Origin of the sequence: Variovorax paradoxus (assembly GCF_030815975.1) — a bacterium.
Taxonomy (GTDB): Bacteria; Pseudomonadota; Gammaproteobacteria; order Burkholderiales; family Burkholderiaceae_C; genus Variovorax; species Variovorax paradoxus_N.
The window spans coordinates 2456025-2571367 of sequence record NZ_JAUSXL010000002.1 but is presented as its reverse complement, the minus strand read 5'-3'; the positions used below and the strand labels follow the sequence as shown (position 1 = coordinate 2571367).

Genomic DNA, 115343 nt, shown 5'->3' with positions numbered 1-115343 from the left:
GCGGACCCGCAGGCAGCGCGTCGCCTTCGCTCGACAGCGCCGAATCCGCATAGCGCACAGCCTGCGTCTGGCGCGGGTTGATCAGCTGCGCAATGCCGCGATGCGCTTGCGACAGCGAGAGCGCAGCTTCCCGCAGCAGGTCAAAGCCGCGCGAGGGCGGCGACATGAACTCGGTGCTGCGCATGGCATTCTCGGCGTTGACATGAAAGGCCGCGATGCGCTCCTGCGAGTACGAATCGAGCAGCGATGCATCCGAAAGCCCGCGCGTCACGAAGGCCAGCTTCCAGGCCAGGTTGTCCGCATCGTCGAAGCCCGAATTGAGGCCGCGCACACCGAAGATCGGCATCGCATGCGCCGCATTGCCCGCGAACAGCACGCGGCCATGCCGGTAGCTGTCGAGCGTCATTGCCCCCGCGCGGTAGACAGAGGTCCAGACCGTCTTCCAAGGCAGGTGGCCTTCGCCGATGGCGTCCAGGTGGCGCTGCACGAATTCGGCCACGGCCGCCGGCTGCAGCGCTTCCTCGGTGCCCTGGCCCGCGCGCAGCTGGTAGTCGATGCGCCAGATGTCGTCGGGCTGGCGGTGCATCAGCACGGTCGAGCCCGGGTTCCACGGCGGGTCGAACCACGCGCGGCGCTCGGTCGGATGCGTGCTGTGCAGCTCGATGTCGATGATCACGTAGCGGCCTTCGTAGCCCGTGCCCTCGAGCACGAGCCCCAGCGCCTTGCGCACGAAGCTCTGGCCGCCATCGCAGGCGGCAAGCCATTGGCCGCGCAGCCGGTAGGCGCCTTCGGGATTGCGCACGTCCAGCGTCACGCCCTCTTCGTCCTGCGCGAGGCCGGTGAGCTCGGTGCCCCAGCGGATGTCGACGAGCCCCGGCGCCGCTTCGTTGCGGCGGAGAATTTCGTCGAGCAGGTACTGCTCGATGTAGTACTGCTCGAGGTTGATCATCGGCGGCAGCTTCTGCCTTTCGTCGTGCGGCATCTCGAAGCGAAAGACTTCAGCCGTCTTGTAGAAGCTGCGCCCGCCGGTCCACGGCAGGCCCTTGGCCATGAAGGCCGGCAGCACATTCAGCCGCGCCATGATCTCCAGGCTGCGGCGCGAGATGCAGGCCGCGCGGCTGCCCACGCACACCGTGTCGTCGGCTTCGAGGATCACGCAGCGCACGCCCTGGTTCGCGAGTCCCAGCGCGAGCGCCATGCCGACCGGCCCGCCGCCCGCGATCACCACGGGATGCCGCCCGGGCTCGATGCCGTCGCGTCCGAGCGAAGGCGTCCGTGCCTGGTAGCGCGTGTAGTGAAAGGCGCCGACGGAGGGCGGCAGTTCGGTGGCGCTGGCCGGTGGCGGCACGGGGCCGCTGGCGGCATCGGCGGCGCGTGTGCCGGGTGCCTGGGCGGCGACTGCGGTGGGGTTCGTCATGCAGCGGGATTGTCCCGATGTGCGGCGCCGGCCATTGTCATAACTTCGTACGAAGTAATTACCCTGCCCTATCTGCTCCCATGAGACGCTGGCGCATTCAACCCGCCGCGGACGCCGCGCTGTCCGCAGCCATCGTCGGCGACGTGCTCGCGGGCATCGGCACGCCGCACCTGGCGGCCAGCTGCCTCGGGGCCATGCACCGCGTGATGCCCGTGACCTTCTGCACCGTGTTCGCCGTCGACGCCACCGGCCGCATCGAGGCGGTGTCGGCCGCCAGCAGCTACGGCACCACGGCCGAACGCACCGCCGAGCGCTATGTGGCGCAGCGCTTCGACCTGCTCGATCCCAACATGACCTGGCTGGCGGCGCGCAAGCTGCCCCGGCGCGCGCAGCTCTGGCTGGGCCACCAGCGCGCCGACGAGGTGGCCGACCCGGCCTATCGCGCGGCCTGCTACGGCGACGTGGGCATCCGCGAGCGCGCGTCGGTGCTGCGCCTGACGCCCGCCGGCCAACGCGTGGCGGTGAGCTTCTACCGAAGCCTCGCGCAATCCGAATTCGGCCCCGGCGATTTCGCGGCCATCGAGCGCCACGCCACGCTGCTGGCCGATGCCACCCTGGCCCACGGCCGCAGCGCCATGGCCGCCCGGGAAGCGGTGGCGCCCACCCTCGCCTCGCGCCTCCTGGCCTTGAGCCTGCGCGAGCGCGAAGTCATCGGCCACCTGATGGCCGGCCGCACGGCCAAGGAAGCGGCGCGCGAGATCGGCATCGAACTGACGACGGTGCGCACCCACCAGTACCGGGCGTTCCGGCGGCTGGGAATACGCTCGCAGAAGGAGTTGCTTCTGCGCATGCCCCGAAAGGGCCTGTAGCGCTTTACCTGGCAGCGTTCAGGCGCTTCTGCATGCGCACCGAGCGCTCGGCCAGCTGATCGTCAAGGAGCGTTCTTACCCGCATTGAGCTGAGCACAATCGCGCTTCGATGGCGTAGAGTGAACCGCGGCTTCGGCCCAAGACTCAGGACATCGAGCAGCCGGATGGATTCGAATGGATTTGCAGCAGCAGCACCTCGACACCCTTCTCCTGGCCGCCTTGCGCGCCGCGCCGCGCAGGTACCGCCTGCCGCCCCTGCCGGCCAGTGCCGAGGCGGCCGCGGCCGGCGGTACGGAAGCCGCGCTCGCCTTTGCGATGGAGGCGGCCCGCCTCGAGAAGGCGCGGCACCTGCCGCCGCCGGCGCACCTGCAGGCGCTTTTCACCCGCGCGCTGGCGCAGCTGATCCGCGAGGCGCTCGCACCCGAACGCGGCGATCCGGCCTTCCAGGCGGCCATGCTGCAGGCGCAGGATGCGGCGGTGCATGAACATGTGCAGCTTTCCAGGCAGCACGCGGCCGACCGGCGCACCGTGAGGATGGCAGTCGATGCCATCGCCCACCCCGGCAAGCTGCGCCGCGAACTGCCCGGCACGGCGCGCGACGCGATGGCCCGGCTGCATGGCCTGGCGGCGGCGGGCTCGTGGACGGAACTTGCACGCACCATCGAGCAAGTGCTGGGGCAGGAATCCTCCGTCCGCGCGCATTTGCAGGCGCCGTTAAAAGCGATTCTTTCCAGCCCCGCGCTGCAGCAGCTGGCACGCGGCAGCGAGTTGCTCGGGTTCGACAGCGTGCAGCGCTACAACGCACTGTGCGAGCGTCGCGGGCCGCTCGCGGGCAGCCATGCCGCTGCCGCCGAAGGGCGTGCATCGGCGCAGCAGGGACAGGTCGCCGAGCATGCCGCCGTCGAGGCGTTCCGCAAGATCGCGCAATTGCTGAATCGGCACCCCAAGGGAGCCGCCCCAACCTATCGCGTCGCGCGCGGCCTCCGCACGCCTGGCGGGTTTCCTGGAGAAGCGAACAAGGCCAAGGAAGAGTGGGACGCCGCGATCGTGCGCGGTGAAAGCGGCGAAGCGGCCGCTGCCGCCGACCTGGTTCTTCTTGCCGAAACCAAGGCATCGCCCGCCTCGGCCACCTCCGATTTTCCGCGCCTGCTGCGCGGCCTGCGGCGCCTGGCGCAAGCCAGCGCGAAAGAGACCTACGCCTTTGCATCGGCCGATGGCGAGCAGCGCATCTTCGGCGCCTCGCTCCAGGGGCTGCGGCCGATCGGCCGGATGTTGCCGCCGCAGGTGATCTATTGCTGCTCGGCCCCGCCCGAAGCCTCGCCGCAGCCGCTGGGCGCCGCAACCAGAGCGGTGCTGCTCGCCGAGCCCGCCAGCCTGGCCTTCGCGCAGCAGCTCGCGCGCGGCGAAGCGCCATCGCATGACGCGCTTGCGCCGGCATGGAACGCCCTGGCGACGGCGCCGCGGCTGCAGGCCGCATTGCACCAGTACGAAACCGCGCAGAAGGCGCGCGCGGCCATGCTGCATCCGGACGACCTGCTCGCGTCCGTGGTGCAGTGCCTGCGGCGTCAATCCTGAGTGGCCAGCTCTTTTGCCGCGGCACGCTGGCCGTCCGGCGACATCACGTGCAGCGTGCGCGCCGGAATCGCGAACTCCACGCCCAGGCGGGCGAACTCGCGCATCATCTGCAGGTTGAGGCGCTGCTGCTCGTCCATGTAGAGCCCATAGTCCGGCGTGGTCACGAAATAGACCACCTCGAAGTCGAGCGAGCTTTCGCCAAAGGCCTGGAAGTGCACCCGGTCCAGCCGCAGCGCGGGCCGCGACTCGATCAGCCGCTTCACGATGCCCGGTATGGCTTCCAGCTGCTCGGGCGCGCTGCGGTAGCTCACGCCAAACTTGAAGGCGATGCGGCGCTCGTCCATGCGGCGATAGTTCTTCACGGTCTGCTTGAGCAGGTCGGTGTTGCCGATCACGATCTGCTCGCCGCTCAGGCTGCGCAGCCGCGTGGTCTTGAGGCCGACATGCTGCACCGTGCCCGAGAGATCGCCCACACCGATCGCATCGCCCACTTCGAACGGCTTGTCGACCGCGATGGAAAGCGATGCGAACAGGTCGCCCAGGATGTTCTGCATCGCCAGCGCAATCGCAATGCCGCCCACACCCAGGCTGGCCACGAAGGCGGTGATGTTGACGCCCATGTTCGACAGCACCGCGAGCAGGATCACCGCCCACAGCATGGTGCGCAGCGACCACGACATCAGCGTGGCCGACGCGCTGACCTGCGTCATGCCCGCGGAGGTGTGGCGCTGCTCGTAGCGCCGCAGCCCGAGGCGGATGGCCCTTGTGAGCCACAGGCCCGCCTGCAGTGCGAGCGCAATGAACCACAGCTGCGCGATGCGCGCGCTCCAGCGCTCGGGCAGCTCGAGCATGCCCGCGCCGACCAGCAGGGCCGCAAGCGCCAGGAATGCACGGTTGGTGCCGGCCAGCACTTCGACCACCGTGTCGTCCACACGATTGCGCGTGTGCTGCGCGATTCCGCGCATGCGGCCGATCACATAGTGCAGCACCAGCCGCATCGCAATGTAGGCAGCGAGCGCTGCGCCGGCCGCCAGCGCCAGGTTGGGCACAGGCAGCCCGAGCAGCGTTGCATCGGAGAGCGCGCGCAGCGTTTCATTCATGCGCGGGCAACCTTCCCCGTGCGTTCCGGCGGATCAGCCCTTCGGACGGACATGGATCTCCGGAAACCTGTCGTCGTAGAAGGCCATGCGCGCCTTCAGCGCCTGGTGTTCGTCGTAGGGATCTTCATACGACCAGACTGCATCGTCGAGCTGCCTCTCGCCCACGTTCAGGCTGTAGTAGCTCGCAGTGCCCTTGAACGGGCATTCGGACGTGGTCTGCGAGGGCTTGAGCTTCTCGCTGCGAACATCGGCGCGCGGGAAGTAGTAGCGCACCGGAGACTTGTCCTCGACCACCTTGATCACGTCTGCCGAACTCGCGACCACCACGCCTTCGACCTCGACTTCCATCGACTGCCGAAGCGGCTCTTCGCGGACTTGGTGGTCGGGCCATTTCTGGTGTCCCGGCGATTTGTTGTTGCTGCTCATCTTTTGCTACTCCTGGTGGGGTCGAGATGGTCCCGGAACCAGTCTCGCGCCAGCTTCGAGACCGCGCCAAGGGCCTCGGGCTCCTCGAACAGATGGGTTGCGCCGGGCACCAGCGAAAGCCGCTTCTCGCCGTGCAAGGCGGCAAGGGCTTGCCAGTTCATGTCGATCACCGGTCCGTCGTTCCCGCCGACGATCAGCAGCGTGGGAGCGCGCACGCGCTCGAGCGCCGCCCCGGCCAGGTCGGGCCGCCCGCCGCGGGAAACCACGGCGTGCACCGTGTCGGGCCGCTGCGCCGCCGCCACCAGCGCGGCACCGGCCCCGGTGCTGGCGCCGAAGTAGCCGATCCTCAGGCCGGCGGCCGGTTCGTAATCGCCCAGCCAGTCGGTCAGGCCGACGAGCCGCTCGGCCAGCATGGCGATGTCGAAACGCAGCTCCCGCGTGCGCTCGTCGATGGCCTCTTCGTCGGAGGTCAGAAGATCGACAAGCAACGTGGCCAACTTCGCCTCGTTGAGGCTCTCCGCGACCTGGCGGTTGCGCGGGCTGAAGCGGCTGCTGCCGCTGCCATGCGCAAACAGCACGATGCCGCGGGAAGCGGCCGGCAGGCTCAGGTCGGCCTCCAGCGTCACGGAAGAGCGCAGGGGAATTCGAAGCGTCTGGCGCTCGAAGGGTCTGGATGGGGGGTCCAATTTCGGTTTCCTTTGCGGGAGGCACTTCGCGAACTTCTGCCGGCCTCGCCATCGGTCACCTTATTTTCCTGGCGCTGTTCTTCTGTAGGGCGATGCTCACATTCGCGTAGGTGCAGTGGAGCGTTGCATATTGAAAGAAAAACGATCTCGGTGTTCTCGATCATCCTGCACCGCATGTGGGCGGATGGCTCCGAGTCTTCCGGTGCGAGGAGTTCCATGCCAAGATGAATTTGCAAGCGCCTCATCGATCCGCAAACCCGACTGCGGTCTGCGTTGCGCGAGTCCTGCAGAGGAGCCAGCAATGAAAGCCGAGATCACGAAAGCACCTGTTGCAAGGACGGAGATGCTCATTCGCAGGCCCGTCGCAGAGGTGTTCGGGGCATTCATCGACCCCAACGTCACAACCAACTTCTGGTTCACCAGGAGCAGCGGCCGGCTCGAGGCCGGCCATGAAGTCAGATGGGACTGGGAGATGTATGGCGCATCCACAACGGTGCTCGTGAAAGACATCGAACCCGACAAGCGCATCGTGATCGAGTGGGACGGGTACAGCGGCCGCACCACGGTCGAATGGAAGTTCTCTGCACGCGAAGATGGAACGACCTATGTCGTCATCACCGAGTCTGGCTGGACAGGCGATGGAGACGAACTCGTCAAGTACGTTGCCGAGTCGGCTCAGGGGTTCACCTGGACGCTTGCGGGGCTCAAGGCGTTCCTCGAGCATGGCATCAGATTGAATCTTGTCGCCGACAAAAACCCCGATGCGCACAAGGATGGCTGGCAGCCGGCCTGACAGTCCAATGCGGATCGCGCGGCCACGCGCGGGACGCACGCACACACGGGCTTAGAAGGTCTCCCAGTCTCCGCTGGCAGCGGACGTCCCCGTGATGGCGGCCACCGGCTTGCGCTGAGGGGCGGCGGCAATGGCACGCCGGGCCGGTTGGACCGGCTGCACCGCAGGCCGCGCCTGAACGGGCACCGGCCTGGGCGGCGGCGCTGCGAGTTCCTCGGCGTCGTCGAGCTTGAAGGTCGCCACCACCTGCGACAGGCTGTCGGCCTGCTCCTGCAGCGACTGGGCCGCCGCAGCGGCCTGCTCGACCAGCGCCGCGTTCTGCTGCGTCACCTGGTCCATCTGCGCGATCGCCTGGTTCACCTGCTCGATGCCCTGGGCCTGCTCGTGGCTGGCCGCCGTGATCTCGCCGATGATGTCCGTCACGCGCTTGACGCTGCCCACGACCTCTTCCATCGTCTTGCCAGCCTCGCCCACGAGCGCGCTGCCCACGCCGACCTTGCCCACCGAGTCGTCGATCAGGCCCTTGATTTCCTTGGCCGCCGCGGCCGAGCGTTGCGCGAGGCTGCGCACTTCGGAAGCGACGACCGCAAAGCCCCGGCCCTGTTCGCCGGCACGCGCGGCTTCCACCGCTGCATTCAGCGCCAGGATGTTGGTCTGGAACGCGATGCCGTCGATCACGCCGATGATGTCGACGATCTTGTTCGACGAGGCATTGATCGAAGCCATGGTGTCCACCACCTGGCTGACGACATTGCCGCCCTTGACCGCCACCTCGGAGGCCGAGAGCGCCAGCTGGTTGGCCTGCCGTGCGTTGTCGGCGTTCTGCTTGACGGTGCTGGTGAGCTCTTCCATCGAAGCCGCGGTCTGCTCCAGCGAGCTGGCCTGCTCCTCGGTGCGCGAGGACAGGTCCTGGTTGCCGGCAGCGATTTGCCCGGCAGCCACCACGATCGAATCGGTCGATGCCTTGATGCGCGTCACCACGTCCGTCAGGGTGTCCTCCATCTCGCCCATGCCGCGCAGCAGGCGTCCGAAATCGCCGCCGCGCTCGGTCTCGAATTCCTTGCTGAGGTCGCCCGAGGCCACGGTCTCCGCGATGAAGATCGCTTCGCCAAGCGGTTGCATGATGCTGCGCGCGAGCCAGATGCTGCCGCCGATGCCCGCCAGCAGCGCGACGAGCCCGAAGCCCATCATGAGGTGCCGTGCCGAATCGATGCGCCGCGCGAGGTCCGGCGCGATGCCGCCGCCGGCGATGTCCTGGAGGCATGCGATGCCGATCGCGAGCCCTGTCGCCATCAACAGCAACACGATCCCGAATGCCACACCCAGCTGGGCACTGATCTTCCAATTGCGCATGTGCTTTTTCCGTGACGGCCGCCGATGCGGGGCCAGGTTGCCTGGTATATCGGCAGTGCAGCGGCGGAACTTGAGGGTGCGGGTCCAGGCGTAAACCCGGGGTTCGCCCCACGAGCGCCCGGCTTGGCACGGAACGCTGCGAAGTGCCCTTGAAACGCTCTGGCTGCCCAATGCGCCGACCCCGGGCATACGTCACCAGCCTAAGGGCCCGACCCCAGTCAATCCCACGACAAAGCCAGTTAACTCCCCGGCCAAGGCATACGCGATTCGATCATGCCGGGATGAGTGCTGTATCGCGGGCGGCGATGAAGGAGGGATTGAGCACATCGGCTTTGCCGTACTGCAAGGGCCGTCCCTGAAGATCCACTACTGCGCCACCTGCCCCCTCCAGTATCGCCTGTGCTGCCGCCGTGTCCCATTCGCAAGTAGGTGCCAGCCGTGGGTATATGTCGGCCTCGCCTTCGGCAACCCGACAGAACTTGAGCGAGCTGCCGGCCTGGGCCAGGCTCACTTCACCCAGGCGATCAATCAACGATCGCGTCGCGTCGTTCAGATGACTTTTACTTGCGACAACCCGGCACGCGCGGCCTGTTTGGGCTGCGGCCACCTTGATGGCGACGGTTTGACCGCGGATACACCGAAAGGCACTCAATCCAGCGCCACCGCAGTACAGCGCATCGATGGCGGGTGCGTACACCACGCCGAGCACACTGTGTCCGTCCTCAATCAGCGCAATGTTGACGGTGAACTCGCCGTTGCGGGCGATGAACTCCTTGGTGCCATCGAGAGGGTCAACCAACCAGAATCGCCCTGCTCGGCGGTAGACCTGCGATGCCAAGTCCTCTTCCGAAACCACTGGGCAACCAGGCAACAGGGGAGTCAACCGCGTTGCCAGTACCCGATGCGCCGCCAGGTCCGCTTCCGTGACTGGGCTCGCATCATCTTTGTACTGAACGTTTGCCCCACTTCCATCGTAGACCGACATGATGGTGCTTCCGGCGGTTCGGGCCAACGGAAGAAGTTGCTCAAGTAGGGCCTGATGATGGACTTGTCGCATTACGTATTGTTTTCTTTTTCATCTCGTATAGGATCGTATCATTACAGTCAATCTCGGGGGATGAATGAACAAATCACAATATGCGACAAAACCCTCGGGAGATCTCATGGGTTTGGATCACCCCCAAGTCTGGAACACCGAACTCGCCTTCGCCCACTTGCAAGCACTGGGTGAAGCGGACACGAAACGCACGGCCGAGCGGCGCCTGAACGCACTTGGCATGCTGCCACAAGAGTTGACGCCCGAGCTGCTGCTCGACGAGCGCGACCGCTCGCCCAATCGGCTGGTGCTCGACAGGGCCATCGAGCACGCGCGCAAATGGCGCGACCGGGTACTGTTTACACAGTTGCATCCCTTGCCTGGCGGCCAGCCCTGCCTGCACGCCAACGACGCTCGCGGAGCCCGGTTCTGGGTGCCCATGGCCAACCTGAACGATGCGGCCATTCAGCAAGCACTGGCCGAGCTGCAACACCACATCGGCAAGCCTATCGCCGTGTTTCCGCACGGCCCGCTGGTGGGGTACTTGCGCCACACCCCAAGCACCGCAGACATTCAATTTTGTCCCCATGCTTACCGTCCCGTCTTGCCCACAGGGTTGAGTTTGAGCGGCAACATCAAACCCGATCTGGCACCCTCTCCGCACCTCAAGCGCCTGGAAGCCGAGAGCATCCACATCCTGCGCGAGGCCGTGGCCGAAGCACAGAACCCGGTGATGATGTACTCCATCGGCAAGGACAGTGGAGTCATGCTGCACCTGGCGCGCAAGGCCTTCTACCCCGCACTGCCGCCGTTTCCGCTGCTGCACATCGACACGCGCTGGAAGTTTCAGGAGATGTACATGTTTCGGGACTTCATGGCACGCGAAAGTGGCATGGACCTGCTGGTGCATACCAACCCCGAGGCGATCGAAAAAAATATCAACCCCTTCGACCACGGCTCGGCGCTGCACACCGACATCACGAAGACCGAGGGCCTGAAACAGGCGCTGGATCACTACAAGTTCGACTTCGTCTTTGGCGGTGCACGGCGCGACGAAGAGAAGTCCCGTGCCAAGGAGAGGGTGTTCTCATTCCGTACCGCCACCCACCGCTGGGACCCGAAGAATCAGCGCCCGGAGCTCTGGAACCTCTACAACACGCGAAAAGGCCCCGGCGAGAGCATTCGCGTGTTTCCGCTGTCGAACTGGACCGAACTCGACATCTGGCATTACATCTACCAGGAGAACATCCCCATGGTGCCGCTGTACTTCTCCAAGCCACGGCCGGTGGTGGTTCGTCCCGAGATGATCATGATGGTGGACGACGAGCGCTGCCGTCTATTGCCAGGCGAGGAAGTTCAAATCAAAAAGGTGCGCTTCCGCACCCTCGGCTGCTATCCGCTCACGGGTGCGGTGGAGTCCGAGGCAGAAACGCTGGAAGAGATCCTGCTGGAGATCATTCACGCCCGCAAGTCAGAACGCCAGGGCCGCAAGATCGACACCGACAGCGCCGGCTCCATGGAAAAGAAAAAGCAGGAGGGCTACTTCTGATGGGCCAACCTGTGCAAGTTGTCATCCTCGGTGGCGGCTTCAGTGGCGCGGTGACCGCCATTCATCTGGTGCGGGGCAGCAGACCCCGTGAGCTTCGGATTACCGTGGTCAACCCCACCCCCGACGTGGGTCGGGGCCTGGCTTATCGGTTCGACGACGACAACCTGCTGCTCAACGTCCCCGCCGGGAACATGAGCGCGTTGGTCGACGAGCCCGGCCACTTCGTGGCCTACTGCCAGCGCATCGACCCATCCCTCTCCTCGGGCTCCTTCGTTTCACGCCGTCTGTACGGACAGTACCTGCAAGACCTCTGGGCCCAGACGGAAGCAGCACACCCTGGAGTGATTCGAAAGCGGGTCGACGAAGCGGTGGGGTTGAAGAGGGCGACAAACGGGTCAGGATGGGACGTCACGCTGGCCAGCGGTCAGCACCTGAGCGCTGACCAGGTAGTGCTCGCCGTCGGCCACCAAGCGCCCAGGTTCCCGATCCCTCTGGAGCCAGAAGCGCGGGCGCGCGTGATCGAGCCCTGGGATTTCGCGGCCATGCACCGCTTGCCCAGTGATCAGCCGGTTGTGATCGTGGGCACTGGGCACACGGCAGTGGATGCCTTGTTCTGTCTGGCCCAGTCACGGCCCCGACGGCCGATCTACCTGGTGTCTCGCCACGGCTTGCTACCGCACCGACACCGGCTATCGACCACGCCCCCCAAGCCACCACTGGCTTTCCCGGATTACCTGCGCAATGTGCCGCCCACGGTTCGCGCCTGCACCCGAGCCTTGCGCCAAAACCTGAAAGCGCTGGCCGAACGGGGGGGCGACTGGCGCGATGCCCTGAACGAATTGCGGCCGCACACGCCTCAACTCTGGCAATCGTGGCCGGTGGCCGAGCAGCGGCGGTTTCTGCGTCATCTGCAAGCCCAATGGGATGTCCACCGACATCGGCTGGCCCACATGGCCGCTCAGCGGCTGGATCACCTGTTGGCCGAGGGTCGGGCTCAAGTCATCGCAGGGCGGATCATCACGATACGCCAGCAATCCGATGGTGTCGAAGTGGCTTATCGGGCCAGGGGCGAGCGTCATATCGAGCACCTGAGCGCCAGTGCGGTCATCAACTGCGTTGGGCCCGACACCGACATTCAGCGCCACGCCAACCCGCTTCTGGCTCAGTTGCTGACGGACGGACTTATCCGGCCTGATGCCCATGGCCTAGGTCTGATGGTGATGCCAGACCTTCAGTTACAAAGTGCCCACCAACAACCCGTCGAGGGTCTGTGGTACGTCGGTCCCCTGCTTAAAGGGCTGATGTGGGAAGCCACTGCCGTGCCCGAACTCCGCTTGCGCGCCCAGCGGCTCACGCGCCATCTCCTCAGCCATCAGGGCCATACCGTCGCCGAAGCCTTGGGATGAACACCCCCGATCACACACAACCATGCGTCAACCCAAAAAAGCCACCAGTCGCCCGCAAAAGCCCGCTGGCACCGCTGTCAAATCCGCAACCGTTCAGGAGTGGATGGCCCGGCAAGCCCAGCAGGATTTGCTGCGCTTCATCACCTGTGGCAGCGTGGACGACGGCAAGAGCACGCTCATTGGGCGCCTGCTGTGGGAATCACAGCAGGTGTTTGACGACCAGCTCACTGCCTTGCGGGCCGACTCCAGACGGCACGGCACTCAGGGGCAGGACATCGATTTCGCTCTGCTGGTCGACGGCCTTGCTGCCGAGCGGGAGCAAGGCATCACCATCGACGTGGCGTACCGTTTCTTTGCCACACCTCGGCGCAAGTTCATCGTGGCCGACACACCGGGGCACGAGCAGCACACCCGCAACATGGTCACCGGCGCTTCCACGGCCGATGTGGCGGTGCTATTGATCGATGCCCGCCAGGGTGTGCTGACCCAAACCCGGCGGCACGCCTATCTGGTATCGCTGTTGGGGATCAAGCAGGTGGTGCTGGCCGTCAACAAGATGGACTTGGTGGGCTATGACCAAGCAGTATTCGAGGCCGTCGTGGCCAATTTCGACACTCTGGCCAAACCGCTCGGATTCGAGAGCGTGACGCCCATTCCGCTGTCGGCGCTGAAGGGCGACAACATCACCGAGCGCTCCGGGCAGACGCCTTGGTACCAGGGCCCGACCCTGATCGGCTGCCTGGAGACCCTCGACGTCAACAGGCCAAGCAACAGCAAACCGGTGTTCCCTGTGCAGTGGGTCAACCGCCCGAACGCGAGCTTTCGCGGGCTCAGCGGCACTCTCGCCTCGGGCCAACTGGTCGTTGGCGATACGCTGCGGATCACCTCATCCGGCCAGACCGCCACCCTCGCGCAAATCGTCACCGCCGATGGGGACCTGAATATGGCCCAAGCTGGGGACGCCGTGACTCTGGTGCCGGACCGAGAGGTGGACGCCTCGCGCGGCGACATCATTGCACTCGCCGCTCAACCTCTGGAGACGACCGACCAGTTTGAAGCCACCTTGGTGTGGATACACGAGGAATCCGGACACATGGGCCGGTCTTACGAGTTAAAACTGGCCAACCAGTGGGCCAGTGCCAGCATCACCAGCCTGAAATATCGAGTAAATGTGAACACTCAGGCGCATGAATCGTGCAAGCAATTGGCCCTGAATGACATCGCGGTGGCCAACCTGGCGCTGAGTAAGCCGCTGGTGTTCGAGCCTTACGCCCAATCGGCCACGCTAGGCGGCTTCATCCTGGTAGACAAATTCACCCACGCCACGGTGGCCGCCGGCCTGATCCGTCACAACCTGCGCCGAGCTCAGAATGTGCACAGGCAGGCGCTCAGCATCACCCGCGAAGATCGAGAACGACTGAACGGTCACAAGGGCAAGGTCGTCTGGTTCACGGGGTTGTCGGGCTCCGGAAAATCAACGATCGCCAATGCGCTGGAAAAAGAACTCCATGCCCAGGGCAGGCGCACCTACGTCCTCGATGGCGACAACGTCCGGCAAGGCCTGAATAAAGACTTGGGGTTCACCGACGCCGACCGCGTGGAGAACATCCGCCGCGTGGCTGAAGTCGCCAAGCTGATGCTGGATGCAGGCCTTATCGTGATAACGGCATTTATCAGTCCGTTCCGGGCTGAGCGCGAGATGGCTCGGCAACTAATTGGCGCAAACAACTTCATCGAGGTGTTTGTGGATACGCCCCTCGAAGAGTGCGAGAGACGCGACCCCAAGGGGCTTTACAAAAAAGCGCGTAGCGGGCAATTACCCAACATGACGGGCATAAACAGCCCGTACGAACGGCCAGAACACCCGGCACTCGTGATCACCCCAGAGCAATCAAATTCTGAACAATTGTTGAGCAACATGTTGGATCACTAATCAGGGTAACCCCTGTTCTGGGCAAGGGGCACGCCATCCTCGGGTGGCGAAGCGCCTGCCAAAGTGCCCGACGGCGAGTCAGAAGCCGCAGTTTCAGCTCGGCGAAGGAACCGGCGGCAGCCAGAATCTGTCGCCGGCTGCCCTAGACATTTCTCGCAACGATTCCATCACAGAGCAGCCGGCGGCGTTGCAGAAGTCGGGGATGAAAAGGCACTGGCGCGGCGAACCGCTAGGTTACGATTTAAGAAACTCATTATTCTCCCCCAACCACCTTGCAAAGCGGTCAATGCCCGCAAAAAAGCTTATTTGGGGAGACCATCCAAGCGAATACTGAGCTTTGCTGATATCCAAGACATTTACGGGGACATCGAATGCTCTCGCTTCTGAATATCGCATGGTAGCTCGGCGCCGGGCTACTTCCTCAATGGTGGCAAGCACCTCGTTTAAACTGTGTCCACAGCCGGATCCAATGTTAAAAACATGGCTTCCATTTGAAGGAGCGATTGATAATAAGAGTGCATCAACCACGTCTGATACGTGGATGTAGTCGCGAACTACAGAACCATCACCCCATATCTCTATGGGTTCACCGCGAAGCACCTTGCCGAGGAAAACAGCAACCGCCCCTTGGCTCGCCAATGTTCGCTGCCCCTCTCCAAATGGATTGGCGAGACGCAGCACCGCGTAGTCCAAATTGTACAAGTCGTGAAAAAGCGAGAAATACTTCTCGATTGCTAATTTAGTAATTCCGTATGAACATACGGGATTAGTCGGATGATTTTCAGAAATAGGAACCTCAACTGGAGGGCCATAAACAGTTCCACCAGAAGACACGAAGATTATCTTCTGAAGGTGGTTCTTCGTCGCATGGTTTAGCAGACGAATCGTGCCAACCACGTTGCTTTCCACATCAAAAATTGGATCGGAATTAGATGACTTCGGCAGCGTGGTCGATACCAAGTGGTAACAAAAATCGCACTCACTAAGCGCTTCTGCCACATCTGCTTCGCTGGTGAAGTCCCCTTCGTACAACTCGAAGTTTGGATTGTCGAGGAAGCTTTCTCCAATTGGTTTGACATGAGGTCTTTCAAAACAACGGACGCGAAAGCCGCGATTTAGCAGGGCTGCAACCAAGTGTGACCCAATAAAACCTCGCCCACCCAGCACAAGGCAACGTCTGCCCTCCCCCAGAGGGAATTGAATTTCTAGCATACCCTTATCCTGAAGACCAATACGGACTGTTGCGACATGTTGACTACGTGTGATGCTTGTTAGTGGAGTCCTATTCCGCACATCACTTCACCAATCGAACCACGATGTTGATTACCGTAGGAGTCAAGTCCTCAAGCGGCATCGATGACCAAGGTGACGCAAATGTCCTTCGCTCATCCTCAGTAAGCGACACCACATTGCCATAGGAGGTATGGAGCACTTCAAATCCGTGTTTCTCAAAAATCGCGGGAAACTCTTTCGGACGTACTCGATTGCACCCATTGACAAGAGGCTCTGCCGAATCAACCTTTAGGAAGTCGAGTGGGCCGGAATCTGGAGCCCCATAAACCCAGTGGTCAATAGTATCGATGATGTGCACACCGTATCCGCCTGGCTTGGTGATTCTTGCGATGGATTCAACTGCCCTATTCACATCAGGAACGTGCTCAAAAAAGGCATTTGACACTACCACGTCGACTGATTTGTGCGGCACCGTCAGTGCATACACAGACTCTACACGGTAGTCGAGGCGTGATTCTGCTATTCCAGACATTGAACCATCGCTCAACTCTTTCAGACCAAACCCGCGTAGGTTATTCAATATATCTTGTTGTGATATTCCCGCCGAATCACCTCCAATGATTAAAGCAGGATTTACCAAAAGGATCTTCACTATCTCAGCCAAGGTACGGCATGCTTGCTCCGAATCACCAACTGGATCAAGGTCAATCGGGATTGCTCGCTTCGCCCCTAAGGCCAATAAAAGAAACGAAAACGACCATGGATTGATCGAGCCGCACCCCAATTCGACCCATGTTGAATCTCTTATCGGAAGTCTGTGATTGATATCGGACCGAAGAAATGCAGAGTAGACGTTTTTGAGATTAGTGATGGAATGCCGGTTCAGATGAACGTCTGAAAATCGGCTAAGGTTACTACAAAGCTGATGAGCGAGATAGCCCTCCTTTTCAGTTGACGCCTTCACACTGAAAGCCGTTCTGCTTATCAGCTCTGAAAATAGCTCATCAGTAGAAAAAGATTTAAGCGACGAGTTTTGACTTGCGCTAAAATGAGTAAGGTGCCCCGCTGGCGAAGATAAGTTCGAGTCCATTGCTAAAAAGTGTCCTGTTTAGATTTCGTTATGCCTTGGAGACGGCTAATTTGCCAAATCTACGGCAGCCTACCCTACTGCCTTTGCATCAAGTATCCAATCCCGCAAAGAGAATAATTTACCTGCGAAGCCCCCCAGGAGAGTCGAGCATGCCTCTAATTTCACCGATATCGCTCGCGAGAACAGGCTTCCCAGCAAGCAAGCAGTCTATGACAATCCCTTGAATCTGGACAGGAGTAAGCCCGGGTCACCAATGGCAAAATAATCGCAGATATTCTAGCGAAATTTAAAAAAATGCGCGCAATCTGAATGCGTTATCTCACACACCTTCTTTTTTAACTCAAGCCCGTCCTTGATTAACAGAAGGTGAATTTCGCGCACGGAATCCGCATTACCCAATTCACAGCTTGAATAGCTTCCTTCCACCCTTTCTCCGGAATGCCTCTGGTCACCATGCAGAGCACGAAGTCGTCTTGTCCAACGTTCAGGGTAGCACGCCACCGGATTAATCAACATTGAGGGTAAGGCGTTGCTGATTCTTGAGAGTTTTTTAAACGGCGAAACGAGCCAGGGGAAGCCGGCGAGATTTTGTCAGCTGTGAACAGAAAATCGCTGCCAGACGCGAAAGGCACGTTGCGGCGCCGGGCTCGGTGAGCCTTGGTAGAAAGTAACCGCGCGCGGGTAGCGCGGAGCAGCGCTGAGAGTTCAAGGAGCTGTCGCTGCATTGCTACGCTGAGCCTGAATATTACGTTCGAATATTGATGCGTATTGCTTAACGACTACGTCGATCCTGTATCTGTTAGCAGCTTCAGCCACGATTTCTTTGGATGATCGAAGCGCATCGGTGTCAGTTGCGTAGGCTGCGATGACTCGAGCTGCTCGGTCTACAGGAATCTCCCAGTTCTTCAACTCGATCACTTCTCCGGCAAGGCCGCGGTCAGTGGTAAGCATGTTTCTGATCTCGCCGACTGCTGTGGCGATATACGGTCTGCCGGCGAACAGGCAGTCGACAATCGTTAAAGGAAAACTTTCAGACTTGAACTTCGTCAACATGATCCCCATGTCGGCCGCCGCGTAAAAACCAACTGAGTTCTCACTGAAGCCTGCGAGATAAACAAACGAGGGGACTCCTGAATGAACGTATTCGTCGTAAACCGGCCCGTTGCCAACGAGGATCAAATGAATGTCCTTTCCAGTGATTTCCCGTGCCTGCCTGACTGCCTCAATTGCCTCGGCCCACCCCTTGTCAGCGATGGCTCGGCTTACGCAACACAATACGAAAGCATGATCAGGGATTCCTATTTCCGCTCGACTTACCGGCTTGATCACTGGCGGCTCCATGCCATTCGGGAGCTTAATGAACCGGGACAAATTGCTCTGATAGAGCCCATATTCGATGAATGGACCCAAGTTTTTGTCGGCTGTATATACCCAGGTAGTCACGCTCTCATTCGCAATTCGGAGTTGTTCCGTAGTCACACCGAATGCGTCACCATATTCGATCATTCCATGCAGCGAAGCGACATGGGCCTTGAGCCCTCCAAATACATCGGGAACCTGTGCTGGGTACTTCTGAACATGCCACTGATGGGAGTTGAGAACTTCGATGCCGAAATCATGAATAAGATGCTTGGTGAATTCGACATCCGACGTTTGGATTACGGGGACATCCCTTCTCAGGAGCCTGCGTATTCCATCCTCGCGCTGACCGTGGTCAGCGCTTAGCAGAACAACTGAATAGCCTTGCCGTTTAAATTCGTTAGCCATGCGTATGGGAAGTATTTCAGCCCCACCCGGATAAAACCCCATGGTAGATACCGCAATATTTGGAGTTCGAAAATGACGCGCTTCCAAAACTTCTTTCTCATTGCACCAGCGTCTGAACTCCTCATTACTAGCGCCGCCATGAAAATCGTAATATTTTTTTACTGTGTTGCAGAATTTTTCTACTACAGAGTTGGGGGTGTCATACAAAGTCTGAACGGTCTGTGCAGCAACACTTAGCTCTCGGTAAAAGGTTTCTTTCTTGTATGTACTTGCCGCTGTGCTGCCTTCGTACCTTCGAAAGTAATTGGTGGTTTCGGCTGAGTAGGCGATCTTCGCGCCGCGTAGCTGGTGCAAATAGAAGATCCAGTCGCCAACGACTCGCATCGAGAGCCACGCCTCATCTTCCAGCAGCGGCATATCCACCGGACGCCGAAAGATCGCACCACTGGCGTTGGGGATGGTGTTGACGATCCCGAGTGCGTCGGAGACCTCTTTGTGTGCCGTGTTCACGTACGAGTACTTCCACTTGTCTCGGCAGTCCAGATCCCGGACGTGGTGCCAGAATTCGTCAGGCATGACTGTTTCGTCGGCTCGGACGAATTCGATCTTCGAATACGCAAGCATCACTGCTTCGTCGTCGAAGCAGCGGACCAGTTTTTCGACGAAATCTTCGTCGCAATAGTCATCGCTTTCGGCAATCCAGATCAGATCTCCGGTTGCAGCTTTGATACCTTTCGCCCATTGACGGAATACACCCCCGGAGTTTTTTTGGTTGAACAACGGTGTCGTGATGTCCGGATAGCGATTCGCGTATTCTGTAAGCACGTCACGGCTTTGATCGGTTGAACAGTCATCCAACAGCAGCACCTCGATATTCGCGTAGGTTTGGCGATAGATGCTCTCGAGGCGTCGCTGCAGATACGTCGCGTGGTTGTAATTCGGGACGATCACGGACACCTTGGGCATGGCCAGTCCCAAAGGCAAGCCGAGCAACGCCCGGCTGGTCTCGTTCAGTTTGCTGTAACCGGCAAACCTATCCGGCTCAAGTACGGCGCCCCGATTCCAATCATTCCAGGCATTGATAAACAGCAATCGCTGACCGCTGGCATGCTTGATTCGTGCATCGACAATAGCGGCGTCAAGCCAGCGACGGTATTCCTTCGGGTGGTATCGGCTATAGCGTAGAGGCTCATCCGGTTTAAGTGGAGAGTCGTCGCGGCCGAGCGTTACTGCCCGATAGCACGGAACTGTATGGTCATCGCTTATCCCCATACGCGCGATGGCTTGGGATACAACGACACTATATGGGACGAAATCGACGCCGTTCTTATGCATTGGCGGGAAACTTCCGGTCTCCCCTGGAATCGGGGAAACCGGAAAATCCAGAACGGCATCAGGCTTGAACCGGATCGCAGCACCGACCGCTTGCCCTCGCAGTCCACCGAATCTGGCTACCAGGTATGGGGTGGGTGTACGGTTGAGAATGGCATCGAACGCTGTCAATACCTCATCGCAACGATGTTCGTCGTCAGGCAGAGTCATCACCAAGACTGGGCGTCCATCTATCCGCAGGTAACGCTCATCAGCTAGCGCACTCTTCAGAAGAATGTGAATCTGCTCATCAACCAGCGATGAGCGCAGATCGATTTCCAGAATGAATCCAATATCAATTTCATGATTTGATAGAAACTCGCGCAATGGATCTCCGGGCACCGGGCTTTGCGCCGCATCCGAGGTGAAACACCATGCAGATACACCATGGCGCCGAGCCATCAGTGCTTGTCTGGCAAGCGTGCTGGGCTCGGACACCGTATAGAAGCGCAGGTCTTCGTGGGGCACGAGCGCCCGCCCGGCTCCTTTGACAGCATTTCGGGCGCACTGTACAGCGCTCCAGTCTGGAGTGGCGTAGTACGCAATCAACCGGATGTCGCTGGTTAATTCACCGAAATAAACGTCATCTTCATATCGACTATTGGAGTCGGGGGTGGCCTGTCTTGATTCAGATCGACCATGACTCACATAGTGCCAAAATGGATTTAGGCGTGCATTCTTGATATCACTGTAGGCTTCCAGGTAACCACGCGTGTCAAAATCGTCCGAGGGGTTACGCCCTTCACACCAACCGCGCTCGCAATAATGGCGAATCGGATCCGCTGGTGGCGGCTGAATATCCGGGTACATTGCAATGTAATATGCAGCATCAAACAATCCCGAATTTCGAATCGCGTCCACCTCTGCGTCGATGCGTTCTTGATCAGGAGTTGGCTCACTAGCAAGCAACACCACCTCCCTATCGGCAATAATCTGCTCGCGTAAGTCACCTTGGGGCAGATCATCTAGTGCAACGCCCCCTGCGCCGGGAGTTAGCTCACTGGCAAGCAGCACCACCTCCGTATCGGCAATAACCTGCTCGCGTAAATCACCTTGGGGCTGATCACCTATTGCAACATCCCCAGCGGCAAGAGTGTCATCATGCTCAAGTTGCACCCAGGAATTATCCTCCACACCGTGGGTCAGACGCCCCTCCGCCTTTCCGTGCTCAATATAATGCAACAACGGATTGATGCCAGCTGCGGCGACATCAGGGTGGATTTCCAAATAATGGCGGGTGCTAAACTTTGCTGAGGGATCTCTGCGTTCTTTCCATCCTGAAAGACCATAATGTTTTGCGAGGTCGACCCCAGCAGCAACAACGTCAGGATTTCTCTCAGCATAGAAGTCCGGGTCGAACAGCGGGTTAAGGCGGATACGGCGAATCTTGGCTTGTCGCATCAGCGGAGTCCGCACAGAAATACGATCAAAAGCCGCCCGCAGTGGCCTAATGCCAACCCTTACCTGGCTAGAAATGAGCCTCAATGGCTTGGTAAGCTTCCACGAGTGCGACTGCAAGAGCCCGCGAATCTTTTCATTTTGAAAGTTGATCTGTCCGTCACGCTCAGCTAGCGCATGGTTGAGTCCGGAAATCTGTCCATCACGCTCGGTCAGCGCATGGTTGAGCCCGGAAATCTGTGCGTTACGCTCTGCAAGTGCATGTTTGAGCCCGACAATTTGTGCATCACGCTCAGCTAGCACATGGTTGAGTCGCGCAATCTGTCCGTGCCGCTCTGCAAGTGCATGTTTGAGCCCGGCAATTTGTCCATCACGCTCAGCCAGCGCATGGTTGAATCCAGCAATCCGCCCGTCTCGCTCGGTCAGCCCATGATTGAGCCCCGCAATTTGTCCATCACGCTCAGCCATCGCCTGGTTGAGTCCAGTAATCTGGTCGTTTCGCTCAGCCAGCCCATGGTTGAGCCGAGCAATTTGTCCATCGCGCTCAGCCATCGCCTGGTTGAGTCCAGCAATCTTTCCGTCTCGCTCAGCCATCGCCTGGTTGAGTCCAGCAATCTTTCCGTCTCGCTCAGCTAGCGCCTGGGTGAGTCCAGCAATCTGCCCGTCTCGCTCAGTCAGCCCATGGTTGAGCCCCGCAATTTGTCCATCACGCTCAGTTAGCGCTTGGTTGAGTCCTCCGATTTGCCCATTGCGTTCGCCGAGGCGCTGATGCCGCGCACGAATGATCTTGACTGCCTTGATAGCGACATCGAGTTGCTCCGTCGAAAATTCTTCTTTGCCCGAGGGAATCTGTTTTTCGTAACCGAACACGTCAAAGTCGCGGGAGTACAGTGAGTAAATTAATTCGGCGCTACGTTGCGTGATTAACTCTGGTGCATAGGGAATCAAACTTTCGTTAGAGCGACGACCTTGAAATGGACTGGGGATATAAGTACCCAACCATTCACGAAGACTCTCAGCGAGCCTTTCACTTTCCTCAATTTTTGCTAGGCACGAGTAGCTAATCAGGTCGGGGCGTAGCAGATCAGCCTGCGGCCTCCAGTGATGGTCCCAATAGGACGGAGCCTCATTTTCAGCAAGATGCTCCAAGAACCCTTCAAATGCCTTCGCAATGTCTGCCGCAATCGTAATCGGGTGGTGATAAAAATCAGTCCCGACGTATGGCCTTGCCTGCAACGGCTCGCGTAGCAAGAGTTTGGACTGCCACGCGGAGAATATTCGTTTGTAGGGGTTTCGTACTAAGGCAAACTGGAAAAATGACTCTGATTCAATTGCTTCGCGAAGATCGGGCAACCCCAAGCCTGTTACGTTTGGTGCAACTTTATGGGAATCATGAACGATGAGATCGCGGTCGGTCTCACTGCTATCGGTAATCTTTCTTAATTCTTCAGCATAACCCTCCAAGGCCGCAAACCACCACTTGAGTGTGGTGCACGCCACTTTGGGCGTTGCAACATATAGGAGTCTATGGCGCTCGGAGCGATAGCTATTCCACTGCAAGTAACTGCCAACATTCTTCTTGTCTTGATCAGACCAATCGCTAATATTCACCGAATTATCCTACTTACAGACTTTTCATACCAACCGAAGGCGGGAACTTATTCAGTGCCAAGTCGCCATAGAGCCCTGTCGGATCACTAAAAGAGAAGCCAGCACCTTCATCCTTCTGAATGAGAAATTGTCCGTGCTCCAACGCCGTGATCGGTATGTTCATCGCCTCGGCGAAGAAGACACTGAACGGACAAACCATGGTCGGCTCAAACTTCACATCATGCTGCCAGGGTGTGGTAGTGAAATCGTCGCCACCGATAAAGCCCCCGGGTCTTATTTTGGGCCACATCTTGATCAGGTCGATCGTAATCCCCCGAAGTGTGTGGTCCCCGTCGATATATGCAAAATCGAGCGACTCATCCGGTATCTCGCCAACGACTTCCTTAGTGCGCCCTCTCAAAATTCTTCGCTTATCGGCCGCAAAGGCCGTCTTCGCATCCATCTCTCGGTAGATTCCATCGAAAGCCTCAGGCCTGACATTGAAGGGTTTATTCCAATCCGGCAGATTTGCCCAAGGATCAATCATGTAGTAAATCTCGACGTGCGATGCGGCATTCAATACATCTGCTGCGAAGTCGCCTTTCCAAACCCCAACTTCGGCCATAACCCGAGTCCGCTGGGCGCAGAGAAATCTCTTCCACAGTTCGCCCCGCGAGGAAGATCCGCACAACAATGCGGCGACCTTGATACCATCAACATTCATCTGATACGCCTTCGAATTTCACGGAAGGCCTTGTTGACATCAAGTCCACATACCCGAAAGACTTGATTGATTTTACCAAACCGAACCTAAGCATGATGGCATCGATGATGCAATGCGCGCAAATAGGCTCTCCACTCGACCAAATTCCTTTACCAGCGAACTGGGCCTTTGATAGCAGGCTCATTCGAAATGAAAGCAGGTCGCAAATGATTTTCCTGCAGCAGCATTTTCCAAATCAACCCTCCTCAGGGAAACGTTGCCCCGTGATGATGGCTCCTGAAATCGACTTTATAGGGGCGCCAAAAGACCGCTAACTACAAAGCGGTAGATTTCACCCAATTGCAGTGCATTGACGATCTGACGGCTGGTGTTGTTTATTGGGAAGACAGCGATCATTGGCATCGGCGAACTGCTCACTTGGCGTAGCAGTAGTTTCCTTCGCTCAGGTGTTCAAGGTAGCGATCAAAGCGCTCGGCTCCATTCATCGATCCTCCGGCGCGAAGTTGAGAAGATCGAATTATGTCATTTATGACACGGTAAAATTAAGATGACTGCTCCCACGGGCCGATCAGATGCACGGACGGTCAGGTAGTCATCTTCAGCGCACTCTGGCCGTTCAAGGGCACCGAGATGGATGGCGAGCGGATAATGAAGCGTGCTGGGCAGGAGAGCGACAAGCCGATCGACCTGGTCAAGGTGAAGGCCGCCGTCAATCAATCACGCCCTTGCGCGTGCTGCCGGAACCGATCCGCACAGGGCGGCTTACGCGCCGCCGAGCTTGATGCTTCAGGCACAGCGCCTCGTAGTCGTCGACCGTCTGCGCCAGTGGCAACTTCTTGAACAACGCGACAAGGTAGCGGCAGGAGGGACAGGCGTATTTGATGGGGTGGCGCTGGAGCACGCGAACCTGCTCTGGGCTGTCATCCATCTGCTCGCTGATCTCGGCGCCGATCTCCACCAGCGCGTGCCCGTCATGCGCGCACACCCGCTCGGCCTCGGGCAACTCGTGCCGCACGATCTCGCGCGGCAGCGCGGGGGCCAGCGGCTTGCGTCCACGCTTCTCGCGCTCCAAGCGCGACACCGAGTCGCCTGGCTGTAGGCACAGTGCCACCAGGTGCGACTTCGCTGCTTCGTCGTATACGAACTCGCAAACCACATCGCCAATGGATACGTAGACACGAAGACGCTATCGCGCACAGTCTCTGCCCAGATGTCTTGGTTCCGAGTCAAGCAGACATCGTCGACGTACATGTCGATCAGAGCCGCCGTGGCTTGACTTCCTGCTCCCCTGACGTCGCAGCCATCCACTTCGCACCGATCCGCAGGTCAGCCATTAGGGCGCTTCCATCGATGATCACTTCCAGTGGAGCGGATCAGTCTCAGGCATCAGCCATGGTAAGTCGCCGATTCGGGATTCTCGGGCTGCGCCTCCATTGCAAGGCCGTCGTCCGTGACCGATCAGACATTTTTCGGCCACTCCGATGATCATGCGGTCGCTCAGGAGGCCAGTGCGCAATCCGGCCTGCAGTAGCTTTGTTGCTTTCATCACGCTCAGAAATCTTGGCGGCATCACACAACGATTTACCTTGCCCAGGATCGGCCAGCGGCGTGAGTCCAAAGTCGCCAGGATTCTTCTTGTGTTCCGGGCGCCCACCATAGCGGACGCGATCGGCCAATTCTCAAGCTCGTCCGCGCGAGCTTGTACCTGCACAAGCGTTAGGAGCTTGCGTGCGCAATGCCGAGCTGAGAGATCACGCAGCCGAAAAGCGCCGGCACGACGCCGATGCAGTAACTTTATCGACAACTTACGAATTTGGGAGTTGCTGCCGAATCCGGTGGATGTCGATGAACCAAGGCGGATGAAGGCGGACACAAAAAAGCCCTAAGCTGTTGATTTGCTTGGGGCTTTTTGGGGTTGCGCCTTTAAGGAACGCAGGAATTTGGTGGCCTGGGGCGGAATCGAACCACCGACACGCGGATTTTCAATCCGCTGCTCTACCAACTGAGCTACCGGGCCTTGGTGTGCAGCCTTAAATTATACAGCGCTTCTGCGGCCTCTCGAAAGATCGACGCCAAGTTGTTTGAGCTTGCGATAGAGGTGGGTGCGCTCCAGTCCGGTCTTCTCGGCCACGCGGGTCATCGAGCCGTTCTCCATGGCCAGGTGGAATTCGAAGTAGGCCTTCTCGAAACCGTCGCGCGCGTCGCGCAGCGGGCGGTCGAGGTCGAAGCTCTGGGTCGACTGTGGTCCGGCGTCGGGCACCGGCACAGAGGCGAGCGACGCCAGCAGCAGGCTGTCGCCGGTGGTGGTGATGGCGGCCGAGGGGTTGATGCCCGGGGCCGGGGGCACCACGCCGGCCGCCGCACGCCTGGCGTTCTCGCGCGCGAGGCCCTGCTCCACGGCCTTCAGGAGCTTCTGCAGCGTGATGGGTTTCTCGAGGAACGCAAAGGCGCCGATGCGGGTGGCGTCGACGGCCGTGTCGATGGTGGCGTGGCCGCTCATCATGATGACGGGCATGCTCAGGAGGCCGGCGGTGGACCATTCCTTGAGCAGCGTGACGCCGTCGGTGTCGGGCATCCAGATGTCGAGCAGCACGAGATCGGGCCGGGCGCGCTGCCGCGCTGCGCGTGCTTCGGCGGCGTTTTCCGCCAGCTCCACGTTGTGGCCTTCGTCATTGAGAATTTCGAAGAGCAGGTCCCTGATGCCCAGCTCGTCATCGACCACGAGAATGTTTGCCATGAGTGCTGCTTGTTGTATGCGCCGGTATCTGCAATGTGTGTAGGGTCCGCCAGCCGATTCCATCGTCTGCGCGCGATGGATTTCTTTCGCGCTCAGGCGGCGGAAGACTTCGGATCTTCGGTGTGAGCGGCCGCTGTTTGCGGCTCGCCTGCCAGCGCGAATGATAGCGAGACTTGCGCCCCTGCTACAGCCCCATCGACAACGCGGTTGGAAAGCTCGATGCGGGCGCCGTGCTCGTCCGCGATCTTCTTGACCACGGCCAGCCCCAAACCTGTACCTTTTGTTTTCGTGGTGACGTAGGGCTCGAAGGCGCGCTTGAGAATGTTCTCGGCAAAGCCCGGCCCGCTGTCCTGCACGGTCAGGCGCACGCGCTGGCCCGAATCGCCCAGGCGGGTGCGAATGACGACCTCGCCGGCCCGGCCGGTGCTGCTGGCGGCAGCCTCGGCAGCGTCCTGCGCGTTCTGCAGCAGGTTGTGGATGACCTGGCGGATCTGCTGTGCGTCGCCGCGGATGGGCGGGCAGCGCTCGTCGAGCTCGGAGCGCAGCGCGATGGGCGCGCTCTCGGCGCCGTAGAGCTGGAGCACGTCGGCCAGCAGCGCGTTGAGGTCGACGGGCTTGAGGTCGGCCGCGGGCAGGCGGGCATAGTCGCGGAACTCGTTGACCAGCCGCTTCATGGCGTCGACCTGGTCGACGATGGTCTTGACCGACTTGACGAGCACGGCCTGCTCAGACGGCGCGACCTTGCCGGAGAGCTTCATCTCGAGCCGCTCGGCCGAAAGCTGGATGGGCGTGAGCGGGTTCTTGATTTCGTGGGCCAGGCGGCGCGCCACTTCGCCCCAGGCCTGCGCGCGCTGGGCGGAGACGATTTCGGAGATGTCGTCGAACACCAGCAGCCGCGCGGCGCCCGGCAGCTCGGCACCGCGCGCGACGATGTTGATGGCGCTGTCCTGCTGCGGCAGGTCGTTGCCGGTGGCGTGCAGCTCGAAGGCGTGCTGCCAGTGGTCGAGGCCGTGCTGCAGGCGCTCGACCTGGAATTCGTCGAATTGCTGCTGCACGCTGGTGCCGAAGTCGGCCAGCCCGGGCACCTGGGCGAGCGGCAGGCCCTCGTAGGCGGCCAGCGGCGCGCGCAGCACGCGGGTGGCACCGGGGTTGGTGGAAAGTATGGTTCCCTTGGCGTCGAGCACGATCACGCCGGAGGTCAGGTTGTCGAGGATGGTCTGCAGGTTGGCACGCGCGGCGTCGAGCTGCCCCATGGTTTTTTCGACGGCGCCGCGGGCGTCGGCCAGCTGCTGGGTCATGACGGCGAAGGAGCGCGTGAGGCCGCCCAGCTCGTCCTTGCCCTGCAGCACGGCCGTCGGCCGCAGGTCGCCGCCGGCCACCTGGCGAACGCCGTCCGCGAGCACCAGCAGCGGCCGCGCGAGCTGGTTGCCGAACAGCACCGCCAGCAGCACGGCGCCGAACACGGCCAGGAAAAGGCTCAGCGTAAGGGTGCCGATGTACATCCGCCGCAGGCCCTCGCGGGCGAGGGCCCGCTCCTGGTATTCGCGGTTGGCCTCCTGCACGGCGAGCGCGTTGGCCACCACCGCGGGCGGCAGCGGCTGCGTGACCTGCAGGAAGCGTGGCGCGGTGTCGAAGTCGAAGCCCGGTCGCTGCACCATGGCGAGTGCGCGCACGGTGGCGGGAGGCAGGGTGGCCCCCGGCGCTGCGGTTTCGTCGAGCCCTTCAATGTGGGAAATGGCCCGGTCGGCGCGCACCTGCCGCAGCTGCTGAGTGGTCGGCCGCTCGGGGTTGAGCTGGAAGCGCGAGGCGCCGGCGCCGGCCACCAGCTGGCCGGTGCCGGTCCAGAGCACCACGTCGCTGGCCTGGAGCTGGTCGCGGATGCGCTCGAGGACGAGGCCGGCGCTCGCATCGGGCACCTGGGCCAGCTGGGCGCTGGCCACGCGCGTCTTGGCGGCCAGGTCGTCGGCGAGCGAGTCGAGCGTGGCGCGGCCGAGGTTCAGGCCGGCATCGAGCGCGCCCTCGACCTTGACGTCGAACCAGCTTTCGATCGAACGCGCGACGAACTGGTAGGACACCACGTAGACCAGCGCGCCGGGCACCACGCCCACCAGCGCGAAGATGGCCGCGAGCTTGATGAGCAGCCGGCTGCCGAACTTGCCCTGCCGCAGCCGCCGCAGCAGCCGGAAGGCGACCCAGCCGATCACCAGCACCAGCAGCACCGCCACCACCACGTTGATGCCGAAAAGCCGCACGTAGTAGCGCTCGTAGAGCGCGCGGTTGTTGGTGGCCTGGGCCAGCAGGAACATCAGCACCAGGCCGATGGCCGTGACCAGCGCGGCGCCCACGCCCACGGCCCAGCGGACCGCGCGCGAGCGGCGGGCGGCGGGCGTGGCCGCTGCGCCGCTGCGCGGCTTGTTGCTCACCGCTGCTTCTCCAGCGCCAGCTTGGTGCTGCGCTCGGCCACGATGTTCCAGTCGGCCTGGCCGACCACCCCGATCTGGAACGGACGCGGCAGCTGCGAGGTGTCGAGCCGGAAGCGGAACACGACCTGGTGCAGCGGCTCGTCGCCCATTTCGGCCGCATCGCCCAGCCGCAGCCGTCCCACGCGCCTGACGGCGTCCATGGCGTCGGCAAGGCTGTCGAAGTTCTGGTTCAGCGAAACGCCGAATCCCGCGGCGCCGGTGATCGGCACCGGCGACACGTTGAGCCGCCAGCGGCGCGTGAGCGGCTGGTAGGCCAGCCGCATGTGGCGCGTGACCTGCGCCACCTTGCGGTCGGTCCAGTACCAGCGCTCTTGGAAGACCTCGGCCTCGGCCACGAAGTAGATGGCAATGCCCTTGTCGAGCACCTCCTCCACCAGCGACGGCAGTTCGAATTGCACGGCCGCGGTGAGATAGACGCCGTCGTCGGCCTGCTCGAGCCGCATCTGGGTCACCGATGGAACGACGCGCCCCTGCGCCACGGCAATGGGGAGCAGGCAGGTCAGCAGCAATGCCCAGGCCAGCACAAGCCCGGCCAGCGGCGCCAGGACGCGCCGCCTGCGGGCCTCAGCGCGGACGTTTTTCAAGCAGTGCGTAGAAGAAGCCGTCGTGGTCACCAGAGGGATTGTCCGGGACGGCGCGGGCATTCGCCCCGCTTTGGGGAAGCAAATGGCCTGGCGACGCCCCCAATCGGGCGTCGGTGTTGTGCGCAAGAAACGCATCGATTTGATGCGAGCCCTCTTCCCGGAATACGGAACAGGTGCAGTAGAGCAGCCGGCCGCCGGGCCGCACCAGCGGCCAGAGGGCCGCGAGCAGCGCTGCCTGCTGGGCCGCCAGCTGGGCGGTATCGCTCTCGCGGCGCAGCCAGCGCACGTCGGGATGGCGCCGGACGATGCCCGAGGCCGTGCACGGTGCATCGAGCAGGATGGCATCGAAAGGCGTGCCATCCCACCATGCGGACGGGCGCGCGGCATCGGCCACCACCACCTTGGCGGACAGGCCGAGCCGGGCCAGGGTTTCGTCGATGCGGCGGCTGCGGGCGGCGTCGACCTCGAGCGCCGTTACCTCGATGGCCGCCGGACCGGCGAATTCCAGCAGGTGCGCGGTCTTGCCGCCGGGGGCGGCGCAGGCATCGAGCACGCGCAGCGGCGCTGCCGCGGCAGTTCCGGCAGTTCCGGCCACGGGCAGCAGGCCCTCGAGCAGCAGCGGCGCGGCCAGCTGCGCGGCGGCATCCTGCACCGAGCATTCGCCGTCGGCAAACCCGGGCAGCTGCTGCACCGGGCGCGCACGCGCCAGCTGCAGGCCCGATTCCCCCACCCGAATGGCCGCCAGGCCCACCGACTGGAGCGCCAGCTGATAGGCAGGCACGGTGGTCTTCCGGAGGTTGACGCGCAGCGTCATCGGCGGCTGCGCGTTGTCGGCGGCAAGCACCCGCTGCCAGTCGCGCGGATGGTCGCGCTTGAGCCGCTCGATCCACCAGCGCGGATGGTTCCACTGCGCCACCGGCTCATGGTCGGTCGCGGCCACGAGCTCGTCGCGCTCGCGCAGGAAACGCCGCAGGCAGGCATTGATGAAACTCGCCTGCGCGCGCGTGGCGGGATTGCGCTTGGCCGCCTCGACGGCCTGGTCGACCAGCGTGAAGGGCTCGTAGGGTGCGTGCTGCGCATCCCAGGCCAGCGCCAATGCGGTGCACAAGAGCGCATCGGGCAGCGGCGGCGGCGTGCGCTTGGCCAGATGGCGGCGCAGGGCCTCGGCGCGGCCAAGCCAGCGCAGCACCTGGAAGCCGAGTGCCTGCACACCGGGGCGCATGGCGGGCTCGACGGCTTCGAACGCGGCGGTGCCCGAGCTGCCGGCGCGAATCGACGCGAGCGCCGCCGCAGTCAGTTGCAGCTGGCGCCACAGCGGGGGTTGCATCGGCGCTGTGCCGGCGGGGTGATCGGAAGATAGTTCTGACAAGTTGGGTCGATGGTAAGAAAAAATGCAACGCCGGCGTCTGGACAACTTCAAAGCAGCGGCGCGGCCGGGCGCAAACGCACCATCCATGCCACCAGCAGCGCCGGAAACTGGACGATGGCGGCGTTGTACTGCCCCACCGCCAGGTTGAACTGGCTGCGTGCAATTTCCGCCGCGGCCGAAGGCTCGGGCCAGGCCATGGGTTCCAGTGTGCCGGATGCCGCACTGGCGCCGGTCGGCAGCAGCGGCGCCGGCCGCGAGAGCGTTCCGTCCGCCTCGAAAACCGTCACTGAATCGGGGTGCTGGCGCTGCCAGGCCGTGATCAGCACCTGCAGCGCGGTGGCCAGCGCGGCCATGCCGCCGGGGTCGAGCGGGTGCAGCCGCGTCGCGCCCAGCAGGGTTGCAAGCTGGGTGGTGGCGGCCTGCAGCGGCGCCACGGCCGATGAATGGCTGGACGCATCTTTTTCCGGCAGGGCGGCCGTGATGCTGGCCTGAACGAAGTCCAGCTGCTTTCGAAGGGCCGCATCAAGCGTGGCGTAGGCCTGGAGCACGGCCGCGCGCAGGCGCACGAGCCGGTTGTATGCGCCCACGAACCAGAACAGGAGCACGGCAGCGACGATCCAGCCGGCCATCGAATCGGGCAACACGCTCATCGGCAAAAACGCTTCGCAATAAAAAACTCAAAGAAAAACGCCCCCCAACCGGAGGCGGTCGGGGGGCGTCGGATACCGGTCATGGCCGGTGATGCTAACCAGTTATTCGGTCGCGGCGCCTTCGCTGGCGTCGGCCGTGGTGGAAGCATCGCTGGTCGAACCGGCCAGTTCGGCGGCTTCGGATTCGGCGATGGCGCGGCGCTCGGCCTCGTCCATCTGATCCTTGGCCTTGCGCGCCTGGTGGTAGGCCATGCCGGTGCCTGCGGGAATCAGGCGGCCGACGATGACGTTTTCCTTCAGGCCGCGCAGCTCGTCGCGCTTGCCCATGATCGCGGCTTCGGTCAGCACGCGCGTCGTTTCCTGGAACGAAGCGGCAGAGATGAACGAGTCGGTCGACAGCGAGGCCTTCGTGATACCCAGCAGCAGGTTGGTGAACGTCGCGGGGATCTTGCCAGCGGCGCGCAGGGCGTCGTTGGTGTTGAGCATTTCGCTGCGTTCGACCTGTTCGCCGGAGATGTAGCTGGTCTCGCCGATGTTGTCGACCACGACGCGGCGCAGCATCTGGCGAACGATCACCTCGATGTGCTTGTCGTTGATCTTCACACCCTGCAGGCGGTACACGTCCTGCACTTCGTCCACGATGTAGCGCGCCAGTTCTTCCGAACCCAGCAGGCGCAGGATGTCCTGCGGGTCCGCCGGACCGTCGACCACGCTCTCGCCCTTGTTCACCACCTGGCCTTCGTGCACCAGGATGTTCTTTTCCTTCGGCACGAGGTCTTCGTAGACGCCGCCTTCGGGATCGGTGATCTGCAGGCGGATCTTGCCCTTGGTCTCCTTGCCGAACGACACGGTACCGGTCATTTCGGCCAGCATGCCCTTGTCCTTTGGCGAACGGGCTTCGAACAGCTCGGCCACACGCGGCAGACCGCCGGTGATGTCGCGCGTCTTCTGGCCTTCGACCGGAATGCGCGCCAGCACTTCGCCGGGGCCCACGTCCTGGCCGTCGCGGATCTGCACCAGCGAGCCGATCGGAAAGCCGATCGTCACCGAGTGGTCGGTGCCCGGGATCTTCACTTCGGCGCCGGAGGCGTCGATGAGCTTCACCTGCGGGCGCACGACCTTGGCAGCGCCGCGGCGCTTCGGATCGATCACGACCAGGGTCGACAGGCCGGTCACTTCGTCCACCTGCTTGGCGACCGTGAGGCCTTCTTCCACATTCTCGAACTGCGTCTTGCCGGCGAATTCCGTGATGATCGGGCGCGTCAGCGGATCCCAGTTGGCAAGCACGTGGCCGGCCTTGATCTGCTGGTCGGCCTTGACGGCCAGGATCGCACCGTACGGCACCTTGTGGCGTTCGCGCTCGCGGCCGTGTTCGTCATGAATGACGATCTCGCCCGAACGTGCAATCACCACCAGCTCGTTCTTGCTGTTGGTCACGTAGCGCATCGTGGCGTTGAAGCCGATCACGCCGTTGGACTTGGCTTCGACGCTCGAGGCCACCGCTGCACGCGATGCCGCGCCACCGATGTGGAAGGTACGCATCGTCAGCTGCGTGCCGGGTTCGCCGATCGACTGCGCCGCGATCACACCGACGGCTTCGCCGATGTTGATCAGGCCGCCGCGGCCCAGGTCGCGCCCGTAGCAGGTCGCGCAGATGCCGAAGCGGGTTTCGCAGGTCAGCGCAGTACGCACCTTGACCTCGTCGACGCCTTGCGCCTCGAGCTCTTCGATGTTGTCCTCGTCGAACATCTCGCCGGCCTTCAGCAGCACCGAGCGGTTTTCCGGGTGCAGCACGTCGTCCGCAGCCGAGCGGCCGAGGATACGGTCGCGCAGCGACTCGATCACCTCACCGCCTTCGACGATGGCGCGCATCAGGTAGCCGCCGTGCGTGCCGCAGTCCTGCTCGGTCACCACCAGGTCTTGCGTCACGTCGACCAGGCGACGGGTCAGGTAGCCCGAGTTCGCCGTCTTCAGCGCCGTATCGGCCAGACCCTTTCGGGCACCGTGGGTGGAGATGAAGTACTCCAGCACGTTCAGGCCTTCGCGGAAGTTCGCGGTGATGGGCGTCTCGATGATCGAGCCGTCCGGCTTGGCCATCAGGCCACGCATGCCGGCCACCTGGCGAATCTGCGCTGCGGAACCGCGGGCGCCGGAGTCGGCCATCATGTAGATGGAGTTGAACGACTCCTGCTCGACTTCCTTGCCGTGACGATCGATGACGCGCTGCTTCGACAGCTTGGCCATCATGACCTTCGACACTTCGTCGCCGGCCTTGCCCCAGATGTCCACCACCTTGTTGTAGCGTTCGCCGGAGGTCACGAGACCGGAGACGTACTGCTGTTCGATCTCCTTCACTTCCTTGGCCGAGCGCTCGATGATGCCGTGCTTTTCAGCAGGCACCAGCATGTCGTCGATGGCAATCGAGATGCCGGCCTTGGTGGCCAGGCGGAAGCCGTTCTGCAGCAGCTTGTCGGCAAACACCACGGTCTCTTTCAGGCCGCACTTGCGGAACGAGACGTTGATGAGCTTGGAGATTTCCTTCTTCTTCAGCGCCTTGTTGATGTTCGAGAACGGCAGGCCCTTGGGCAGGATCTCGGACAGCAGTGCACGGCCCACGGTGGTGTCCACCAGCGACGTGGAAGCGGTGAATGCACCGGTTTCCTTGTCCTTGGTGTACTCCGTGATGCGCACGGCGACCTTGGCGGTGAGCTCGACCACGTTGGCGTCGAGCGCGCGCTGGACTTCACCGATGTCGGAGAAGATCAGGCCCTCGCCCTTGGCGTTGATGCGGTCGCGGGTCGTGTAGTACAGACCCAGCACCACGTCCTGCGAAGGAACGATCGACGGTTCACCCGACGCCGGGAACAGCACGTTGTTGGAGGCCAGCATCAGCGTGCGGGCTTCCATCTGCGCTTCCACCGACAGCGGCACGTGGACAGCCATCTGGTCGCCGTCGAAGTCGGCGTTGAAGGCCGCGCAAACCAGCGGGTGCAGCTGGATTGCCTTGCCTTCGATCAGGATCGGCTCGAACGCCTGGATGCCCAAACGGTGCAGCGTAGGCGCACGGTTCAGCATGACCGGGTGTTCCTTGATCACTTCTTCCAGGATGTCCCAGACCACCGGCGTGCCCGATTCGACTTCCTTCTTGGCAGCCTTGATCGTGGTCGCGATGCCCATGGCTTCGAGGCGCGAGAAGATGAAGGGCTTGAACAGTTCGAGCGCCATCAGCTTCGGCAGGCCGCACTGGTGCAGCTTGAGCGTCGGGCCCACCACGATGACCGAACGGCCCGAGTAGTCGACGCGCTTGCCCAGCAGATTCTGGCGGAAGCGGCCGCTCTTGCCCTTGATCATGTCGGCCAGCGACTTCAGCGCGCGCTTGTTGGCGCCCGTCATGGCCTTGCCGCGGCGGCCGTTGTCCAGCAGCGAGTCGACCGCCTCTTGCAGCATCCGCTTTTCGTTGCGCGCGATGATTTCCGGAGCCTTGAGCTCCAGCAGGCGGCGCAGGCGCGAGTTGCGGTTGATGACGCGGCGGTACAGGTCGTTCAGGTCGGAAGTCGCGAAGCGGCCGCCGTCCAGCGGCACCAGCGGACGCAGGTCCGGCGGCAGCACGGGCAGCACTTCGAGCACCATCCACTGGGGCTTGATGCCCGACTTGCGGAAGGCTTCCAGCACCTTGAGGCGCTTGGAGTTCTTCTTGACCTTGACTTCGGAACCGGTCAGGTCGCCGCGCAGGCGTTCGATCTCGCTGTCGAGTTCGATGCCTTCGAGCAGGTCCCTGATGCCTTCGGCGCCCATCTTGGCGACGAATTCGTCGCCGAATTCCTTGCGCTTGGCGTCGTAGTCGTCCTCGGACATGATGCCGAACTTCTTCAGCGGGGTCATGCCGGGATCGGTGATCACGTAGGCTTCGAAGTACAGCACGCGTTCGATGTCGCGCAGCGTCATGTCGAGCACGAGGCCCAGGCGCGACGGCAGCGACTTCAGGAACCAGATGTGCGCGCAGGGCGCAGCCAGGTCGATGTGGCCCATGCGCTCGCGGCGCACCTTGGTCTGCGTGACTTCAACGCCGCACTTCTCGCAGATCACGCCGCGGTGCTTCAGGCGCTTGTACTTGCCGCACAGGCACTCGTAGTCCTTGATGGGGCCGAAGATCTTGGCGCAGAAGAGACCGTCGCGCTCGGGCTTGAACGTGCGGTAGTTGATCGTCTCGGGCTTCTTCACCTCGCCGAAAGACCACGAACGGATCTTCTCGGGCGAAGCCATGCCGATCTTGATGGCATCGAAATGCTCATCGGGCGTGAATTGCTTGAACAGGTCGAGTAATGACTTCATGTGACTCTTTCCTTGTCTGCTTATGAACGTTCGAGTTCAATGTCCAGGCCAAGGGAACGGATTTCCTTGACCAGCACGTTGAACGATTCCGGCATGCCGGCTTCGATGGAGTGTTCGCCCTTGACGATGCTTTCGTACACCTTGGTACGGCCTTGCACGTCGTCGGACTTCACGGTCAGCATTTCCTGCAGCACGTAGGCGGCGCCGTAGGCTTCCAGCGCCCACACTTCCATTTCGCCGAAACGCTGGCCGCCGAACTGCGCCTTGCCGCCCAGCGGCTGCTGGGTGACGAGCGAGTACGGGCCGGTCGAACGGGCGTGCATCTTGTCGTCGACCAGGTGGTGCAGCTTCAAGAAGTGCATGTAGCCGACGGTGACGGGACGCTCGAACTGGTCGCCGGTGCGGCCGTCGTACAGGTAGGCCTGCGTGCGCGTGTCGGTCAGGCCCTTGAGCTTGGCGATGTCGTCCGGATAGGCGAGCTTCAGCATGCCGCGGATTTCCTCTTCCGAGGCGCCGTCGAACACCGGCGTTGCGAAGGTCGCGCCGGTTTGCAGGTTGGCGGCCATCTCGAGCACGTCGGTGTCGCTCAGCTGGCCGAGGTCTTCCTTGCGGCCCGAGCCGTTGTACAACTGCTCCATGAACTTGCGCAGCTCGGCCACCTTGGCCTCTTGCTGCAGCAGGTCGCCGATGCGGTTGCCGATGCCCTTGCCGGCCCAGCCCAGGTGCACTTCGAGCACCTGGCCCACGTTCATCCGCGAAGGCACGCCCAGCGGGTTCAGGCAGATGTCGCATGGCGTGCCGTCGGCCATGTGGGGCATGTCTTCGACCGGAACGATCTTCGACACCACACCCTTGTTGCCGTGGCGGCCGGCCATCTTGTCGCCGGGTTGCAGGCGGCGCTTGACGGCCAGGTAGACCTTGACCATCTTGAGCACGCCCGCGGGCAGCTCGTCGCCCTGCGTGAGCTTCTTGCGCTTTTCTTCGAACGCGAGGTCGAAGCTGTGGCGCGTCTGCTCGAGCGAGTTCTTGATCGACTCGAGCTGGGTTGCCACTTCGTCGTCCGCCGGGCGGATGTCGAACCAGTGGAACTTCTCGACCGACGACAGGTAGGCCTTGTCGAGCTTGGTGCCTTTGGCCAGCTTGTTGGGGCCGCCGTTGGCGACCTTGCCGGTCAAGAGCTTCTCGATACGGTCGAACGCGTCAGCTTCGACGATGCGAAGCTGGTCGTTCAGGTCGAGGCGGAAGCGCTTGAGCTCGTCGTCGATGATCTGCTGGGCGCGCTTGTCGCGCGTGATGCCTTCGCGGGTGAACACCTGCACGTCGATCACGGTGCCTTGCGAGCCCTGGTCCACGCGCAGCGAGGTGTCCTTCACGTCGGAAGCCTTCTCGCCGAAGATCGCGCGAAGCAGCTTCTCTTCAGGCGTCAGCGTGGTCTCGCCCTTCGGCGTGACCTTGCCCACCAGCGTGTCGCCCGGCTGCACTTCGGCGCCGACATAGATGATGCCGGATTCGTCGAGGCGGTTGAGCTGCTGCTCGGCCAGGTTCGGGATGTCGCGCGTGATTTCCTCGGCACCCAGCTTGGTGTCGCGGGCCATCACCACCAGTTCCTCGATGTGGATCGAGGTGTAGCGGTCTTCTGCGACGACGCGTTCGGAGATCAGGATCGAGTCTTCGAAGTTGTAGCCGTTCCAGGGCATGAACGCGATCAGCATGTTCTGGCCGAGCGCCAGTTCGCCGAGGTCGGTCGATGCGCCGTCGGCCACCACGTCGCCCTTGGCGATTTTGTCGCCGCGCTTGACGATCGGGCGCTGGTGGATGTTGGTGTTCTGGTTCGAACGCTGATACTTGATCAGGTTGTAGATGTCCACACCGACTTCACCGGCTGCCGCTTCGGCGTCGTTCACGCGCACCACGATGCGGGTCGCGTCGACGTAATCGACGATGCCGCCGCGGGTAGCCGTGACCACGGTGCCGGAGTCGACCGCGGAGACGCGCTCGATGCCGGTGCCGACCATCGGCTTCTCGGGGCGCAGCACGGGCACGGCCTGGCGCTGCATGTTGGCGCCCATCAGCGCGCGGTTCGCGTCGTCGTGCTCGAGGAACGGCACGAGCGAGGCAGCCACCGACACGATCTGCGCAGGCGACACGTCCATGTACTGGATGCGCTCGGCACCGACCAGGATCGATTCGCCGGCTTCGCGCGCGGAGACCAGGTCGCCGGTCAACGTGCCTTCCTTGTCCAGCACTGCATTGGCCTGGGCGATGACGTACTTGCCTTCCTCGATGGCCGACAGGTAGTCGATCTCGTTGGTGACCTTGCTGTCGATCACGCGGCGGTACGGCGTCTCGATGAAGCCGTATTCGTTCAGACGGGCGTACAGGGCCAGCGAGTTGATCAGGCCGATGTTCGGGCCTTCAGGCGTTTCGATCGGGCACACGCGGCCGTAATGCGTGACGTGCACGTCGCGCACTTCGAAACCTGCACGTTCGCGCGTCAGACCGCCCGGGCCAAGAGCCGACACGCGGCGCTTGTGGGTGATTTCGGACAGCGGGTTCGTCTGGTCCATGAACTGCGACAGCTGCGAGGCGCCGAAGAATTCCTTCAGCGCGGCCGAGATCGGCTTGCTGTTGATCAGGTCGTGCGGCATCAGCGGCTCTTGCTCCGCCTGGCCCAGTCGTTCCTTCACGGCCTTCTCGATGCGTGCCAGGCCGGTGCGGTACTGGTTTTCGGCCAGTTCGCCGACGCAACGCACGCGGCGGTTGCCCAGGTGGTCGATGTCGTCGACTTCGCCGTTGCCGTTGCGCAGGTCCACCAGGATCTTGACCACGGCCAGGATGTCTTCGTTGGTCAGCACCATCGGGCCGGTCGATTCGTCGCGGCCGACCTTGGCGTTGAACTTCATGCGGCCGACGCGCGACAGGTCGTACGTGTCCGGGTTGTAGAACAGGCGCTGGAACAGGGCCTGCACGGCGTCTTCCGTCGGCGGCTCGCCGGGGCGCATCATGCGGTAGATGGCCACGCGGGCGGCGAACTCGTCGACGGTTTCGTCGATGCGCAGCGTCTGCGAGATGTACGCGCCCTGGTCCAGTTCGTTCGTGTAGATGACCTGGATGTCCTGCACGCCGGCCGTGCGCAGCTTCTTCAGGAGCGCTTCGGTCAGCTCGTCGTTGGCCTTGGCCAGGATTTCGCCGGAGTCGGCGTCGACGATGTTGCGGGCGATGACGCGGCCGACCAGGAAGTCTTCCGGCACGCTGATGTGCGTGGTGCCCGACTGCTCGAGTTCACGCGTGTGGCGCGCGGTGACGCGCTTGTCCTTGGCGACCACGACCTTGCCCGACTTGTCGGTGATGTCGAAGCGCGCGACTTCGCCGCGCAGGCGCTCGGGAACGAATTCCATCTGCGCGCCGCTGTCCATCAGGCGGAAGTTGTCGTTCACGAAGAAGTTCGCGAGGATCGATTCCGGGTTCAGGCCGATGGCCTTCAGCAGGATCGTGACCGGCATCTTGCGGCGGCGGTCGACGCGGAAGTACAGCATGTCCTTCGGATCGAATTCGAAGTCGAGCCACGAGCCGCGGTAGGGAATCACGCGGGCCGAGAACAGGAGCTTGCCCGAGCTGTGCGTCTTGCCCTTGTCGTGTTCGAAGAACACGCCGGGCGAACGGTGCAGCTGCGAGACGATCACGCGCTCGGTGCCGTTGATGATGAACGAACCCTTTTCGGTCATGAGCGGCACTTCGCCCATGTAGACCTCTTGTTCCTTCACTTCCTTGACCACCTTCGACTGCGAGGTCGAAGACTCGCGGTCATAGATGATGAGCTGCACCTTGGCGCGCACGGCCGAGGCGAAGGTCAGACCGCGGGTCTGGCATTCACGCACGTCGAAGGCGGGCTTCGCGAGGTTGTACTCGAGGAACTTCATCTCGACAAAACCATTGTGCGAGACGATCGGGAACGCAGCGTCGAACGCGGCCTGCAGGCCTTCGACGGTGCGTTGTTTGGGGGCGATGCCGGCTTGCAGGAACGCGGTGTACGCGTCTTTCTGCATCTGCAGCAGGTAAGGAATTTCGACGACGCTGTCGCGGTTACCGAAACTTTTTCGGATGCGCTTGCGTTCGGTGTAACTGTACGCGGACGATTGGGCCATGAGAGCTCCGGAGCTTGAGATCTTCAGCGACTTGTCAGCAGTGCCGAGGCACCACTGCTTGGCGGCTGGCCACTACCAGCCGTTGGCGGACAGCGATGCGTTGCACATCGCCCGAACCAAGGGGTCTTCTGCAGTCGGGGTCAGAAGACACTCAAAAAACGCCTTGATCGGTGGGCAATCAAGCCGGTTTTTGGGTGCGCTCTGAAAGCGGCAAAGGCTGGAGGGCCTTTTCAGGCACCTCCAGCCCTCCAGGGGGACTGAATTACTTCAGTTCCACCTTGGCGCCGGCTTCTTCCAGCTTCTTCTTGGCGGCTTCAGCGTCAGCCTTGGACAGGGCTTCCTTGACAGCCTTGGGAGCGGCTTCCACCAGGTCCTTGGCTTCTTTGAGGCCCAGGCCGGTGATTTCGCGCACGGCCTTGATGACCGAAACCTTGTTCGCGCCGACGTCCGCCAGCACGACATTGAATTCGGTTTGCTCTTCGGCCACTGCAGCGGCGGGGCCGGCAGCAGCCGGGCCGGCCATGGCGGCAGCGCTCACGCCAAACTTCTCTTCGATGGCTTTCACCAGTTCGTTGAGCTCCAGGACCGTCATGCTGTCGAGCGCGGTCAGAAATGCGTCTTTATCGAATGCCATTTTTGTTTCCTAACAATTGGGTTGAATATTTCAAACGCAAGCCGCTTATGCGGGTTGCGCTTCGGCTTCTGCCGGTGCATCGGCTGCGGGTGCTGCGCCTTCGCCACGCTTCGCGGCCAGCGCCGCGAGAACGCGTGCCGTACGGGAAATCGGGGATTGCATCAAGCCCAGCAACTGCGCCAACAGCACTTCCTTCGAAGGGATGCTTGCGAGCTGCTTCACGCCGTTCACGTCCAGGACCTTGCCGCCAAACGCACCACCGCGAATCACCAACTTGTCGTTGGTCTTCGCGAAGTCGGCCACCACCTTGGCGGCGGCCACTGCGTCTTCGGAAAAGCCGTAGATGAGCGGGCCGGTCATCTGGTCGCCAATGACTTCGAATGCGCTACCAGCCACAGCACGGCGTGCCAGCGTGTTCTTGAACACACTGAGAGTCACACCCTTGCTGCGTGCTTCAGTACGCAGTTTGGTCATATCGGCAACCGTGATGCCACGGTATTCCGCCAGCACGAGCGTTTGAGCTTTTGCGGCGAGGCTGGTCACATCACTGATGACCGCTTCTTTCTCACTGCGATTCAGACTCAAGGTCTACTCCTTTTAATGCGATCTTCGGCCGGGGCCTCGGATCGCGCTTCATGCAGCGACCAACTGTCAGGAACAAAATCGAATTCCTTGCAGCGGGATCGCCATCTGCGCTGATTGCCGGACAAAAGGTCCGGCGATTAAGTGCAGGCACCCTGCACACCAGCGGTCTTGGATGGCCCACGGCAACCGAAGCTGCCGCGACCCACCACATTTGCCCCGCTCCTTTCGGAGCCGGGCCAATTCACGCCTCGCTCACCGTCAAGTGAAGCGAAGCCTTCACATCTCTCAGCTCGCCGAGATGCTTTGCGTGTCCACGCGGACACCCAGACCCATGGTCGACGACACAGCCACCTTGCGCAGGAACACGCCCTTGCTGGTGGCCGGCTTGGCCTTGACCAGCGCATCGATGAGCGCGACCAGATTGCCTTGCAGCTTGTCGGTGTCGAACGAACGGCGGCCGATCGTGCCGTGGATGATGCCGGCCTTGTCGACGCGGAACTGGACCTGGCCAGCCTTGGCGTTCTTCACGGCCGTGGCGACGTCCGGGGTCACGGTGCCAACCTTGGGGTTGGGCATCAGGCCGCGCGGGCCGAGGATCTGGCCGAGCGTACCGACCACGCGCATGGCGTCGGGGGCAGCAATGACGACGTCGAAGGGCATGTCGCCAGCCTTGACCATCGCAGCCAGGTCGTCCATGCCGACGATGTCGGCGCCGGCGGCCTTGGCTTCTTCAGCCTTGGCGCCCTGGGCGAACACAGCCACGCGCTTGGTCTTGCCGGTGCCGTTGGGCAGCACGACGGCGCCACGCACGACCTGGTCCGACTTCTTCGCGTCGATGCCGAGCTGCACGGCCACGTCGATCGATTCGTCGAACTTGGCGGTGGCGGCTTCCTTCACGAGGCCGATGGCTTCGACAAGTGCGTACAGCTTGTTGCTGTCGACCTTGCCTGCGAGCGCTTTTTGCTTCTTGGTGATCTTGGACATTTACACGCCCTCCACATTCACGCCCATCGAACGGGCAGAGCCGGCGATGGTGCGAACTGCTGCGTCGAGGTCGGCGGCAGTCAGGTCCTTCATCTTGGCCTTGGCGATCTCTTCGAGCTGTGCACGCGTGATCTTGCCGACCTTGTCGGTGTGCGGACGGGCCGAGCCCTTGTCCAGCTTGATGGCCTTCTTGATCAAGGTGATCGCCGGGGGCGTCTTGATGATGAAGGTGAAGCTCTTGTCAGCGAACGCGGTGATGACCACCGGCAGCGGCAGGCCAGGCTCAACGCTCTGGGTCTGCGCGTTGAACGCCTTGCAGAACTCCATGATGTTCAAACCACGCTGGCCCAGTGCGGGACCGATGGGTGGTGACGGGTTGGCCTTACCAGCTGGTACTTGCAGCTTGATGAAGCCGACGATTTTTTTCGCCATGCTTTGCTCCTTGCGGGTGATATCGCCTTGGCTTTCGCCGCAGCTCCCCGGGGTTGAACGACTCTTCGATCAAGGCCGCGCGCCGAGTCGGACAACGCGCAGCCGGAAATGGTTCCGGTCCGAGGACCGGCGGGGCTCAGGTCTTCTCGACCTGGCTGAATTCGAGCTCCACAGGCGTCGCGCGGCCGAAGATCATGACCGACACGCTGACCTTGCTCTTCTCGTAGTTGACGTCTTCCACCGTGCCATTGAAGTCGGTGAACGGGCCTTCCTTGACGCGCACGAATTCGCCCACGGTGAACTCGACCTTGTGGCGCGGCTTCTCGGTGCCCTGCTGCATCTGGCTGACGATGCCCTCGACCTCTTTCTGCGAGATCGGAGCCGGACGGTTCTTGGCGCCGCCCACGAAACCCGTCACCTTGTTGGTGTGCTTCACCAGGTGCCAGCTCTCGTCGTCCATGATCATTTCGACCAGCACGTAGCCGGGGAAGAAGCGGCGCTCGGTGGTGCGCTTCTGGCCGTTCTTGATCTCGACCACTTCTTCGGTCGGCACCAGGATGCGGCCGAACTTGTCCTGCATGCCGGCGCGGTTGATGCGCTCGATGATGTTGCGCTCGACGGCCTTTTCCATGCCCGAATAGGCATGCACCACGTACCAACGCAGATCGGGGTTGGCGGCGGGAGCCAGCACGGAGGTGCTTTCTTCCTCGGGCGCGCCCGGCGTGGTGTCAACTGCGTTCACTGGATCAGCGGTCATTTATTTTCTCCAGCCCAGAATGAGGTCGAAAAACACCCATTCGAGCGTCTTGTCGGTGAGCCAGAGGAAGACGGACATGACTGCCACGAAGGCAAACACGTAAGCCGTCATCTGCATTGCTTCCTTGCGGGTCGGCCAGACGACCTTCTTGACCTCGCGCCACGAGTCGCGGCCGAAAGCCCACAGCTGGCGGCCATTCTCCGAACTGCCGAAGGCGCCCACGGCCGCGGCCAGGCCGACCAGCAGCGCAGCCCATTGCACCAGCGAGCCCTGGCGCGCCAGCAGGTAGAACGCCACGATGGCGCCCACTGCCAGCACCACCGACGCGGCCAATTTGGCCTTGTCGGCTCCCGTGCTCACGGTTTCGATTTGAGAAGTGGCCATGTTTGGCTGATTTCCTGTGGCCTTTCGGCCTTCAATTCAATGCGCCTTCTTGAGACGCCGAAGCCCATCGGGTCACGATGGGCTTTTTTAGCCTTCCATCGGGTCAACGATGGTCTTTTTTTAGCCTCCCATCGGGTCAACGACGGGCTTTTTTCGGAGGTGCCACCTAGGTGGCAGGGGCAGTAGGAATCGAACCTACAACCTTCGGTTTTGGAGACCGACGCTCTGCCAATTGAGCTATACCCCTCCGGTACTCTTTACTCGGCTCAGATGTCGAGGATCTTTGCCACGACGCCCGAACCCACGGTGCGGCCGCCTTCGCGGATGGCGAAGCGCAGGCCTTCTTCCATCGCGATCGGGTTGATCAGCTTCACGGTGATGCTGACGTTGTCGCCAGGCATGACCATTTCCTTGTCCGCGGGCAGCTCGATCGCGCCGGTCACGTCCGTGGTGCGGAAGTAGAACTGCGGACGGTAGTTGTTGAAGAACGGCGTGTGACGGCCGCCCTCGTCCTTGGACAGCACGTACACCTCGGCGGTGAAGTGCGTGTGCGGCTTGATCGAGCCGGGCTTGCACAGCACCTGGCCGCGCTCGACTTCTTCGCGCTTGGTGCCGCGCAGCAGCACGCCGACGTTGTCGCCGGCCTGGCCCTGGTCGAGCAGCTTGCGGAACATTTCCACGCCGGTGCAGGTGGTCTTGACGGTCGGGCGGATGCCCACGATCTCGATTTCCTCGCCGACCTTGATCACGCCGCGCTCGACGGCGCCGGTCACGACGGTGCCGCGGCCGGAGATCGAGAACACGTCTTCCACAGGCATCAGGAAGGTGCCGTCCACGGCGCGCTCGGGCGTCGGGATGTAGGTGTCCAGGGCGTCGGCCAGCTTCATGATGGCTTCTTCACCCAGCTTGCCCTTGTCGCCTTCGAGGGCGAGCTTGGCCGAGCCGTGGATGATGGGGGTGTCGTCGCCCGGGAACTCGTACTTGTCGAGCAGCTCGCGCACTTCCATTTCGACGAGCTCGAGCAGTTCAGCGTCGTCCACCATGTCGCACTTGTTCAGGAACACGATGATGTAGCCCACACCCACCTGGCGCGCCAGCAGGATGTGCTCGCGGGTCTGGGGCATGGGGCCGTCGGCGGCCGAGCACACGAGGATGGCGCCGTCCATCTGGGCGGCACCGGTGATCATGTTCTTGACGTAGTCGGCGTGGCCGGGGCAGTCGACGTGGGCGTAGTGGCGGTTGGCCGTTTCGTACTCGACGTGGGCGGTGTTGATGGTGATGCCGCGGGCCTTTTCTTCGGGCGCCGCGTCGATCTGGTCGTAGGCCTTGGCTTCGCCGCCGAACTTGGCCGACAGCACCGTGGCGATCGCAGCCGTCAGCGTGGTCTTGCCGTGGTCGACGTGACCGATCGTGCCCACGTTCACGTGCGGCTTGGTGCGGGTGAATTTACCTTTTGCCATTTTTCGACTCCGAAAAAAACGATTTCAACGTATGCAGATGGGTTGCAAACCTGCCGTTGCAACCCCCAGAAACTGGTGCCCTTTGCGGGAATCGGACCCGCGACCTCCCCCTTACCAAGGGGGTGCTCTACCACTGAGCCAAAAGGGCTTTTTGTCTAACCAATCGCTTCCGGCGCCGAACCGGGTCTCTGGAGCGGGAGACGGGAATCGAACCCGCGTCATCAGCTTGGAAGGCTGGGGTTCTACCATTGAACTACTCCCGCATCGGGGGCACTCCAAGGGCACCCAAAGCGCTAGATCCAATCGCTCTTAGAAACCAAATTCATCGCTGGTGGAGAGGGCTGGATTCGAACCAGCGTACTCGTAAGAGGGCAGATTTACAGTCTGCTGCCATTAACCACTCGGCCACCTCTCCGGCGAACCTCGAAATATAGCACGGTTTTGTGACTACGCAGAACTCAGCACCAAGAAGATGCGGGGGAACTGCACGAGGCGGAACAGCCGGCATTATCCGTGAATTCCGCCGTCCGGCTGCTGCGCCAGCCGCCATGCGCGCGCCTCGCCGAAATGGCCGCAACCGATGAACGGAACCGGCGGGCGCAGGGCGGAAAGCGGCGACGGATGATTCGACATCAGCACCTTATGGCGGCCAATGTCGATCAACGCGCGCTTACTTTGCGCATGCGAGCCCCAGAGCATAAAAACAACGGGTTTGGCACCGTCGGATACATGGCGGATCACGGCGTCGGTCAGCACCTCCCAGCCGCGGCCCGAATGGCTGGCCGGCAGCCCTTCCTCGACCGTGAGGCAGGTGTTGAGCAGCAGCACGCCGTGGGTCGCCCATTTCACCAGGCTGCCGCCAGGATTCGGAAACGGCGGCGGGGGCGTTCCAAGGTCGCGCTGCAGTTCCTTGAAGATGTTGCGCAGCGACGGCGGCAGCGCCACGCCGGACGCCACGGAGAACGCAAGCCCTTCCGCCTGGCCACGGCCGTGGTACGGGTCCTGCCCCAGGATGACGACGCGCACTTCGTCGGGCGGCGTCAGTTCCAGTGCCCGCAGCGGCTGCGGCGGGAAGATGACCGCGCCCGCGTCGAGGCGCTCGCGCAGGAAGCTGCGCAGCTTCTGCCCCACGATGCCGGCAAAGAAGCCGTCCACCAGCGGCTGCCAGCCTGGTGCGACGGGCCAATCGGCGGGATCGCTGCTCGCCAGCTGATCGGGCCGGTTCATTTGAACAATGCAGCGAGCGCCTCGCCGGGTTCCTTGGCACGCATGAAGGCTTCGCCGACCAGGAAGGCGTGAACGCCGGCCGCGCGCAGCGTTGCCACGTCCTCGCGCGTGGCGATGCCCGATTCGGTGACGGCCAGCCGGTCGGCCGGCAGCCTGGGCAGCAGGTCGATGGTGGCCTGGATCGACACCTCGAAATTGCGCAGGTTGCGGTTGTTCACGCCGATGAGCGGCGTCTTGAGGCCGAGCGCGCGTTCGAGTTCGGCCGCGTCGTGCACTTCGACCAGCACCGCCATGCCGAGCCCGCGCGCAATGGCTTCGTAGTCCTTCATCTGCGCATCGTCGAGGACAGCGGCGATCAACAGGACGGCATCGGCGCCCATCGCGCGCGATTCGTACACCTGGTAGGCGTCGACGATGAAGTCCTTGCGCAGCACCGGCAGGTCGCACGAGGCGCGGGCTTGCTTGAGGTAATCGACGCCGCCCTGGAAGAACTGCTTGTCGGTCAGCACCGAGAGGCAGGCGGCGCTGATCTGGCCGTCGCCTTCGGCATAGCTCTGCGCGATGTCGGCCGGAATGAAGTCCTCGCGCAGCACGCCCTTGCTCGGGCTGGCTTTCTTGACTTCGGCGATCACGGCGGCGTGACCGGCGGCGATCTTGGCGCGCAGCGCGCCCTCGAAATCGCGCGTCAGCACGCGGCTCTCGGCGTCGAAGCGCACGGCTTCGAGCGGGCTTCTCTTCTGCGCTGCAGCAATTTCCTGCCGCTTGACGGCAATGATCTTGTCGAGGATGTCGGACATTTTTCTGCGTTCCTGGCTGTTTTCCTGCTTCACGCCGCGGCCGTGGAGGCCTGGACCAGCTCGGCCAGCTTGGCGCGAGCCGCGCCCGATGCCACGGCTTCGCGCGCGCGCTCGATGCCCGCGGCGATCGAATCGGTCACATTGGCGGCATACAAGGCCGCGCCGGCATTGAGCAGCACGATGTCGAGCGCCGGGCCGGCCTGATTGTCGAGCACACCGAGCAGCATGGTCTTCGATTGCTCGGGCGTTTCCACGCGCAGCACGCGGTTGCTCGACATGGCAAAGCCGAAGTCCTCGGGATGCAGTTCGTACTCGCGTATCTCGCCGTCCTTGAGTTCGCCCACCATGGTGGCGGCGCCGAGCGAGATCTCGTCCATGCCGTCGCGCCCATACACCACCATCGCGTGCTCGGTGCCCAGGCGCTGCAATGCGCGCACCTGGATGCCCACCAGGTCGGGGTGGAACACGCCCATCAGGATGTTCGGCGCGCCGGCCGGATTGGTCAGCGGCCCGAGGATGTTGAAGATGGTCTTGATGCCCAGTTCCTTCCGCACCGGCGCGACGTTCTTCATGGCCGGATGGTGATTGGGCGCGAACATGAAGCCGATGCCCACCTGCTCGATGGAGCGCGCGATCTGCTCGGGCTGCAGGTTGATGTTGACGCCCAGCGACTCCAGCACGTCGGCACTGCCCGACTTGCTCGACACGCTGCGCCCGCCGTGCTTGCTGACCTTGGCGCCCGCCGCGGCCGCAACGAACATGGAGCAGGTCGAGATGTTGAAGGTGTGCGAGCCGTCGCCGCCGGTGCCGACGATGTCGACCAGATGCGTGGTGTCCTTCACGGGCACCTTGGTCGACACCTCGCGCATCACCTGTGCGGCCGCGGTGATCTCGCCGATGGTTTCCTTCTTGACGCGCAGGCCGGTGATCAGCGCCGCCATCATCACTGGCGAACATTCGCCGCTCATGATGAGCCGCACGATGTGCAGCATCTCGTCGTGGAACACCTCGCGGTGCTCGATGGTGCGCTGCAGTGCTTCCTGGGGGGTGATCATGGGGAGTCTCCTCGGTGTTTTCAGGGGCCGACGCGGCCGGCCGGCGCGTCCGTGAATGCAAGCTTGAGGCCGAAGCCGATGAACAACACGCCGGCCGCGCGGTCGAGCCAGTGCATGCCCTTCTGCACGGCGCTCCTGCGCGCCATCCAGCCGGCGAACGCGGCCCATCCCACGATGACGGGAATGGAATTCAGGTTGAACAGCACGCCCAGCAGCACGAAATACAGGCCCTTGTTGTCGGCGTCCGGCGCGATGAACTGCGGCACGAAGGCCAGGAAGAACAAGGCGACCTTGGGGTTCAGCACATTGGTCCAGAAGCCGCCCAGAAAGATGCCCTTGAGCCCGCGTTCGTCCGGCGCGGCGGCCGCCTGCTGCAGATCGGCCGGCGCCTTGGCGCGCGAGAACACCATGCGCACGCCAAGGTACAGCAGGTAGGCCGCACCGACGTACTTGAGCACCGTGAAGGCGGCCGCCGAGGTGGCCAGCAGCGTGCCGACGCCGACCGCCGCCGCGAAGATGTGGACGAAGCAGCCAGTGAGAATGCCGAAGCCGCCGACGATGCCCGCGCGCACGCCGGAGCGCAGCGAGTTGGCGACGATGTAGAGCACGTCGGGCCCCGGCGTCAGGTTCAGCAGCCAGCCGGCGGCGATGAAAGCGAGCAGATGCGGAAGATCGGGCATCGCACAGCTCCTTGAGGTTCAGGCGTTGAAGAAACCGCGGATGGCCGCAACGGCGCGGTCCACGCCGGCCGCATCGACATCGAGGTGCGTCACGAAGCGAAGGCGATAGAGCCCGGTGGCGAGAATGCCCTGCCCGTTGAGGCTCGCGAGCAGTTCCGGAGAACGCGCCTGCGCGGCGCCCGTGAGGTCCACGAACACGATGTTCGTGTGCGGCGCCTCGACCTTCAGGCCCTCGATGCCTTCGAGCCCCTGCGCCAGGCGCTGGGCGAGTGCATGGTCGTCGGCGAGCCGGTCGATGTGATGGTCGAGCGCATGCGAAGCGGCCGCTGCGAGCAGGCCCGCCTGCCGCATGCCGCCGCCCGCCATCTTGCGGATGCGGTGCGCCCGCGCGATGAATTCGCGCGAACCGACCAGCGCCGATCCGATCGGCGCGCCCAGGCCCTTGCTGAAGCAGACCGACACGCTGTCGAAGCACTGGGCGATGCGGCACGCCTCGGGGCGCACGTCGCCATGCCTGTTCTGCGCCGCCTGCGCCGTGGCGGCATTGAAAAGCCGCGCGCCATCGAGGTGCCGCTGCAGCCCCTTGCTTTTCGCCAAGTCCGTTGCCGCCTGCACGTATTCGAACGGCAGCAGCTTGCCGCCCAGCGTGTTCTCCAGCGCCAAAAGCCGCGTGCGCGCGAAGTGCGCGTCGTCGGGCTTGATGGCGGCTTCGATCTGCGCGAGCGGCAGCGTGCCGTCGGGGGCATGGTCGAGCGGTTGCGGCTGCACGCTGCCGAACACCGCGGCGCCGCCGCCTTCCCAGCGGTAGCTGTGCGCCTGCTGGCCGACGATGTACTCGTCGCCGCGGCCGCAGTGCGAGAGGATCGCGCACAGGTTGCTCTGCGTGCCGGTCGGCACCAGCAGCGCCGCCTCGAAACCCAGCAGCGCGGCGATCTTCTCCTGCAGCGCGTTGACGCTCGGATCGGTGCCGAAGACGTCGTCGCCGAGCGGCGCCGCCATCATGGCCTCGCGCATCGCCGGGGTGGGTTGCGTGACGGTGTCGCTGCGCAGGTCGACGAGGGGGGAGCGGTCTGTCATAGCGGGGTCAATCGAGAAAGTTCTTGAGCATGGCGTGGCCGTGCTCCGTCAGGATGGATTCGGGGTGGAACTGCACGCCCTCGATGCGCACCTCATGCGCAAAGCCGGTGTGCCGCACGCCCATGATCTCGCCGTCGTCGGTCCACGCGGTGATCTCCAGCGCCTTCGGGCAGCTTTCGCGCTCGATGGAGAGCGAGTGGTAGCGGTTGACGATGAACTTCTCGGGCAGCCCCGCGAACACGCCTTCCTGCGTGGTCGTGATCTCGCTGGTCTTGCCGTGCATGAGCTGCTGCGCGCGAATGATCTTGCCGCCGAAGGCCGCGCCGATGGCCTGGTGGCCCAGGCACACGCCGAGGATCGGCAGCTTGCCAGCGAACGCCTTGATGGCCGCCACCGAAACGCCCGCTTCCGCCGGCGAGCAGGGCCCCGGCGACACCACGAGCCGCGTGACGCCCGAAGCGATCAGCTCGCCGATCTGCGCCACCGTGATCTCGTCGTTGCGGTGCACCTGAACATCCGCACCCAACTCGCCCAGGTACTGGACGATGTTGTAGGTGAAGGAATCGTAGTTGTCGATCATCAGCAGTTTCATGGCTTGCTCACAATCCTATGCACGCCCTTGACGACGGGGAACACGTTGAAGTTGATCAGAAGGCCCAGCTTGAGGCCCGAGAGGCGCAGAGCGGCGAGCACCTGCGCGCGGTGCAGGTCGGCCAGCGCGTCGACCGCCTTGAGCTCGACGATGACCGACTGCTCGACCACGAAGCCCGCGCGGTACACCTCGCCGAGCGAGCGGCCCTTGTAGCTGGCCGACAGCGCCACGTCGCGCGTGAAGCCGATCTCGCGCTCGGCGAGTTCGATGGCCAGTGCCGCGGCATAGGCGTCCTCGCTCAGGCCGGTGCCGAGCACGCGCTGCACTTCGACGGCGGCGCCGATGATCTCGTGCGAGAAGTCGTTCTGGATATCGGGTGCGGAATTCATCGTAGTACCTCCGTGCTGCGCACTGCGGTGCGAGCTTGCTTGGGGCGGCCCGGCGCTGCGCTCATTCCAGGCCTTCCTCGACCAGTTCGGCGGCACGCAGCAATGCGCGCGCCTTGGCTTCCGTTTCTTTCCACTCCAGCTCAGGCACCGAATCGGCGACCACGCCGGCCGCGGCCTGCACGTGCAGCATCTGGTCCTTCACGATGCCGGTGCGGATGGCGATGGCCACGTCCATGTCGCCGGCATAGCTGATGTAACCGCAGGCGCCGCCGTAGAGGCCGCGCTTGGTGGGCTCGAGTTGGTCGATGAGTTCCATCGCATGCACCTTGGGCGCGCCGGTCAGCGTGCCGGCCGGGAACGTGGCCTTGAGCACGTCGATGGCGGTCATGCCGTCCTTCAGCGTGCCTTCGACGTTGCTCACGATGTGCATCACGTGGCTGTAGCGCTCGACCGCGAAGGCCTCGGTCATCTTCACGGTGCCGGTCTTGGCGATGCGGCCGATGTCGTTGCGCGCGAGGTCGATCAGCATGACGTGCTCGGCGCGCTCCTTGGGGTCGTTGATGAGCTCTTCCTCGGCCGCCTTGTCGAGCTCGAGCGAAGCGCCGCGCGGGCGCGTGCCGGCCAGCGGGCGGATGGTGATCTTCTGTTCGCCGTCGCCCGTGTTCTCCTGGCGCACCAGGATCTCGGGCGAAGCGCCCACCACGTGGAAATCGCCCAGGTGGTAGTAGTACATGTAGGGCGAGGGATTGAGCGAGCGCAGCGCGCGGTACAGCGACAGCGGCGACTCGGTATAGCGCTTGCTGATGCGCTGGCCCACCTGCACCTGCATGAAGTCGCCGGCGGCGATCATCTCCTTGGCGCGCTCCACGGCCGCCAGGTAGTCGGCCTTGGCAAAGCTGCGCTCGGGCGGATGCGGCTGCGTGGGCTTCACGACGGGCGCGCTCACCGAATACTTGAGCTTTTCCTTGAGTTCGCGCAGGCGGCGCTTGCCCACCGCGTAGGCCTCGGGCTGCTTCGGATCGGCATAGACGATGAGGTAGAGCTTGCCCGAGAGGTTGTCGATGACGGCCAGCTCTTCGCACTGCAGCAGCAGGATGTCGGGGCAGCCCAGCGCGTCGGGCGGGCAGCTCTTTTCGAGCTTGCGTTCGATGTGGCGCACGGTGTCGTAGCCGAAGTACCCCGCGAGGCCGCCGCAGAAACGCGGCAGGCCGGGCCGCAACGCCACTTTGAAGCGCTTCTGGTACTCGGCGATGAAATCGAGCGGATTGCCCGAGGCGGTCTCGACGACCTGGCCGTCGGTCACCACCTCGGTCACCGCCTCCGATCCGAAGCCGCTGGCGCGCAACAGCGTACGCGCCGGCAGGCCGATGAAGCTGTAGCGCCCGAAGCGCTCGCCGCCCACCACCGATTCGAGCAAAAAGCTGTGCTTGCCGCCGCCTTGCGAATGAGCGAGCTTCAAATAGAGGGAAAGAGGCGTTTCGAGGTCGGCAAAGGCCTCGGCCATCAGCGGAATGCGGTTGTAGCCCTGGGCGCTGAGGCTCTTGAATTCAAGTTCGGTGATCACGGATTCGTTCTCCAGTTGCCGGCCGGCGCTGCTTGGCCGGTGGCAAGGTCATTCACTGGTGTGGCCCGGAGTCGAGAAAAGCGATCCGGTACCGCGGGCGCACGGCGTGCGCCGTGCAATCAAACAGTCAGCGAAGTATGGCGACGCCAGGGCCAGGCTCCCCGGCTGCCTTCACCTGTTTGAATGATGTGATGAACGAACATGGAGCGTGGAGTTTAGCCCACGAAAACGCCGCCGGGTGCAGCCGGCGCCTTCAGGGTTCCCCCGAGGGCCGCCAGTAAAACGAAAAGATACATTCGAACGATCGTTCGCAAATCAAGGAAGCCCGCGTGCCTGCTCTTTCGCTCCCGCCCCTGTTCTCCCGCCTGGCCGTGCTGGCCTGCGCCTGGTTCGCGCTGGGCGCCTCGGCCGCGCAGGTCGACGTGGCCGGCGTCAAGCTGAACGACACCCTCGACCTGCGCGGCAGCACCTTGCAGCTCAACGGCGCGGGGGTGCGCTACAAGGCCATCTTCAAGGTGTACGCGGCGGGGCTGTACGTTGGAAAGAAAGTCTCCACGCCCGAAGAGGCGCTGGCCGCGCCCGGACCCAAGCGCGTGGCCATCACCATGCTGCGCGACATCGATGCCGACGAGCTGGGCAGGTTCTTCACCAAGGGCGTGGAAGAAAACTCGCCCAGGAGCGAGATGGTCAACCTCATTCCGGGGCTGCTGCGCATGGGCCGGATGTTCTCCGACCAGAAGCAGCTCAAGGCCGGCGACACCTTCACCATCGACTGGCTGCCGGGTACCGGGACGCTGGTGACCGTGCGCGGCGTGCCGCAGCCCGATCCGGTGAAGGAGCCCGCGTTCTTCAACGCGCTGCTGCGCATCTGGCTCGGGCCGGCGCCGGCCGACTGGAAGCTCAAGGACGCGCTGCTCGGCAAGTAGCCGCAGCGCCGTCAGGAAACGGCCCGGTCGATTTCGGCGAGCGAGTCCAGGAAGCCGTCGGCATCGACGCCGCGTATCGGCTCGCCATGGTTGTAGCCGTAGGTCACGAGCACCACCGGGCAGCCGGCGGCGCGCGCGGCCTTGGCGTCGTTGCTCGAGTCGCCGATCATCAGTGTGCGGGCGGGAACGGTGCCCAGCGCCTCGCAGGCCTTCAGGAGCGGCAGCGGGTCGGGCTTCTTGCGCGCGAAGGCATCGCCGCCGAAGGCGAAGTCGAAGAAGCCGTCGAGCCCCTTCGCAGCCAGCAGCGGCTTGGCGAACGAGCTCGGCTTGTTGGTGAGGCAAGCCAGGCGCAGGCCGCGCGAGCGCAGCGCCTTCAAACCCTCGACCACGCCCGGATACACCGCCGAATGCTGTCCGTTGATGGCGAGATAGTGGTGCTGGTAGCGTTCCCAGGCCCGGTCGAAAAGCGCCTGTGCGCGCGCATGCAGCAGCTCTGCCTCGGCACCCTGAGGCACCGCGCCGCCGGATGACATCACGTGCGCGAGCGCCGAAAGAATCAGGTGCTCGGAGCCCTTTCCCACCATCTTCTCGATGGCGGCCGGCGCCACTGGCGGCAGCGAAAGGTCGCCGAGCATGTGGTTGAGCGACACCGCGAAATCGCCGAGGGTGTCGACCATGGTGCCGTCGAGATCGACGATGGCGGCATCGAAGCGGGTGGGGTCGAAGTGAACAGGGGTCAAGGACAAGGCCGCCGGAGTTGCAGGACGGTGTCCATTTTGCCCCCGGTGGCCCCGCCTCGCGCAGAGCCCCTTTACTTGGTGCGCATCTCGTCGCGCAGCCGCTTGATCTGGTCGTGGTTGCGCTTGGCGCCTTCGGCCTGCTGCTGGATCACCGCGCGCACGTCGGCTGGCAGATCCTCCTTCAGCGCCTTGCGGTAGCGCGCCACCGCGGCGTCTTCACCGCGCTCGCACTCTTCGAGCATGGAGAGCGCGCTGTTGGCGCCCACCGAACCCTTCACGTGCACCCAGCCGCGGTGCATGGCACCGGTCGCCGTGCCGCCCTTGTCGGGCGAGCCGCCGAAACGCTGGATGAGCTGGGCCAGCTCTCCCGCTGCCTTGGCGCATTCGGCCGAGCGGCTCTGGAAGACCTGCTTGAGTTGCGGCGAGTCGACCTCCTCGGCACAGGCGCGGAAGCCGTATTCGCCGTCGCGCGAGTTCTCCAGCAGATCGTTCAGCACCTTGACCACGTCCTCGGTGGTGGCGGTGTCGGCGGTGTTCATGTGGTTGGCCATGTCTGACTCCTTGGTATGCCTCATCGATAGGGAGGCGGATTGAAAATTGCCAGCAAATGCGGTACCGGAAGGCAGCCGCATTGCGCTGGTCCCAGGAGAAATGGTGTTCGAGTGAACGAGGACCGGTGTCGGTTTCGCCTGACGTCCGCTGTAAGCGTTCTTCGGAGCGCGTCCGGCCTGCGAATCCCCGCAGGCCTGCGGCCGGCGCGGGAATGCTGTTCTTGCCTACACGCGCGAGCCAAGAGCGCGCGAGAAATGAGGCTTGCAGCTTTTCGAAGGATCTACAGTCCCATGACTTCCACCACGCAGATCGACGCCCGCATCGCCGGCGATGTCTCATTCCGCGCCGGCGATGGCCCGCAGTTGAAGATCCCGAAGGGCAACTGCCAGATCATGATGGCCGACGACAGCGTCGTGCTCACCTGGACCGACAGCGGCCAGTCGCTGACCGCGGCCATTCCCAAGCTCGAGTTCGACCGCTACATCCAGGATGGCGCGATCGTCCTGGGCCGGGGCTGACGACGGCTGCGCGTGCTGCGCTCATTCCTCGCGCAGGCTGCTGCTGGCACGCGCGTCGAGCGCCTGCGCATACGAAGCGGCTTCCTCCGGCGTCATGGAGCCTTCCAGCTCGGCCAGTTCGAGCCGTTCGAAGTCGTAGGCAATCCATTCGAACAGGTGGGACTTCGGCATGTCGTCAAAGCTTTCGCTGTCGCTCCATGACTGCAGGCGCACAGGCGCGCTTTCCAGCAGCAGGCGCAGGTACAGCGCGCGCGCAATCTTGATTTCCGCGATCTGGCATGGATCGTCGATCAGGAGGCGCAGTTGCGCGAGCACCTGCTCGCAGTGCAGCACCCGGCGATGCGCCTCGCCGATCGCGGCCTCGCACGACGCGGGAACGTCCGCCCTCGCCTGCCACGCACGGTGGAATTCGCGCGCGATTCGCGCATAGGCAAGCTGCTGGAGGCCGTGGAGCGCGCAGTCAAGTTGGCCATGCATGGCGTTGCACCGGACTCGCCTCAATCGGGCTTGTCGCCGGCGTCCTCCGCTTCGTCGTTTTCTTCATCTTCCGTGCCGGCAAGCTCGTCGGGCGCGCCCGCGTCCTCGGTGCGGTCAGGCAGGATGTCCGCATCGGGCGCCGATGGCGGAGCGTCCGCCGACGCGCGCTCGCCGGTGCCTTCGGCGTCGGTGCTGCTTTCGTGCGCGATGGGGATGGCGCCCTCCGCGGCATCATCGGGAATGGCGGTGCGTTCGCGCGACGTGCGCACGTCGCTTCCGCTGTCGCTCGTGTCGCTGGGGCCCAGGCGGTCGACGTCCTTTCCCTTCGGTTCCTCTGGCGGACGGTCGCCTCCCAGGATGCTGCTCGTGGCCATGGCTTCCTTCAATGAAAAAGTGGGGTGGGAATGAATGGCCAGACTGGACATTCGAAGCAGCGGCTGGCGTAGGAAAGGGGCGCATCCGGGCAGCAGCCATTCGCGGAGATTTCGCACCGGCGTTGCGCGCGGCAAACGCTGCCGTCGCGGCGCGGGGACGGGAGCTTGGGCGTTCTTCCTACGCGGCGGGGAACCGTGGCCGCTAGCCTGGGCGGCTCGCTTTCCCAACTGCACAACCATCCCGATCCAATGAAGAATTTCCGCTATCTCATGATTGCCGGCGCAATGGCGCTTGGTGCCTGCTCCAACATGCCGGGTCCCACGCGCTCGGCCAGTCCGACAGCCTCCACGGACAACCAGCCCGACCCCACGATCCTGCTGGTGCCGGTGCGCATCGAGGACCCCGCGCTGGCCTCCGGCTGCTGGGCCCAGTTCTATACCGGGCGCAACTTCCAGGGCGACATGCTGACGCTGGTGGGTCCGGCCGAGGTGCAGAGCATGGACCGGGGCACCGCACGGCAGCTCAAGCGCGACATCGACAGCGTGAGCGTGGGCCCGCGCGCCACGCTCCAGGTGTATGAACACGCGATGTTCAGGGACCGGACGGTCAACTTCGCGGCCAACAGCCGTGAAGGCGGGCTGATGCGAAAGCTCGGCTTCGGCGGCCGCATCGAGGCGATGAAGCTCAGCTGCTCCTGAACGAGAGGAGAACGCCGCGCTCGCAACCGCGCCGGCCTTCGTTGCGGCTCAGGCCTGCTGCGCTTCGGTCAGCGCCTGCGCGGCCACCACCGCCTCGGTGCGGTTGCGCACGTTGAGCGCGCGGAAGATCGCCGCCAGGTGGATCTTGACCGTGCCTTCGCTGATGCCGAGGCTGCGGCCGATGAGCTTGTTGGGCTTGCCCTGCGACAGCAGCTGCAGCACCTCGACCTGGCGCTCGGTGAGCACGCTGCGCAGGTGCTCGAGCGTCTGCGAGGAAGCGCCTGCAGAGCGCGCATCGCCGTTCTGCGCAGGCGCCACGCCGGCCACGATGCCGGGCGGCAGCGCCGTGAGCATCATGGGCGGCACGTACACGCCGCCGGCCAGCACCAGCCGCACGGCCGACAGCATGACCTCGGGCGAGTAGGCCTTGGGAATGAAGCCGAGCACGCCGCGTTCGAGCGCGCTGCGCATGATGGCCGGGTCTTCGTAGCCCGAGAGCACGATGACCGGCACGGCCGGATGGCGGCGGCGGATTTCGTCGATGTGCGCCTGGCCGGCGGCGCCGGGCATGTTGAGGTCGATCAGGGCCAGGTCGAGCTCGTCGGTGGCGCCGGCAAGCAATTCGTCGACGCTCATCGCCAGGACGAACTCGATGCCGGGCTCGAGCTCCGACAACTTGGCCTTGACCGCTTCGATGACGAGCCGGTGGTCGTCGGCGATCAGAATTTTCATGGCGTGTCCCAGTGTCCCAGCGTGCATTGAACTCAGCGGATGCCGAAGATACCGGCGATTGCTCCGCGCAGCAAGGCCGTTTGCCCGACGAACGGCATAGTCCCCAAGCGATATGGCGCCCGCCACCGGGCGTTCGGAAGATGGAATCCTTACTCGAAGGAACCGGGGACATGGGGATATGCCATCGCAGCAGGCGCCGGTGCAAGGCATTCTCCGCAATGCAGGCGCGGTGAACGGACACGGTCATCCATGGTCCGGCTGCTCGACTGTTTTTCCGCATTCGTCTCCTTCGGCCTCGCCCTCGATGCATCGATTGCCACCGGCCGCGCCGCGCCGGCCTCGCACGGTGCTGCACGGCAACAGGCCCGCCGGCTGCTCGACGCGGCGCGCGCCAGCGCATCGGGCAAGCCTGCCGCACAGATCGAATCGGCGGCTTTTGCGATGGTGGCCTGGATCGACGAGATCCTGGCGCGCCATCCCGGCGCGGGCGTGGGTGCGGTGCCGCTCCAGGTCGAGCTGTTCAACTCGAACAACGCCCACAGCGAGTTCTTCCACCACCTGTCGGCATTGACTGCAGAGGACGACGAGCTGCGCGAGGTCTACTGGCATGCGCTGGTGCACGGCTTCAAGGGCCAGTATTACTTCGAGAGCGACGACCGGGGCGAGCTCGGCAAGCTGAAGGAGCTGCACGGCCGCCAGCTGCGGCTCAGACCCATGGCGCTCGGCAGCCTGGTGCAGAACCGCATCACGCCGCAACCGTATGGCGTGGCGGATCCGCCGGGCCCGCACGACGTGCGCCGCCGCGACCGCGCCTTGCTGCGCGCCATCGGCATGCTCGCGCTGCTGCTGCCGCTGCTCTATTTCCTGTCGTGGCAGTGGTTCGCCGGGCCGCACGCGGGGGAGCCGGAACCGGCCCAGCGCATCGAGCAGCACCTTCAAAGCTATGCATGCGCCGATCTCTCGGCTTCTGCCAGCAAGGAGGGCAGGCTGCATGTGAGCGGCTTCGTCTCGCTGCCGGCCGATGTCGAGAGGGTGGGGCACGAAGTGGCCGGCCTGCCCAACGTCGGCTCGCCCACGTTCGATGTCAGGCTGCGCGTGTGGCCGCACTGCGAGGTGTTCGCCATCCTGAAGCCGTACCAGTTGCGCAACCGCGAGAAGGCCTACGGACTGGGCGTGATGGCCGTGACGGCCAGCGACGGCCGGCTGCGCGAAGGAGACGACGTGCGCGTGCAGGTGGCCGCGCCCAGGCACGACAGCTACCTGTGGGTGGACTACTACACCGCCGATGGTTCCGTCATGCACCTGAACACCGGCCAGGCGCCTGCGCGGCTGCGCGCCGGCGAAAAGCTGGAGCTGGGCCGCGACATCCCCTCGAGCTGGCTGGTGGCTCCGCCCTTCGGCACGGTGCTGGTCACGGTGCTCTCGTCGCCCGCGCCGTTCGACGGGACCGCCGACCGGCCGCCGTACGAACTCGCGTCGGCCTATCTGCTGCGGCTGCGCGAGGCGCTCGCGACCAACAGGGGCGCGGAGCGGCTGCTGGCCGATTTCGAGTTCCTCGAGACCACCGCGCGCTGAGACCCGCAACACCACGCCCGCCATGGCCGCCGCGCTGTCGCCCGCCCACTTCTTCTGGCTCCTGCTCGTGCTGTGCCTGGCCGGCTTTGCACTGCTGTACGCCACGGTCCGCGACGCGGGCTGCGGTGCGCGCCGCCGCGCGCTGCGGCGGCGCATTGCCGCGCTCGGCGCGCCGGCGGCCGAGGCCGACGAAGCCGCTATCGAAGCCACCATCGAAGCTATGAGGGAGGCCATGTCGCACGCACGCCAGCTCTTGCGCCAGCCACCGCGGCAGCGCGCCGCGCCGGTGCCCTGGTTTCTCTTTCTCGGCGACGCGGCGGCCAACGTGCCGGGGCTGCTGGCGGCGGCCCATGCCGAACGCCTGGCCGCTTCGGGCAGCGAGCCTTTCGGCGGACCGTACTGGCGCTGGTGGCTCACCGGTTCGATGACGGCCATCGAGCTTCACCCGAGCGCCGTCAGCGACGTGGCCGCGGCGCCGCACGCGCGCACGCTATGGCTCCAGGCGCTTCTCGCGCTGGCCGAGCGGCGCGACCGCATCCCGATCAATGGTCTGGTGGTCTGCGTGGCAGCGAGCGAGCTGCTGCAGCCGGGCGGCGCAGGCATGAAGCCGCTGGCCACAAGAATGCGCCGGCTGCTCGACGAGGCCGCCGACACCTTGCGCCTGCAGCTGCCGGTCTATCTGGTCGTGACGGGCCTCGAGCAGCTGGCCGGCTATGCCACGCTGCGCGGCGCGCTGCCGCCCGAGGTACTGGCCCAGGCCATCGGCCATCGCCTGGTCGGACCGGCCGCCCATGGCGAGGCGGCGGCCGAACGGCTCGACGCCTTGTTCGACCCGATGGCGCGGCAGCTGCATGCGCTGCGAATGGCGCTGTTGTGCGAACAGCCGGGCGCATCGGGCCGGCTCGCGATCCATGACTTCATCGAGGCGCTGCGTGCGCTCCAGCCCGCGCTGCGCGAGGTGGCCGAGGCCTTGTTCGAAAGCCACGGCCGCGGTTCGCGCGGCCCGCGATGGCGCGGGCTCTATTTGACGGCCGCCGCATCTGGCGCGGCCGGCGGCGCGTTCGTGAACGATTTGTTCGAGCGCTTCCTTCCGGCCGACCAGCCGCTCGCGCGGCCCGGCCGCCCGCCGAACGCCAGCGCTGCGCGTTCCTGAAGGGGCGGGCTACTTGTTTTCGATGCGGATCTGGCGAGCGCCGAAGGTCACGGTCAGCGTCTGCGGCTTGCCCGGTTCCACCGCGCGCACTTCGCGCCAGCGCGCACGGTCGAGATCGCGGAACGCCGCCATCACGCCGATGGCCTTGGCATCGGCCGGCAGCGTGAGATCGAGCTTCTTGCTCTCGCCCGGGCGCAGCAGCATCTCTTCGCGCTGCACCAGCTCGGCGCCGAGCGTGGCTTGGTCTTTTTCGAACAGCGAGAAGAAGTCGGCCCCTTCGAAGGGGCCGGGCGACTTCAGCGCATAGACGCGCACCGTGAGCGGCGACGCGCGGCCGCGCGCATCGGGGTTGGCATCGGCACCTGCAACCAACGTGATCGACACCGGCGTGACCACGGGTTTGCTTGCGCAGCCTGCCATCAGCACGCCGGCCAGCGCGAGGCCACAGGCCAGCGCCATGCGCCGCGAAGCCGCAGCAGGAGAGCGTCCATAGGACGAATGGTATGTACCCAGCGTGCGCATGCTATTCCCTTCGTTGCATTGACCGGTTCGGTTGCATCTTTGATTATCACCAGCCAACTCGAACAGGCAACATGCTGACCAACGAACTTGTCGAAGCCCTGCTCACGCCCATCGGCGAGGCATCGCCGTGCGGCGACGACCTGGAGTACGACGCGGCCTTTACCGCGCTCACCACGTCAGCGCAGGGCAAGCCCGAGCAACAGTTCGGCGACACCGTCATCCCGGCGGTGGAGCCGGAGTGGCGCGAGGTGGCCGAGCAATCCGACGCCATCCTGCGCCGCAGCAAGGACGTGCGCGCCGCGGTGCTGCTGCTGCGCGCAGCGACGCGGCTGCAGGGCCTTGCCGGTTTCGTTGCCGGGCTCGAACTGCTCACCCGCCTGCTCGACACATTCTGGGACGGCATACATCCAAAGCTCGATGCAGAGGACGACAACGATCCCACCATGCGCCTGAATGCGCTCGCGCCGCTCGGCGACGAAGCCATGGTGCTGCGCGACCTGTACGACGCGCAGGTGGGCGTGGCGCCCGGCGTGGGCGCCATTCGCGTACGCGACATCGCGGTGGCCAACAACGCATTGAACGCAGTGGGCGGCGAAGCCACCTATTCGCCGGCACAGATCCAGGGCGGCCTCGAAGCGCTTCATGCCGAGCGGCCCGAGCTGATCCAGGCCGCCATCGGCGTGCCCGGCCTGATCGAGAAGCTGCAGGCCCTCCTGGTGGAGCGCACCGGCCGCTCCGACGTGATCGACCTCTCCCCGCTGCGCGCCATCGGCCGCATGCTGCAGAAGGCCTGCAGCGCCGCCATCGGTGCGCCGGAAGAAACCGGCGCCGCCGAGGGGACGGAAGGCGATGCGCTGCAGGCCGGCGGCACGCCGCGGCCCGCTGCCGCGCGCGGCGAGATCCAGAGCCGGCAGGACGCGCTGCAGACGCTGGACCGCGTGATCCGCTTTCTCGAACAGTCCGAGCCCGGCAACCCCGCGCCGCTCCTGATCGAGCGCGCCAAGAAGCTCATCGGCGTGAGCTTTCTCGAAATCATGGCCAACCTCGCGCCTGGCGCGCTGGACACGATCGAGACCGTGACCGGCAAGCGCGCGTCCGAGTAGGCCCATTCCCTCTTTCAGTTCACCGACCCATCCCATTCATCCCGCAAGGAGCATCGCCATGGCCAAGAGCAGTCAGAAATTCATCGCCCGCAACCGGGCGCCACGCGTGCAGATCGAATACGACGTGGAACTCTACGGCGCCGAGAAGAAGATCCAGCTGCCCTTCGTGATGGGCGTGCTGGCCGATCTGTCGGGCAAGCCGTCCGATCCGCTCGCGCCTGTGGCCGACCGCAAGTTCCTCGAGTTCGACGTCGACAACTTCGACTCGCGCATGAAGGCCATGAAGCCGCGCGCCGCCTTTGCGGTGGAGAACTCGCTGACCGGCGAAGGCGAACTCAAGGTCGAGCTCACCTTCGAGAACATGGAAGATTTCTCGCCCGCCGCCGTGGCCAGGAAGGTCGGCGCGCTCGACAAGCTGCTCGAGGCGCGCACCCAGCTGTCGAACCTCGTGACCTACATGGACGGCAAGAACGGCGCCGAGGAACTGCTGGCCAAGGTGCTCGAAGACCCGGCACTGCTGCAGTCGCTGGCGGCCACCGCCAAGCCCGACGACGAAGCGGCCAAGCCGGCCGCCTGATTCCCATCGCCTGACCCACCGGACCACGAGGAGAAACCACCATGGCCGAAGCACTCGAGCAGAGCGCACTCAAGGATGTCGCCTATGCGGGCAGCGATTTTTCATCGCTCCTGCAAAAGGAATTCAAGCCGCGCAGCGACGAAGCCAAGAGCGCCGTCGAAGCCGCGGTGCTCACGCTCGCGCAGCAGGCGCTGAGCAACAGCACCGTCATCGGCAAGGACGTGACCAAGTCGATCCAGGCGATGATCGCCGCAATCGACGCCAAGCTGACCGACCAGGTCAACAAGATCATTCACCACCCCGACTACCAGAAGCTCGAGAGTGCGTGGCGCGGCCTGCACTACATGGTGAACAACACCGAGACCGATGAGCACCTGAAGATCCGGGTGATGGACGTCTCGAAGACCGACCTCGCCAAGAGCCTCAAGAAGTTCAAGGGCGCGGCCTGGGACCAGAGCCCGATGTTCAAGAAGATCTACGAACAGGAATACGGCCAGTTCGGCGGCGAGCCCTTCGGCGCGCTGGTGGGCGACTACCACTTCGACCAGAGCCCGCCCGACATCGAGCTGCTCGGCGAGATGTCCAAGATCGCGGCCTCGGCGCATGCGCCCTTCATCACCGGCGCGAGCCCCAACCTGATGCAGATGGAGTCTTGGCAGGAGCTCGCCAACCCGCGCGACCTGACCAAGATCTTTCTCACGCCCGAGTACGCCGGCTGGCGGTCGCTGCGCGACTCCGATGATGCCAAGTACCTTGGCCTGTGCATGCCGCGCTTCCTGGCGCGCACGCCCTACGGTGCCAACACCAATCCGGTGGAGGAATTCGACTTCGAGGAAGACACCGCCGGCGCTGATCACAGCAAGTACGCCTGGGCCAACGCAGCGTATGCGATGGCCACCAACATCAACCGCTCCTACAAGCTGTACGGCTGGGGTTCGCGCATCCGCGGCATCGAGTCGGGCGGCGCGGTGGAGAACCTGCCGCTGCACACCTTCCCGAGCGACGACGGCGGCGTGGACCAGAAGTGCCCGACCGAAATCGCCATCAGCGACCGGCGCGAGGCCGAACTGTCGAAGGCCGGCCTGCTCTCGCTCATCCACCGCAAGAACTCCGACTTCGCGGCTTTCATCGGCGCGCAGTCGCTGCACAAGCCGGCCGAGTACGACGACCCCGACGCCACGGCCAATGCCAACCTGGCGGCGCGCCTGCCTTACCTCTTTGCCTGCAACCGCTTCGCGCACTACCTGAAGTGCATCGTGCGCGACAAGGTCGGCAGCTTCAAGGAGCGCGACGACATGCAGCGCTGGCTCAACAAATGGATCATGAACTACGTGGACGGCGACCCGGTCAATTCGTCCGAGGAAACCAAGGCCAGGAAGCCCCTGGCCGCGGCCGAGGTGGTGGTGGAAGAGGTCGAGGGCAACCCCGGCTACTACACCTCGAAGTTCTTCCTGCGCCCGCACTACCAGCTCGAAGGCCTCACGGTGTCCCTGCGCCTGGTGTCGAAGCTGCCCTCGGGCAAGGGCGCCAAGTAGCGGGCGGCATATGCCTTCGGCGGGCCTTTGAAATCAGGGCCCGCTGCTCGTTCTCTCCATAGCTCCCGGGCACCACCGCCGACCAGGCACCGCACGGAAGCCCTGTTTTTTCTGACTCACACACAACTGAAAGGTAAGCATCATGGCTGCAGACATGTTTTTGAAGCTCGAAGGCGTCGACGGCGAATCCAAGGACGATTCGCACAAGAAGGAAATCGACGTTCTCGCCTGGAGCTGGGGTGCCGCCCAGTCCGGCACCGGCCACGTGGGCGGCGGCTCGGGCGCGGGCAAGGTGAACGTGCAGGACCTCTCGGTCACCAAGTATGTCGACTCCGCCTCGCACCTGCTGCTGCTCGACTGCTGCAACGGCCAGCACATCAAGAAGGGCACGCTGGTGGTCCGCAAGGCCGGCGCCACGCCGCTCGAATACATCAAGCTCACGATGGAGGACATCATCGTCAGCAACGTCCACACCGGCGGCAGCGGCGGCGAAGACCGCCTGACCGAAACCATCACGCTGAACTTCTCGAAGTTCAAGTACGAGTACACGCCGCAGAAGTCCGACGGTTCCGGCGACGGCACCAAGGAAACCGGCTGGGACATCGCGGCCAACAAGAAGGTCTGACGCGCCTCTCCGGCTGCCGCTCGCGGTCGGAGGCCGTTTCAACCTTCGAGCCGGAGACACGCGATGGCAACACTCAACGCCAAGGCCCTTCAGTGGGCCAGCGCACAGGCCGGAAAGCAGATCGGCGCGGGCGAATGCTGGGACCTGGCCAACCAGGCCCTGCTCCAGGCCGGCGCCGGCACCTCGTCGGACTTCGGCCCGACTGGCGACGACGACGACTACATCTGGGGCAGCGAAGTCGCGCTCAAGGATGCGCTTCCAGGCGACGTCCTGCAGTACCGCAACTACGAGATGACGACGACCACCACGACCGACGTCACCTTTGCCGATGGCTCGGGCTGGACCGACAGCCCCTACGTGACGGTCGGCCACCCGCACCACACCTCGATCCTTTCCAAGAATCCCGGCACCGGCGCCGTCACGGTGCTGGAGCAGAACCACAAGGGCAACAAGGAAGCCGTGCGCTCGAGCACGATCCGCTGGAAGGGCTCGTCCACCCAGACCACCACGACCAAGCAGATGAAGCGCCAGGACAACGACAAGATGGCATCGGCCGTCGTGGTGGTCACGGTGGACGTGACGGTGAGCGGCACGCTCAAGGCCTACCGGCCGAAGAAGCCTTGAGGCCTGCGAACGAACAGGAGTTCAAGCATGAGCAGCAAGTGGAACAACGATGACTACCACCCCTATGCGGATGAGTACTACCCGCTGAGCAAGCACTACGGCGGCCCGGGGGCTGCCGGCCTGATGAAGAAGACCGGCATCAGGGGACTGATCGTCCACATCACGGACGGCAACAGCCTGCTCAGCTCGCTCAAGACGACCTGGGAAAACCGGGCGGCCTCGGCCCACTTCGCGGTGGACAAGGGCGGCACGATCGCGCAGTACATTCCGCTGTCGCAGCGCTCGTGGGCCGTCGATGGCTGGAAGGTGGACAACCTCTGGTACAGCGTGGAGAACGTCGCCGTGCACGGCGAAACCCTCACCAACATGCAGATCCGCATGTGCGGCTACCTGCTGGCCTGGCTCAATGGGGAATACGGGGTTCCGCTGAAGCTGGCGGACACGCCGGACGACAGCGGCCTCTCCTACCACGCAATGTTCACCAAGTCGAAGCCCTGCCCCGGCAAGCCGGTCATCGCGCAGCTGCAGGACATCGTGGACGCCGCCGCCGGATTGAGCGGCTAGGGGCGCTGGTTCGTCAGTCCAGCGGTTTGCCGGGCGCCGCCGAAGGTTCTTCGATCGAAGCCGGCCTCGTCTCTTCCTCGGCCGCCGGCATCAGGCGCGTGGCGTCGTCGACGTCATCGGGAATCACCCACAGCGTGAGCGCCGTGTAGTTGTCGTACCCCGGCTTGGCATGCGCCTTGATCTGCGCGTCGAGCTGCTCGGTCCACTGGCTGGGCGTGCGCGAAGCGTGCAGCGTGTCGACCAGGCGTTCGTCGCCCAGCGGCTCCCACACGCCGTCGCTGCACAGCAGCAGCACGTCGCCCGGCATCAGGCGCATGCGGTCGGACACGGTGATGTCGGGAGCTTCCTCCACCGAGCCGAGCGCCGAGAGCAGCATGTTGCGCTGCGGATGCAGGCGCGCGCCTTCCTCGTCGAGCATGCCGCCCGCCACCATCTGCTGCACCAGGCTGTGATCGGTGGTGCGTGCCACGATGGCGCCGCCGCGGAACAGGTAGGCGCGGCTGTCGCCGCTGTGCACCCAGGCCAGCGCCTGGCTCTCCAGGTCGATGGCCGCAAAGACGATGGTCGAGCGCATGCCGGCGAGCGTTCCGCCTTCGGCCTGGCGCGCCACCACGTCGCGGTTGGCCTGTTCGACCAGCGTACGCAATGTGAATTCGTCCAGCCCCGGCGCCGCCGAGAAGCCGCCCAGCACGCTGCTGCGCGCCGTCGCCGCCGCCACGTCGCCGCCGCCATGGCCGCCCGCGCCGTCGGCCACCAGGCAGGCGACGTAGCGCTCGTCGTGCCAGTGGCCATGGACGTCCTCGTTGTAGTTACGGCCGCCCTGTCGGGACAGCGTGACGATTTCGATTTCCAAGCGGGGTGCCTCGCGTTTGCTGCTGCTGATGCTGTTGTACTTGTGCCTGAGGGAGCGCTCTTCAGGTGTCCGACTTGAGGCGCGCCATCTGCTCTTCGTAGGCCTCGAGGAAGGCCTTGCCGAAGAGGTTGTGGAAGTCGTCTTCCGCCTCGCTCGCGATGCCGCCGTAGAGCGCGACGAACTGGTCCCAGAGCTTGGCCTTGCGGTTGGCGCTGAAGAGTGCGTCGAGCGCCGACTTCGCGCTGATCTTCTTTTCGAGCTCTTCGGGCTCGAAGCGCGCAATGACATGGGCCAGCGCCGCGCGCATGCCCACCATCACGCCGAACTGATGGGCGCGCAGATCGTTGAAGGCATCGCGCATCGCGGCCTCCGGGGGCATGAAGCCGCGCACGCCGGGCCCGAGCAGGTGCGCAAGCGCCACCTCCACCGTAGGCGAGAACTTGAGCGGGTTGTTCGCCTGCGACGCGATCATGGTGACCTCGGCGCGCACCTCGCGCTTGAACTCCTGGCGCGTGAGCAGCAGCTGCAGCGTGCCCTCGGTGGCGCTGCGAAGAATCGATCCGATGCGCTCCATGAGGCCGGGCGTGAGCATCTCGGGCGCCTGGTGCGTGCTGGCGAGGCCGCGCAGGAAAGCGGCGAGCAGCTCGTCGTCGGAGGCGGTGCGCGGGGCCGCGGCGGGCGCCCGCTGGACGGGCGGCGGCGGCGGTGGTGGTGGCGGCGGCAGCGGCTCGAACGGCCGGCTGGCGACCTCGGGGCCGCTGATGCGTATCGGCTGGCCCGTGATGTCGTCGAACTGCGGCAGCGCTTCCGCGGGCGCGGCGGCCGGAACCGGCGTGATCGCCTTCGGCGGCGTGAAGCCGAACTGGTCGATCGGCAGGTGGTCGGAGCGCGGTGCCGGCGTGGGCGGCGCCGCGCTCTGCAATGCGGCCAGCGGATCGGCGGAAGAAGCCGTGTTCGGCTGCAGCAGCGGATCGGCCAGCGGCGACAGCGCGAGCGGATCGCCGCCAATGCCGCCGCCACCGCCCATGCCGCCGAAGAGTTCGTCGATGCCGGCCGCCCTGCCGTGCGCTGGCGACGCGCCGAGGTCGGAGAAATCGTCGAGCGCACCGAGGCCTGCGGCCGGCGCAGACGACGGCGTGGGCCCGAGCAGGTTGGCGAAGGGATCGACCTGCGCGGCCTGCGCGTTGCGCGAGCCGCTTTCCATCGGGTCGGGAAAGAGCAGCGGATCCGCGCTCGCGGGCGCGGGGGCCCTGGCACGGGATGCGCCGGCCGCGGCAGGCGCGGCTGCCGCGGCGGGCGATCCGAGCCCCGCAAGCAGGTCGGCAAAGGGATCGTCGCTGGTGCTGGCCGGGGGGGCTGCGCCGAGCGGTGCCGACATCACGGTGTTGGGAATGGCCAATGCCGGCGGCGCTGCCGCGCTCACGCGCACGCTGAGCTCGAAGCTGCCCACGACCAGCCGCGCGCCATCGGTGAGCGGCGCCTCCTTGCCCGAGCCCAGCGACACGCCGTTGCATTGCATCGGATTGCTGCCGCGGTCGATGACGAAGTACTGGCCATCGCGGCACAGCACCTGCGCATGCACACGCGAGACCGTGCGGTCCGGGTCGACGAGCACCAGCGTGTTGGTGTCGGCGCGTCCGATGGTGCCCCCGTTGGGCCCGAAATCGGCGGCGATGGGCTGCCCCGCCGGAGCGCCTTGCCGGGTGATGACAGCGATATGGATCATGAAACGGCCCCCGAGGCTCTAGGCCCTTCTATGCCCGAACACAGCCCGCGCATGCACGGGCGAAAAAACTCAGAAGGAGTATTCATTCCGTGGGGCGGGTTGGCAATCTCGCCTTAAGAGGTATGCCATTGCAGCCAGGCGGCGACGGCTGTGAAGATGAGGGCGATGAGGAGCCAGGTGCGGGTGGCGGGGTCGGGGCGCCGCGGCGCATGCCGCGCCCATCGTGCAGCGGCCGCAACCAGGAAGGCGACGGCCAGCGCACCGAGGATGTGCCGGGTCTGCACGTCTTCAGGCCGCCAGGGCGTCGAGCCAGCGCTGTTGCCGCCAGGCTGGCGCGGCGGTGGGAAACAACGGTGAGCCGGGCTGCAGCAGGCACAGGTGCAGCGCGGCCGCCGCGCGCTCGCGCTGGCTGCCCTCGCGCAGCACGCGGATGCAGTTCGCCCGGCTGGGCGGCTCGCCCATGAAGAAATGCTGACCAGCGGGAAACCGATGGCCATTGGCCTGCCACCAGACGCCGATCTTCCCGGGATCGGGCCAGGGAAGACTGTCGTCCTCGTCCATGGACACGTCGTGGTTGTTGGGGTCGTCGTCGGGACCGGACGCCAAGGCATCGGGCGGGTCGCATTCGAGATCGAGAAAAGCCAGATCGAGTCCGGTGATGAGACTGAACGATTCGCCCGCAAGCCGGGCCAGCCCGGGGTCGTGCATCTGCTCGATGAGCCATGCGATGCCATGCGGATCGCCAAGGTGACCGGCGCCGCGGACCAGCGTCCGAGCATGCGCGCGGTCGTTCGCGAACCCTGCGAGTAAGGCAAAGCCCCGGTCCGGGGCGACGGCCTTCAGCACCAGCGCGAGTGCCTCGTGGCTGTGCAGCCCGCCTACGGTCGCGATTGATTCGAGCACGGCCATCGATGCGCCCCGATCGCCGGTCAGCAAGGCCGCGCGCGCGGCCTCGAACGCACAGACGCTGTCCGCGTCGCCCATGGATGCCATGCAGGCGGCGCGCAGGTCCGTGCGACCGCGCCGGCCCGCTGTGCGCAGCGCGCGTTGCCGCAAGCCTGCGTCTGCGTCGGCCAGCGCTTCGATGAGCGTGCCGCCGGGGTCCACGCCATGATGGTCGCAGGCCACCAGCCCCACCTCGCGCCACCAGGGGTCGTGCGCGTCGAGCAGCGGCTGCACCAGTCCGCGCAGCGCTGCCGCTTCGACCCAGCCGAAAGCTGACAGGAGGCCGACCCGCCCGTCGGGCAATGCGCCAGCCGCTGCCAGCAGCCTGGAGAGCCGGCCGGTGTCGCGGTCTTCGATGGCACGCACCGTCACAACGAAGAACTCGGCCGCGCCCGCACTCTCCAGCGTCTGCAGCGACAAGGCCGCGCCCCAAGCACCTGCGACGCCGATGCCATCGAGGTGCGCCGTAATGCGCTCGTCGAGCCGCGCGAGACGATGCAGCCTCACATGCGGCGCACGCACCAGCACCGAGCGCACCCGCCTCAGTTGAACGGCCTCGTCGACATGCTGCTGCACCACCAGCTGCACCGGAGCTCGGCCTGACTGCATGGCGGCGGGATGCTCGGCAACAGGCATGAACGCAAGCCTCCGCTCAGAGCATGACCTGCCAACGGCCACCGGCGATCAGTCCCACGCTGCGCCCGGCCAGGGACCAAACGCCGTCGGGGCCGGAGCGCAGCACGACGAACTCGTTCTTCTGCCGCTTTGCGATGGCCAGCGGCCGAAGCGACGCGCCGTCGTAGGTGTCGATGCCATTTACATGCGCGAGGTAAAGGGCGTCGCCTTCCGCGGCAATGCCCCAGTAGTCCCGTTCCATATCGTCCGTTGCCACGGCTTGCCACTGGTCGGCGGCGCCGATCAGCAGCGTGTCGTTGTCGCCGCCAATTGCAAAGCGGCCATCGGGCAGGCGGCACACGGTATTCAGGCTCGAGTTCCCGGGCAAATCCAGCTTGTGCCAGGCCCTGCCGTCGAAACGCGCACCGTAGCCGTCCGAGGTGACGACCATGAAGTCTGACGCGGAGGTCCCCGCAAGATCTTCGATGGTCACGTCCTCGCCCTCGACTGTCAGTTGCGGCAGTGCCGCGAACCGCCCGTGCGCAAAAAGGTAGACCTGCCCCACCGAACCCGCGCAGACGACGTCCTCGCCCAACAGCCGCAATCGCCGCAGGGGGCCGAGGTCTTGCACGGCAGGATTGGAAAAGCGCTGGAGCGATGGGGCCAGGGCCGCATCGGAGGTTCCGCCGAGCCAGTCGAAACGGATCACCGTGCCGTTCTCGCCCAGCGCATAGCCGGTGCCACCCGCCGTGGCATCGATGGACACGAGCTCGTCGCCACCAAAGGAGAACGCCGCCAGGGCGCCGTCGCGCACGACCAGCACGCGGTTGTCGGGGTTGTCGTAGTCATCGCCAACGGTGCAGCCCAGCAGCACCACGCCGGGCGCCGGGTTGGCGCCTTCCTGGATGTAGTCCAGGCGCTTGAGCACCTTCGGAAACGGATTCATGGAAGGGTCCTTTCAGGCATGCTGCCTGGATCGCGGCAGCGGGTCGTTGGTCTTTACCGTGAGCTTCATGCGGCTGTGTCCGAGCGCCAGCTGCCGCGCCATGCATTTTTCGTCGCAGCCCTTGGAATCACCCGAATTGATCTTTCCCTGGGCCGACTTGGCCGCGGTCTTGATGCCTTCCTTCAGGGTGTATTTCTTGCCCTTGTTGGCCGGGTCCTTGAACCACTTGTTCTTCTCGACCGTGTAGTTGCAGCCTACCTTGCCGTGCTCGGTGTGCTTGGCGTGCGATGTGCCCTTCAGACAGACGCAGGGCGCCTTGTTCGACACGTAGTTGGTGGTGGGGTCCGGCTTACCGCGGCCTGCGTGGGCTACGAACTCCTTGGAGGGCAGCGGATGATGCGGCGTCATCTGCTTGGAGGTGCTCGGCGCGTTGCAGCAGGTGTTGGGCGAGTACGGCGCCAGCATGCATTTGCGTGCCTTGCAGCAGTCGCGCCCATAGTCGTTGGCACCCGCGCAATTGTCCTGGATGTCCTTGGCCATGCCCTTGCACGGATGGCCCTTGACATTCATCGCGATCGCATCCTGGTAAGGCCACGGAACGGCCTCGTTGGCCGTGCTGCCGTGGTTGTGGGTGGTCAGGTCGAGGTTGCGCACGACGTTCTCGCCTTCGATCTTCACGTCCATCGACCAGGCATTGAAGTAGACCTTGCCGGTGATCTTGCTGTTGATGATGCCCTTCTTGGGTGCACAGCCCGCCTCGTCGCCGGTGCTTTTCTTGAAGTAGCTCTTGTTCTTCAGCATCACTTCCTTGCCCGATATCTTCACGCTCGTGGAGCCGTTGGTGGAGTCCGATGCGAGTCCGGTGTTCGGGTAGGGTATCGGCACGCCCGGGGGCGTGGCGGGCGTCTGCGGCGGCGTGAAGCAGACGTCAGGAAAGGCGCAGATCGACTTTCCCGCCGCCGCCTTGCACGACACCTCCATGTTGTTGGCGTAAACCTCGTTGCTCAAGTCGTCTCCTCCTCGGCCGGCACGTGCGGTCGACAAAGCACGGCGGCGAAACGGTACGAGGCATCGTCCGATCCATGAACCAGCACGCGCGGCCCGCACGCATAGCCTTTGCGCATCGCAGTCCAGGCCGCGGCGATCGTGGCCACGCCGGCCAGCGCACCCGCCTCGCCGATACCCTCGGCCGGGTGCCACAGGTCGAGCGTTCGCACGTGGCCCCGCAGCGCGCGTGCGCGGGCCAACGCGGCCTCCTTGAAGAAGTACTGCTCGCCGGAGATATCGGCCACGATGAAGTCGATGTCGTCCGCCAGCAGGCCTGCCTCCCGCATGGCATGGGCGATGGCCGCGGTCAGGCCGTCGCCACGCAGCGGCGTGCCGCTCAGCACGGGCGCCGGCTCAATCCCGACGCCGATGCCCGTGCAGCGCAGCGCGTCGTCGACCTGCGCTGCGGTGATCAATAGCGCGCCCGCTCCTTCGCCCGGCATGAAACCGTTGGAGTTGTCCTCCCGCAGCACCCGGTCCAGGTCCACGTAGTGCTTGAGCGCCGGCCAGGAGAGCAACCCGTCGGCCGCAACGATCAGCACCCGGTCGCAGCCATGCTCGACGATGAGACGCCGCGCCCGCTCCAGCGCCGCCAGAGCCGCCACGCGGCCCAGCGGAAAGATCGCCGAATGCTGCTCGTCCACGCGCATGCCGAGTCCGGTGCGCAGCCCATCGAAGAACGCATCGTCCAGGTCCGCCAGGCGCCCGGGGCGCTGCTGCTCCGCCGTGCAAAGCAGGACGGGAAGCTCGCCGCCCATCGCCGTCTCGCGGATGCCTGCGAGGCACTCGTCGGTGGCCAGCAGTGCCATCTGCACGAGTTTGGAGACGCCCACCCAAGGCGCACCGAGCTCGACCTGGTGTGCATTGATCCATTGCCCGTCTCGCCCGCGAAACCGGGTGAGCGAGGGGTTGGTGACGCTCGCGCGCAGGGCGGCGCAAGTCGACGCGGCATCGCGGCCCAGGCTCGTGACGAGCCCGACGCTGGCCACAGCCACTCCGTTCATTCGAAGGCCTCCATGTCCGCATCCGCGTCCGCCGGCGCACTGACGACCCGGATGGGGAACGCCATCTCGTCGCGCGCCTGCCACCAGTCCTCGCCCTTGCGGCCGACCAGTACCTGCGACACCTCGAACATGTTGTCGCGTAACGGTCGTGCAACGCGCCATTGCATCGTGAAGCGCTCCTGGTCGGGCTCGAAGACGATCGTGTCCAGCCGGGCGACCAGATCCTCGCGTTTTGCGTTGTTCTTCGGAAAGACATGGATGGGCGCCTCGAATAACGGCAGCACGAAGTGGCGCAACCCATCGGGCGTGAGGTTCTCCAGCCGCACTTGGAGGCCTGTTTCGGGAATCGGTATCTGCTGATCGAGCGGCGCCGCCTGGTAGTAGCGATCGTCGAAATCCGCCGGCGGAAATGGAAACCCGGTGTCCAGCCACGCCTGGTCGTACGTGCCGGCATGGCAGGCGCGCTGCGGCCAGCCGCGCGCGACCGGCCCGAAGGCCATTGGGCGGAAATTCCCATCGGGCGTGTCCACCAACACGCCCGACTCCTCTGTATGGGGCAACGGCGTGCCGTCGATCCACGATGCCTTCAACCGCCTGCGATAACCTCGTCCCACCGGGTTGACCGCGTAAGCGCTGTGCTCGGCAGGATCGTCGGAGGCATCGTCGACGCCGCCGAATGCACATCCGTAGTGCAGGCCCATCGTCTCGAACGGCAGGGGCAGGCTGGCGCGAACCGCGCCGAGACCGGCCTCCCAGACGCGATGGCCGACCACGTCAAAGCTCTTGTGCAACGGCCCGACGTGCAAGCCGACGCCCGCGCGCGTGACCGGCCGGCCGCCGGGAGCGTAGGCGCGGCCAGCGAGCAGCACATCGCAATGGGGCTTGCGCGGCGCGAAGTCGGCTTCGTGCAGCGGGGCGCTAAATCCGGGCGCGCCCATGAAGGTGTCGGCCATGAGCAGCGGCACCTGCTCGTCGTGCAGGCGCACGGCTTCTCCGGGCAGGGGCAGCACGAAGGTGCCCTTGATCACGACGACCAGCAGTTCCCTGCCGCTGGGCTCCACGCCCATCGTGTAGCCGGTCACCATGCGGGTGGCATTGATCAGTTCCATTGCGTCGCGCTTTCTCAGTTCAGCTGGACCGACCCGCCCTTGATGCGATTGACCCCGCTCGAGACGCTGGCGACATACGCGCCCCGGATCAGGATCTTGCCGGCCTTGGTGAGCGTGATGCTCGCCTTGCCGCAGCGCAAGACCAGTTGCTCGCGGGCGCCGACGACCATGCGTCGGCCGTCCTGCTCGATTTGGACCTCGCCCGGCGCTTGCGCCAATGGCCAGCCTTGCACCGGCTGGAGCACGCCGGTCACGATGGGCTGTGCCGCATCGCCCGCCTCGAAGACCAGCATCACCTGCTGTCCGATGTGCACGCCGTGCAGGTCCACTGCCGTGCGTGCACGCATGGCCATGCCGCACGGCTGGCCGGGGAACAGCACAAGGGGCGTCTGTCCCTCGTCCACCAACGCAACCAGCTCCCCCACCACCACGGCCGGCAGGCCGGGCGGCGGCGAGGGCTCCGGCCGCGCGGCCAGCAGCTCGTCAATTGACTCTCGTTTGCTCATCGTGTCCTCGCTTTTGGCAATCAGTTCTGCAAAATCTTCGAGCCTTTCATCACGATGTCGCCGCTCGCCTTCGCGTTGATCTTTCCCGAGGCGTCGATCGTGATGTCCTTGCCCTTGATGACGATGGTCCCGTCCTTCTTCATCGTGATGCTCGCGCTGCCCGTCGTGATCGAGATGGAGTCGCCCGCGCTGATGACCAGGTTCTTGCCGACCGTGAGCGAGTCGTCCTTCCCGACGCTGGTCGTGCGGCCTGCGCCCACGATGCGCGATTCGTCGGCGCCCACATTGGTGGAGAGATTCGCCCCCACATCCACCGACCGATCGGCCCCGATGCTGCTCGACTGGTTCGCCCCCACATTGATCGTCTGGCTGGCTCCCACGGTCACCGCCTGCATCGCCCCCACCGTGATCTCCTGCGCCGCGCCCACCGTGATGGTCTCGTTGATCCCCACCGAATGCGTGCGCTGCAGCGCCACGGTCGCCGTCTCGCTCGCGCCCACGGTGATGCTGCGGTTCTGCCCGATGGAGATGGTCTCGTTCTGATCCACCGTCTCCGTCCGGTTCTGATGAATCGTGATGGTCTCGTTCTTGTCTACCGTTTCGGTGCGCTGGCCGTGCACGCTGATGGTCTCGTTGTTGTCCACTGTCTCGGTGCGGTCGTGCTTGACGTGCGTGGTCTCGTCGTGGTCGATGGTCTTGGTGCGGTCATGGCCGACCCAGTGGGTTTCGTCGTTCTCGACCTCGATGTCCTGGTTCTTCTCGGCATGCAGGTACACCTGCTCGGAGCCCTTCTTGTCCTCGAAGCGGAATTCGTTGCAGTTCGAGGCGCTGCCCTTGGGCGTGGAGCGCGTGCGAAAGCCGCTCTGCGTGTGCGAGCCGAACGGGATCGGCTGGTCGTCGTTGTAGACGCGGCCCACGATGATCGGCCGGTCGGGGTCGCCGTTCAGGAAGTCGACGATCACCTCCTGCCCGATGCGCGGAATGAAATACCCGCCCCAGCCCTTGCCCGCCCACGGCTGCGACACGCGCACCCAGCAGGTGGACTTCTCGTCGCTCTTGTCGTAGCGGTCCCAGTGGAAGTGCACCTTCACGCGGCCGAAGTCGTCGGCGTGGATCTCCTCGCCGGCCGGCCCCACAACGATGGCCGACTGCGGCCCCGGCATCACCACGCGCGGCGTGAGCCGCGGCGGACGGAACGGCACGTCGACAGGAATCGCGGTGATCAGGAAGGCGCTGGTGCCCTGCGGGTCGGTGCGCAGCGCGGGGGCGTCGGCGATCAGCACCTCGAGCGCGGGCCGCGCCTGGGCGTTCACGGCGTCGTCGTCGAGCGCCTCGCGCAGCGCCTGCTCGATGGGCATGCGCGGCGTGCTGTGCGCAATGCTCTCGTAGCCGGGGTGGCTCGCAACGAAAGTGCAGGCCGCGATGATGTAGTCGCCATCGCGCGTGCCGTCGGGGTCGCCCTCGAAGGTGAAGCTGCGGCCGGCGGCCACGTCGGGCCAGGTGGTGAGCGCCCAGTGGCGCTGGCGGCGCGCCACGATCTCTTCGCCGCGCAGCTTGCCCTTGTCGTCCGCGTCGCCGCCCGAGAAGTAGCCGCCCGCGAACTCGAAGGCCTCGAACTCGGCCAGTTCGTGCTTGTCGGGCGTGCCGCCCGCGGCTTCGAGCTTCTTCTTGATCGACTTGAAGTTGCTGTCTTGCGAGGCGTAGGTGCCGGTGTCGAACTGCCGCGCGCTCACCCAGCGCGAGATCTCGTTGTGGCGCGCCTCGGTGGTGTCGGTGGCCATGTGGCGCAGGGTGCCCTCCACGGGCAGCTTGTCGTGCGCGATGTCGCTCGCATCCGACAGGTGCATGGTGCCGGGCGCGTCATGCGCGTCGAACCAGTAGTAGATGCCTTCGTCTTCCAACAACCGCGACAGGAACTGGTAGTCGCTCTCCTGGTGCTGAACGCAATAGCGCCGCGGGTTGTGCGTGCCGATCACGTTGCTGGTCTTCGTTTTCTTGAAGCGCTTGATGGGGCTGTCCTCGAACACCGCGTCGAGTACCTCGAGCACTTTCTTGTCCTGCAGGATGCGCGAGTTGATGCGTTTGGTGAGCAGCCAGAACCACGAGCGCAAGCCGATGCGGTATTCGAAATGCCGGCCCACGTGGCCTGTGCGCTCGAAGCGCACCGCGTGGCCCTGGCAGTGGCGCTCGTGCACGCCGCCGTCCTTGTCCTGGAACTCGATGACCACGTCGAACGCGCGGCCCAGGATGTCCTTGGCCTCGAGCGCGCGGTTCTTCGAGAGCACGGTGAGCTCATAGGTCGACGGGCGTGCGAGCGCTTCGTGGCCGACGATGCGCCAGAACATCAGCTCGCCGTTGGCGGGCGAATCGCTTTCGATACGGAACTCGTGATCAGCCATGCAGGCCCCTCTCCCCTTTCTCTGCGCCCACGCGCCCTGTGTTGTCCTACGGTGCCAGCAACAGCACGAGCGGCTGGCTCGGTACCGTGCGCACGCCCGGGCAATTGGTGCTGTTCTGCAGCGAGACGCTGGTGAGCCGCGTCGCAGGCATGCCGTTCCAGAGAACGGTGAAGGCGCCCGTCAGGTGCCGGCTCGGCCCCATGACGGTCCCCGAGGCCACGCCCAGCAGCACGCCCGAGTTGTCGCCGTTGGTCATCGGGATGGTGGTGCCCAGGTTGTGGGCCGGTCCGCCCATGATCAGGAGCGTGGGGCAGTTCGGTATGGCCATCGGACCCATCGCGATGTTCGGGTACGGCACGGGCACAGGCGAAGGCGCGGCGGGCGTGATGCACACGTCCGGAAAGCCCATGTCTGTTCCCATCAACTGGCAATTGGCAAACATATCGCGCTCCTGGTCCGGTGTGGGTCGCTTTCAGCCGAAATGGATCTGCGCGCCCCGCGCCTTGATGAGTTCGCGGCCGTTGATCAGCGCATGCTCGCCCTCGAACCGCATCAGTTGCTGGGCCTCGACCTCGACGTGCGTCGCGCTCACCCGGTCGATTCCTTCGGTGGTGCGCAGATAGCTCTTGCTGAAATGCTGCACGCGGTCGAGCACCGACGACAGCACTGAGCCGACGATCTTGAGGGTCGAGCTGACCACGCGAAGCTGCCGCCCGACGACATCGCCCGTATCGACCGCCACGGCGGCGTTGCCGGTGGACAGCTCGAAGTCGTCGGACCTGATGCCGATGCGTGCCGCGTCCAGCACCAGCGTGCCGCCCGCAGCGGCAATGCGCATGTCCCCAGCGCAATTCACAACATTGGGAACGCCTTCTTCGCGCTGCAGGATCGACATGATCCACACTTCGTTGGGCGCCACGCGCAGGCAGGCGACGCTGTCGCCCGAGGCCGGTGCCAGCAGGCAGCTCGCGGCACGCGAAGCCTTGAGTTTCTGTTCGCCGCTCAACACCATCAACCCGCCGCGCGGCGTCATGTGAAGCACGCCCACGCACCATTCGCAGCCGATGGCGGGCGCGGTCTTGCAGGTGCGGCTGCGCCCCGCGGGGGAGTTCTGCACTGTGGGGTTCATGGCGAAGTTCCTGGATTGCGAATGGATGAATGAGTGAGACGGTGCGCGCTACGCAACCTGCGGCTGCCAGCGCTCCGACTCGGCAAGCTCGGGGTCGGTCTCAAGCGCACGTGCGCGACCGGGCATCCGGGCTGCGTCGGTGCGTGTGCCGTGGAGCACGGTGCGCTGCATCGTGGCGCCGCGCATGTCGGCGCGGGTCAGGTCGGCGTGGCGAAAGTCCGCATAGGTCAGCTCCGCGCCGGTGAACCTGGCGCCGGCCAGTTTTGCGTTCGCGAAATGCGCCTGGTACAGGTCGCAGCCATCGAACACTGCCCCCTCCAGCATCGCACCAGTGAACAGGGCTTGCCGCATGCGCGCCCCCGAAAAATCGACGTTCTTTCCGGCCGCCTCGCAGAAGATGGACGAAGGCGCCACCACCTTCGCAAAGCAGGTGCCCTCGATTTGGGTCGACTGGAAGTTGCATTGCTGCAGGATCGCGCCCGTGAAGTCCGCGCCGGCGAGGTTGGTCGATGAAAACTGGCAGCCGTTCAAGTCAAGCCCCGCGAACGACATGCCGGCCAGCGAAGTCTTGAAGAACACATTGCGCTCCATGCGCGCGCCCGCCCATGTGGCATGCGATACGTCGCATTCGTTCATGGTCGTGTATTGCCAGCTGGTGCCATCCGCGCAAACGTCGAGCAGCACCGATTGGCTGATCACCGCCGCATCGAGTTGCGCGCCGCGCAGGTTGGCATGGTCCAGCCGGCACCTGGTGACGACGGCCATCGACAGCGCCGCATCGGCCAACTGGGCGTGCATCAGGTCACTTTCGGTGAAAACGGCGGTGTGCAGATTGGCACCGCGCATGTCCACGTGATCGAGCTTGCAGCGGTTGAAGACGGTCTTGCGCATGTTGGCGCCGGCGAGGATGGCGCCGCTCAGGTCGCACTGGTCGAACACCGCTTCGCGCAGGTTGGCGCCTCGAAAATCCACCTGCGAAAAATTGACCGACGAGAACGTGCCGCCGCCCAGCGGCAACCGCGCGTAGTGCCCCTTGCTCAGGTCCATGCCTTCCAGCGTTTCGCCGAGGCTGACTGCCAATTCGAGAAGAATGGGCGTCATGGGGCGGCCTGCTGTTCGGGGGTGAGGCGCGGCCAGGTGCGCGCCCGCTTGAGCAGCGCACCTTCGAACTGCGTGGAGCCGTCGAGCCGCACGCGGCTCAGGTCGGCGCCGAAGAGGTTGCTGCGGCGCAGATCGGCACCACGCAGGTCGGCCTTCTGCATCACCGCATCGCTGAAGTTGACGCCCGACAGCAGGGCATTGGCGCAGCGCGCCTTCCGCATCAACACGCCTTTGGCGCTGGACAGCCGCATGTCGACCTCGTCCATGCGGGCATCGCAGAGGTTGGCGCCGTCCAGCGTGGCGCGGAACAGTTTCGCGCCACGCATGTCGGACGCGCCGAAATTGAATGTCCGCAGATTGGCGCCGCTCAGGTCGGCCCCGGTCAGGCTGGAGTCCTTGACCGCAACGGTGCCAGCGCACTGGGCCATCTTCAGGTTCGCACCGTCGAGCCTGCAGGTGGCAAAGGTGGCGAGTTCGATCTTCGCGGCCTGCATGTCCACGCCCGACAGGTCCGACTCCAGGAAATTGCAGGCCGACAGGTCGGCGCCGGGAAAGCGCATGCCCTTCAGGTCGACCTTGTAGAAGGTCTGGCCGGCGAGCTGGGCACCCTCCCAGTCCGCCCGGCCCCAGGTGGTTTCGAGCAGGTTGGTCTTGGCGAAGATAGCGCGGCGCATCTGCGTTCCCGCGAATGCGCAGTGCATCAGCATGGCCTCGGAGAAGTCGGCACCGTCGAACACGCCGCCCGCAAGGCGGGCCTTGCCGAGGTTGGCCTTGCGGAATTTCGTGCCGATGGCAATCACGCCTTCCAGGTTCGCATGGGCCAGCACCGCGCCCGAGAAATCGGCGCCCGAGAGGTTGGCGTTGCACAGGTTCACGCTTTCGAGCCACGCGCCTTCGAAATTCGCTTCACGAAGATCGAGCCCCGACAGGTCGGCGCCCGTGAAGTCGATGCCCGCAAAGAAGCGGATGCCCAAAGGCACCGCGCGCGCCATTTCGCCGCGCAGCCGTGTCGCTTCGGCCGCCGGCATGGCGAACGCGGGCAACTGCACGTGGGCCATCTGCAGGTAGCCCTGGCGGTGGGTGTCTTCGAGCTGGTAGAGCTTGGGAAGCAAGGGCTCCAGGTCGACCTTGCGGGAGCCCATGGCGACGAGCGCGCGCATCTCCTCCAGATGGGCGCGCGCCCTATAGCGCGGGGGGCCCCGGTGTGCAAGCCTTGCGGACTCGGTCGCCTTCTGGGGAACCGCGTAGGCGCGCTCCAGCAGGGTGACGGCGTCTTCGATCGAGGCCCACTTCTGCGCCTCCATTTCCTTCATCTTCTGCTCGAGGTAGGGCGGCAATTCGTCGCCTTGCGGCACTTTCTCGCGCACCGGCATGCGGATGCCCAGCGCATCCGGATCCTTGCCCATGGCAATGGCTTTCTGGCGCGCGATCTCGACATCGAGTTGCGCGCGGCGGTACTGTGCTTCGCCCTGCAGTCCGGCCATCTCGAACGGCTTCTTGGCGTCTTCCACGTCCGGGTCGAACGTGCTCACGCCCTGGGGCAGCAGGTCGCTGTCGATGATCGAGTAGATCGGCCCCATCTTCGGGTCGGCGCGCTTGGCGGCGGCGTCCAGGTAGTGCTGGTCGGCGCGCACTTCTCCCATGCGCTCCACCGCGCCCATGAGGCTGATCACATCAGAGCCGTCGTCGGTGCCGACCTCGGCCAAGCCCTGGAAGATGGCGATGCAGCGCTCGGCATGCGGAAAGAACCACACCGTGGTCAGCCTGAGCGGCACCTCGCGGATCTTGGGCTCGGCGCCTTCCATCCTGTAGCCCACGAACACGCGTGCGCGCATGCCCGGCAGACACCCCTCGATGAATGGCTTGGTGGGGTGCATGTTCTCGAACGAAAACGCTTCGTTCCCTTCGAGTTGGCCATCGAGCCACTGGTCGGCAGGTGCGAGATTGAAGTGGCGCCAGTCGGTGTCCGGCGCGAAGCCGGGCGCGTGCTGCTTGAGGTAATCGGCATCGTAGGTGCCGCGATATTTCGCGCGTTGCGGATGCATCAGGTCGAGGGAGCCGAAACCCGCCGGCGCGATGGCCTGGTCGGGGCGCAGCAGCCGGTCGCTCGGCAACTCGATGTTGGGCAGCCACACCACGCCGTCCTTGGCTTGCCGGCCCCGGCCCACGCCGTTGAGCGGAAAATCGGCACCGCCGTAGGCCGCTGACCAGCCGAGAGGCAGGCTCTCGAACGGCTGCGGCGCCGTCGGCTTGCCGTCGTCCCAGTAGCGCTCGCCGAAGACGAGCAGCGTCTTTTCCTTGCCGGCAAAGCGCGCGCGCACCGCGCATGCGTTGGGCCGGTCCTTGGGCGGATGGGCCCTGCCATGCACCAGGAACTCGGGTGTGACCTTGGCCACGCCTTCGTCGATCAGCGGCTGCGTCATTTCCTTCGAAAGAAACGACCACATCGATTGTTCCGCCCACAGGCATCCACGCTCGCCCTGCGCAAAAGGCAGGTGCAGGTATGCGCTCACGCTGAGGCCGAAGCGTTTTCTGTATTCGATCGGCCGGGTGGAGAGGCCGAGCGCTTGGGGTTTGAGTACTTGCATGGTCCGTGCCTGAACGTCCTCAGGAACCGCCGTCCCTGCTGCCGCCATCGCCGCCACCTGCACCGCCGCCTCCGCCCTTGCCGCCGGGCCACTGCGACTGCTCGGTGCCTCCGTCGGCGCCACCCGCACCGCCCGCACCGCTGCTCGAGCTGGCATCGGTCGGACCGGGCGTTCCCGACATGTCGGGGTCGACGCCCGCATCGGCGCCGCTGCCTCCGGCGCCACCCGCGCCGCCGTTCCCCGCACCGCTGCCACCAGCCGCACCACCTGCACCGCCGGCGCCTTGTGCACCACCGGCGCCGCCCGGTGCGCTGCCACCCGCGGCACCGCCTGCGCCCCCGGGCGCGACACCCCCGGCACCACCCGCTCCTCCCGCACCACCTGCGCCGCCCTCCGTCGGCGGTGGCGGCTGCCAGGCTTGCGTGGGCTCGATCTGGTCCTCCGGCGGCGGCGGCGGCGCGGCGGAGCCATCCGCCGACTTCGACTGGTCGTCCGCCAGCTTTTCGCCATCGGTCTTGCCGGCAAGTCCTTCGCCGACCCCGTACAGCAACGCGCTGAGCGGATCCTGGAGGGCCCCCTGGGCTTCGTTGCCGCGGGTGCGGGTCGCACCGGCGAGCAAGCGCATCCGGCCGGCAAGGCCCGGCAGAAGCGCGGCATCCGCCTCCTTGGCGGCGGTTTCCAGCGCCTTGGCCGCATCGGCATACTGCTTGAGCGTTGCGGCAATGTCGGCGTTGGCCGAAGCCAAGCCGGCAAAGCCCGCGATCCAGCCGCCGGCCTCGGCCGCCGAAACTGCACCGGCGCCGACACCCGGCGTGAAAGTGTGCAGCGGCGACTGCTTCACGTCGCACGCCACCGCCTCGATCTCGGGCGCGGCACAGCTGACCAGCTTGACGCCCAGAGTGTTTTCCATGGCCACGCCGGCGAAGTTCGACATCGCGATGGCCAGTGCGTTCTCGATGCTCATGCCCATGAACGTCGAGCGCGCCATGCCCAGGTTGGCTTCGTTGTTGGCGCCGATGTAGCCGCTGGTGTTCGGCCCCAGGATGGTCGTGTTGGCGCCCACCGATGTCGCGTCGATGTTGCCCACTGCCATCATCTCGATGCCGGTGTTGCTCATCAGCTTGATCTTGTTGGCCATCAGGTGCAGTGGCCCGGTGGGCACCGTGATGTATTTCGAGCTCGCGCCGGTGACCATCCAGTCGATGTGCCCCGCCTCGAAGCTCATGGTCGCGGCCTTGTAGGTCACCTTGCCGCTCACGGTGATGGTCTGGTCGCCCACCACGGTGTGGTTCTCCCCGGCGTGGAAGGTCGATTTGCGCGCACCCGTCACGTCTTCGGTGCGCTTGCCGGTCACGGTGAGCGTGTCGTCGGTATCGATGAAGGTCTTGCGGCTGCCCACCACCTGGTTGTTCTGGTTACCCTTGACCGTGTTCTTCTGGTCGACCACCACCATGTTGGTGTCGTTGCGGGTCACGGTGCTCTTTCGGTCGCGGTCCACATGGTTCGACTGATCGCGCTTCACCGTGATCGACTGGTCCCGGTCCACCGTGGTCCCGTCGTCGCGCTCCACGCTGCGGCTCATGTCCAGCTCCGCATGGATGTTGATGTTCTCCTCGCCCTTCTTGTCCTCGAACATGATCTCGTTGTAGTTCGCGGGACCGCCGCCGGGCGTGGAGCGGGTCTTGAAGCCGCTCTGCGTGGGCGACTTGTAGGGAATGGGCTGGTCGTCGTTGTAGACGCGTCCCACGATGATTGGCCGATCGGGGTCGCCGTTCAGGAAGTCGACGATCACCTCCTGCCCGATGCGCGGAATGAAGTAGCCGCCCCATCCCTTGCCGCCCCAGGGCTGCGACACGCGCACCCAGCAGGTCGACTTCTCGTCGCTCTTGTCGTAGCGGTCCCAGTGGAAGTGCACCTTCACGCGGCCGTGGTCGTCCACGTGCAGCTCGTCGCCCGCGGGGCCGACCACGATGGCCGTCTGCGGACCGGGCATGGTCACGCGCGGCGTGAGGCGCGGCGGCCGGTAGGCCCGCTCCATCGGCATCGCGGTGATCAGGAACGCGCTGGTGCCAGGCTGCGACGCGTTGAGCATCGGCGTGCTGGCGATCAGGCCTTCGAGCACCTGCAGCGTGTCGGCGTTCACCGCGTCGTCGCGCAGCACGTCGGCCAGCGCCGTGTGCACGTCCTGCGAAACGGCCGTGCCGGCGCCGACGCTTTCATAGCCGGGATGGCTCGCCATGAAGGTGCAGGCCGCGATGACGTAGTCGCCGTTGCGCGTGCCATCGGGATCGCCCTCGAACTTGAAGCTGCGCCCCGCGGTCACGTCGGGCCAGGTGGTCAGCGCCCAGTGGCGGTCGCGGCGGGCGTTGAGCTCCTCGCCGCGCAGCTTGGTCCGGTTCTCGCCGTCATCGCCGTTGAAGTAGCCGCCCGGGAACTCGAACTCCTCGAAATCGGCCAGCTCGTGGTCGTCCTTTGCGTCGATGACGGCGCCCAGCTTTTTCTTGATCGCCTTGAAATCGCTGTCGCGCGAAGCCTGCTTGCCGGTATCGAACTGGCGCGAGCTCACCCAGCGCGAGATCTCGTTGTGCCGCGCCTCGCTCGCGTTGCTGGGCATGTAGCGCAGCGTGCCGTCCACCGGCAGCTTCTCGTGCGCCATGTCGCTGGCGTCCGACAGGTGCATGGTGCCCGGCGCGTCGTGCGAATCGAACCAGTAGTAGATGCCTTCGTCTTCCAGCAGGCGCGAGAGGAACTGGTAGTCGTTCTCCTGGTGCTGCACGCAGTAGCGCCGCGGCGTGTGGGTGCCGATGACATTGCCGGCCTTGGTCTTCTTGAAGCGCTTGATCGGGCTGTCTTCGAAGATCGCGTCGAGCACTTCGAGCACCTTCTTGTCCTGCAGGATGCGCGAGTTGGTGCGCTTGGTGAGCAGCCAGAACCACGAGCGCAGCGTGATGCGGTATTCGAAATGCCTTCCCACGTGCCCCGCGCGAACGAAGCGCACGGCGTGGCCCTGGCAATGCCGCTCATGCTTGGCGCCGTCCTTGTCCTGGAATTCGATGACCACATCGAACGCGCGGCCGAGAATGTCCTTGGCATCGAGCGCCTTGTTCTTCGACAGCACCGTGAGCTCATAGGCCGACGGGCGCGCAAGCGCCTCGTGGCCCACGATGCGCCAGAACATCAGGTCGTCCTTGGCGGGTGAATCTGTCTCGATGCGGAACTCGTGGTCGGCCATTTTTTTCTCTTGAGGGTGGAAGCAGCTCAGTCGAACGCGTAGGTGAAGTCGGCATCCTTCACGTCGAGCGCCACGCGGCGGATCTCGCCGCCCGAGGCCAGGCGCTGCAGGTACTCGACCGAAATGGTGGGCAGCACGGTGGTTGGTCAGGATCGCATCGATCACGCGCCCGCCGGACTCCGGGTCCTGGCAGCGCGCGACGACCTGCTCGACCACCGCCTCGCTGTACTCGAACGGCACGCCGTGGTTGGTCTCCACGCGCTTCTTGATGCGGCCCAGCTGCAGCCGCACGATCTTCTTCATCATGTCGGGCGACAGCGGGTAGTAGGGAATGGTGACGATGCGGCCCAGCAATGCGGGCGGGAACACCTTCATGAGCGGCGCCTTCAGCGCATCGGCCAGCGCGTTCGAATCGGGCAGCAGCTCGGGGTCGCGGCACATGCTCATCACCAGTTCGCTGCCGGCATTGGTGGTGAGCAGGATGATCGTGTTCTTGAAGTCGATCATGCGGCCCTCGCCGTCTTCCATCCAGCCCTTGTCGAACACCTGGAAGAAGATCTCGTGCACGTCGGGGTGGGCTTTTTCCACCTCGTCGAGCAGCACCACGCTGTAGGGCCGGCGGCGCACCGCTTCGGTCAGGATGCCGCCCTCGCCGTAGCCCACGTAGCCCGGCGGCGCCCCTTTGAGCGTGGAGACGGTGTGCGCCTCCTGGAACTCGCTCATGTTGATGGTGATGATGTTCTGCTCGCCGCCGTACAGCGCCTCGGCGAGTGCCAGCGCGGTCTCGGTCTTGCCCACGCCCGAGGTGCCGCAGAGCATGAACACGCCGATGGGCTTCTGCGGGTTGTCGAGCCGCGCGCGAGACGTTTGAATGCGGCGCGCGATCATCTCGAGGCCGTGCTTCTGGCCGATGACGCGCTGGTTCAGCGTGTCGGCGAGCTTGAGCACCGCCTCGACTTCGTTCTTGACCATGCGGCCGACGGGAATGCCGGTCCAGTCGGCCACCACCGAGGCCACGGCCTGCTCGTCGACCGAAGGCAGGATCAGCGGGCTCTCGCCCTGCACCGCGTGGATCTTCGCTTGCAGTTCATGCAGTTCGGCCAGCAGCGCGGTGCGGTCTTCGCTCCCTCCCCTACCGGGGGAGGGTTGGGGTGGGGGCACGTCGGCGTTCGCGTTGCCCTCGGCGGAAGCAGTGTCCACCGGCTTGCTCCCCGCACGCAATTTGCTGCGCAACTCCAGCAGCCGGTCGACCAGCCCCTTCTCTTCCTGCCAGCGCGCATTCAGCGCATCGAGCTGCACCTTCGATTCGGCCAGCAGCGCCGCCACCTGCGCGGCGCGCTTGGTCACGTCGATGCCGATGGCTTCCTCGCGGCCGATGATCTCCTGCTCGACCGTGAGGCCCTCGATGCGGCGCATGCAGTCTTCGACTTCGGGCGGCGTGGCGTGCTGCGACACGGCCACGCGCGCGCACGCCGTATCGAGCAGGCTCACGGCCTTGTCGGGCAGCTGGCGCGCGGGAATGTAGCGATGACTGAGCTTCACCGCGGCCTCGATGGCCTCGTCGAGCAGCTGCACGCGGTGGTGCTTTTCGAGCACGCTGGCCACGCCGCGCAGCATCAATATCGCCTTCACCTCGTCGGGCTCGGGCACCTGCACCACCTGGAAGCGCCTGGTCAGCGCCGGGTCTTTCTCGATGTACTTCTTGTACTCGGCCCAGGTGGTGGCGCCGATGGTGCGCAGGTTGCCGCGCGCCAATGCGGGCTTCAGCAGGTTGGCCGCATCGCCGGTGCCGGCCGCGCCGCCTGCGCCCACGAGCGTGTGGATCTCGTCGATGAAGAGAATGATGGGTGTGGGCGAGCTCTGCACCTCGTCGATCACCTGGCGCAGGCGCTGCTCGAACTCGCCCTTCATGCTCGCGCCGGCCTGCAAGAGGCCGATGTCGAGCGTGAGCAGCTTCACGTCCTTCAGCTGCGGCGGCACGTCGCCGCGCGCAAGGCGCTGCGCGAAGCCTTCCACCACGGCCGTCTTGCCGACGCCGGCCTCGCCCGTGAGCAGCGGATTGTTCTGGCGGCGGCGCATCAGGATGTCGACGATCTGGCGGATCTCCTCGTCGCGCCCGGTGATCGGGTCCATCTCGCCCTTCTTGGCCTTCTCGGTCAGGTCGACCGCGAACTTCTTGAGCGCATCACCCTTGCCCATGGCGGCCGGCGCCATGGCGCCCGAGTCTTCGCCCGGCGCGCCGCTCCCCATGCCGGTGCCGTCCTGCGCGCGCATCTGCGATTCGGGCGACGGGTCGCAGATTTTCACGAAGTTGTCGGCGAGGTCCTCGACCTTGATCTTCTCGAACTGCTTCGACAAACCGAACAGCGGATTGCGCAGGCTCTGCGTCTTGAGCATGCCCACCAGGATGTAGCCGGTGCGCACCTGCGCCTCGCCGAACTGCAGCGTGGCATAGGTCCAGGCGCGTTCGATGGCGTTCTCGATGTGCGGGGAGAAGTCGCTGATCGCGGTGGCGCCGCGCGGCAGGCGGTCGAGCGCGGCCGTCATGTCTTTCGCGATGACCGACACGTCGAGCCCGTAGTGCTGGACCACGCGGTGCAGGTCGGAGTCCTGTGCCTGCAGCAGCTGGGCGAACCAGTGCTCGAGTTCCACATACGGATTGCCCCGCATCTTGCAGAACACCGTGGCGCCTTCGATGGCCTTGTAGGCCAGCGAGTTGAGCTTGCCGAAAAGGGCGGTGCGGCTGATTTCACTCATGGAAGACTCCGTATCTGTTGAAGACGATTCATGCCGGGAAAATTGAAGTTCGGCGATCCATGCCCGGCGTCAATGCGCAGAAAGCCTTGCGCTCGCCAGCCAACCCTGCACGTCCTGCCCCGCTTCGCGGCGCGGAACGATCGGCTCGATGCGAACGGCACCGAAGCCGGCGGCCGCAAGACGGGCCTCGACATGCGCAGCCGCATGGCGGTAGCGGCCGCTGCCTTCGAGCCTGAAGTCGTCCTGCCCCCCGGGCATGGCCTCGACCGTGAACACCACCCCGCCTTCCGGACGCAGCGCGCGCGCGGCTGCCGCCAGCACCTCGTGCAGGTCGCCGAAGTAGCACAGCGTGTCAGCCGATATCACCAGGTCGAACCGGCCGGGCTGGGTATGCAGGTAGTGGGTGAGCTCGGCCTTGTGCAGCACGTCGTAGCCGCCGCGTTGCTCCGCGCGCTGCAGCATGCCGACAGACAGGTCGCAGCCGGCCAGGTGCGCGGCCCAGGGCCGCAGCAGCGGGGCGCAGAGTCCGGTGCCGCAGCCGGCATCGACCACGGCCAGGCTCGCGGCCGGCGCGCCATGCATTTCCTGCACCGCGTGCGCCACCAGCTCGGGCGCACGGTAGTGCAGCTTCTCCAGGCTGGCGTCGAAGCTTCCGGCGTAGCTGTCGAACACGGTCTCCACATAGCCGTCGCTGGCGCGCGCGGGCGCATGCCCCTCGCAGGCGGCCAGCAGATGCGTGACCACGGGGTTGCCTGGATCTTCGGCCAGCCACTCCCGGTACATGCCGACGGCCTGCTCGTTCTCGCCGAGCAGTTCCAGCGCGCGAATCACCTGCGAACGGGCGCTCAGGTTGCGCGGCTGCAGCAAGACCGCACGGCTGTTGGCGATGACGCTCTCATGGATGCGCCCTTGCTCCATCAGTGCGATCGACAGGTTGTACCAGGCCTCGCTGAATTCCGGCCGCAGTTCGATCGCCCGGCGGCTGACGCGCTCGGCGGCTTGCCAGTGGCCCTTCCGGCGTTCGAGCGATGCGATGTTGCTCAGCGCATCGGCGCCTTCGTCGCCTCCTTTCGCGAAGGAGACGCTGTTGTCGTAGGCGCGCATCGCGTCGTCGACGCGGCCGATCTCGACCAGCAGGTTGCCCAGGTTGTTCCAGGCGCCGCTCTGCGCGGGCTGCAGCGAGAGCGACCGTCCGATCAACGCAATGCTCTCGCTGCTGCGGCCTTGCGCATGGCGCAACAGGCCCTGGTAGTGCAGGGCGTCGGGGTCGGCCGGCGCGGCCTCCAGAATGCGGGCGAGCAGTTCACCCGCCGCGTCCAGCTTCTGCGCCTTGATCAGGGCCGCGGCTTGCGCCAGCGCGGCCGCGTGGGTCATCGTGTCGGGGTTGCGCGGGCGTCGTCGTCATGCGGCGGCTCCCACGGTGCCCTGAGCGGTACGGGCGGCCATCGAGCTGTTGCCGATGCGCACGTCCGCCGCGTCCTTCGCGCGCGTGCGCTGGCCGAGCCACGAGACCCAGCCCAGGCGCGGCGCGTTGCCCTGCTTCTGTCCAAGGCGCGTGGCAGGCACCTCGGCCTTCTCGAGCACCAGCTCGGCATCCCATTCGAGTTCGTCGCCGAGCAGCTGCTGCATCCAGCGCTGCAGCACCGGCCGCGCATTGCCGATCGGCAGGAACATGCGGTACTGCTTGAGCGTGAGCGGGCCGATGTGCAGGCGAACGCGGTGCTGCCGGTCCCATGCACGCGTGCCGAGCATGGCGCCCATGCCCATCGAGCGCGAACTCTCGCCCTGCCCGAGACGCGTGAGCTCGCCGGCGGGCAGGCTCATCCAGTGGCCGACCCAACGCTCCAGCCTCACGGGCACGCCGAAGTAGCTGCACAGCACCGACTCCACGCTCTCGGCGTTGTGCACGCGCCGCGCGAGCCAGCCTGAAAAATGAAGGCGGGCATCGTCGTGCACCTCGTCGCGCTCGATGCGGCCCGGCGTGCCGATGCCCACGAACGCGCCAACCTGCAGGCGGAAGCGGTCCTCGCCCGGCCGGTCGAGTGCCACCGCGGGCCGCGCCTGTGCCCATGCGCGATAGAAGTGCAGCGAGAAGCGGTGCAGAAAGCTGTCGAGAAAGGCCAGCCAGGTCGGGTCGCCATGATTCAGGCTGCGCTCGCGGATGAAGTCGCTCAGGTGCACCGGCAGCGGACCGTTGGGGCCCACATAGCTGAAGAAATGCTGGCGCAGGCGCGGCGGCGAATACGCGCTGGCCGGCTCGAAGCGGCTGAAGCTGGCCGGCGCGAACGAAAGCGACGGCTCCTGCCCCACGCGCACCGGCTCCGCGCTCGGCAGCAATGCGCGGCCCCAGCGCGGCGTGGTCGCGGCCACCGATTCCAGCCGGCGCAGCACCGCAAAATAGTCGTAGGACCACGGCTGTGCCGACCACCCACGCAATGCGGTGTCGACCCGCGCGGCTACAGCTACAGAATCTGCCGGGTCCCGCACAGCGGCCTCCATCGCATGGTCTCGCCCTTGCCCGCCACGCGCAGCACGGTCTCGACGAAGTGGTTGACCTCCACGTGGCGCGCGAGAAAGCGCGCCATCACCGCGCCGAACAGGAACACGCTGTGGCCATGGAATGCGTCCTTGTCGACCTCGAGCGTCACTTCGAGCCCGCGCCCGAAGGCGATCGGTCCCTTGAGCGGCAGGCGGCGCGCCACGGGCTTCGCTCTGACCGAGAGCAGCCCGCGCACCTGGCCCTGGCGCATCTCGTCGGCATGCGTGGCATAGAGCATCAGCGTTTCGCGCAATGCGGCAGCGCCCTGTTCCGGCGTGCTGTCGGAGATCGACAGGTAGTTGAGCGCAAGGTGATCGACCACCCGCCAGCCCAGCCCCTGGCTCACCACCGGCGACACCGGCCGCGAAGGCCCGCGCACCATGCGCACCCGCTGCACGGGAAAGGAGTCGACGCAGTCGAAGTCGTTGTCGCGTCCGAGTGGCATCAGGAGCGGCAGGTCGCGGTTGGTGCACAGCGCGGCCACCGCGAGCTGCCGCAGCGTGGCGGCGTACGGCGCCTGCTGCGGATCGACGATCTGCATGTAGACCTCGGAGCCGATGTGGCTGCTGCGATGGCCCTCGGTACGCTGGCGCACCGACAGCATCCGCGGCTCGCGCGTGGTCGTGAAGTAGGCCGGGTGGCTGTGCCGCGTGCCATGGAAGGCCGAATAGAAGGGGCGGAACACCTGTTCGGCCGCCGCTGCATCGGCGCCGGGCGCGCCGTGGCCGATGACCTCGGTGACGGTGTGCACCTCGAAATCCTGCGGCCGCGTGCGGTCGGGCACCAGGTGGAACTGGCTCACGCCTTCGGTCAGCGGCACGCGGTCGAGCCGCTTGTTGAACAGATTGACCACCGGCACGCAGTGCAGCTGCACGTTGTCGGCGCTCACCAGTTTTTCGAGCGCCGCATCGCCGCGCGAGAACAGCAGCACGAGCTCGACGTCGACGACCGGCATCGCCGCGAGCACCGGTTGCAGCCCGGCAATGCGCAGGAACTGGAAGCGCTGCGGAAACGCGAAGTACTCCTGCAGCAGGCGAAAGCCCGAGAAGCCGGTGGCCGTGACCGGCAGCAGCGCTTCATCGTCCTCGAAGCCGACGGGCTGGATCGCGGTGGCCGGCAGGCTCTGCGCCGCGCCCTGCAGCGCACCGGTGGGCGACAGCGGCCGCACCATCACGCCGATGGGCTGGCCCAGCGCGCACTCCTGCAGCTGCCACGCCACGTCTTCGGCGCCGCCTAGATGCAGCACCAGGTCGTCGAGCGCGATCTGGCTGAAGTTGAGCCCCGCCGTCGCATGCAGCGCAATGCGCAGGCCGCCGCGGATGGCGCGCGACTGGGGGTGCGTGCCGAGCGGCAGGTCGGGCGCATAGGTGAAGTACTGGGCGCGCTGGATCTCGATTGGCCAGATGCGCAGCGCGCTCGAGGTGCGGAACTCGCAATGCGTGTTCTGCCCCACGGCCTGGCGCGCGCGCAGCCCGGCGCCGCGCGGCAGCTTCGGCCCGGTCGCGAGGTTGGCATCGTCGAGATCGGGCGAGAACGAGACGACCGCCATCGCCGGCGTGGGCGCGAGGAAATTCGGATAGACGATGTCGAGCAGGTGGCCCGTGAAGCGCGGGTATTCGGCATCGAGCTTGAGGTTGACGCGGGCCGACAGGAAGGCCGTGGCCTCGATCAGCCGCTCGACGTAGGGATCGGCGACCTCCTGGCCCTCGATGCCCAGGCGGTGCGCGATCTTCGGAAAGGCGCGCGCGAACTCCGAGGAGCTCTCGCGGAAGTAGCGCAGTTCCTGTTCATACAGGTTCAGCAGCCGAGGGTCCATGTCGGACTTACCTTGGGTTTTGCGCCATGTCCACGATCTCGATGCGTCCTTCTTCCAGGTCTACACGGCTTCGCATCAGGAACTCGAGGGGCACGGGCTGCGCCCACAGCATGCCGCGGATCTGCAGGCCGATGCTGTTGTGCGAGTCGAGTGCCGAGCCTTCCATGACGAGTTCAACTTCGAGAGTGCGGGACAAAATGCGCGGCTCGAACTGCAGGATTGCGTTCTTCAAAGCCTGTTCCATGCTGACACGCTGCACCGACGAGGTGAACTGGCCAGACAGCATAGGCAATCCGTAGTTGATGACCGAGCGCGCGGCGTTCGGGTATTGCTTGTCGTCCATGGCAAGCCCGAAGCCGGTGGCGTTGAAGAGCCAGCTCAGGTCGCGCAGCACAGCCGAGCGCAGTGCCTGCTTGGTGAGCGTGCGCTTCTCGTCGCTCTCGCGCTTTTCGGTGGGCGCGTTGTCGACCAGTCGGTCGAGCAGCGACGGCTGCAGGCGTTCCTGGGCGGTGAGTTCGGCCACGTTCAACCGCCTGCGTCGCCGGGGCCGTCCTGCGGTGCGGCAGAGGCGGCCGGCGTGAAGAGGATCTCTCGCACATCCATGAGCGCGTACTCGCCGGCGTCGCTGCCGAGCACGCGCTGGCCGCAGCCGGCCCAGACCTCGGGGCGCAGTTCGCGCCACTCGGTCTTGCGCGCGAGAAGCAGCTCGCCGTCTTCGCTCTTCTCGGTACCTTCGTAGCGGGTGGGAATGAGCGCCAGCGTTTCGCCGCCGTTCTCGAACTGCAGGTGCGCGGGCATCCAGACGCAGTCGCGCAGGTCCTCGGGCGGCTCGATCTTGATGTGCGCGAGCCGGGCGTAGGGAATCCAGTAGTACTTGCCGTTGACGAAGGCTTCGAGCACGGGGCCCAGGCGCATGTCGGCATCGGCCAGCCATTCGAAGGGCGCGCCGTCGATGGTGCCGGCGATGGCGGGTGCGCCGTCGAAGGCCCGCTGGCGAAGGTCTTCGGCGAGCTCGCTCTCGCCTCGGCCCTGGCGCAGCAGCGATTCGATGAGCAGCGCCAGCCATTCGTCGGGCTGGCCGAAGACCATGGGCGTTCGCGTGCCGGCAAACACCTCGGCGCGCAGGCCTTCGCAGCGCACGGCGTCGCCGTACACCTGCTTCATGGGAACGGCGAGCGCATCGAGCTCGGCCGCGACGGTGAGCTGGTTGAGCGCGCGTTCCCACTGGCCCAGCACGCACAGCAGCTGCGCCATGAAGACGCGGTGCCTGCTGTCGGCGGGCTTGGCGCGCACCTCGTCGCTCAGGGCCTTGAGCGCGGCGACGGGGTCGGCGGACTTGAGGAGTTCGGCGGAGCTGGCCATGTCAGTTCCCCGCAAAGGTGCAGGTGCGAACGGCACCCCGTGCGCCCGTCTGCTGCTGCGGCGCCGAACGGATCTCCAGCTTCGTGTAGTCGAAGAAGATCAGGTCGCAGGGCCGCTTGGGCGTGCCGCCGGTGACGATGGCGTGGCAGTTCACGCGCGCGCCTTCAAGCACGAATTCGAGGTGCGACTGCTGGTCCTTGGAACTGTCGCCACCGGCCTTGAAGACCGAGATGGTCACCTTCAGGTCGCTGTCCTGGTTCTTCAGCAGGCTGGCGATGGAGGCCGTGGCCGCATCGCAGTCGCGGATCACGATGAAGGCGTGGTTGCGCAGCTTGCCCTTGCTGGAGCCGGGCGGAATGACGACGTCGGACTTGTACGAATAGCCGCCGATGTCCATGCGCTGCTTGCCGTCTTCGTACGTGCGCTTGGACTCTCCTTCGATCGGCGAGCCCTTGCTCTCGATCATCATCGCGAAGTCGTTACCCGATTCGCCCGACAGATAGTCGAGCAGGCGCAGGGCCTCGTCGGGGTCCAGTTTTCCATCGTAGGTCCAGCTCATGTCGATCTCCTGAGAAAAATCCGGTTGTCTGTCGTTACCTGGCGGACGAAGCGTCGCCCGCCCAATGAACCATCGCGGCAAAGGTCTGCCGCTCGCTGTCTTGCTGCAGGGCGCCGCGCACCCGCACTTGGGACACCGCATCGGCCGCGCCCGCGCCGAACAGGCGCGGCGCGCTGTAGGGCACGGCGGGCGCGGCCAGCACCAGCAGCCGGCCGCCTTCGGCGTTGAACCAGGGCAGCTCGAAGCGCTTGGCGGAGGGCGCGTCGCGCGTGCCGCGCTTGAAGCGGTTGCTCTCGCCCGAGTCCTCGGGGTAGACCTGGCGCGCGCCGCCCTGCGGGTCGATGCCGACGACGACGAGGTCCACCGAGCGCCCGGTGGTGTTGCGCACGTTGAGCACGGCGCGTTCGCCGCTGTGCAGCGGCAGCAGCCGGGCGCCGGCCTGCCGGGCCGGGCCGCTGCGCACCAGGCGATCGCCGTTCCACACTTCGAATACCGCGTCGAAACCGTCGAACTGCGCATCCCTGGCGATGGTGTAGAGCTGGTTGAGCCACTTGAGCCGGGCCAGCATTTCGAGCTGCCGGCGGGCCGCCGCGGAATCGGCCGGCAAAGGCCTTGCGCCCGCGCCGAGCGAGGGCGAGAGCACTTCGAGCCGGGTGCCGCTCCAGCGCACGTCGGCATCGTCCGCCTCGCCCACCGCGATGACTGAGGCGGGGTATTCGAGACTCAGCCCGGGCGGCAGGCCCTGCTCCGCGCGCACGCGCAGCGCGGCCGCAGCCGGTTCGCGAAGCGGCGTGATGTTCCAGAGCGCGGCGCCGGACAGTTCGCGCAGCGCGGGCGGCACGGCCATGCGCGCCTTGTCGGTGTAGGCCTGCAAGAGCAGGCCCTCGGCGCTGCGCAGCGTGCCGTCTTCCATCGTGGCCAGCACGCGCAGCGGCTGCTGCGCCACCAGGCCATCGAGCTGGCCGGCCTGCAGCACCAGCGTGTCGCCGGAGCGCTGCGCGCGCCAGACCGGGCGCGTCGAAACCGGCTGCGCGCGGTTGGCAAAAATCGGCGCATCGAGATTGCCCTCGGCCACCGGCGATGGCAGCTCGCGCGTGGGAAAGCGTTGCGCGAGTTCGTCGATCACCGGCGGATAGATGGCCAGCACGCCGTCGAACAGGTCGCGCCAGGTGGCGGGCTTGCGCGAAAGCGCCTCCACCACGGCCCAGGTCAGCAGGCCCTGCGGGCGTGCACTGCGGCTCTTGCGCGGCAGGCGCAGCTCGGGCGTGATCTGGTGGCTCTCGGAGGCGAAGAGCGCGACATAGCGCGCGCGCGGCACCGGCTCGGCCGCGGCCGGCCGCGCCATGGCGACGCTCGCCGCCGGGCCGGGCGCACCGACCAGCTGGCCGGTGCGCAGGCCGCGCCAGCGCACCTCGTCGTCGGCCGGCCCTTCGGCAACCAGCGGACTGTCGGCCGTGCTGCTGCGGGTCATCGAGTTCGCCGAGCAGGTGTCGAAGACGGAGGCGACGAACACGTTGCGCGCCAGGAAGGCCTGGATCCAGGCATCGAAATCGGCATCGCGCAGGTCGCCCGTGAGCGCGTTGTCGCTGCCGAGCGTGCCGCGCACATCGCGTGCGAGAAAGTTTTCCGACAGGCCGTCGGGCTCCTGGTAGCGCTTGCCGCTGTCGCGCAGGCGGGTGCCGTGGCCCGAGAAGTAGAGCAGCACGAAGTCGCCGCTTCTCGATTGCGCGAGCAGCCGGCCGAGCGCACCGTGGATGGCCTGCGCTTCGGGCAGCAGTGCGCCGCTCACGCCGTCGGCGAGCACGGTGATGTCGGCGGCTGCGAAACCCTGCTTCTGCAGTGCGTCGCGCATCAGCATCACGTCGTTGCGCGGCGCCTGCAGCCACAGCGCCTGCGGCTGGTTGACGAGTTCGGAGACGCCGACGAGCAGGGCGCGAGGGGTGGCGAAGGCGGCGCTGCCGAAGACAAGCAGCGCCAGCGACAGCAGCAGCCGCAAACAACGAGATCGCATGGCTCCTTCCCCCTCCGGGGGAAGGCTGGGATGGGGGCAGGCAGAGCGCCCGGTGGATATGCCGCTTGCCCCCACCCCTGCCCTCCCCCGGAAGGGGAGGGAGAAAGACAGGGGCAGGGCGTGCCTCATGGCCGCTCCGAGGCCGGCCCGGCCGATTCCACCAGCGGCGATGCCGCGAGCACCGCAAGGCCGCCCACCGGATCAGCCGCGCGCAGCCGCCAGACGCCGTTCGCACCCGGCCCGCCGACCACCTCGGCCGGCATCGTGCGCAGCAGGCGGTCGGCCTCGTCCACTCGCACGCCATCCTTCCAGCGCACGACCAGGTTGGCCTGCGTTGCAACGGGTGCAGCGGGCACGGTGCGGAAGCGCACATCGTCTTCTTCCGCGCCGCGGCCGCCGAGCAGGCCGGCGTTCTGCACCACCGCGAACAGCGCCAGCACCGCGAACGCGGGACGCATCCATCCGCCGGAACCGAACCAGCGCCGGATGCTGCCCCACCAGCCGCCCTCGGGCCGCGCTTGCGGCCGGGCGCGCGGGAAGGCAGGTACGGCCGACGCTGCGCCGGGGGACTGCACCTGCGCCGGGCTCAATTGCAGACCGGCGGCGCGGTACAGCGCCTGGTAGTCCGCGCGCGGATCCTGCGCACCGAGCGGCGTGCCCGACAGCACCGGGAACACACCGCCCACGGTGCGCAGCGCGATGCGTCCGGGTTCGGGTGCGATGGACAGCGGCACCTGCGCGGCCCACTCGTCGTGCACCGCGCGGATCGCGGCCAGCCGCGTGGCCGAGACCTCGCCGAGCACGCGCGCGCACAGCTGCGGGCTCGGTTCGAGCGTGAGCACGTTCCAGGCCTGCACCAAGCCGAACGCCGGCTCGAAGGGTTCGTCATCGGGCTCGAGCAGCACGTCGAAAGGGCCGGCCCAGTCGGCCTCGCCCGCGGCCATCCAGCCCTGCCACAGATTGCCGTGGATGCAGCGGTCGAGCAGCACGCCGAGCAATCGGCCTTCGTGCACCACGCTCACGAGGCGGCCCGGCGCCCAGCGCGCGGTGAAAGCGCGCCGGGCAACAGCCTCGCGGCGCCGCGCCAATTCGGTCAGAGGAAGCAGCAGATCGAGCACGGCGCGCGGCGGTTCGGGCGCGGCGCTCTGCGCCGTGTGGGATGCCGCGCCCGGCATCGCCACGGCGGCCGCGCCGGCTTCATGGCCGGGCACGCCGGACACGCCGGGCATTGCGGGCGCGGCGGCCGCGGCCTGGAGCGCACTTCGGATCACGCTGAGCGGGGGCCAGAGTTCGGTGTTCATGGCGGTCTGTTCCTGAATGGCTATGTCTTCAGGCATAAGACGCTTCAGCACCGAGGATTTTGAAGACCTGCAGGATCGCCGCCATGTTGTCGGGCGCTATCGCAATGCCCAGCGTCTGCTGGATCCAGCCGCCGAGCCGGGTCCTGGCGTAGTCGGCAGTGAGGGCCTCGCGCTTGTGCACCAGGCCCAGGCGGCCCGCGCGGTAGTGGTAGGAGGCAATGGCGTGGCGCGAGGCAATGCCCGAGAGGCCGCCCTCGGCCTCCCTGCCGAAGCCCTCGCACAGCAGGATGCGCTCGGGCTCGGGCAGATCGGCGATGAAGGCGCGCGCGGCCAGCTGCACCGCGTTGGCGCTCAGTCCGTGCTCCGCGAGGCAGCCGTCGAGATCTTCACCGGCGCCCAGCGCATCTTCGAGCTGCGCTTCGCTGACCTGGTCGCCGATCGAGAGCTTGCGGCGGAATGCGCTGGCGCGCGTGCAGTCGATCAGGTAGCGGCGGAAGTACGCGCACAGCGCAAAGGCGCTGGACGGCGCGCTGTGGCCCGCGCGCTCGTCGGCCTCGTCGGGATCGGCATCGAGCCGCAGTACCTTCACGTAGATGAACTGCGCTACCAGCTCCTGCCGGCCCTCGCCCAGCACCTGGAGCTCGGGCGGATTGCAGGCCACGAGCGCATCGCCCACGATGCGGTACATGGTGCCCATGTCGTCGGGAGACAGCGTCTGCCGGCGCCGCCAGAGGCGGACGAGCACACTGCTTTCCGCAGACGAGAGCGTTTCTTGCATGGGTCAGCGGCCGCCGCCGGGCCGCCCCAAGGCGGGCCGCGCCTCCCCCTCGGGGGGTGGAGTTACAGGAGCGCAGCGAGTGAAAAGCCGGGGGGCAGACATGACTAGTCGTCCACGCACACGCCTTCGGTCGGTACCAGGCACTGCGGCAGGCCGGCGCCCGCCGGGCCGCCGCGGGTGCGGATGGCCGACGACACCGCTGCGGTGGCCACGGCCAGGCCGCGCGGCAGCAATATCCAGAGCTGGCCGCGCTCCTTCATGCGGCGCGCATTGTTCGCGGCCTGCTGGCCGTTGCCGAAGAAATAGTCGGCCCGCACCGCGCCGCGGATCGCGCCGCCGGTGTCCTGCGCAATGGTCAGCCGCTGCATCGGCGCGCCGGTGCCGGGCGCGCGGGTCGACACGAACACCGGGTAGCCGAGCGGCGTGCTGCGCGGGTCCACCGCGATCGAGCGGCCCGCCGACAGCGGCACGCCGAACGCGCCCACCGGCCCGCCCGAGGGCGAAGTCGACTCCTTGAAGAACACGTAGCTCGGGTCCTTGATGCCCGAGCCGATCACCGGTCCGGCCGTGCGCCGCCCCGGCACCAGCACCGCGCCGGTGGCCGTGGGCTGCGCGAGCGTGAAGCCGCGCGTGCGGATGGTGCCGGTCGCGGGGCTGCCGGCGTCGTCGTCCTCGTCGCCGTCGTCCAACTGCAGTTCGATGGACGAGCCGCGGACCTTGACCGGGGTGCGCGGCTTGCCGTTGGCCGCTTGCGCCAGCGTGGGGCGGAAGGGCTGGCCGTTCTGCTCGGCATAGGCCACGCGGATGATGTCGCCGTTGGCCAGCTTGATGCGGCCCGAACCCTGGATCTGCATTTCGTAGAGCGCCGTGGCACTGCTCACGAAAGCCAGCACCTTGGCATTGGGCGCGCCCTTGGTTTCGATTTCTTCGCGCGTGTAGTAGGGCAAGAGCTGCTTGCCTTCGATGCGCAGGCGCACCTTGCGGTCGAGCGTGTCGCGCGTGATGGCCGAGAGGTCCAGCGCATAGAGCCCCGGCGCGCCCATGTCGCGCGTGCTGAGACCGGTCTGCACCACCACGTTGCGGCCCTCCACCCGCGCCGCCACCGCGCCGCTGCCGGCCGGCAGCTTGCGCGCATCGGCAAACAGCATGTCCTCGGGCTGGCCGTAGACCGGATAGATGAACGGCGCCGCGTACTGCCGGCTGCCCGGGATCTCGGGTTCGAAGTAGCCGGTGACCACGCCGTCGGGCTTGCGGTCGTCGTCGCGGATCTGGTAGGCCGAGAACTCCTGCTCGAAGAAGGCGCGGATCGCGCTGTTGTTCTTGCTGTCGATCCTGAGGGCCCGCGCGCACACCTCCTTCCACTCGGCGCCGCGGCCGGTGAGCACCTTGCAGCTGCCGAGGAAGGCCGGCCAGCTCTCGGAGAAATCGTCGCGCGCCCATCCGGGCACGGCATCGAAGCTGACCGAGGTGTAGGTGGCCAGCTGGGTCGAGAAGGTGCGCGCCTGGCCGGCCGTGCTCGAGCCGGCCGGGCGTGGCGGCGGCGGCGTCGTCGTCGAGCTGGCGGCCGCCGCGCTGGCCGTCGTGTCCGAAGCGGCGGCGCCGGCGCCGGTGGCCGGCGGCGTGTTGGCGCAGCCCGCTGCAAGCACGGCGGCCGCTGCTGCTGCTGCTGCCCAGTGCAGGCCGGAAATGAAAATCGGCGACTGTGTGGTGTTCATGAAAGCCTCCTTGTCCGGAAAGAACGGCCCATCGGGCCAACGCTCTGCAGACGATTACTTCTCGACGATTTTGAAATTCGCGACGCCGTAGACGTCGTTGCACGGGGTGTTGGGCGCACAGACCGGCTTGCCCAGCAAGGGAGACGGACCTGCTGCGCCGCGGCTGGCTTCGAGCGCCGCCAGCACGGGCAGCGGAAATTGCGGAAACACGCCGTCGTTCTGCACGCCAGAGGCGCTGAAGTCGCGCTCGTGCTGGCTCACGAGCACCGCGAACTGGTTGGTGCCGGCCGGCCCGCCCGCATCCATCGGCCACGAGGCGCGCGGCAGCGAGAGCGGGCTGCCGGCGGTGATCTTGTTGTACTTGTCGAGCAGGTTCGGGAACAGCAGGAACATCTCGCCGCCGCTGGACAGCAGGAACACGTAGACGAAACCCTCGCGCTTGCTGCGGACCTCGAAGGCGAGCTTGTCCTTGCCGATCGACACTTCGGCCTTCTTCGGCACGGCCGTCACGTCGAACCCCGGCGCCGCACCCGCCGCGAGCGACTGCAGCGATTCGAGCGGCGTGCGGGGTGCCGGAGGTGGTGGTGGAGGTGGCGGCGGTGCCTGGACCACGCGCGGCTCGGGCGGCGGCGGCGGTGCGACGGCGACCTGCTTGCCACTGTTGTCCCCTTCCGCGCCCGCGCTGCGGCCCTGGTACCACCACCAGCCGCCACCGGCCACGGCGGCGAGCACGGCCACCGAGGCGATCGCGGCCACGGCCTTGCCGTTGTTGTTGTTGTTCTTTCCGCCCGCACCCACGCCTGGAGCGGGTGCCGGCGCGGGCGCCTTGCCGCGGCCGATCGTCGTCGGCAGGTCGGCATTGCCAGTGCTGCGCGCGCCCGAGCCTGCGGGCGTGGTGCGCGGCGGCGGCGCGATGCTGTGGCCCACCTCCAGGTCGAGCGCGGCGCGGAACTCGGCCATCGACTGCGGCCGCGACTCGGGCCGCACGCCCAGGCCCGCGTCGATCGCCTGCAGCAAACGCAGGCTGTAGCGCTGGCGCAGGATCTCGTTGCCCCCGAGCGGCACGTAGCTGTCGGACAAGAGCCGCGCCACCGAAGGCGGCGGCGCGCGTCCGCACACGGCCACGTGCATCACCGCCGCGAGCGCATAGACGTCGGTCCAGGCGCCCTGCGACATGTCGGGCATCTCGGCGTACTGCTCGATGGGCGCGTAGCCCGGCTTGAGGATGACGGTGATCGCCTGCGTCTTGTCGGTGATCACGCGGCGCGCGGCGCCGAAGTCGAGCACCACCGGCCGGCCTGAGCCTTCGAGCAGGATGATGTTGTCGGGCGCGATGTCGCGGTGGTAGCAGTTGGCGCCGTGCATCACCGCCAGCGCCTGCGTCACGCCGTCCATGATGCGGATCAGCCAGGCCTCGTCCACCCCCGCGGGAATGGAGACCAGCGCCTGGCGCAGCGTGTCGCCGCGGTAGAACGGCATCACCATGTAGGTGGTGCCGCGCTCCTGCCAGAAGCGGTAGACCTTCAGCAGCGAGGGATGGTCGAACTGCGCGAGCAGGCGGGCTTCGTTGATGAAGCTGCGCATGCCGAGGTCGAAGGTTTCGCGGTGGCGCTCCGACAGGGGGACCACTGTTCCGTCCTGCTGCCTTGTGGACAGCGAGGTCGGCAGGTATTCCTTGATGGCGACCACGCGTTCGAGCGTGTGGTCCCAGGCTTCGTAGACGACGCCGAAGCCGCCCTGGCCTACGACCCGGGTGATTTCGAATTCTGCTAGGTGGCTGCCTACGGGGAGGAGGCCGGCCTCGTTGGTTTCTGCAGCGGCGGCTACAGGCGCGTTGGACAGGCTTGTCGAGCCGGATGTGATAACGGTGGCGGAGGTGTCGGCTTCGTCGTTGATCGGCTGCTGCGCAGGTCTCGACATGACTTGCGTGCGGTCGTCGTCTGGTGGGTTTTTGGGTTTTTGAGCTTCGGTCATTGGCTGGCTCCCGTTTGAACGCATACGGGTGCTTGCTTCCCGAGGCCGGGTCTCGCCCCGGCGGGCGACCTACTTTTCTTTGCTTCGCCAAAGAAACGTAGGCAAAAGAAAGGCGACCCCACTGTCTGCGACCCCTTCGCTGCGCTATGGGGCAACCTGCGGTGCTCGCGTTTCGCGGGGTCCGCAGAACTCGCTTCGCTCAAACAGCTGCGGCCCTGATCCGCGAAACGCTCCGCTCCTCGGCGCATACAGAGGGGAGGGCAAACCACACGGGCCTTTGCTGCGCTCGGCCACCAAGCCACCGCAGGCGCGCAGCGCCTGCGGTGGTTGGTATTGGCTGTTGGTATTGAGTTGGGCTGTTGGGGTTGGCCCCGGCCGAGCGAAGCGATGGCCCGTCGGCTCCCACCCCTTCTGTATGCGCCGAGGAGCGCAGATGGAGGCGGGATCAGGGCCGCAGCTGTTTGAGCGAAGCGAGTTCTGCGGACCCCCGCCGGAGTCGAGCACCGCAGGTTGCCCGTAGCGCAGCGGAGGGACGCAGACAGTAGGGTCGCCTTTCTTTTGCCTACTTTTCTTTGGCGAAGCAAAGAAAAGTAGCTCGCCCGCCGGGGCGAGACCCGGCCTCGGAACACAAAAGAACGCAGGAAATTCATTCCCCGCCCCCCAAAAACAAAGCCTCGAACTGCCCATCCAAAGGCAGCCCCACAACAACCATCCGAGTCCCCCCCTCAGCGCCCGGATCGCCAAGCCATAGAGACTCCCCCGCCCCAGGCAAGGCGAGCGACGCCACAGCCCCCTCACGCGGTGCGAGGTCATTCGCATCAAAGAGTCTCTGCAGCACCGCATCGAACCGCAGCGCATCCAGATCCCCCTCAAGCCCTTCGAGCGCAGCCCGCGTCCCCTGCCCCCACCACCGCAGCGCCTGCTGCAGCGCCTCACCCTGCAGCAGCATCTCGCCCGAGGCAGCATCGATCTCCACCGCCAGCGTGAACGGAAAGTACCGCCCCACCCCATCGACCGACGGCATCAGCACGCCGATCCAGGCGCCCTCCCCCGCAACCTGCGGCCCGAGCGCAAAGCACCAGACCGGCGCTTCGAGGTAGTGCGCCGTCCAGTCCGCATGCCGATCGCGCAGCCGCGCCAAGCCGCGCTGCAGCCACGGGTCCCACACGGAACGAAACGACTCGGGCAAGCGCCGGTGCGCGAAGTCGCCCATGCCCGGCAGCTTGCCGAACCATCCGGGTAATGCAGAAGAAGAAAAAGCAGCGACGTCGCTCACAGCCCCTCCGGACAGGAGAACTCGCGCAGCTCCTTCAGGCGGATCGGATGCTGCACGCTGTTCGTGGTCACTTCGAAGCGCGTCTTGCGGGCGCCGATCTGGAAGATGATGAAGAACTTCTCGGGCGCATCGCCGGCTTCGAGCTGGCCGTCGTCGAGCGCGCGGAACAGCGCCCATGGCCCATCGACCGCAGAGCCCGAACTGCCGGTGGCCGACGGCGGGCTCACCTGGATGCGCACCTGGTTGCTGCCCTTGGGGCCGGGCCACTGCACGGCCATGGGCACCACGGGGCCGTGCGCGTATTTCACGAGCTGTCCGTCCACGTCGAGAATGAATTGCGTGATGCCCGCATCCATTTCCACCGGCTTGAAGTCCAGCCGCATCGACGGCCCGCGGCCGCCGCCGCGAAAGAAGATGTCCTTGATGCGCGCGGCCCGCTCGAACTGCGCCAGCGCCTGCGTGGTGACGGCACCGCGTTCGGCCACGGGCTTGTAGCGCCACGGCTTGGTGCTGGTGTCGACCAGCGCGGCCAGCCGCTTCTGGAAGAACTCGTCCATCAGGCCGCCGGCGCCGAACATCTGGCCGAAGTCCTCGGGCAGCACGTCGCGCTTGCTGCTGCCCACGAAGGGATAGCGGCCCGCGATGGCGCGGTTGCAGAAATCGGTCACGGGGCGCAGGTCCTGGCTCAGGTTGCCGCGCTCGGCCACCTGGGCCTGCGCCGCGCCCGACTGGCTCAGGTTCTCGACCATGGTGCGCACCGGCTCGGGCAGGCGGCCCGCGTCGGACTTGAGCTTGCCGGCCACGTCGCCCGGCGGCGGCGAGGTGCGGCCCTTCACGGCCGTGTCGACGGCGTTGAGGTACACGTAGACCTCGTTGAAGAGCTTGAGCGCATCGTCGATGGGCGCGGGCTGGTTGGGCCCGGCGGCGGTGACGAGGCGGCGCAGCGGCTCGAAGCGGTCGTCCACGATGCTCTCGATGCGCTTGCCGGCGGCCACGGCCTTGTTCGGATCGCCGCCGAACAGGTCTTCCAGGCCCTTGCGGGTGCTCGCGACGGTGGCGGTGGCCTTGCTCACCACGTCCTTGGGCTGGTCGGCCGGAATGAGCGTGGTTTCCTTCACCACCGCGCGCAGGAAGTTCGCAAGCGGCGAACCCACGCCCGAGAGAATGCGCGCGGCCTCGATGTTCTTCTCGAGCCCGCTGGCGCGGATCAGCCGCACGTCGGCCAGCAGCGCCTCCCAGACCTTGACGTATTCCGCCAGGTAGAGCCGGCGCACGCGGTCGGTCAGCGCGCCGAGCGCCGCCACGTCGCGCATGCGGTCGGCGGCGCTGCGGTCCTGCCCGAGCACCCAGGGGTCTTCCTGCGCGAGCAGGCCGGTGAGCACCGTGACCTCGTTCTGGAAGCGCTTGTGGTAGCCGTCGTAGGTGAACATGCCGGGCACGCCTTCGGTCAGCGGCTTGCCGCTGATGCGCTCGAACACCAGCGGGGCCGAGGGGCCGGCCGCGGTGGCGATGCTGAAGCCCGGAATGTCCTTGGTGGCGCGCTGGCGCTTCAAGCGGCTGAACACGCGCTGCTCCAGCGGATAGCTCGCGAGCACGGCGCGCACGCTGCGCACCAGGTTCTCGTCCATCTTGAGCGGCGAGCGCGGCGGGCCTTGGGCAATGAGCACGTCGAGCTGGTCTTCGAGCGCCTGGCGCTGGTCCTCGGGAATGCCGCGGTCCAGGCTGCGCGCCCAGTCGAGCGTGATCCAGGCCTTGAGCGCCTCGGCATCGAAGTGCTCGGGCTGGTAGAGCATCAAATAGCTCTTGAGCGCTTCGTAGGTGTACTCGAGGTTGTCCTTCTGCGCGGTGCGCAGCTGGTCTTCGATGCGCTTGGCGATCTGCGGCAGGAAGGCATCGTTGAGCGCGCGCTGGTGCGTGAGCATGGCGGCGGCGTCGAGCTTGTCGCCTTGGTAGAGGCCGAGCGTCATCGACAGCGGCTCGTCGCCCTGGCGGTTGTCGGGCGTCTTCCAGATGTCGCGCAGGCCCTGCAGCACGGGCGCCACTTCGACCAGGTTCTGCACCCGCGACGGCAGCGCCGCAAGGGTCTGGCGCGCGGGCTCGACGCGCGCCTCGACCGACTTCAAATAATTGACGTTCTGCAGCGTGCTGTAGCCCCAGCCCGCAAGCAATGCGAGCGTGACCAGCGTCATGGCCGCCACCCCCGCCATGCGCAGCGTGTGACGCCGGCGCTCCAGCTTCACGTTGGCGCCCGCCAGGCGCTGCTCGGGGAACACCACCTCGCGCAGCAGCGCGGTGAGAAAGTAGCTGCGGCCGCTCGACTTCTGCGGCGCGAGCATGGCGCGCTCGATGCCGAAGCTGCGCGAAAGGCTGCCCATCACGCGGTCGATCGGGCTGCCTTCCTGCGTGCCGCTGGTGAAGTACACGCCGCGCACCCACGGCGGCTGCGCGAAGCGCGAGCCGGTGAAGACCTGGTCGAGCAGGTCGGACAGCATCGAGCCGATGGAGCCGAACTGCGCCGGAAAGCCGAAGATCGCCGCGCGCCGCGTGCCGTCGGTCTCGCGCTGCATGCGCGCGATGAGCCCGTCGTTGACGCGGTTGTGCAGCAGCGCGAACTCGCGGTGGAAGGCGGTGGACAGCCCCTTCTCGTCGGCCTGCACGTTCTCGTCGGCTGCGAGCGTGAAGCCGAATACCTGAGCGCGCTGTTCCTTGCCGAGATCGTCGAAGTAGTCGGTGAAGCCATAGAGCAGATCGCTCTTGGTGACGAGCACGTACACCGGCAGCCGCGTGGTGAGCTTCGCATCGAGCTCGAGCAGCCGCGCGCGAATCGATGCGGCCAGTTGCGTGCGCTGCTCGGGCCCATGGCTCAGCAGGTCGGCCACGCTCACCGTGAGGAACACGCCGTTGAGCGGCCGGCGCGGGCGCGCCTTCTTGAGCAGGCCCAGGAAGCCTTCCCATGCGCTCTTGTCTTCCGACTGGTGACTGTCCTGCGTGGTGTAGCGGCCGGCGGTGTCGATGAGCACGGCCTCGTCGGTGAACCACCAGTCGCAGTTGCGCGTGCCGCCCACGCCGCGGATCGCGCCGGGGCCGAACTTCTCGGCCAGCGGGAACGACAGGCCCGAGTTGACCAGCGCCGTGGTCTTGCCCGCGCCCGGCGCGCCGATGAACACGTACCACGGCAGGTCGTACAGGTAGCTGCCGCCGGAAATGGAGAGCCAGTCGCGCCAGCCGGGCTTCTTGCCCGCGGCATGCAGGCGCATCTGCTTGAGCGTGGCCACGGCTTCGCTGAAACGCGTGTCGAGGATCTTCTGCTCGCCATTGACCGGGGCGTCGGTCTTGACGGTTGGCGCCTTCATGAGGCCGTCGGTCAGGTGCTGGCTCGCGCGGCGCGCGCGCCAGCGGCGGTAGAGCGCGCGCAGCACCACGATGAGCACGATGGCGCCGATCAGCAGCGCGCGCGTGAGCTCGCTTTCGAGCGGCACCCACGCGCCGATCTTCACCAGCGGGCCGATCCACCAGATCAAGAGCGCGACGATGACCAGCGCCAGCAGGGTCAGCAGCAGGGGGCTGAACAGGAAGCCGAAGAATTTCTTGATCATTTCGTCACTCCCGCCGCAGCAACGCGGTCCGGCTCGGACAGCAGCACGATGTCCACGCGCCGGTTGCGCGCGCGGTTGGCCGGCGTGTCGTTGGCGGCCACGGGCTCGGCGTCGGCCTTGCCATCGGAACGCATGCGCGCCGGATCGACCAGCGTGGTGAGCGCGCCCTTCACCGCATCGGCGCGCGCGGCCGACAGGTGCCAGTTGGAGGGATAGCGCAGCGAGCGGATCGGCTGGTTGTCGGAGTGGCCGGTGATCAGCACCTCGCCCTTCACCTCGGCCAGCGCCTGGCCGATGCGGCGCAGCACCGGCAGCGATGCGGCCATCGGCTCGGCGCTGCCGGAGCCGAAGAAGGAATCGCCGCGCAGCCGCACCACGCTGCGGTCGGCCTCGTCGGTCACGGTGACCAGGCCCTGCTTGATCTCGGGTTCGAGAAAGCGCGCGAGCCGCGGCGACTTGGCCGGCACGGCGGGCGGCGCGATCTGGATGTTGGGCACGCGCAGGCCCGACACGGCGGCATAGGTGGTGTCGGAGCGGTAGTTGAGCGTGAGCCGCAGGCCGAACCAGGCCAGCGCGAGCAGCAGCGCGAAGCCGGCCGCGAACACCCACAGCGGCAACGATTCGCGCAGCCGCACCGTGCCCGCGCCCTGCCCGCGCCAATGCGGCGACAGCTCGGCCTCGAGCGGCGGGCGGTCCTTGGCGATCAGGTCGGCCAGGCGCTGGCGGACCGAATCGAGCTGCGCGCGGCCGTTGTCGACCACGCGGTAGCGGCCTTCGAAGCCGAGCGCGAGCACGCTGTAGATCAGCTCCAGCAGCTGGCGGTGCGTGGGCACGTCCTGCGCGAGCTTGGCGAGCAGCTGGAACACTTTCTCGCCGCCCCAGGTCTCGTTGTGGAACTGCACCAGCAGGCTCTGCTTGTTCCAGCCGGCCTGCACGCCCCAGGGCGTGTTGGCCACGGCCTCGTCGAGAGAGGTGCAGAGGACGTAGCGCGCGGCCAGCACCGATTCGTTGGGGATGCCGGCGCGGCGCGCGGCGGCGTCGAACTGGTTCACCGCATCGGCCGTGGAGGCGCGCAGGGCCGACACGTTGGGCGGCTGCGCGAGATTGCGCAGCTTGCCGATCAGCACCAGCAGCTTGCCGGCGGCCGAGACCAGCGGATTGAGCAAGCCGATCTCGCCGACCTCCACGGCGGGCGTCGGATCGGCGCCGCCGAAGAAGGCCGCCGGCGCCGCAGCAGGCGGCGGCATGCCGGCCGGCGTGCGCGGCTTGGGCTTGATGACCGTGCGCTCCGACTCGAAGGCGGCGAAGGGATCGGGAGGTGTGCTCATGATGGTGTTCCGTTTCCGTCAGCCCGATGCGGCTAGGAACGAATGGCCCAGAACGCGAGGTCGAGGCCGGGAAAGTCGCCCGCGATATGCATCGCGATGCCGCCCGATTGCTCCAGCTGGCGCCACAGGTCGCTGTTGCGCGTTTCGAGCTCGAAGTAGTTGGCGCCCGTGTGAAACGGAATCTGGCGCGGTGCCACCGGCATCGGCGTGAGCGTGACGCCCGGCAGCGCCAGGTTGACCAGGTCGCGGATGCGTTCGACCGGGCCGATCTTGACCTGTGTCGGGAAGCGCGCGCGCAGCGCCTCGCTCGGCATGCTCGCATTCACCGCGAGCACGAAGGTCGCCTTGCGCTGCAGTTCCACGTCCGTCACCATCGCCACGCGCACGCCATGCTTGCGGTCGTGCAGCTCGATGCGGATGGCCGACTGCTCCAGCACCATCGAGAGGCTGCGCCGCAGGTCGTCCATCAGCGGGCGGAAGCTCAGCGCCAGGTCGTCGTGGATATAGGGGCCGAAGCGCGCCACGCGGCGCGAATCGCGAAAGCTCGCGAGGTCGCCGGCCAGCCCGAGCGCATGCTCGAAGAAATGCTGCGGATGCAGCATCGCGCTCTTGGCCAGGTGCGCAAAGACGGCTTCGTTGCGGTTGACGGTCTGCAGCAGCATGAAGTCGGCGATCTCGGCCACGCCGCCGGTGCCGCCCTGCGTCATGCGGCCGGCCAGCGCCTCGCCGCGCTGGCGCAGCAGGCCCAGCAACTCGTCGAGCCAGGAGCGGATCGCGCCGTGGCCCGCCACGTCGAGCAGCGGCGGCAGCATCGCGCGGTCGAGCTGCACCTGGTTGTCGACGCGGCGCTCGACCACGCGGGCCACGCCCATGGTGGTCCAGGCATCGGTCGCTTCGCTGGCGCGCATCAGGCGCGTGTGGAGCCGGCCCAGCTGCAGCACGGCGGTGCGCTCGCCGGCGGTGTTGGAGTCCGGCACCTCGGATTCGAGCACGCGGTGGCGCACCAGCTCCTCGTATTCTTCGGCGTCGGCCTCGCGGGCGCCGGCGCGGCGCAGCGGCAGCGCCAGCACCACGGCCTCGTCGCGCATGGAAGAAGGAATGTCGATGGGCTCGGGCAGCGGATCGACCGCCGGCATGTCGAACACCGTGCCGTCGCCGAAGATGCCCACCGCGCGCACCAGCGCGAGCTTGCCCAGCGTGAGCGCGGCCTGATCGATCTCGATCTCCGCGAAACCCCAGGCATAGGGCGTGGTGGAACGCAGCAGCACATGCCTCGCATGGTCGGCATGACGCTCGCTTTGCTGCAGGTGCTGGGGCTGCAGCAGCATCCCCTCGCTCCAGACCACTTTTGTTCGCCAACTCATCCGCACTCCGTCAACGGCAAGGGCTGCCTGAAAGAAACACGAAGTTTCCGGCGCGCGCCGCGGCGGGCAAATCCGCCTAACGGCCTAGATGCGGGGTTTTGGAGCTACGGCGAAGGGAGTAGATGCGTGGCTGGCACCTCTCGGCGGAAGCTACAGGCCGTAGATCGCGACGATGGCCCAGAAGGTCAGCCAAAGGGCTCCCGCGCCCAGTGCAAGCATCGCGGCGACGAACGCCACGAAGTACCCGATGCGGCGCGAAAGTTCGGGCGCTGCCGGAACGCACCTCGCGTAGATCAAGGCGGCCCACAGCACAAGCGCAAGTGCTCCGGCCGCCACGACGCTCCCCGACATCGCCAGGATCCGATGCTGGTCCAGGAAGCGCAGGCCGACGCTGAGCAAGGGCATTGCCAAGGTCCAGGCCAGCATGTTCAGCGGCAGCCGCCATCGCGCGCTCATCGGATCGCCTCGCCCTTGTAGTAATGCCCCGGCATGGGGCTCTCCCAACCCGTCATGCGCAACCGAATTCGCGTTCGTCGACGTGGCATGTTCTCCCTCGGATGACCAGTTGCCCTGGCAGGCCCGGCAGATGATATCGACTCGGATATGCGCTGCCGCTTCGACAGGGGCCTTCACTTTCAGTGCTCGGCCGGCTCAGCGCCTTGGCCGCAAATGGTCAGCGTGGGGTGCCAGTTCCGGCGCGCAATGCCTCGACCTGTTCCCGGTAGTTCTTCTCGATGCGCTGCAGGCGCTTCTCGCGCGCGGCGTCGTTGACCCAGGCGGCGGCCATGGCGCTCTGCTGGCCGAGCTGGTATTCGAGCATGGCCTCGGACAGCAGCGCGCTGTCGTCGGCGGGGGCATAGCCGTAGGCTGCGCGCAGTGTCTTCAGCACCTCGCGCTCGGCATCTGCGCGCGCGCCCTTGCCCTGGCCGTAGCCCACCAGGAAGGCCTGCAGCCGGGCCTGGAATTCGGACGGGTAGCTGCGCCGCACCACCATCTGCGCGCCGGGCGGCGGCTCGGACTCCCAGACGATGTGCAGCCGCGCGGCCTCCACCGGGAACTGTTCCCTGAAGCGCTCGAAGTCGGTGGTGTTGTTGGTGGCCACGTCGGCATCGCCGTTGGCCACGGCGAGCGCGGTGGCCTGGTGGGTGCCGATGATCTCGCCGCGAAAGCGCGTTTCCATCGCGATCTTTCGCGGCAGGAAAAGCTGGCTCTGCGGAATGAGGAAGCCGGTCACGGAGCGGCTGTCGCCGCGCGCCAGCCGCCAGCGCTCGGGCTCGGCGAGCACGGCCTCCAGCGTGCTGGGCACGCCGGCCTTGCGCGTCAGCAGCACGGCGCGGTGCGTGGGCATGCCGGGCCGGCGCGCGATCTGCGCCACCACCTTCATGCGCCGCTGCATCACGGCATCGAGCGCCATCTTGGCCGAGAGAAAGGCCATGTCGATCTCGTCGCGCTGGATGGCGCGGTCGAGTTCCTCGTACGACGCCACCGAGTAGGCGCTCACGGGCACACCCATGGCCTGGCTCATGTCGGCCAGCAGCGGCGTCCACAAGGCGCGCGATTCGACGGTACCACCCAGCGGCAGCACGCCGAAGCGGATCGACTTGACCGGCGGCGAGGCGCCTTTGTCGGCCATGCCGGCACTGCCCTGGGCCAGGCAAGCCGCGGCAATGGCCGCGAGTGCAAGCACCATGGCCAAGGAACGCAGGAGGCGCGACATGGCCGGCTCCTCTGTCAGGGAGACTGGTCGCGCAGCACGGCGGCCTGTTCCGCGTACCCGTTTTCGATGCGCGAGAGCCGCGCCTGCCGCGCCGCATCGTTGACCCACTGCGCGCTCATGGCGTTCTGTTTGGCCAGCTGATAGGCCAGCTTGGCGGCGGGCTGCAGCGAGCTGTTGTCCGCCGCCACGAAGCCGGCCAGGTCATGCAGCGACTTGAGCACCAGGCGCTCCGCATCGCCCCTGGGCCCCTTCGCGCGCCCATAGCCGACCAGGAAGGCCTGCACGCGGCTGCGCAGCTCGGGCGGATATTCGCGCCGCACCACGATCTGCGCATGCGGAATGAGCTCCGACTCCCACAGCACCTGCAGCCGCTCGGCCTCGGCCGGAAAACGCTGCTTGAAGCGCTCGAAGTCGGCCGTGTTGTTGGTGGCCACGTCGGCTTCGTTGTTGGCCACGGCCAGCGCGGTGGTCTGGTGGGTTCCGACGATCTCGCCCTGGAAGCGCGTCTCCATCGCGATGTGGTTGGGCAGGAACAGCTGCAGCTGCGGCACGATGAAGCCCGACAGCGACTGCCGCTCGCCGCGCGCGAGGCGCCAGCGTTCCGGCTCCGCGAGCAGGCTCTTCATGCTGTTGAATGGCGGCGCCTTGCGCGCCAGCAGCAGCGCGCGGTAGCCGGGCAGGCCGTCGTGCCGCACCACCTGGGCCACGACCTTCATGCGCCGCTGGGTGACGGCGTCGAGTGCCATCTTGCCGGACAGGAAGGCCATGTCGACTTCGCCGCGCTGGATGGCCTGCTCGAGCGCTTCGTACGAGTTGACCGACAGCACGCTCACGGGCCTGGCGATGGCGCGGCTGAGTTCGGCCAGCAGCGGGTCCCAGTCGCTGCGCGACTCGAAGGCGCCGCCCAGCGGCAGGATGCCGAAGCGCACCGGCGCATCCGGCTGCGGCGCAGGCTGGGCAAGAGCCATGAACGGCAGGCCGGCAAGCAGCGCCAGGATGGCGGTTGCGGCGCCGCGGCGCACCATGCCTGCCATGGCGGCAGCGCGCCCGAACTTCGGGCAAAAGGAAGCGTGGAAGGCGCGGGAAGCACCGGAAGCCTTCCGGGCGCGGCATGGGGAGGCCTGCATTTTTGGAACACGAAGACATGGGGCCGCTGCGGACCAGCGGGTCTAACATGGGCAACGCGACGCAATTAGATACCAAACACAAGTTATTTTCGTGATGTTTTTCTCATCTTTCGCTCGCACGGCCGCCTCCCCAAGCTCGACTTTCATGCGCCCAATGCCCTCATGAACTGGAACTTCCGCGTCCTCCGGGGGCTTGCGCGCCTCACCTTCGCCCAGCAGCTGATCCTGCTGGCCCTGGTGCCGGCCACCGCGGCCACGCTGGCGGCCATTGCCGTGCTGACGCGCCAGCACCTGGGCAACCTGACCGATCTGATGCGCGCCAATGCGCAGACGGTGGCGCTGCAGGTGGCCAACGCGGCGCAGGCGCCGCTGGTGCGCATGGACCGCCGCATGCTGCAGCGCACCGCCCAGTCGGGCACCTACCAGCCGCATGTGCAGCAGGTGCAGATCTGGTCGGAGGACGGCGAGATCGTCGCCAATTCCGAGACCGTCGACCGCGCGCGCGGCGAAGGCCTGCAGGTGGTGGTGCCGATCGTCAGCGACGAGGGCAGGCACAACGGCAAGGTGATGGTGGAAATGAGCCTGGACGCGGTGCAGGACGCGCGGCGCTCGGTGTGGCTCAACGTGGTGCTGGTGCTGGCGATCAGCCTGGTGGGCGTGGGCCTGGCGGGCTGGTGGGCGGCGCGGCGCATCAGCGAGCCGATCCGCGCGCTCGGCAAGGCCGTGGACCGGCTGGGCGCGGGCGAGGCCGCGAGCGTGGCGATCGAAGGCACCTCCGAGATCCGGCACCTGCAGCACGGCTTCAACCAGGCGGCGCGCGCGCTGGCCGAGAGCCACCGCCTGCTGCAAAGCCGCATCAGCGAGGCCACCGCCGAACTCGCGCGCAAGAACCAGCAGCTCGAAGTGGCCAGCCAGGCCAAGACGCGCCTCTTGGCCGCGGCCAGCCACGACCTGCGCCAGCCGCTGCATGCGCTCACGCTCTTTTCCGACGGGCTGGCCAATGGCGAAACCGACCCGGTGCGCCTGCAGCGCATCGGCCACATCCGCGAGTGCGTCGACTCGCTCGACCGGCTGTTCTCGGAACTGCTCAATCTCTCGCAGCTCGACGCCGGCGTGCTGCAGCCGCAGTGGGCCGACTTTCCGCTGGACCGGCTGTTCGACGAGATCAGCCGCAACTTCCGCCCGGTGGCCGAACAGCAGGGCCTGCGCCTGGTCGCGCGCAAGACCGAGCTCTGGGTGCGCTGCGACTACGTGATGCTCTCGCGCATCCTCAACAACCTGGTGTCGAACTCGCTGCGCCACACCCTCGAGGGCGGCGTGCTGATCGGCGCGCGGCGGCGCGGCAAGGGCGTTCGCATCGACGTGGTCGACACCGGCGTGGGCATCGCGCCGCAGCACCAGGCGCGCGTGTTCGAGGAGTTCTACCAAGTGGAGTCCACCAGCCGCCAAGCACCGCGCGGCGCGCGCGGCATGGGCCTCGGGCTGGCCACGGTGCAGCGCCTGGCGGAGCTGCTCAACACGCGCGTCGATCTCACGTCCAGGCCGCACAAGGGCACCTGCGTGCGCGTGCTCGTGCGCTCGGCACCGGCCGCGCTGCCGGCGCCGAGCGCCGCGCCCCCCGCCGGCGGCGCCGAGGAAGAGGCGAGCCTGGAGAACCTGCGCATCCTGGTGATCGACGACGAGCGCACCATCCTCGAAGGCCTGACGGTGGTGCTCACCCACTGGGGCGCCGAAGTGCTGGCCGCGCAGACGCGCGCCGAGGCGCTGGCGCTGGCCGACGCCTGGGAGCAGCCGCCGGACGTGGTGGTGAGCGACCTGCTGCTGCAGGGCGGCGACAACGGCCTGGACGTGATCGCCGCGCTCGAGCGCCATCCGCGCGGCATCGGGCCGGGCACGGCGCGCCTGCTGGTCACGGGCGAGACCAAGCCCGACCGCCTGCGCGAAGTGGCGAGCGCCGGCATCGCGGTGCTCTACAAGCCCGTGTCGCCGCGCGTGCTGCGCCAGGCGATCCAGGCGCAGCGCGCCGCGGCGCTGGCGAACCTCGACGCCTGACAAGGGTAGTGCGTCGGACATAGGCCAAGCGGCTGCCGCACTGTGATCTTCCTCACAGCGGCACGGGGTTGCGGGCATCGACATAAGCCCTCCGCCTTATCGCGCGAAGCAGGAGGCTTCCGTACATTGGGTGCTGCACTTGCTGCGGAAGCAGCCCATGTTTGTTGCCGTGAACCCTCTCATCCCGCTCCTCCGGAAACGGCGACGCCAAGGCGCCTGCGCCGCGCTGGCTCTTCTTTGCATGGCGCAGCCCGCCGCCGGCGCCTCGGCGGCCGAGCTCACGGTGCTGGTGGGCGACGAACTCCCGGCGCACGCCGAGTTCGTGCAGCATCTGCGCGCGGGCCAGGAGCCGGGCAGCCGCTTCGAACTGGTGCGGCTGGCGCCGGCCGCCGGCACCGACGCCGCCCTGCCGGTGGAAACAACGGCCCGCACCGACACCGAGCCCGAGCGCAACGCCATTGCCGGCGTGCGCACGCGCAGCCTGCGCGCAGCGCCCGCGGACGCCGCGCTCACGCTGGCCGTCGGCGCGCCGGCCGCGCGCGCCGCGCTGGAGCGCCCGGGCCAGCAGCCGCTGGTGCTCGCGATGCTGAGCCGGCTCGACTACGAGAGCCTTCGCGCCAGCAGCCCGGCGCTCAGGCGCGGCGACCGGCGCGTGGGCGTGCTGCTGCGCGACCCGGCGATGGCGGACCAGCTCGCGCTGATCGGCGCGGTGCTGCCGCAGAAGCACCGCGTCGGCGTGGTCGCCACGCTCGAATCCGAGCCGCTGGTGCGCGAGCTGCAGCGCGCCGCGCAGAACGGCAATCCGCCCTGGGACATCCAGGTCGAGTACGCGCCCGATGCCAGGTCGCTGGCCGGCGCGCTGCGCGCGGTGGTGCCGCGCAGCGACGCCCTGCTGGTGCTGCCCGACCTGATCGGCGACAACCAGGCCGCCACGCTCTCGGTGCTGCGCGCCGGTGCGGGCGCGGGCCTGCCGGTGTTCGGCGCCAGCGAGGGGCTGGTGCGCTCGGGCGGCCTGGCCGCGGCCGTCTCCACCCCGGCGCAGCTGGCCCGGCAGGCGCACCTGCTCGGACAGAAGCTCACGAACGGCGCGGGCGGCAGCGGCAGTCCGCTGGTGGAATCGGCCGCGCCCGCGACCGTGCGGGTCAACATCACCGTGGCGCGCGGACTCGGCCTGCGCCTGCCCGAGGAGCGGGAACTGACCGAGCGGCTCACGGTCACCCGATGAGCGCGAAACTGCCGTCCGAAGGCAGGCGCGCCGATGTATCGCCGCCGCTCCAGCACGCCGCGCCCGCGCCGGTGCCCACGCCCACGCTGCTGGTGCGCGGCAACCTGCAGCGCGACC

At 65.7% G+C, this 115343-nt stretch carries 90 protein-coding genes, 5 tRNA genes and 1 pseudogene (2 of these 96 cut by a window edge); 20 read left to right on the top strand and 76 right to left on the bottom strand.

Annotated elements, in window-relative coordinates:
• A protein-coding gene (locus QFZ47_RS15745) for an FAD-dependent monooxygenase (RefSeq protein ID WP_370880582.1) crosses the window boundary here: on the bottom strand, window positions 1-1417 show its 5' portion. Its footprint begins 599 nt before the window's first position; the window shows 1417 of its 2016 coding nt (coding positions 1-1417); it begins with the start codon at window positions 1415-1417; the stop codon falls past the left edge of the window.
• An 80-nt stretch (window positions 1418-1497) separates the two neighbouring features.
• On the opposite strand from QFZ47_RS15745, the gene QFZ47_RS15740 reads away from it, so the two are divergent.
• Complete coding sequence (locus QFZ47_RS15740; protein ID WP_307656511.1) at window positions 1498-2286, top strand: helix-turn-helix transcriptional regulator; 789 nt, start codon at window positions 1498-1500, stop codon at window positions 2284-2286.
• Window positions 2287-2460: 174 nt separating this feature from the next.
• The gene (locus QFZ47_RS15735) at window positions 2461-3861 is read left to right on the top strand and encodes a hypothetical protein (RefSeq protein ID WP_307656510.1); all 1401 of its coding nucleotides are present in this window, start codon (window positions 2461-2463) and stop codon (window positions 3859-3861) included.
• Here the strand turns inward: QFZ47_RS15735 and QFZ47_RS15730 are convergent.
• Genes QFZ47_RS15730 through QFZ47_RS15720 form a run of 3 tightly spaced genes read right to left on the bottom strand, consistent with a single transcriptional unit; the run spans window position 3852 to window position 6073 of the window.
• On the bottom strand, window positions 3852-4961 hold the full coding sequence (locus tag QFZ47_RS15730; protein ID WP_307656509.1) for a mechanosensitive ion channel family protein: 1110 nt from the start codon (window positions 4959-4961) through the stop codon (window positions 3852-3854). The two genes, QFZ47_RS15735 and QFZ47_RS15730, sit on opposite strands and share 10 nt — an antisense overlap.
• Window positions 4962-4994: 33 nt before the next feature.
• The gene (locus QFZ47_RS15725) at window positions 4995-5387 is read right to left on the bottom strand and encodes a DUF427 domain-containing protein (protein WP_307656508.1); all 393 of its coding nucleotides are present in this window, start codon (window positions 5385-5387) and stop codon (window positions 4995-4997) included.
• Window positions 5384-6073: a dienelactone hydrolase family protein gene (locus QFZ47_RS15720; protein WP_307656507.1), complete on the bottom strand. Its 690-nt coding sequence runs from the start codon at window positions 6071-6073 to the stop codon at window positions 5384-5386. Before QFZ47_RS15720 ends, QFZ47_RS15725 begins: the two co-directional genes overlap by 4 nt.
• 301 nt (window positions 6074-6374) lie before the next feature.
• On the opposite strand from QFZ47_RS15720, the gene QFZ47_RS15715 reads away from it, so the two are divergent.
• On the top strand, window positions 6375-6866 hold the full coding sequence (locus QFZ47_RS15715) for an SRPBCC family protein (protein ID WP_307656506.1): 492 nt from the start codon (window positions 6375-6377) through the stop codon (window positions 6864-6866).
• A gap of 51 nt (window positions 6867-6917) precedes the next feature.
• Here QFZ47_RS15715 and QFZ47_RS15710 read toward each other — a convergent pair whose 3' ends face one another.
• Both QFZ47_RS15710 and cysQ read right to left on the bottom strand, forming a co-directional pair.
• The gene (locus QFZ47_RS15710) at window positions 6918-8219 is read right to left on the bottom strand and encodes a methyl-accepting chemotaxis protein (RefSeq protein WP_307656505.1); all 1302 of its coding nucleotides are present in this window, start codon (window positions 8217-8219) and stop codon (window positions 6918-6920) included.
• Window positions 8220-8490: 271 nt separating this feature from the next.
• Window positions 8491-9276 (bottom strand): 3'(2'),5'-bisphosphate nucleotidase CysQ, encoded by a 786-nt coding sequence (gene cysQ, locus QFZ47_RS15705; RefSeq protein ID WP_307656504.1) that lies wholly within the window; start codon window positions 9274-9276, stop codon window positions 8491-8493.
• A 613-nt stretch (window positions 9277-9889) separates the two neighbouring features.
• Between cysQ and cysD the strand changes: the two genes are divergently transcribed.
• From cysD to cysN, 3 genes are read left to right on the top strand one after another with little or no spacing between them, the layout of a single operon-like run.
• Window positions 9890-10804, top strand: a complete 915-nt coding sequence (gene cysD / locus QFZ47_RS15700) for a sulfate adenylyltransferase subunit CysD (protein WP_307658950.1) — start codon at window positions 9890-9892, stop codon at window positions 10802-10804.
• On the top strand, window positions 10804-12210 hold the full coding sequence (locus QFZ47_RS15695; RefSeq protein ID WP_307656503.1) for an FAD/NAD(P)-binding protein: 1407 nt from the start codon (window positions 10804-10806) through the stop codon (window positions 12208-12210). Before cysD ends, QFZ47_RS15695 begins: the two co-directional genes overlap by 1 nt.
• A gap of 22 nt (window positions 12211-12232) precedes the next feature.
• Complete coding sequence (gene cysN / locus QFZ47_RS15690) at window positions 12233-14143, top strand: sulfate adenylyltransferase subunit CysN (RefSeq protein ID WP_307656502.1); 1911 nt, start codon at window positions 12233-12235, stop codon at window positions 14141-14143.
• A gap of 234 nt (window positions 14144-14377) precedes the next feature.
• On the opposite strand, the gene QFZ47_RS15685 is transcribed toward cysN, so the two are convergent.
• The 32 genes and pseudogenes from QFZ47_RS15685 to trpE form a co-directional block, all read right to left on the bottom strand.
• Complete coding sequence (locus QFZ47_RS15685; RefSeq protein WP_307656501.1) at window positions 14378-15355, bottom strand: NAD-dependent epimerase/dehydratase family protein; 978 nt, start codon at window positions 15353-15355, stop codon at window positions 14378-14380.
• Window positions 15356-15437: 82 nt separating this feature from the next.
• The gene (locus QFZ47_RS15680) at window positions 15438-16466 is read right to left on the bottom strand and encodes a class I SAM-dependent methyltransferase (protein ID WP_307656500.1); all 1029 of its coding nucleotides are present in this window, start codon (window positions 16464-16466) and stop codon (window positions 15438-15440) included.
• Window positions 16467-17171: 705 nt separating this feature from the next.
• Window positions 17172-22613 carry a glycoside hydrolase family 99-like domain-containing protein gene (locus tag QFZ47_RS15675; RefSeq protein WP_307656499.1) on the bottom strand — a complete coding sequence of 1814 codons (5442 nt, stop codon included), beginning with the start codon at window positions 22611-22613 and terminating at the stop codon, window positions 17172-17174.
• A gap of 13 nt (window positions 22614-22626) precedes the next feature.
• Complete coding sequence (locus QFZ47_RS15670) at window positions 22627-23316, bottom strand: class I SAM-dependent methyltransferase (protein WP_307656497.1); 690 nt, start codon at window positions 23314-23316, stop codon at window positions 22627-22629.
• An 859-nt stretch (window positions 23317-24175) separates the two neighbouring features.
• A pseudogene (locus QFZ47_RS15665) lies at window positions 24176-24385 on the bottom strand (IS66 family transposase zinc-finger binding domain-containing protein); the annotation flags it as partial.
• Between the two features lie 872 nt (window positions 24386-25257).
• Window positions 25258-25333, bottom strand: a tRNA-Phe gene (locus tag QFZ47_RS15660).
• A gap of 18 nt (window positions 25334-25351) precedes the next feature.
• Complete coding sequence (locus QFZ47_RS15655; RefSeq protein WP_012745757.1) at window positions 25352-26053, bottom strand: response regulator; 702 nt, start codon at window positions 26051-26053, stop codon at window positions 25352-25354.
• Between the two features lie 92 nt (window positions 26054-26145).
• Window positions 26146-28476, bottom strand: coding sequence for a sensor histidine kinase (locus QFZ47_RS15650; protein ID WP_307656496.1), 2331 nt, complete (start codon window positions 28474-28476; stop codon window positions 26146-26148).
• Window positions 28473-29120, bottom strand: a complete 648-nt coding sequence (locus QFZ47_RS15645) for a DUF4390 domain-containing protein (RefSeq protein ID WP_307656495.1) — start codon at window positions 29118-29120, stop codon at window positions 28473-28475. The genes QFZ47_RS15650 and QFZ47_RS15645 overlap by 4 nt, the downstream gene beginning before the upstream one ends.
• Complete coding sequence (rsmB, locus tag QFZ47_RS15640; protein ID WP_307656494.1) at window positions 29101-30447, bottom strand: 16S rRNA (cytosine(967)-C(5))-methyltransferase RsmB; 1347 nt, start codon at window positions 30445-30447, stop codon at window positions 29101-29103. Before rsmB ends, QFZ47_RS15645 begins: the two co-directional genes overlap by 20 nt.
• 89 nt (window positions 30448-30536) lie before the next feature.
• Window positions 30537-31139, bottom strand: coding sequence for a LemA family protein (locus QFZ47_RS15635; protein WP_307656493.1), 603 nt, complete (start codon window positions 31137-31139; stop codon window positions 30537-30539).
• Window positions 31140-31241: 102 nt separating this feature from the next.
• The gene (gene rpoC / locus QFZ47_RS15630; protein ID WP_307656492.1) at window positions 31242-35471 is read right to left on the bottom strand and encodes a DNA-directed RNA polymerase subunit beta'; all 4230 of its coding nucleotides are present in this window, start codon (window positions 35469-35471) and stop codon (window positions 31242-31244) included.
• A gap of 20 nt (window positions 35472-35491) precedes the next feature.
• Window positions 35492-39616: a DNA-directed RNA polymerase subunit beta gene (rpoB, locus tag QFZ47_RS15625; protein ID WP_307656491.1), complete on the bottom strand. Its 4125-nt coding sequence runs from the start codon at window positions 39614-39616 to the stop codon at window positions 35492-35494.
• A 262-nt stretch (window positions 39617-39878) separates the two neighbouring features.
• A complete protein-coding gene (rplL, locus tag QFZ47_RS15620) occupies window positions 39879-40250 on the bottom strand; it encodes a 50S ribosomal protein L7/L12 (RefSeq protein ID WP_198789614.1) in 372 nt (123 codons plus the stop codon).
• Between the two features lie 45 nt (window positions 40251-40295).
• A complete protein-coding gene (gene rplJ / locus QFZ47_RS15615) occupies window positions 40296-40835 on the bottom strand; it encodes a 50S ribosomal protein L10 (RefSeq protein ID WP_307656490.1) in 540 nt (179 codons plus the stop codon).
• 285 nt (window positions 40836-41120) lie between these two features.
• Window positions 41121-41819 carry a 50S ribosomal protein L1 gene (gene rplA, locus QFZ47_RS15610; protein WP_307656489.1) on the bottom strand — a complete coding sequence of 233 codons (699 nt, stop codon included), beginning with the start codon at window positions 41817-41819 and terminating at the stop codon, window positions 41121-41123.
• A complete protein-coding gene (rplK, locus tag QFZ47_RS15605) occupies window positions 41820-42251 on the bottom strand; it encodes a 50S ribosomal protein L11 (protein WP_055801191.1) in 432 nt (143 codons plus the stop codon). It abuts the gene before it with no gap.
• A 136-nt stretch (window positions 42252-42387) separates the two neighbouring features.
• On the bottom strand, window positions 42388-43008 hold the full coding sequence (gene nusG, locus QFZ47_RS15600; protein ID WP_307656488.1) for a transcription termination/antitermination protein NusG: 621 nt from the start codon (window positions 43006-43008) through the stop codon (window positions 42388-42390).
• Window positions 43009-43392 carry a preprotein translocase subunit SecE gene (secE, locus tag QFZ47_RS15595; protein WP_012745745.1) on the bottom strand — a complete coding sequence of 128 codons (384 nt, stop codon included), beginning with the start codon at window positions 43390-43392 and terminating at the stop codon, window positions 43009-43011.
• 171 nt (window positions 43393-43563) lie between these two features.
• A tRNA-Trp gene (locus QFZ47_RS15590) sits at window positions 43564-43639 on the bottom strand.
• A 19-nt stretch (window positions 43640-43658) separates the two neighbouring features.
• Window positions 43659-44852 carry an elongation factor Tu gene (gene tuf, locus QFZ47_RS15585; protein WP_307655600.1) on the bottom strand — a complete coding sequence of 398 codons (1194 nt, stop codon included), beginning with the start codon at window positions 44850-44852 and terminating at the stop codon, window positions 43659-43661.
• Between the two features lie 73 nt (window positions 44853-44925).
• Window positions 44926-45000: transfer RNA gene (locus tag QFZ47_RS15580), tRNA-Thr, on the bottom strand.
• A 41-nt stretch (window positions 45001-45041) separates the two neighbouring features.
• Window positions 45042-45115: transfer RNA gene (locus tag QFZ47_RS15575), tRNA-Gly, on the bottom strand.
• A gap of 66 nt (window positions 45116-45181) precedes the next feature.
• Window positions 45182-45267: transfer RNA gene (locus tag QFZ47_RS15570), tRNA-Tyr, on the bottom strand.
• A gap of 92 nt (window positions 45268-45359) precedes the next feature.
• Window positions 45360-46079 carry a uracil-DNA glycosylase gene (locus QFZ47_RS15565; protein ID WP_307656487.1) on the bottom strand — a complete coding sequence of 240 codons (720 nt, stop codon included), beginning with the start codon at window positions 46077-46079 and terminating at the stop codon, window positions 45360-45362.
• Entirely contained in the window at window positions 46076-46876 is an 801-nt protein-coding gene (gene trpC, locus QFZ47_RS15560; protein WP_307656486.1) for an indole-3-glycerol phosphate synthase TrpC, read from the bottom strand. Before trpC ends, QFZ47_RS15565 begins: the two co-directional genes overlap by 4 nt.
• Before the next feature lie 29 nt (window positions 46877-46905).
• On the bottom strand, window positions 46906-47931 hold the full coding sequence (gene trpD / locus QFZ47_RS15555; RefSeq protein WP_307656485.1) for an anthranilate phosphoribosyltransferase: 1026 nt from the start codon (window positions 47929-47931) through the stop codon (window positions 46906-46908).
• Window positions 47932-47951: 20 nt separating this feature from the next.
• A complete protein-coding gene (locus tag QFZ47_RS15550; RefSeq protein ID WP_307656484.1) occupies window positions 47952-48611 on the bottom strand; it encodes a LysE family translocator in 660 nt (219 codons plus the stop codon).
• Between the two features lie 18 nt (window positions 48612-48629).
• Window positions 48630-49688: a low-specificity L-threonine aldolase gene (gene ltaE, locus QFZ47_RS15545; protein ID WP_307656483.1), complete on the bottom strand. Its 1059-nt coding sequence runs from the start codon at window positions 49686-49688 to the stop codon at window positions 48630-48632.
• Between the two features lie 7 nt (window positions 49689-49695).
• Window positions 49696-50280 (bottom strand): aminodeoxychorismate/anthranilate synthase component II, encoded by a 585-nt coding sequence (locus tag QFZ47_RS15540; protein WP_307656482.1) that lies wholly within the window; start codon window positions 50278-50280, stop codon window positions 49696-49698.
• A complete protein-coding gene (locus tag QFZ47_RS15535; RefSeq protein ID WP_307656481.1) occupies window positions 50277-50669 on the bottom strand; it encodes a GxxExxY protein in 393 nt (130 codons plus the stop codon). Before QFZ47_RS15535 ends, QFZ47_RS15540 begins: the two co-directional genes overlap by 4 nt.
• Before the next feature lie 61 nt (window positions 50670-50730).
• A complete protein-coding gene (trpE, locus tag QFZ47_RS15530) occupies window positions 50731-52233 on the bottom strand; it encodes an anthranilate synthase component I (RefSeq protein ID WP_307656480.1) in 1503 nt (500 codons plus the stop codon).
• A gap of 329 nt (window positions 52234-52562) precedes the next feature.
• On the opposite strand from trpE, the gene QFZ47_RS15525 reads away from it, so the two are divergent.
• Window positions 52563-53159 carry a chalcone isomerase family protein gene (locus QFZ47_RS15525; RefSeq protein WP_307656479.1) on the top strand — a complete coding sequence of 199 codons (597 nt, stop codon included), beginning with the start codon at window positions 52563-52565 and terminating at the stop codon, window positions 53157-53159.
• An 11-nt stretch (window positions 53160-53170) separates the two neighbouring features.
• Here the strand turns inward: QFZ47_RS15525 and QFZ47_RS15520 are convergent, their stop codons facing one another.
• Both QFZ47_RS15520 and QFZ47_RS15515 read right to left on the bottom strand, forming a co-directional pair.
• Entirely contained in the window at window positions 53171-53836 is a 666-nt protein-coding gene (locus tag QFZ47_RS15520; protein ID WP_370880638.1) for an HAD family hydrolase, read from the bottom strand.
• 134 nt (window positions 53837-53970) lie between these two features.
• Entirely contained in the window at window positions 53971-54450 is a 480-nt protein-coding gene (locus QFZ47_RS15515; protein WP_307656477.1) for a ferritin-like domain-containing protein, read from the bottom strand.
• 291 nt (window positions 54451-54741) lie between these two features.
• Here QFZ47_RS15515 and QFZ47_RS15510 point away from each other — a divergent pair, with 291 nt between their 5' ends.
• On the top strand, window positions 54742-54969 hold the full coding sequence (locus QFZ47_RS15510; protein ID WP_307656476.1) for a hypothetical protein: 228 nt from the start codon (window positions 54742-54744) through the stop codon (window positions 54967-54969).
• A 21-nt stretch (window positions 54970-54990) separates the two neighbouring features.
• Here the strand turns inward: QFZ47_RS15510 and QFZ47_RS15505 are convergent, their stop codons facing one another.
• Window positions 54991-55446: a hypothetical protein gene (locus tag QFZ47_RS15505; protein ID WP_307656475.1), complete on the bottom strand. Its 456-nt coding sequence runs from the start codon at window positions 55444-55446 to the stop codon at window positions 54991-54993.
• Between the two features lie 20 nt (window positions 55447-55466).
• Window positions 55467-55820 carry a hypothetical protein gene (locus QFZ47_RS15500; RefSeq protein ID WP_307656474.1) on the bottom strand — a complete coding sequence of 118 codons (354 nt, stop codon included), beginning with the start codon at window positions 55818-55820 and terminating at the stop codon, window positions 55467-55469.
• Window positions 55821-56069: 249 nt separating this feature from the next.
• Between QFZ47_RS15500 and QFZ47_RS15495 the strand changes: the two genes are divergently transcribed.
• Complete coding sequence (locus QFZ47_RS15495; protein WP_307656473.1) at window positions 56070-56519, top strand: beta/gamma crystallin domain-containing protein; 450 nt, start codon at window positions 56070-56072, stop codon at window positions 56517-56519.
• A 48-nt stretch (window positions 56520-56567) separates the two neighbouring features.
• On the opposite strand, the gene QFZ47_RS15490 is transcribed toward QFZ47_RS15495, so the two are convergent.
• Window positions 56568-57251 carry a LuxR C-terminal-related transcriptional regulator gene (locus QFZ47_RS15490; protein WP_307656472.1) on the bottom strand — a complete coding sequence of 228 codons (684 nt, stop codon included), beginning with the start codon at window positions 57249-57251 and terminating at the stop codon, window positions 56568-56570.
• 249 nt (window positions 57252-57500) lie between these two features.
• On the opposite strand from QFZ47_RS15490, the gene QFZ47_RS15485 reads away from it, so the two are divergent.
• Together QFZ47_RS15485 and QFZ47_RS15480 are read left to right on the top strand one after the other, a co-directional pair.
• Window positions 57501-58826, top strand: coding sequence for a DotU family type IV/VI secretion system protein (locus QFZ47_RS15485; RefSeq protein WP_307656471.1), 1326 nt, complete (start codon window positions 57501-57503; stop codon window positions 58824-58826).
• A gap of 22 nt (window positions 58827-58848) precedes the next feature.
• Window positions 58849-59979 (top strand): type VI secretion system protein, encoded by a 1131-nt coding sequence (locus QFZ47_RS15480; RefSeq protein WP_307656470.1) that lies wholly within the window; start codon window positions 58849-58851, stop codon window positions 59977-59979.
• Between the two features lie 9 nt (window positions 59980-59988).
• Here the strand turns inward: QFZ47_RS15480 and tssJ are convergent, their stop codons facing one another.
• A complete protein-coding gene (gene tssJ / locus QFZ47_RS15475) occupies window positions 59989-60438 on the bottom strand; it encodes a type VI secretion system lipoprotein TssJ (protein ID WP_307656469.1) in 450 nt (149 codons plus the stop codon).
• 134 nt (window positions 60439-60572) lie between these two features.
• On the opposite strand from tssJ, the gene tssA reads away from it, so the two are divergent.
• The 6 genes from tssA to QFZ47_RS15445 all read left to right on the top strand — a co-directional run bounded on the left by tssA (window position 60573) and on the right by QFZ47_RS15445 (window position 65529).
• Entirely contained in the window at window positions 60573-61604 is a 1032-nt protein-coding gene (gene tssA / locus QFZ47_RS15470; RefSeq protein ID WP_307656468.1) for a type VI secretion system protein TssA, read from the top strand.
• Window positions 61605-61662: 58 nt separating this feature from the next.
• A complete protein-coding gene (gene tssB / locus QFZ47_RS15465) occupies window positions 61663-62181 on the top strand; it encodes a type VI secretion system contractile sheath small subunit (protein ID WP_307656467.1) in 519 nt (172 codons plus the stop codon).
• Window positions 62182-62222: 41 nt separating this feature from the next.
• Window positions 62223-63716, top strand: coding sequence for a type VI secretion system contractile sheath large subunit (gene tssC / locus QFZ47_RS15460; RefSeq protein WP_307656466.1), 1494 nt, complete (start codon window positions 62223-62225; stop codon window positions 63714-63716).
• Between the two features lie 142 nt (window positions 63717-63858).
• A complete protein-coding gene (locus QFZ47_RS15455) occupies window positions 63859-64341 on the top strand; it encodes an Hcp family type VI secretion system effector (RefSeq protein WP_307656465.1) in 483 nt (160 codons plus the stop codon).
• 63 nt (window positions 64342-64404) lie between these two features.
• Complete coding sequence (locus QFZ47_RS15450) at window positions 64405-64965, top strand: hypothetical protein (RefSeq protein ID WP_307656464.1); 561 nt, start codon at window positions 64405-64407, stop codon at window positions 64963-64965.
• Between the two features lie 27 nt (window positions 64966-64992).
• On the top strand, window positions 64993-65529 hold the full coding sequence (locus tag QFZ47_RS15445; protein WP_307656463.1) for a peptidoglycan recognition protein family protein: 537 nt from the start codon (window positions 64993-64995) through the stop codon (window positions 65527-65529).
• Window positions 65530-65542: 13 nt separating this feature from the next.
• Here the strand turns inward: QFZ47_RS15445 and QFZ47_RS15440 are convergent, their stop codons facing one another.
• The 32 genes from QFZ47_RS15440 to phnD (QFZ47_RS15280) form a co-directional block, all read right to left on the bottom strand.
• Window positions 65543-66382 (bottom strand): PP2C family protein-serine/threonine phosphatase, encoded by an 840-nt coding sequence (locus QFZ47_RS15440; protein WP_307656462.1) that lies wholly within the window; start codon window positions 66380-66382, stop codon window positions 65543-65545.
• Window positions 66383-66443: 61 nt separating this feature from the next.
• Window positions 66444-68108 carry a type VI secretion system-associated FHA domain protein TagH gene (tagH, locus tag QFZ47_RS15435; protein ID WP_307656461.1) on the bottom strand — a complete coding sequence of 555 codons (1665 nt, stop codon included), beginning with the start codon at window positions 68106-68108 and terminating at the stop codon, window positions 66444-66446.
• Between the two features lie 288 nt (window positions 68109-68396).
• The gene (locus QFZ47_RS15430; RefSeq protein WP_307656460.1) at window positions 68397-69689 is read right to left on the bottom strand and encodes a TIGR02270 family protein; all 1293 of its coding nucleotides are present in this window, start codon (window positions 69687-69689) and stop codon (window positions 68397-68399) included.
• A 16-nt stretch (window positions 69690-69705) separates the two neighbouring features.
• Window positions 69706-70614 (bottom strand): hypothetical protein, encoded by a 909-nt coding sequence (locus QFZ47_RS15425; RefSeq protein WP_307656459.1) that lies wholly within the window; start codon window positions 70612-70614, stop codon window positions 69706-69708.
• Between the two features lie 12 nt (window positions 70615-70626).
• The gene (locus QFZ47_RS15420) at window positions 70627-71622 is read right to left on the bottom strand and encodes a PAAR-like domain-containing protein (RefSeq protein ID WP_307656458.1); all 996 of its coding nucleotides are present in this window, start codon (window positions 71620-71622) and stop codon (window positions 70627-70629) included.
• Window positions 71619-72665, bottom strand: a complete 1047-nt coding sequence (locus tag QFZ47_RS15415) for a hypothetical protein (protein ID WP_307656457.1) — start codon at window positions 72663-72665, stop codon at window positions 71619-71621. Before QFZ47_RS15415 ends, QFZ47_RS15420 begins: the two co-directional genes overlap by 4 nt.
• Window positions 72662-73774 carry a DUF2169 family type VI secretion system accessory protein gene (locus QFZ47_RS15410; RefSeq protein WP_307656456.1) on the bottom strand — a complete coding sequence of 371 codons (1113 nt, stop codon included), beginning with the start codon at window positions 73772-73774 and terminating at the stop codon, window positions 72662-72664. Before QFZ47_RS15410 ends, QFZ47_RS15415 begins: the two co-directional genes overlap by 4 nt.
• Before the next feature lie 14 nt (window positions 73775-73788).
• On the bottom strand, window positions 73789-74280 hold the full coding sequence (locus QFZ47_RS15405) for a DUF6484 domain-containing protein (RefSeq protein ID WP_307656455.1): 492 nt from the start codon (window positions 74278-74280) through the stop codon (window positions 73789-73791).
• Window positions 74281-74300: 20 nt separating this feature from the next.
• Window positions 74301-76679 (bottom strand): type VI secretion system Vgr family protein, encoded by a 2379-nt coding sequence (locus tag QFZ47_RS15400; protein ID WP_307656454.1) that lies wholly within the window; start codon window positions 76677-76679, stop codon window positions 74301-74303.
• 46 nt (window positions 76680-76725) lie between these two features.
• Window positions 76726-77121, bottom strand: coding sequence for a DUF4150 domain-containing protein (locus tag QFZ47_RS15395; protein WP_307656453.1), 396 nt, complete (start codon window positions 77119-77121; stop codon window positions 76726-76728).
• Between the two features lie 30 nt (window positions 77122-77151).
• Window positions 77152-77808: a DUF3540 domain-containing protein gene (locus QFZ47_RS15390; protein WP_307656452.1), complete on the bottom strand. Its 657-nt coding sequence runs from the start codon at window positions 77806-77808 to the stop codon at window positions 77152-77154.
• A 48-nt stretch (window positions 77809-77856) separates the two neighbouring features.
• Complete coding sequence (locus QFZ47_RS15385; protein ID WP_307656451.1) at window positions 77857-78909, bottom strand: pentapeptide repeat-containing protein; 1053 nt, start codon at window positions 78907-78909, stop codon at window positions 77857-77859.
• The gene (locus QFZ47_RS15380; protein WP_307656450.1) at window positions 78906-81497 is read right to left on the bottom strand and encodes a DUF2169 family type VI secretion system accessory protein; all 2592 of its coding nucleotides are present in this window, start codon (window positions 81495-81497) and stop codon (window positions 78906-78908) included. Before QFZ47_RS15380 ends, QFZ47_RS15385 begins: the two co-directional genes overlap by 4 nt.
• Before the next feature lie 19 nt (window positions 81498-81516).
• Window positions 81517-87486 carry a type VI secretion system ATPase TssH gene (gene tssH / locus QFZ47_RS28895; RefSeq protein WP_370880581.1) on the bottom strand — a complete coding sequence of 1990 codons (5970 nt, stop codon included), beginning with the start codon at window positions 87484-87486 and terminating at the stop codon, window positions 81517-81519.
• Between the two features lie 69 nt (window positions 87487-87555).
• Window positions 87556-88860: a methyltransferase domain-containing protein gene (locus QFZ47_RS15365; RefSeq protein WP_307656448.1), complete on the bottom strand. Its 1305-nt coding sequence runs from the start codon at window positions 88858-88860 to the stop codon at window positions 87556-87558.
• A 27-nt stretch (window positions 88861-88887) separates the two neighbouring features.
• Window positions 88888-89922, bottom strand: coding sequence for a type VI secretion system baseplate subunit TssG (tssG, locus tag QFZ47_RS15360; RefSeq protein ID WP_307656447.1), 1035 nt, complete (start codon window positions 89920-89922; stop codon window positions 88888-88890).
• A gap of 26 nt (window positions 89923-89948) precedes the next feature.
• On the bottom strand, window positions 89949-91841 hold the full coding sequence (gene tssF, locus QFZ47_RS15355; protein ID WP_307656446.1) for a type VI secretion system baseplate subunit TssF: 1893 nt from the start codon (window positions 91839-91841) through the stop codon (window positions 89949-89951).
• 7 nt (window positions 91842-91848) lie between these two features.
• Window positions 91849-92364 carry a type VI secretion system baseplate subunit TssE gene (gene tssE / locus QFZ47_RS15350; protein ID WP_307656445.1) on the bottom strand — a complete coding sequence of 172 codons (516 nt, stop codon included), beginning with the start codon at window positions 92362-92364 and terminating at the stop codon, window positions 91849-91851.
• A 2-nt stretch (window positions 92365-92366) separates the two neighbouring features.
• The gene (locus tag QFZ47_RS15345; RefSeq protein WP_307656444.1) at window positions 92367-93203 is read right to left on the bottom strand and encodes a type VI secretion system accessory protein TagJ; all 837 of its coding nucleotides are present in this window, start codon (window positions 93201-93203) and stop codon (window positions 92367-92369) included.
• Between the two features lies 1 nt (window position 93204).
• Entirely contained in the window at window positions 93205-93762 is a 558-nt protein-coding gene (locus tag QFZ47_RS15340) for a type VI secretion system tube protein Hcp (protein WP_307656443.1), read from the bottom strand.
• Window positions 93763-93796: 34 nt separating this feature from the next.
• Window positions 93797-95773, bottom strand: a complete 1977-nt coding sequence (locus QFZ47_RS15335) for a caspase family protein (RefSeq protein ID WP_307656442.1) — start codon at window positions 95771-95773, stop codon at window positions 93797-93799.
• Between the two features lie 125 nt (window positions 95774-95898).
• Window positions 95899-97074 carry a hypothetical protein gene (locus QFZ47_RS15330; protein ID WP_307656441.1) on the bottom strand — a complete coding sequence of 392 codons (1176 nt, stop codon included), beginning with the start codon at window positions 97072-97074 and terminating at the stop codon, window positions 95899-95901.
• 28 nt (window positions 97075-97102) lie between these two features.
• Window positions 97103-97819 carry a hypothetical protein gene (locus tag QFZ47_RS15325; protein WP_307656440.1) on the bottom strand — a complete coding sequence of 239 codons (717 nt, stop codon included), beginning with the start codon at window positions 97817-97819 and terminating at the stop codon, window positions 97103-97105.
• Between the two features lie 137 nt (window positions 97820-97956).
• Window positions 97957-99567 carry a murein transglycosylase A gene (mltA, locus tag QFZ47_RS15320; RefSeq protein WP_307656439.1) on the bottom strand — a complete coding sequence of 537 codons (1611 nt, stop codon included), beginning with the start codon at window positions 99565-99567 and terminating at the stop codon, window positions 97957-97959.
• A gap of 54 nt (window positions 99568-99621) precedes the next feature.
• Entirely contained in the window at window positions 99622-101541 is a 1920-nt protein-coding gene (locus QFZ47_RS15315; RefSeq protein ID WP_307656438.1) for a serine/threonine-protein kinase, read from the bottom strand.
• Window positions 101542-102187: 646 nt separating this feature from the next.
• Window positions 102188-102817: a type VI secretion system-associated protein TagF gene (gene tagF, locus QFZ47_RS15310; RefSeq protein ID WP_307656437.1), complete on the bottom strand. Its 630-nt coding sequence runs from the start codon at window positions 102815-102817 to the stop codon at window positions 102188-102190.
• Complete coding sequence (gene tssM, locus QFZ47_RS15305) at window positions 102814-106413, bottom strand: type VI secretion system membrane subunit TssM (RefSeq protein WP_307656436.1); 3600 nt, start codon at window positions 106411-106413, stop codon at window positions 102814-102816. Before tssM ends, tagF begins: the two co-directional genes overlap by 4 nt.
• A complete protein-coding gene (locus tag QFZ47_RS15300) occupies window positions 106410-107741 on the bottom strand; it encodes a DotU family type VI secretion system protein (protein ID WP_307656435.1) in 1332 nt (443 codons plus the stop codon). The genes tssM and QFZ47_RS15300 overlap by 4 nt, the downstream gene beginning before the upstream one ends.
• 32 nt (window positions 107742-107773) lie before the next feature.
• Complete coding sequence (gene tssK, locus QFZ47_RS15295; protein ID WP_307656434.1) at window positions 107774-109105, bottom strand: type VI secretion system baseplate subunit TssK; 1332 nt, start codon at window positions 109103-109105, stop codon at window positions 107774-107776.
• A 150-nt stretch (window positions 109106-109255) separates the two neighbouring features.
• Window positions 109256-109561 carry a hypothetical protein gene (locus QFZ47_RS15290; protein ID WP_307656433.1) on the bottom strand — a complete coding sequence of 102 codons (306 nt, stop codon included), beginning with the start codon at window positions 109559-109561 and terminating at the stop codon, window positions 109256-109258.
• A 217-nt stretch (window positions 109562-109778) separates the two neighbouring features.
• A complete protein-coding gene (gene phnD / locus QFZ47_RS15285; RefSeq protein WP_307656432.1) occupies window positions 109779-110822 on the bottom strand; it encodes a phosphate/phosphite/phosphonate ABC transporter substrate-binding protein in 1044 nt (347 codons plus the stop codon).
• A gap of 14 nt (window positions 110823-110836) precedes the next feature.
• Entirely contained in the window at window positions 110837-111847 is a 1011-nt protein-coding gene (phnD, locus tag QFZ47_RS15280; RefSeq protein ID WP_307658949.1) for a phosphate/phosphite/phosphonate ABC transporter substrate-binding protein, read from the bottom strand.
• Window positions 111848-112111: 264 nt separating this feature from the next.
• Between phnD (QFZ47_RS15280) and QFZ47_RS15275 the strand changes: the two genes are divergently transcribed.
• From QFZ47_RS15275 to QFZ47_RS15265, 3 genes are all read left to right on the top strand, one after another.
• Window positions 112112-114001, top strand: a complete 1890-nt coding sequence (locus QFZ47_RS15275; RefSeq protein ID WP_307656431.1) for an ATP-binding response regulator — start codon at window positions 112112-112114, stop codon at window positions 113999-114001.
• Between the two features lie 241 nt (window positions 114002-114242).
• A complete protein-coding gene (locus QFZ47_RS15270; protein ID WP_307656430.1) occupies window positions 114243-115226 on the top strand; it encodes an ABC transporter substrate binding protein in 984 nt (327 codons plus the stop codon).
• Window positions 115223-115343: the 5' portion of an ATP-binding response regulator gene (locus QFZ47_RS15265; RefSeq protein WP_307656429.1), read on the top strand. The gene runs 1889 nt beyond the window's last position; the window shows 121 of its 2010 coding nt (coding positions 1-121); its start codon is at window positions 115223-115225; its stop codon lies off the right edge, out of view. Before QFZ47_RS15270 ends, QFZ47_RS15265 begins: the two co-directional genes overlap by 4 nt.

Coding starts and splice junctions, on each gene's coding strand:
- rsmB (WP_307656494.1), bottom strand. CDS start 30,447: ATGCAACCCCCGCTGTGGCGCCAGCTGCAACTGACTGCGGCGGCGCTC.
- QFZ47_RS15400 (WP_307656454.1), bottom strand. CDS start 76,679: ATGGCTGATCACGAGTTCCGTATCGAAAGCGATTCGCCCGCCAACGGC.
- QFZ47_RS15500 (WP_307656474.1), bottom strand. CDS start 55,820: ATGGCCACGAGCAGCATCCTGGGAGGCGACCGTCCGCCAGAGGAACCG.
- rplK (WP_055801191.1), bottom strand. CDS start 42,251: ATGGCGAAAAAAATCGTCGGCTTCATCAAGCTGCAAGTACCAGCTGGT.
- QFZ47_RS15495 (WP_307656473.1), top strand. CDS start 56,070: ATGAAGAATTTCCGCTATCTCATGATTGCCGGCGCAATGGCGCTTGGT.
- QFZ47_RS15565 (WP_307656487.1), bottom strand. CDS start 46,079: ATGAACCGGCCCGATCAGCTGGCGAGCAGCGATCCCGCCGATTGGCCC.
- QFZ47_RS15655 (WP_012745757.1), bottom strand. CDS start 26,053: ATGGCAAACATTCTCGTGGTCGATGACGAGCTGGGCATCAGGGACCTG.
- QFZ47_RS15710 (WP_307656505.1), bottom strand. CDS start 8,219: ATGCGCAATTGGAAGATCAGTGCCCAGCTGGGTGTGGCATTCGGGATC.
- QFZ47_RS15390 (WP_307656452.1), bottom strand. CDS start 77,808: ATGAACCCCACAGTGCAGAACTCCCCCGCGGGGCGCAGCCGCACCTGC.
- QFZ47_RS15290 (WP_307656433.1), bottom strand. CDS start 109,561: ATGAGCGCGCGATGGCGGCTGCCGCTGAACATGCTGGCCTGGACCTTG.
- QFZ47_RS15425 (WP_307656459.1), bottom strand. CDS start 70,614: ATGAATCCGTTTCCGAAGGTGCTCAAGCGCCTGGACTACATCCAGGAA.
- cysQ (WP_307656504.1), bottom strand. CDS start 9,276: ATGCGACAAGTCCATCATCAGGCCCTACTTGAGCAACTTCTTCCGTTG.
- tuf (WP_307655600.1), bottom strand. CDS start 44,852: ATGGCAAAAGGTAAATTCACCCGCACCAAGCCGCACGTGAACGTGGGC.
- QFZ47_RS15510 (WP_307656476.1), top strand. CDS start 54,742: ATGACTTCCACCACGCAGATCGACGCCCGCATCGCCGGCGATGTCTCA.
- QFZ47_RS15540 (WP_307656482.1), bottom strand. CDS start 50,280: ATGAAACTGCTGATGATCGACAACTACGATTCCTTCACCTACAACATC.
- tssJ (WP_307656469.1), bottom strand. CDS start 60,438: ATGGCGCTGGCCTGTGGCCTCGCGCTGGCCGGCGTGCTGATGGCAGGC.
- rplL (WP_198789614.1), bottom strand. CDS start 40,250: ATGGCATTCGATAAAGACGCATTTCTGACCGCGCTCGACAGCATGACG.
- QFZ47_RS15725 (WP_307656508.1), bottom strand. CDS start 5,387: ATGAGCAGCAACAACAAATCGCCGGGACACCAGAAATGGCCCGACCAC.
- QFZ47_RS15670 (WP_307656497.1), bottom strand. CDS start 23,316: ATGAATGTTGATGGTATCAAGGTCGCCGCATTGTTGTGCGGATCTTCC.
- tssH (WP_370880581.1), bottom strand. CDS start 87,486: ATGAGTGAAATCAGCCGCACCGCCCTTTTCGGCAAGCTCAACTCGCTG.
- QFZ47_RS15410 (WP_307656456.1), bottom strand. CDS start 73,774: ATGGAACTGATCAATGCCACCCGCATGGTGACCGGCTACACGATGGGC.
- ltaE (WP_307656483.1), bottom strand. CDS start 49,688: ATGACAGACCGCTCCCCCCTCGTCGACCTGCGCAGCGACACCGTCACG.
- QFZ47_RS15405 (WP_307656455.1), bottom strand. CDS start 74,280: ATGAGCAAACGAGAGTCAATTGACGAGCTGCTGGCCGCGCGGCCGGAG.
- QFZ47_RS15535 (WP_307656481.1), bottom strand. CDS start 50,669: ATGAATTCCGCACCCGATATCCAGAACGACTTCTCGCACGAGATCATC.
- QFZ47_RS15490 (WP_307656472.1), bottom strand. CDS start 57,251: ATGAAAATTCTGATCGCCGACGACCACCGGCTCGTCATCGAAGCGGTC.
- rpoC (WP_307656492.1), bottom strand. CDS start 35,471: ATGAAGTCATTACTCGACCTGTTCAAGCAATTCACGCCCGATGAGCAT.
- trpD (WP_307656485.1), bottom strand. CDS start 47,931: ATGATCACCCCCCAGGAAGCACTGCAGCGCACCATCGAGCACCGCGAG.
- QFZ47_RS15330 (WP_307656441.1), bottom strand. CDS start 97,074: ATGAACACCGAACTCTGGCCCCCGCTCAGCGTGATCCGAAGTGCGCTC.
- tagH (WP_307656461.1), bottom strand. CDS start 68,108: ATGATCCATATCGCTGTCATCACCCGGCAAGGCGCTCCGGCGGGGCAG.
- QFZ47_RS15695 (WP_307656503.1), top strand. CDS start 10,804: ATGGGCCAACCTGTGCAAGTTGTCATCCTCGGTGGCGGCTTCAGTGGC.
- mltA (WP_307656439.1), bottom strand. CDS start 99,567: ATGAACACCACACAGTCGCCGATTTTCATTTCCGGCCTGCACTGGGCA.
- tssK (WP_307656434.1), bottom strand. CDS start 109,105: ATGAGTTGGCGAACAAAAGTGGTCTGGAGCGAGGGGATGCTGCTGCAG.
- QFZ47_RS15730 (WP_307656509.1), bottom strand. CDS start 4,961: ATGAATGAAACGCTGCGCGCGCTCTCCGATGCAACGCTGCTCGGGCTG.
- QFZ47_RS15550 (WP_307656484.1), bottom strand. CDS start 48,611: ATGCCCGATCTTCCGCATCTGCTCGCTTTCATCGCCGCCGGCTGGCTG.
- QFZ47_RS15520 (WP_370880638.1), bottom strand. CDS start 53,836: ATGGTCGACACCCTCGGCGATTTCGCGGTGTCGCTCAACCACATGCTC.
- cysN (WP_307656502.1), top strand. CDS start 12,233: ATGCGTCAACCCAAAAAAGCCACCAGTCGCCCGCAAAAGCCCGCTGGC.
- phnD (WP_307656432.1), bottom strand. CDS start 110,822: ATGTCGCGCCTCCTGCGTTCCTTGGCCATGGTGCTTGCACTCGCGGCC.
- QFZ47_RS15715 (WP_307656506.1), top strand. CDS start 6,375: ATGAAAGCCGAGATCACGAAAGCACCTGTTGCAAGGACGGAGATGCTC.
- phnD (WP_307658949.1), bottom strand. CDS start 111,847: ATGGTGCGCCGCGGCGCCGCAACCGCCATCCTGGCGCTGCTTGCCGGC.
- QFZ47_RS15735 (WP_307656510.1), top strand. CDS start 2,461: ATGGATTTGCAGCAGCAGCACCTCGACACCCTTCTCCTGGCCGCCTTG.
- QFZ47_RS15335 (WP_307656442.1), bottom strand. CDS start 95,773: ATGCGATCTCGTTGTTTGCGGCTGCTGCTGTCGCTGGCGCTGCTTGTC.
- QFZ47_RS15395 (WP_307656453.1), bottom strand. CDS start 77,121: ATGTTTGCCAATTGCCAGTTGATGGGAACAGACATGGGCTTTCCGGAC.
- tssA (WP_307656468.1), top strand. CDS start 60,573: ATGCTGACCAACGAACTTGTCGAAGCCCTGCTCACGCCCATCGGCGAG.
- tssF (WP_307656446.1), bottom strand. CDS start 91,841: ATGGACCCTCGGCTGCTGAACCTGTATGAACAGGAACTGCGCTACTTC.
- QFZ47_RS15270 (WP_307656430.1), top strand. CDS start 114,243: ATGGCGCAGCCCGCCGCCGGCGCCTCGGCGGCCGAGCTCACGGTGCTG.
- QFZ47_RS15455 (WP_307656465.1), top strand. CDS start 63,859: ATGGCTGCAGACATGTTTTTGAAGCTCGAAGGCGTCGACGGCGAATCC.
- rplA (WP_307656489.1), bottom strand. CDS start 41,819: ATGTCCAAGATCACCAAGAAGCAAAAAGCGCTCGCAGGCAAGGTCGAC.
- QFZ47_RS15430 (WP_307656460.1), bottom strand. CDS start 69,689: ATGCCTGTTGCCGAGCATCCCGCCGCCATGCAGTCAGGCCGAGCTCCG.
- rpoB (WP_307656491.1), bottom strand. CDS start 39,616: ATGGCCCAATCGTCCGCGTACAGTTACACCGAACGCAAGCGCATCCGA.
- QFZ47_RS15365 (WP_307656448.1), bottom strand. CDS start 88,860: ATGACCCACGCGGCCGCGCTGGCGCAAGCCGCGGCCCTGATCAAGGCG.
- tssM (WP_307656436.1), bottom strand. CDS start 106,413: ATGATCAAGAAATTCTTCGGCTTCCTGTTCAGCCCCCTGCTGCTGACC.
- QFZ47_RS15685 (WP_307656501.1), bottom strand. CDS start 15,355: ATGCTAGAAATTCAATTCCCTCTGGGGGAGGGCAGACGTTGCCTTGTG.
- QFZ47_RS15480 (WP_307656470.1), top strand. CDS start 58,849: ATGGCCGCCGCGCTGTCGCCCGCCCACTTCTTCTGGCTCCTGCTCGTG.
- trpC (WP_307656486.1), bottom strand. CDS start 46,876: ATGTCCGACATCCTCGACAAGATCATTGCCGTCAAGCGGCAGGAAATT.
- secE (WP_012745745.1), bottom strand. CDS start 43,392: ATGGCCACTTCTCAAATCGAAACCGTGAGCACGGGAGCCGACAAGGCC.
- QFZ47_RS15300 (WP_307656435.1), bottom strand. CDS start 107,741: ATGAGCACACCTCCCGATCCCTTCGCCGCCTTCGAGTCGGAGCGCACG.
- QFZ47_RS15275 (WP_307656431.1), top strand. CDS start 112,112: ATGAACTGGAACTTCCGCGTCCTCCGGGGGCTTGCGCGCCTCACCTTC.
- tssB (WP_307656467.1), top strand. CDS start 61,663: ATGGCCAAGAGCAGTCAGAAATTCATCGCCCGCAACCGGGCGCCACGC.
- QFZ47_RS15385 (WP_307656451.1), bottom strand. CDS start 78,909: ATGACGCCCATTCTTCTCGAATTGGCAGTCAGCCTCGGCGAAACGCTG.
- QFZ47_RS15315 (WP_307656438.1), bottom strand. CDS start 101,541: ATGACCGAAGCTCAAAAACCCAAAAACCCACCAGACGACGACCGCACG.
- QFZ47_RS15515 (WP_307656477.1), bottom strand. CDS start 54,450: ATGGCCAACCACATGAACACCGCCGACACCGCCACCACCGAGGACGTG.
- QFZ47_RS15680 (WP_307656500.1), bottom strand. CDS start 16,466: ATGGACTCGAACTTATCTTCGCCAGCGGGGCACCTTACTCATTTTAGC.
- QFZ47_RS15345 (WP_307656444.1), bottom strand. CDS start 93,203: ATGGCCAGCTCCGCCGAACTCCTCAAGTCCGCCGACCCCGTCGCCGCG.
- nusG (WP_307656488.1), bottom strand. CDS start 43,008: ATGACCGCTGATCCAGTGAACGCAGTTGACACCACGCCGGGCGCGCCC.
- QFZ47_RS15635 (WP_307656493.1), bottom strand. CDS start 31,139: ATGAGCGTGTTGCCCGATTCGATGGCCGGCTGGATCGTCGCTGCCGTG.
- tssC (WP_307656466.1), top strand. CDS start 62,223: ATGGCCGAAGCACTCGAGCAGAGCGCACTCAAGGATGTCGCCTATGCG.
- QFZ47_RS15450 (WP_307656464.1), top strand. CDS start 64,405: ATGGCAACACTCAACGCCAAGGCCCTTCAGTGGGCCAGCGCACAGGCC.
- QFZ47_RS15445 (WP_307656463.1), top strand. CDS start 64,993: ATGAGCAGCAAGTGGAACAACGATGACTACCACCCCTATGCGGATGAG.
- QFZ47_RS15505 (WP_307656475.1), bottom strand. CDS start 55,446: ATGCATGGCCAACTTGACTGCGCGCTCCACGGCCTCCAGCAGCTTGCC.
- QFZ47_RS15740 (WP_307656511.1), top strand. CDS start 1,498: ATGAGACGCTGGCGCATTCAACCCGCCGCGGACGCCGCGCTGTCCGCA.
- QFZ47_RS15340 (WP_307656443.1), bottom strand. CDS start 93,762: ATGAGCTGGACCTACGATGGAAAACTGGACCCCGACGAGGCCCTGCGC.
- QFZ47_RS15380 (WP_307656450.1), bottom strand. CDS start 81,497: ATGCAAGTACTCAAACCCCAAGCGCTCGGCCTCTCCACCCGGCCGATC.
- QFZ47_RS15485 (WP_307656471.1), top strand. CDS start 57,501: ATGGTCCGGCTGCTCGACTGTTTTTCCGCATTCGTCTCCTTCGGCCTC.
- QFZ47_RS15415 (WP_307656457.1), bottom strand. CDS start 72,665: ATGAACGGAGTGGCTGTGGCCAGCGTCGGGCTCGTCACGAGCCTGGGC.